This window comes from Klebsiella sp. BIGb0399, from assembly GCF_003752615.1.
In the GTDB taxonomy this organism is placed as follows: domain Bacteria; phylum Pseudomonadota; class Gammaproteobacteria; order Enterobacterales; family Enterobacteriaceae; genus Klebsiella; species Klebsiella lignicola.
On record NZ_RKHT01000007.1, the window covers coordinates 283,279 to 397,218 of the forward strand.

At 55.7% G+C, this 113,940-nt stretch carries 115 protein-coding genes, 1 tRNA gene, 1 other RNA gene and 1 pseudogene (2 of these 118 cut by a window edge); 68 read left to right on the forward strand and 50 right to left on the reverse strand.

The window, feature by feature from the left end; genetic code table 11:
- The 5 genes in view from hemW to EDF82_RS15945 are tightly spaced (at most 17 nt apart) and all read right to left on the reverse strand, a layout consistent with a single transcriptional unit that may run on beyond the window.
- Positions 1-618 carry the 5' portion of a radical SAM family heme chaperone HemW gene (hemW, locus tag EDF82_RS15925; protein WP_123756501.1) on the reverse strand. It extends 522 nt beyond the left edge of the window, so the window shows 618 of its 1,140 coding nt (coding positions 1-618); its start codon is at positions 616-618; its stop codon lies off the left edge, out of view.
- Positions 611-1,204 carry an XTP/dITP diphosphatase gene (locus EDF82_RS15930; protein ID WP_123756502.1) on the reverse strand — a complete coding sequence of 198 codons (594 nt, stop codon included), beginning with the start codon at positions 1,202-1,204 and terminating at the stop codon, positions 611-613. Before EDF82_RS15930 ends, hemW begins: the two co-directional genes overlap by 8 nt.
- Positions 1,205-1,216: 12 nt before the next feature.
- On the reverse strand, positions 1,217-1,507 hold the full coding sequence (yggU, locus tag EDF82_RS15935) for a DUF167 family protein YggU (RefSeq protein ID WP_123756503.1): 291 nt from the start codon (positions 1,505-1,507) through the stop codon (positions 1,217-1,219).
- Positions 1,504-2,070 (reverse strand): YggT family protein, encoded by a 567-nt coding sequence (locus EDF82_RS15940; RefSeq protein ID WP_123756504.1) that lies wholly within the window; start codon positions 2,068-2,070, stop codon positions 1,504-1,506. Before EDF82_RS15940 ends, yggU begins: the two co-directional genes overlap by 4 nt.
- Positions 2,071-2,087: 17 nt before the next feature.
- A complete protein-coding gene (locus EDF82_RS15945; protein ID WP_123756505.1) occupies positions 2,088-2,792 on the reverse strand; it encodes a YggS family pyridoxal phosphate-dependent enzyme in 705 nt (234 codons plus the stop codon).
- A 16-nt stretch (positions 2,793-2,808) separates the two neighbouring features.
- Between EDF82_RS15945 and EDF82_RS15950 the strand changes: the two genes are divergently transcribed.
- The gene (locus EDF82_RS15950) at positions 2,809-3,789 is read left to right on the forward strand and encodes a type IV pilus twitching motility protein PilT (RefSeq protein ID WP_123756506.1); all 981 of its coding nucleotides are present in this window, start codon (positions 2,809-2,811) and stop codon (positions 3,787-3,789) included.
- A gap of 334 nt (positions 3,790-4,123) precedes the next feature.
- Positions 4,124-4,777 (forward strand): LuxR C-terminal-related transcriptional regulator, encoded by a 654-nt coding sequence (locus tag EDF82_RS15955; protein ID WP_123756507.1) that lies wholly within the window; start codon positions 4,124-4,126, stop codon positions 4,775-4,777.
- Between the two features lie 74 nt (positions 4,778-4,851).
- Here EDF82_RS15955 and ruvX read toward each other — a convergent pair whose 3' ends face one another.
- From ruvX to metK, 8 genes are all read right to left on the reverse strand, one after another.
- Complete coding sequence (ruvX, locus tag EDF82_RS15960) at positions 4,852-5,268, reverse strand: Holliday junction resolvase RuvX (protein ID WP_123756508.1); 417 nt, start codon at positions 5,266-5,268, stop codon at positions 4,852-4,854.
- The gene (locus EDF82_RS15965; RefSeq protein ID WP_123756509.1) at positions 5,268-5,831 is read right to left on the reverse strand and encodes a YqgE/AlgH family protein; all 564 of its coding nucleotides are present in this window, start codon (positions 5,829-5,831) and stop codon (positions 5,268-5,270) included. Before EDF82_RS15965 ends, ruvX begins: the two co-directional genes overlap by 1 nt.
- 400 nt (positions 5,832-6,231) lie before the next feature.
- A complete protein-coding gene (gene gshB / locus EDF82_RS15970) occupies positions 6,232-7,179 on the reverse strand; it encodes a glutathione synthase (RefSeq protein WP_123756510.1) in 948 nt (315 codons plus the stop codon).
- Positions 7,180-7,199: 20 nt separating this feature from the next.
- Positions 7,200-7,931 carry a 16S rRNA (uracil(1498)-N(3))-methyltransferase gene (gene rsmE, locus EDF82_RS15975; RefSeq protein ID WP_123756511.1) on the reverse strand — a complete coding sequence of 244 codons (732 nt, stop codon included), beginning with the start codon at positions 7,929-7,931 and terminating at the stop codon, positions 7,200-7,202.
- Positions 7,932-8,018: 87 nt separating this feature from the next.
- Positions 8,019-8,726, reverse strand: coding sequence for a deoxyribonuclease I (endA, locus tag EDF82_RS15980; RefSeq protein ID WP_123756512.1), 708 nt, complete (start codon positions 8,724-8,726; stop codon positions 8,019-8,021).
- 152 nt (positions 8,727-8,878) lie between these two features.
- A complete protein-coding gene (locus tag EDF82_RS15985) occupies positions 8,879-9,394 on the reverse strand; it encodes a SprT family zinc-dependent metalloprotease (RefSeq protein WP_123756513.1) in 516 nt (171 codons plus the stop codon).
- A gap of 79 nt (positions 9,395-9,473) precedes the next feature.
- Positions 9,474-10,868 carry a sugar porter family MFS transporter gene (locus EDF82_RS15990; protein WP_123756514.1) on the reverse strand — a complete coding sequence of 465 codons (1,395 nt, stop codon included), beginning with the start codon at positions 10,866-10,868 and terminating at the stop codon, positions 9,474-9,476.
- 404 nt (positions 10,869-11,272) lie between these two features.
- A complete protein-coding gene (gene metK / locus EDF82_RS15995) occupies positions 11,273-12,427 on the reverse strand; it encodes a methionine adenosyltransferase (protein ID WP_095099323.1) in 1,155 nt (384 codons plus the stop codon).
- Positions 12,428-12,564: 137 nt separating this feature from the next.
- Between metK and EDF82_RS25180 the strand changes: the two genes are divergently transcribed.
- The 4 genes and pseudogenes from EDF82_RS25180 to speB all read left to right on the forward strand — a co-directional run bounded on the left by EDF82_RS25180 (position 12,565) and on the right by speB (position 16,435).
- Positions 12,565-12,894 (forward strand): hypothetical protein, encoded by a 330-nt coding sequence (locus EDF82_RS25180; protein WP_148060398.1) that lies wholly within the window; start codon positions 12,565-12,567, stop codon positions 12,892-12,894.
- A 240-nt stretch (positions 12,895-13,134) separates the two neighbouring features.
- Positions 13,135-13,245 (forward strand): annotated as a pseudogene (gene yqgB / locus EDF82_RS25480) (acid stress response protein YqgB); the annotation flags it as partial.
- 88 nt (positions 13,246-13,333) lie between these two features.
- Positions 13,334-15,310 carry a biosynthetic arginine decarboxylase gene (speA, locus tag EDF82_RS16010; protein ID WP_123756515.1) on the forward strand — a complete coding sequence of 659 codons (1,977 nt, stop codon included), beginning with the start codon at positions 13,334-13,336 and terminating at the stop codon, positions 15,308-15,310.
- Positions 15,311-15,514: 204 nt separating this feature from the next.
- Positions 15,515-16,435, forward strand: a complete 921-nt coding sequence (gene speB, locus EDF82_RS16015; RefSeq protein ID WP_123756516.1) for an agmatinase — start codon at positions 15,515-15,517, stop codon at positions 16,433-16,435.
- 3 nt (positions 16,436-16,438) lie between these two features.
- Here speB and EDF82_RS16020 read toward each other — a convergent pair whose 3' ends face one another.
- A complete protein-coding gene (locus EDF82_RS16020) occupies positions 16,439-17,650 on the reverse strand; it encodes an MFS transporter (protein ID WP_123756517.1) in 1,212 nt (403 codons plus the stop codon).
- 429 nt (positions 17,651-18,079) lie between these two features.
- Here EDF82_RS16020 and EDF82_RS16025 point away from each other — a divergent pair, with 429 nt between their 5' ends.
- The 14 genes from EDF82_RS16025 to EDF82_RS16090 all read left to right on the forward strand — a co-directional run bounded on the left by EDF82_RS16025 (position 18,080) and on the right by EDF82_RS16090 (position 30,801).
- Entirely contained in the window at positions 18,080-18,403 is a 324-nt protein-coding gene (locus EDF82_RS16025) for a non-heme iron oxygenase ferredoxin subunit (protein WP_123756518.1), read from the forward strand.
- Positions 18,400-18,708 (forward strand): recombinase-like helix-turn-helix domain-containing protein, encoded by a 309-nt coding sequence (locus EDF82_RS16030; RefSeq protein ID WP_123756519.1) that lies wholly within the window; start codon positions 18,400-18,402, stop codon positions 18,706-18,708. The genes EDF82_RS16025 and EDF82_RS16030 overlap by 4 nt, the downstream gene beginning before the upstream one ends.
- Before the next feature lie 10 nt (positions 18,709-18,718).
- Complete coding sequence (locus tag EDF82_RS16035; RefSeq protein WP_123756520.1) at positions 18,719-19,741, forward strand: aromatic ring-hydroxylating dioxygenase subunit alpha; 1,023 nt, start codon at positions 18,719-18,721, stop codon at positions 19,739-19,741.
- Positions 19,741-20,490, forward strand: a complete 750-nt coding sequence (locus tag EDF82_RS16040) for an SDR family oxidoreductase (RefSeq protein WP_123756521.1) — start codon at positions 19,741-19,743, stop codon at positions 20,488-20,490. Before EDF82_RS16035 ends, EDF82_RS16040 begins: the two co-directional genes overlap by 1 nt.
- Before the next feature lie 14 nt (positions 20,491-20,504).
- A complete protein-coding gene (locus tag EDF82_RS16045; protein ID WP_123756522.1) occupies positions 20,505-21,293 on the forward strand; it encodes an IclR family transcriptional regulator in 789 nt (262 codons plus the stop codon).
- Between the two features lie 88 nt (positions 21,294-21,381).
- Positions 21,382-22,308: a VOC family protein gene (locus EDF82_RS16050; RefSeq protein WP_123756523.1), complete on the forward strand. Its 927-nt coding sequence runs from the start codon at positions 21,382-21,384 to the stop codon at positions 22,306-22,308.
- On the forward strand, positions 22,305-23,501 hold the full coding sequence (locus EDF82_RS16055) for an NAD(P)/FAD-dependent oxidoreductase (RefSeq protein WP_123756524.1): 1,197 nt from the start codon (positions 22,305-22,307) through the stop codon (positions 23,499-23,501). Before EDF82_RS16050 ends, EDF82_RS16055 begins: the two co-directional genes overlap by 4 nt.
- A 26-nt stretch (positions 23,502-23,527) precedes the next feature.
- Positions 23,528-24,784, forward strand: coding sequence for an MFS transporter (locus tag EDF82_RS16060; RefSeq protein ID WP_123756525.1), 1,257 nt, complete (start codon positions 23,528-23,530; stop codon positions 24,782-24,784).
- A 10-nt stretch (positions 24,785-24,794) separates the two neighbouring features.
- Positions 24,795-25,325 carry a cupin domain-containing protein gene (locus EDF82_RS16065; RefSeq protein WP_123756526.1) on the forward strand — a complete coding sequence of 177 codons (531 nt, stop codon included), beginning with the start codon at positions 24,795-24,797 and terminating at the stop codon, positions 25,323-25,325.
- A 9-nt stretch (positions 25,326-25,334) separates the two neighbouring features.
- Complete coding sequence (locus EDF82_RS16070; RefSeq protein WP_123756527.1) at positions 25,335-26,105, forward strand: alpha/beta fold hydrolase; 771 nt, start codon at positions 25,335-25,337, stop codon at positions 26,103-26,105.
- On the forward strand, positions 26,089-26,883 hold the full coding sequence (locus EDF82_RS16075; RefSeq protein ID WP_123756528.1) for an SDR family oxidoreductase: 795 nt from the start codon (positions 26,089-26,091) through the stop codon (positions 26,881-26,883). The genes EDF82_RS16070 and EDF82_RS16075 overlap by 17 nt, the downstream gene beginning before the upstream one ends.
- 13 nt (positions 26,884-26,896) lie before the next feature.
- Entirely contained in the window at positions 26,897-27,667 is a 771-nt protein-coding gene (locus EDF82_RS16080; RefSeq protein WP_123756529.1) for an aspartate dehydrogenase, read from the forward strand.
- A 9-nt stretch (positions 27,668-27,676) separates the two neighbouring features.
- Positions 27,677-29,146, forward strand: a complete 1,470-nt coding sequence (locus EDF82_RS16085) for an aldehyde dehydrogenase (protein WP_123756530.1) — start codon at positions 27,677-27,679, stop codon at positions 29,144-29,146.
- 14 nt (positions 29,147-29,160) lie between these two features.
- The gene (locus tag EDF82_RS16090) at positions 29,161-30,801 is read left to right on the forward strand and encodes a thiamine pyrophosphate-binding protein (protein ID WP_123756531.1); all 1,641 of its coding nucleotides are present in this window, start codon (positions 29,161-29,163) and stop codon (positions 30,799-30,801) included.
- A gap of 145 nt (positions 30,802-30,946) precedes the next feature.
- On the opposite strand, the gene EDF82_RS16095 is transcribed toward EDF82_RS16090, so the two are convergent.
- On the reverse strand, positions 30,947-31,717 hold the full coding sequence (locus EDF82_RS16095; protein WP_123756532.1) for a M48 family metallopeptidase: 771 nt from the start codon (positions 31,715-31,717) through the stop codon (positions 30,947-30,949).
- A gap of 277 nt (positions 31,718-31,994) precedes the next feature.
- Between EDF82_RS16095 and tkt the strand changes: the two genes are divergently transcribed.
- The 7 genes from tkt to EDF82_RS16130 all read left to right on the forward strand — a co-directional run bounded on the left by tkt (position 31,995) and on the right by EDF82_RS16130 (position 40,604).
- Entirely contained in the window at positions 31,995-33,986 is a 1,992-nt protein-coding gene (gene tkt / locus EDF82_RS16100) for a transketolase (protein WP_123756533.1), read from the forward strand.
- Positions 33,987-34,317: 331 nt separating this feature from the next.
- Positions 34,318-35,337 (forward strand): erythrose-4-phosphate dehydrogenase, encoded by a 1,020-nt coding sequence (gene epd / locus EDF82_RS16105; RefSeq protein ID WP_123756534.1) that lies wholly within the window; start codon positions 34,318-34,320, stop codon positions 35,335-35,337.
- Positions 35,338-35,414: 77 nt separating this feature from the next.
- The gene (gene pgk, locus EDF82_RS16110; protein WP_123756535.1) at positions 35,415-36,578 is read left to right on the forward strand and encodes a phosphoglycerate kinase; all 1,164 of its coding nucleotides are present in this window, start codon (positions 35,415-35,417) and stop codon (positions 36,576-36,578) included.
- A gap of 195 nt (positions 36,579-36,773) precedes the next feature.
- On the forward strand, positions 36,774-37,853 hold the full coding sequence (gene fbaA, locus EDF82_RS16115; protein ID WP_123756536.1) for a class II fructose-bisphosphate aldolase: 1,080 nt from the start codon (positions 36,774-36,776) through the stop codon (positions 37,851-37,853).
- A 186-nt stretch (positions 37,854-38,039) separates the two neighbouring features.
- Positions 38,040-38,897 (forward strand): small-conductance mechanosensitive channel MscS, encoded by an 858-nt coding sequence (mscS, locus tag EDF82_RS16120; RefSeq protein WP_123756537.1) that lies wholly within the window; start codon positions 38,040-38,042, stop codon positions 38,895-38,897.
- A gap of 211 nt (positions 38,898-39,108) precedes the next feature.
- Positions 39,109-39,744, forward strand: coding sequence for an arginine exporter ArgO (argO, locus tag EDF82_RS16125; RefSeq protein WP_123756538.1), 636 nt, complete (start codon positions 39,109-39,111; stop codon positions 39,742-39,744).
- A 92-nt stretch (positions 39,745-39,836) separates the two neighbouring features.
- Positions 39,837-40,604, forward strand: coding sequence for an oxidative stress defense protein (locus EDF82_RS16130; RefSeq protein ID WP_123756539.1), 768 nt, complete (start codon positions 39,837-39,839; stop codon positions 40,602-40,604).
- 52 nt (positions 40,605-40,656) lie between these two features.
- Here the strand turns inward: EDF82_RS16130 and argP are convergent, their stop codons facing one another.
- Positions 40,657-41,550, reverse strand: a complete 894-nt coding sequence (gene argP / locus EDF82_RS16135) for a DNA-binding transcriptional regulator ArgP (RefSeq protein ID WP_123756540.1) — start codon at positions 41,548-41,550, stop codon at positions 40,657-40,659.
- 167 nt (positions 41,551-41,717) lie between these two features.
- On the opposite strand from argP, the gene rpiA reads away from it, so the two are divergent.
- The 3 genes from rpiA (at position 41,718) to EDF82_RS16150 (ending at position 44,532) form a co-directional block, all read left to right on the forward strand.
- Complete coding sequence (gene rpiA, locus EDF82_RS16140) at positions 41,718-42,377, forward strand: ribose-5-phosphate isomerase RpiA (RefSeq protein ID WP_123756541.1); 660 nt, start codon at positions 41,718-41,720, stop codon at positions 42,375-42,377.
- 269 nt (positions 42,378-42,646) lie between these two features.
- Complete coding sequence (gene serA, locus EDF82_RS16145) at positions 42,647-43,879, forward strand: phosphoglycerate dehydrogenase (protein ID WP_123756542.1); 1,233 nt, start codon at positions 42,647-42,649, stop codon at positions 43,877-43,879.
- A gap of 41 nt (positions 43,880-43,920) precedes the next feature.
- Entirely contained in the window at positions 43,921-44,532 is a 612-nt protein-coding gene (locus tag EDF82_RS16150; RefSeq protein WP_123756543.1) for a DUF2238 domain-containing protein, read from the forward strand.
- 1 nt (position 44,533) lies between these two features.
- Here the strand turns inward: EDF82_RS16150 and EDF82_RS16155 are convergent, their stop codons facing one another.
- From EDF82_RS16155 to zapA, 3 genes are all read right to left on the reverse strand, one after another.
- On the reverse strand, positions 44,534-45,133 hold the full coding sequence (locus tag EDF82_RS16155; protein ID WP_123756544.1) for a 5-formyltetrahydrofolate cyclo-ligase: 600 nt from the start codon (positions 45,131-45,133) through the stop codon (positions 44,534-44,536).
- 126 nt (positions 45,134-45,259) lie between these two features.
- Positions 45,260-45,443: non-coding RNA, 6S RNA (gene ssrS, locus EDF82_RS16160), on the reverse strand.
- A 41-nt stretch (positions 45,444-45,484) separates the two neighbouring features.
- The gene (gene zapA, locus EDF82_RS16165) at positions 45,485-45,814 is read right to left on the reverse strand and encodes a cell division protein ZapA (protein ID WP_041147162.1); all 330 of its coding nucleotides are present in this window, start codon (positions 45,812-45,814) and stop codon (positions 45,485-45,487) included.
- Between the two features lie 165 nt (positions 45,815-45,979).
- Between zapA and EDF82_RS16170 the strand changes: the two genes are divergently transcribed.
- From EDF82_RS16170 to EDF82_RS16205, 8 genes are all read left to right on the forward strand, one after another.
- Positions 45,980-46,558 carry a YecA family protein gene (locus EDF82_RS16170; protein ID WP_123756935.1) on the forward strand — a complete coding sequence of 193 codons (579 nt, stop codon included), beginning with the start codon at positions 45,980-45,982 and terminating at the stop codon, positions 46,556-46,558.
- 23 nt (positions 46,559-46,581) lie between these two features.
- A complete protein-coding gene (pepP, locus tag EDF82_RS16175; protein WP_123756545.1) occupies positions 46,582-47,898 on the forward strand; it encodes a Xaa-Pro aminopeptidase in 1,317 nt (438 codons plus the stop codon).
- On the forward strand, positions 47,895-49,073 hold the full coding sequence (gene ubiH / locus EDF82_RS16180; RefSeq protein WP_123756546.1) for a 2-octaprenyl-6-methoxyphenyl hydroxylase: 1,179 nt from the start codon (positions 47,895-47,897) through the stop codon (positions 49,071-49,073). The genes pepP and ubiH overlap by 4 nt, the downstream gene beginning before the upstream one ends.
- 10 nt (positions 49,074-49,083) lie before the next feature.
- Positions 49,084-50,286 (forward strand): FAD-dependent 2-octaprenylphenol hydroxylase, encoded by a 1,203-nt coding sequence (gene ubiI, locus EDF82_RS16185; protein WP_123756547.1) that lies wholly within the window; start codon positions 49,084-49,086, stop codon positions 50,284-50,286.
- Positions 50,287-50,720: 434 nt separating this feature from the next.
- Complete coding sequence (gcvT, locus tag EDF82_RS16190; RefSeq protein WP_123756548.1) at positions 50,721-51,815, forward strand: glycine cleavage system aminomethyltransferase GcvT; 1,095 nt, start codon at positions 50,721-50,723, stop codon at positions 51,813-51,815.
- A 24-nt stretch (positions 51,816-51,839) separates the two neighbouring features.
- Complete coding sequence (gcvH, locus tag EDF82_RS16195) at positions 51,840-52,229, forward strand: glycine cleavage system protein GcvH (RefSeq protein ID WP_123756549.1); 390 nt, start codon at positions 51,840-51,842, stop codon at positions 52,227-52,229.
- A gap of 113 nt (positions 52,230-52,342) precedes the next feature.
- A complete protein-coding gene (gcvP, locus tag EDF82_RS16200) occupies positions 52,343-55,216 on the forward strand; it encodes an aminomethyl-transferring glycine dehydrogenase (RefSeq protein WP_123756550.1) in 2,874 nt (957 codons plus the stop codon).
- 60 nt (positions 55,217-55,276) lie between these two features.
- Entirely contained in the window at positions 55,277-56,020 is a 744-nt protein-coding gene (locus tag EDF82_RS16205) for an SDR family oxidoreductase (RefSeq protein WP_123756551.1), read from the forward strand.
- A 47-nt stretch (positions 56,021-56,067) separates the two neighbouring features.
- Here EDF82_RS16205 and EDF82_RS16210 read toward each other — a convergent pair whose 3' ends face one another.
- The 6 genes from EDF82_RS16210 to EDF82_RS16235 form a co-directional block, all read right to left on the reverse strand.
- Positions 56,068-56,568, reverse strand: coding sequence for a protein disulfide oxidoreductase (locus tag EDF82_RS16210; RefSeq protein WP_123756552.1), 501 nt, complete (start codon positions 56,566-56,568; stop codon positions 56,068-56,070).
- A complete protein-coding gene (locus tag EDF82_RS16215; protein ID WP_123756553.1) occupies positions 56,558-57,169 on the reverse strand; it encodes a DsbA family protein in 612 nt (203 codons plus the stop codon). The genes EDF82_RS16210 and EDF82_RS16215 overlap by 11 nt, the downstream gene beginning before the upstream one ends.
- Before the next feature lie 2 nt (positions 57,170-57,171).
- Positions 57,172-59,181, reverse strand: a complete 2,010-nt coding sequence (locus EDF82_RS16220; protein ID WP_123756554.1) for a protein-disulfide reductase DsbD — start codon at positions 59,179-59,181, stop codon at positions 57,172-57,174.
- Positions 59,182-59,229: 48 nt separating this feature from the next.
- Entirely contained in the window at positions 59,230-59,589 is a 360-nt protein-coding gene (locus tag EDF82_RS16225) for a copper resistance protein (RefSeq protein WP_123756555.1), read from the reverse strand.
- 134 nt (positions 59,590-59,723) lie between these two features.
- Positions 59,724-61,157, reverse strand: coding sequence for a 6-phospho-beta-glucosidase BglA (gene bglA / locus EDF82_RS16230; RefSeq protein ID WP_123756556.1), 1,434 nt, complete (start codon positions 61,155-61,157; stop codon positions 59,724-59,726).
- Positions 61,158-61,276: 119 nt separating this feature from the next.
- On the reverse strand, positions 61,277-62,005 hold the full coding sequence (locus EDF82_RS16235; RefSeq protein WP_123756557.1) for a MurR/RpiR family transcriptional regulator: 729 nt from the start codon (positions 62,003-62,005) through the stop codon (positions 61,277-61,279).
- Between the two features lie 49 nt (positions 62,006-62,054).
- Here EDF82_RS16235 and yqfB point away from each other — a divergent pair, with 49 nt between their 5' ends.
- Positions 62,055-62,366, forward strand: a complete 312-nt coding sequence (gene yqfB / locus EDF82_RS16240) for a N(4)-acetylcytidine aminohydrolase (protein WP_123756558.1) — start codon at positions 62,055-62,057, stop codon at positions 62,364-62,366.
- Positions 62,367-62,528: 162 nt separating this feature from the next.
- Positions 62,529-63,188 (forward strand): hemolysin III family protein, encoded by a 660-nt coding sequence (locus EDF82_RS16245; RefSeq protein ID WP_123756936.1) that lies wholly within the window; start codon positions 62,529-62,531, stop codon positions 63,186-63,188.
- Between the two features lie 68 nt (positions 63,189-63,256).
- Here the strand turns inward: EDF82_RS16245 and ygfZ are convergent, their stop codons facing one another.
- Complete coding sequence (ygfZ, locus tag EDF82_RS16250; RefSeq protein WP_123756559.1) at positions 63,257-64,240, reverse strand: tRNA-modifying protein YgfZ; 984 nt, start codon at positions 64,238-64,240, stop codon at positions 63,257-63,259.
- Positions 64,241-64,534: 294 nt separating this feature from the next.
- On the opposite strand from ygfZ, the gene sdhE reads away from it, so the two are divergent.
- Both sdhE and EDF82_RS16260 read left to right on the forward strand, forming a co-directional pair.
- A complete protein-coding gene (gene sdhE, locus EDF82_RS16255; RefSeq protein WP_123756560.1) occupies positions 64,535-64,801 on the forward strand; it encodes an FAD assembly factor SdhE in 267 nt (88 codons plus the stop codon).
- A complete protein-coding gene (locus EDF82_RS16260; protein WP_123756561.1) occupies positions 64,782-65,192 on the forward strand; it encodes a protein YgfX in 411 nt (136 codons plus the stop codon). The genes sdhE and EDF82_RS16260 overlap by 20 nt, the downstream gene beginning before the upstream one ends.
- 7 nt (positions 65,193-65,199) lie before the next feature.
- On the opposite strand, the gene fldB is transcribed toward EDF82_RS16260, so the two are convergent.
- Positions 65,200-65,721 carry a flavodoxin FldB gene (gene fldB / locus EDF82_RS16265; RefSeq protein ID WP_123756562.1) on the reverse strand — a complete coding sequence of 174 codons (522 nt, stop codon included), beginning with the start codon at positions 65,719-65,721 and terminating at the stop codon, positions 65,200-65,202.
- 176 nt (positions 65,722-65,897) lie between these two features.
- On the opposite strand from fldB, the gene xerD reads away from it, so the two are divergent.
- From xerD to lysS, 5 genes are all read left to right on the forward strand, one after another.
- Positions 65,898-66,794: a site-specific tyrosine recombinase XerD gene (gene xerD, locus EDF82_RS16270; RefSeq protein ID WP_123756563.1), complete on the forward strand. Its 897-nt coding sequence runs from the start codon at positions 65,898-65,900 to the stop codon at positions 66,792-66,794.
- Between the two features lie 23 nt (positions 66,795-66,817).
- On the forward strand, positions 66,818-67,531 hold the full coding sequence (gene dsbC, locus EDF82_RS16275) for a bifunctional protein-disulfide isomerase/oxidoreductase DsbC (RefSeq protein ID WP_123756564.1): 714 nt from the start codon (positions 66,818-66,820) through the stop codon (positions 67,529-67,531).
- A gap of 5 nt (positions 67,532-67,536) precedes the next feature.
- Positions 67,537-69,270, forward strand: a complete 1,734-nt coding sequence (gene recJ, locus EDF82_RS16280; protein WP_123756565.1) for a single-stranded-DNA-specific exonuclease RecJ — start codon at positions 67,537-67,539, stop codon at positions 69,268-69,270.
- Positions 69,271-69,392: 122 nt separating this feature from the next.
- A protein-coding gene (prfB, locus tag EDF82_RS16285; RefSeq protein ID WP_123756566.1) for a peptide chain release factor 2 occupies positions 69,393-70,491 on the forward strand; the annotation gives its coding sequence in 2 pieces (ribosomal slippage) (positions 69,393-69,467 and positions 69,469-70,491; 1,098 coding nt in all).
- A gap of 9 nt (positions 70,492-70,500) precedes the next feature.
- On the forward strand, positions 70,501-72,018 hold the full coding sequence (gene lysS / locus EDF82_RS16290) for a lysine--tRNA ligase (protein ID WP_123756567.1): 1,518 nt from the start codon (positions 70,501-70,503) through the stop codon (positions 72,016-72,018).
- Between the two features lie 91 nt (positions 72,019-72,109).
- Here lysS and idi read toward each other — a convergent pair whose 3' ends face one another.
- The gene (gene idi, locus EDF82_RS16295) at positions 72,110-72,661 is read right to left on the reverse strand and encodes an isopentenyl-diphosphate Delta-isomerase (RefSeq protein WP_123756568.1); all 552 of its coding nucleotides are present in this window, start codon (positions 72,659-72,661) and stop codon (positions 72,110-72,112) included.
- 232 nt (positions 72,662-72,893) lie between these two features.
- On the opposite strand from idi, the gene actS reads away from it, so the two are divergent.
- The 3 genes from actS (at position 72,894) to EDF82_RS16310 (ending at position 74,627) form a co-directional block, all read left to right on the forward strand.
- Positions 72,894-73,616 (forward strand): amidase activator ActS, encoded by a 723-nt coding sequence (gene actS, locus EDF82_RS16300; RefSeq protein ID WP_123756569.1) that lies wholly within the window; start codon positions 72,894-72,896, stop codon positions 73,614-73,616.
- An 80-nt stretch (positions 73,617-73,696) separates the two neighbouring features.
- Positions 73,697-73,770 (forward strand) — tRNA-Gly (locus tag EDF82_RS16305).
- A gap of 446 nt (positions 73,771-74,216) precedes the next feature.
- Positions 74,217-74,627, forward strand: coding sequence for a hypothetical protein (locus EDF82_RS16310; protein WP_123756570.1), 411 nt, complete (start codon positions 74,217-74,219; stop codon positions 74,625-74,627).
- Positions 74,628-74,645: 18 nt separating this feature from the next.
- Here the strand turns inward: EDF82_RS16310 and EDF82_RS16315 are convergent, their stop codons facing one another.
- The 3 genes from EDF82_RS16315 to EDF82_RS16330 form a co-directional block, all read right to left on the reverse strand.
- The gene (locus tag EDF82_RS16315) at positions 74,646-74,831 is read right to left on the reverse strand and encodes a hypothetical protein (RefSeq protein WP_123756571.1); all 186 of its coding nucleotides are present in this window, start codon (positions 74,829-74,831) and stop codon (positions 74,646-74,648) included.
- 2 nt (positions 74,832-74,833) lie between these two features.
- Positions 74,834-75,028 (reverse strand): hypothetical protein, encoded by a 195-nt coding sequence (locus EDF82_RS16320; protein WP_123756572.1) that lies wholly within the window; start codon positions 75,026-75,028, stop codon positions 74,834-74,836.
- A 263-nt stretch (positions 75,029-75,291) separates the two neighbouring features.
- Positions 75,292-75,759 carry an HNH endonuclease gene (locus EDF82_RS16330; RefSeq protein WP_123756937.1) on the reverse strand — a complete coding sequence of 156 codons (468 nt, stop codon included), beginning with the start codon at positions 75,757-75,759 and terminating at the stop codon, positions 75,292-75,294.
- A gap of 697 nt (positions 75,760-76,456) precedes the next feature.
- Between EDF82_RS16330 and EDF82_RS16335 the strand changes: the two genes are divergently transcribed.
- Complete coding sequence (locus EDF82_RS16335; protein ID WP_148060399.1) at positions 76,457-77,017, forward strand: hypothetical protein; 561 nt, start codon at positions 76,457-76,459, stop codon at positions 77,015-77,017.
- Between the two features lie 199 nt (positions 77,018-77,216).
- On the opposite strand, the gene EDF82_RS16340 is transcribed toward EDF82_RS16335, so the two are convergent.
- Together EDF82_RS16340 and EDF82_RS16345 are read right to left on the reverse strand one after the other, a co-directional pair.
- Positions 77,217-77,696, reverse strand: a complete 480-nt coding sequence (locus EDF82_RS16340) for a hypothetical protein (protein ID WP_123756574.1) — start codon at positions 77,694-77,696, stop codon at positions 77,217-77,219.
- Positions 77,693-78,613, reverse strand: a complete 921-nt coding sequence (locus EDF82_RS16345) for a hypothetical protein (protein ID WP_158613271.1) — start codon at positions 78,611-78,613, stop codon at positions 77,693-77,695. The genes EDF82_RS16340 and EDF82_RS16345 overlap by 4 nt, the downstream gene beginning before the upstream one ends.
- A gap of 562 nt (positions 78,614-79,175) precedes the next feature.
- Between EDF82_RS16345 and EDF82_RS16350 the strand changes: the two genes are divergently transcribed.
- The 9 genes from EDF82_RS16350 (at position 79,176) to EDF82_RS16390 (ending at position 87,350) form a co-directional block, all read left to right on the forward strand.
- Positions 79,176-79,688, forward strand: coding sequence for a fimbrial protein (locus EDF82_RS16350; RefSeq protein ID WP_123756576.1), 513 nt, complete (start codon positions 79,176-79,178; stop codon positions 79,686-79,688).
- Positions 79,689-79,782: 94 nt separating this feature from the next.
- The gene (locus tag EDF82_RS16355; protein ID WP_227540135.1) at positions 79,783-80,382 is read left to right on the forward strand and encodes a fimbrial protein; all 600 of its coding nucleotides are present in this window, start codon (positions 79,783-79,785) and stop codon (positions 80,380-80,382) included.
- 160 nt (positions 80,383-80,542) lie between these two features.
- Positions 80,543-83,092, forward strand: a complete 2,550-nt coding sequence (locus EDF82_RS16360) for a fimbria/pilus outer membrane usher protein (RefSeq protein ID WP_227540136.1) — start codon at positions 80,543-80,545, stop codon at positions 83,090-83,092.
- Positions 83,093-83,209: 117 nt separating this feature from the next.
- The gene (locus EDF82_RS16365; RefSeq protein ID WP_123756577.1) at positions 83,210-83,932 is read left to right on the forward strand and encodes a molecular chaperone; all 723 of its coding nucleotides are present in this window, start codon (positions 83,210-83,212) and stop codon (positions 83,930-83,932) included.
- A 35-nt stretch (positions 83,933-83,967) separates the two neighbouring features.
- On the forward strand, positions 83,968-84,510 hold the full coding sequence (locus EDF82_RS16370) for a pilus-assembly fibrillin subunit (RefSeq protein WP_123756578.1): 543 nt from the start codon (positions 83,968-83,970) through the stop codon (positions 84,508-84,510).
- A 12-nt stretch (positions 84,511-84,522) separates the two neighbouring features.
- Positions 84,523-85,065: a fimbrial protein gene (locus EDF82_RS16375; RefSeq protein ID WP_123756579.1), complete on the forward strand. Its 543-nt coding sequence runs from the start codon at positions 84,523-84,525 to the stop codon at positions 85,063-85,065.
- Positions 85,066-85,082: 17 nt separating this feature from the next.
- Entirely contained in the window at positions 85,083-85,640 is a 558-nt protein-coding gene (locus tag EDF82_RS16380; RefSeq protein WP_123756580.1) for a fimbrial protein, read from the forward strand.
- Between the two features lie 133 nt (positions 85,641-85,773).
- Positions 85,774-86,277, forward strand: a complete 504-nt coding sequence (locus EDF82_RS16385) for a fimbrial protein (protein WP_158613272.1) — start codon at positions 85,774-85,776, stop codon at positions 86,275-86,277.
- Between the two features lie 86 nt (positions 86,278-86,363).
- Positions 86,364-87,350, forward strand: a complete 987-nt coding sequence (locus EDF82_RS16390; RefSeq protein WP_123756582.1) for a hypothetical protein — start codon at positions 86,364-86,366, stop codon at positions 87,348-87,350.
- A gap of 232 nt (positions 87,351-87,582) precedes the next feature.
- On the opposite strand, the gene EDF82_RS16395 is transcribed toward EDF82_RS16390, so the two are convergent.
- Positions 87,583-88,056: a hypothetical protein gene (locus tag EDF82_RS16395; protein WP_123756583.1), complete on the reverse strand. Its 474-nt coding sequence runs from the start codon at positions 88,054-88,056 to the stop codon at positions 87,583-87,585.
- Positions 88,053-88,967 (reverse strand): hypothetical protein, encoded by a 915-nt coding sequence (locus EDF82_RS16400; RefSeq protein ID WP_123756584.1) that lies wholly within the window; start codon positions 88,965-88,967, stop codon positions 88,053-88,055. Before EDF82_RS16400 ends, EDF82_RS16395 begins: the two co-directional genes overlap by 4 nt.
- Positions 88,968-89,351: 384 nt before the next feature.
- Between EDF82_RS16400 and EDF82_RS16405 the strand changes: the two genes are divergently transcribed.
- Positions 89,352-89,741 carry a VOC family protein gene (locus EDF82_RS16405; protein WP_123756585.1) on the forward strand — a complete coding sequence of 130 codons (390 nt, stop codon included), beginning with the start codon at positions 89,352-89,354 and terminating at the stop codon, positions 89,739-89,741.
- A gap of 484 nt (positions 89,742-90,225) precedes the next feature.
- Positions 90,226-91,779: a peptide MFS transporter gene (locus tag EDF82_RS16410; protein ID WP_123756586.1), complete on the forward strand. Its 1,554-nt coding sequence runs from the start codon at positions 90,226-90,228 to the stop codon at positions 91,777-91,779.
- Positions 91,780-91,837: 58 nt separating this feature from the next.
- Here the strand turns inward: EDF82_RS16410 and EDF82_RS16415 are convergent, their stop codons facing one another.
- Entirely contained in the window at positions 91,838-92,617 is a 780-nt protein-coding gene (locus EDF82_RS16415) for an acetoin reductase (protein ID WP_123756587.1), read from the reverse strand.
- 195 nt (positions 92,618-92,812) lie between these two features.
- Here EDF82_RS16415 and EDF82_RS16420 point away from each other — a divergent pair, with 195 nt between their 5' ends.
- A complete protein-coding gene (locus EDF82_RS16420; RefSeq protein WP_123756588.1) occupies positions 92,813-95,548 on the forward strand; it encodes a LuxR C-terminal-related transcriptional regulator in 2,736 nt (911 codons plus the stop codon).
- Here the strand turns inward: EDF82_RS16420 and EDF82_RS16425 are convergent.
- The 4 genes from EDF82_RS16425 to EDF82_RS16440 are packed head-to-tail and all read right to left on the reverse strand — an operon-like array spanning position 95,537 to position 100,284.
- Positions 95,537-97,006 carry an MdtP family multidrug efflux transporter outer membrane subunit gene (locus tag EDF82_RS16425; protein ID WP_199733705.1) on the reverse strand — a complete coding sequence of 490 codons (1,470 nt, stop codon included), beginning with the start codon at positions 97,004-97,006 and terminating at the stop codon, positions 95,537-95,539. The two genes, EDF82_RS16420 and EDF82_RS16425, sit on opposite strands and share 12 nt — an antisense overlap.
- Positions 97,007-97,011: 5 nt before the next feature.
- On the reverse strand, positions 97,012-98,955 hold the full coding sequence (locus EDF82_RS16430; RefSeq protein ID WP_123756590.1) for an FUSC family protein: 1,944 nt from the start codon (positions 98,953-98,955) through the stop codon (positions 97,012-97,014).
- A gap of 9 nt (positions 98,956-98,964) precedes the next feature.
- Positions 98,965-99,993: a multidrug transporter subunit MdtN gene (mdtN, locus tag EDF82_RS16435; protein WP_123756591.1), complete on the reverse strand. Its 1,029-nt coding sequence runs from the start codon at positions 99,991-99,993 to the stop codon at positions 98,965-98,967.
- A gap of 18 nt (positions 99,994-100,011) precedes the next feature.
- On the reverse strand, positions 100,012-100,284 hold the full coding sequence (locus EDF82_RS16440; protein WP_123756592.1) for a YtcA family lipoprotein: 273 nt from the start codon (positions 100,282-100,284) through the stop codon (positions 100,012-100,014).
- Positions 100,285-100,567: 283 nt separating this feature from the next.
- Between EDF82_RS16440 and yjdI the strand changes: the two genes are divergently transcribed.
- Both yjdI and EDF82_RS16450 read left to right on the forward strand, forming a co-directional pair.
- Positions 100,568-100,798: a 4Fe-4S mono-cluster protein YjdI gene (gene yjdI / locus EDF82_RS16445; RefSeq protein ID WP_123756593.1), complete on the forward strand. Its 231-nt coding sequence runs from the start codon at positions 100,568-100,570 to the stop codon at positions 100,796-100,798.
- An 11-nt stretch (positions 100,799-100,809) separates the two neighbouring features.
- The gene (locus tag EDF82_RS16450; protein WP_004867312.1) at positions 100,810-101,082 is read left to right on the forward strand and encodes a GNAT family N-acetyltransferase; all 273 of its coding nucleotides are present in this window, start codon (positions 100,810-100,812) and stop codon (positions 101,080-101,082) included.
- 63 nt (positions 101,083-101,145) lie between these two features.
- Here the strand turns inward: EDF82_RS16450 and EDF82_RS16455 are convergent, their stop codons facing one another.
- The gene (locus EDF82_RS16455; RefSeq protein WP_123756594.1) at positions 101,146-102,384 is read right to left on the reverse strand and encodes an MFS transporter; all 1,239 of its coding nucleotides are present in this window, start codon (positions 102,382-102,384) and stop codon (positions 101,146-101,148) included.
- Between the two features lie 265 nt (positions 102,385-102,649).
- Here EDF82_RS16455 and alaE point away from each other — a divergent pair, with 265 nt between their 5' ends.
- From alaE to EDF82_RS16470, 3 genes are all read left to right on the forward strand, one after another.
- The gene (gene alaE / locus EDF82_RS16460) at positions 102,650-103,111 is read left to right on the forward strand and encodes an L-alanine exporter AlaE (protein ID WP_123756595.1); all 462 of its coding nucleotides are present in this window, start codon (positions 102,650-102,652) and stop codon (positions 103,109-103,111) included.
- Between the two features lie 186 nt (positions 103,112-103,297).
- Positions 103,298-104,017: a DUF6088 family protein gene (locus tag EDF82_RS16465; protein WP_123756596.1), complete on the forward strand. Its 720-nt coding sequence runs from the start codon at positions 103,298-103,300 to the stop codon at positions 104,015-104,017.
- Positions 104,014-104,988 carry a nucleotidyl transferase AbiEii/AbiGii toxin family protein gene (locus EDF82_RS16470; protein WP_123756597.1) on the forward strand — a complete coding sequence of 325 codons (975 nt, stop codon included), beginning with the start codon at positions 104,014-104,016 and terminating at the stop codon, positions 104,986-104,988. The genes EDF82_RS16465 and EDF82_RS16470 overlap by 4 nt, the downstream gene beginning before the upstream one ends.
- Before the next feature lie 251 nt (positions 104,989-105,239).
- Here EDF82_RS16470 and EDF82_RS16475 read toward each other — a convergent pair whose 3' ends face one another.
- The 9 genes from EDF82_RS16475 to fimE form a co-directional block, all read right to left on the reverse strand.
- Positions 105,240-106,688 carry an EAL domain-containing protein gene (locus tag EDF82_RS16475; protein WP_370453890.1) on the reverse strand — a complete coding sequence of 483 codons (1,449 nt, stop codon included), beginning with the start codon at positions 106,686-106,688 and terminating at the stop codon, positions 105,240-105,242.
- 28 nt (positions 106,689-106,716) lie between these two features.
- On the reverse strand, positions 106,717-107,622 hold the full coding sequence (locus EDF82_RS16480) for a fimbrial protein (protein WP_123756598.1): 906 nt from the start codon (positions 107,620-107,622) through the stop codon (positions 106,717-106,719).
- A 17-nt stretch (positions 107,623-107,639) separates the two neighbouring features.
- Positions 107,640-108,143, reverse strand: coding sequence for a fimbrial protein (locus EDF82_RS16485; RefSeq protein ID WP_123756599.1), 504 nt, complete (start codon positions 108,141-108,143; stop codon positions 107,640-107,642).
- 12 nt (positions 108,144-108,155) lie between these two features.
- Positions 108,156-108,683, reverse strand: coding sequence for a fimbrial protein (locus EDF82_RS16490; RefSeq protein ID WP_195723695.1), 528 nt, complete (start codon positions 108,681-108,683; stop codon positions 108,156-108,158).
- Positions 108,684-108,695: 12 nt separating this feature from the next.
- The gene (locus tag EDF82_RS16495) at positions 108,696-111,332 is read right to left on the reverse strand and encodes a fimbrial biogenesis usher protein (protein WP_123756601.1); all 2,637 of its coding nucleotides are present in this window, start codon (positions 111,330-111,332) and stop codon (positions 108,696-108,698) included.
- 74 nt (positions 111,333-111,406) lie between these two features.
- Positions 111,407-112,132, reverse strand: a complete 726-nt coding sequence (locus tag EDF82_RS16500) for a fimbria/pilus periplasmic chaperone (RefSeq protein ID WP_123756602.1) — start codon at positions 112,130-112,132, stop codon at positions 111,407-111,409.
- Between the two features lie 34 nt (positions 112,133-112,166).
- The gene (locus EDF82_RS16505; protein WP_123756603.1) at positions 112,167-112,706 is read right to left on the reverse strand and encodes a fimbrial protein; all 540 of its coding nucleotides are present in this window, start codon (positions 112,704-112,706) and stop codon (positions 112,167-112,169) included.
- 72 nt (positions 112,707-112,778) lie between these two features.
- Positions 112,779-113,327 carry a type 1 fimbrial major subunit FimA gene (fimA, locus tag EDF82_RS16510; RefSeq protein ID WP_123756604.1) on the reverse strand — a complete coding sequence of 183 codons (549 nt, stop codon included), beginning with the start codon at positions 113,325-113,327 and terminating at the stop codon, positions 112,779-112,781.
- Between the two features lie 494 nt (positions 113,328-113,821).
- Positions 113,822-113,940, reverse strand: the end of a protein-coding gene (gene fimE / locus EDF82_RS16515; RefSeq protein ID WP_123756605.1) for a type 1 fimbria switch DNA invertase FimE. 478 nt of this gene lie beyond the right edge of the window; the window shows 119 of its 597 coding nt (coding positions 479-597); the start codon falls outside the window, past its right edge; it ends in the stop codon at positions 113,822-113,824.

Sequence of the window (113,940 nt, forward strand, 5' to 3'; positions counted from 1 at the left end):
GGAGCCGAACAGGGTATTTGGCTCAATGGTCAGCTGATACCAGGAGAGATGCGGCGGATCGAGTTCGATGGCCTGGCGCAGATCGTCCAGCGCCTCTTCCAGCGACTGATCCGGCAGGCCGTGCATCAGGTCGAGGTTAAAGCTGCGCAGCCCGAGGCCGCGGGCCAGATGCGCCGCGCGTTTGGCTTCGTCAGGGCCATGAATACGGCCAAGGCGTTGCAGCTTAGGTTCACTAAAACTTTGTACCCCGATGGAGATGCGATTGACCCCCGCGCGCTGATACTCAACGAAGCGATCGGCCTCCACGGTGCCAGGGTTGGCCTCCATGGTGATCTCCGCATCGGCGGCCAGCGGCAGGCAGGCGCGTACACCATCCAGCAGGGTTTGCATCGCCGGGCCAGAAAGCAGGCTCGGCGTACCGCCGCCGATGAAAATAGTGCCGATTTCACGTCCCTGAGCATAGGCGGCATCGGCCCGCAGGTCGCTCAGCAGATGCTGCACGTAATCGTCGTGCGGCACCTCGCCTTTCAGCGCGTGCGAGTTGAAGTCGCAGTACGGGCATTTCTGCACGCACCAGGGAATATGAATATACAGGCTCAGAGGCGGCAAATTAGCCATTACGTAATGCTTCCAGTAACAGTTTCAAGGCGCGTCCACGGTGGGAGATCGCGCTTTTTTCTTCACGGCTGAGTTCCGCTGCGGTTTTACCCTCAGACGGCACAAAGAAGATCGGGTCGTAGCCGAAGCCACCCTGGCCTGCCGCCTGACGGGTAATCACGCCAGGCCAGCTGCCGTGGCAGACGATCGGCGTCGGGTCAGCCGCATGTCGCATATAGACCAGCACGCAGTGGAACTGCGCCTGGCGCTTGTCGTCCGGGACGTCCTGCAGGGCATCCAGCAGCTTCTCCAGGTTCTGCTGGTCGCTGGCGTCTTCGCCGCTGTAACGTGCAGAGTAGATCCCCGGCGCGCCGCCCAGGGCATCGACCGCAATACCGGAGTCGTCAGCAATTGCCGGTAAGCCGGTGATCTCAGCGGCATGGCGGGCTTTCAGAATCGCGTTTTCGATAAAGGTCAGCCCGGTTTCTTCCGCGGAATCCACGCCCAGCTCGGTTTGAGCGACGATATCCAGACCAAAATCTTCCAGCAGCGAGGCCAGCTCGCGGACCTTCCCGGCATTACCGGTGGCGAGAACAACTTTTTGCATCATTAATCCTGTTTATTCTGTCAGCGCCGCGACCGCGGTCGGGATCTGTTGCGGGTTGATGATTTTTATCTGTTTGTGGCGGCCAAGCTCTCCTTTTTCAAGCAGTACCTGGCTTTTCGCGACACGAAACTGTTTGGCGAGGAATTTAACCAGATGGGCGTTAGCCTGGCCATCAACGGGTGGTGCGGTAATGGCGACTTTGAGTTCGTCGCCATGTAACCCAACAATGCTATCACGGCTGGCCTTGGGCTGAATATACAGCCGCAACACCAGCCCGTCAGCGCAGAGTTCGACGGCACTCATAGCGCCATCCATAACCCCGGAAGCAGGACGTTGCCGGTTGCCTGCAGCAGTTCAGCGACGCCCATATTGACCACGTACAGCAGCAGAACCAGTACCATTGGCGAGAAGTCGATTCCGCCCATCGACGGCAACATTTTGCGAATCGGACGCAGCAGCGGGTCAGCCAACTGCATCAACACAAACTCAACCGGGCTGCGGCCCTGGCTTACCCAGCTCATGATAGCCATCAGCAGCAGCACCCAGAAGATCAGCAGGCCGATGGTTTTGAGCAGAATCAGCAGCGCGGAAATCCAGATAATCGGCTGGAAGGTGACCACCATAAACAGCACGATGGCTTTCACCACGCAGAGGATAAATGCGATCAGCAGCGATGAGCTGTCGATGGGGCCCATGGCCGGGATAATGCGGCGCAGCGGCCCGACGACAGGTTGGGTGACCTTAACGATAAACTGCGAAAAGGGATTGTAAAAGTCGCAGCGTGCCCACTGCATCCAGACGCGTAGCAACATGATCATTGTGTAGAGCTCAATGACGGTTGCCAGCAGGAAAGTCAACGTCTTCATGGCGTTCCTCAGATTCCTTAATTATTGCTATAGTCGCGCGCACCGAAAATTGCGGTACCGATGCGCACCATGGTGCTTCCCGCCGCGATTGCGGCTTCCATATCGTCCGACATGCCCAGAGATAATGTATCGACCGTAGGGTATTGCGTTTTCAACCGCGCAAATGCTACCGCCATTTGTTGGGCCACGGCAAACTGCCTTACATATTCTGACTCTGGTGCCGGAATCGCCATCAGCCCGCGTAGCTGCAGGTTTGGCAGGGCGGCAATCTCTGCCGCCAGGGCATCCAGCGCGTCCGGAAGAATGCCAGATTTGCTCTGCTCGTCGCTAATATTTATTTGAATCAATACGTTCAGCGGCGGTAGATGCGAAGGGCGCTGTTCACTTAGTCGCGTGGCGATTTTCAGACGATCGACGGTGTGGCACCAGTCAAAATGTTCCGCCACCAGACGACTTTTGTTGGACTGTAATGGCCCAATAAAGTGCCATTGCAGATGGCTGGCGCCGGCCTGCTGGAAGTGGCGAATTTTCTCCACCCCTTCCTGAACATAGTTTTCACCAAAAGCCACCTGGCCTGCTGCTATCGCCTCTTCAATCGCGCTCGCAGGTTTTGTTTTACTCACTGCAAGCAACATCACTTCTGCTGGATCGCGGCCGCAACGTGCGGCAGCGTCTGAGATTTTGTCCCGGACCTGTGCCAGGTTATGCGCAATATCGTTCATATTCCGAGGATGAGTTATGGAGCTGGAAGAAATCGTGGCCCTTAGTGTAAAGCATAACGTCTCCGATCTACACCTGTGCAATGCGTCACCACCCCGCTGGCGGCGACAGGGAAAACTGGAACCCGCACCATTTCATACGCCGGATATCGTGCAGCTGCTTCATGAGCGGCTTAACGATAAGCAGCTCGCGCACTGGCAGGCTGACGGCCAGGTCGATTTTGCCTTAACGCTGGCCGCCGGCCCACGGCTGCGCGTCAGCGCTTTTTGTCATACGCGTGGGATATCGCTGGCGCTGCGCCTGCTGCCGGAAAGCTGTCCTCAGCTCCCCGCGCTCCGGGTTCCGGACGCGCTGACGGAACTGCTGAATGAAGAGAGCGGTTTGATTCTGGTGACCGGCGCCACCGGCAGCGGAAAGTCCACCACCCTGGCGGCGATGGTTCATCACCTCAATCAGCAGCGTGATGGCCATATTCTGACCCTCGAAGATCCGGTGGAGTTTATACACCGCAGCGAGCGCTGCCTGGTGCAGCAACGTGAAATCGGACGTGACTGTCCCTCCTTTACTTCCGCTCTGCGGGTTGCACTGCGTCAGGACCCCGATGTTATTTTGCTGGGGGAGCTGCGCGACAGCGACACCATCCGTCTGGCACTGACTGCTGCAGAGACCGGCCATCTGGTGATGGCAACGCTGCATACCCGCGGTGCGGCGCAGGCCGTTGAGCGTCTGGTTGACGTTTTCCCGGCGCAGGAGAAAGAGCAGGTCCGCAGCCAGCTGGCGGGAAGCCTATGTGCCGTCCTCGCACAGAAATTGTTACCTACTGTGTCAGGCGACAGAATTGCGCTATACGAGCTTTTGGTGAATACCCAGGCGGTGGCAAATTTGATCCGTGAGGGGAAAACTCACCAACTGCCTGGCGTGATGCAAACCGGGCAGCAGGCCGGAATGCAGACTTTTACGCAAAGTTTTCAACAGCGTGTGGCATCCGGTCTGTTATAGGCGTTGGTTTATTATTCAGTTGTCATGCCAGTGGGGTGTTATCGCAATGTTTTATTAATGTTTGCGGCTATTGCAGTTGAATATTACTCAGCGTAAATAACCAGGCCAAATGAATGACGGTAGTCAAGCCCGTAGTGCATTGTTCTCTCATATTTAAGAAAAAAGTAAGATTATCTTTTGACACTTTTCGTAGGTTCGACTTATGCTGTTTGTGGGAATAGGACTTTTCCCATGAAATATTGTTTTAATTTGTAAATTTTTTAATTTTTTGTAATTTTAAGTTTAATTAACTTAACCGCCAAGATGGTGGGTTGCTTGCTAAGGAGAGTTTTAAGTGATTAATTTATCAGGTGATTATTCTGATTCTCGTCAGGTTTTCTTTATTACCCATCCGTCAATTCAGAGTAAGGCGTTCGCCTCGTATCTGACGGATTCATTGTCGGTCATGGTGACGATTCATAATATCAATAAGCCGCTAACTCAGCGTTTGCCGAAAGATGCTGTAATATTGTTTGATATTGCCGTGTCGAATAAAAAGCTGAATGGCCTGTGGCGGGATATTATTCGCTCTTATGCTGACAGCCCGCGTTTGCTGATTATCAACAGCGCGCAGAAATATGAACTCTATGAAATGGCGCAGTGGCCGGCACTGTACGGCGTCTTCCGCCATGACGATGATGAATCGCGCTTAATTGAGGGCGTTAAGGCCGTATTAAATGGCGAACAGACGGCTGAATTGAGCGTGATGCACCCGGCGATGTATGCCGCGGATCATGCATCGATCCCTGCGGAAAGCTCGCCGCTGACCGAGCGTGAGTGCGAAATTCTGAATGAGCTACGCTGTGGCGCCACCAATATGGACATTGCCCGGGCACTGTTTATCAGCGAAAACACCGTACGTACTCATCTGTACAACGTTTTCCGCAAGCTGAGCGTGAAAAACCGTACCCAGGCCGTCAGCTGGGCAAATGAAAATTTGCGTCACTAAGATGTTCTAACGCTCAGAGGAAGCGATGGCGCCATGCGATGTGCATAAGAAGGCACCATCCGCCTGAGGGTGATTCAGAAACCCTGCTCGAAGTAGCTTTCGAGAATAATCACTGCGGAAGCCGAATCAATACTGCCTTTGTTCAGAGCGCGGAACCCGCCGTGCTCGAAAAGCCCGGCACGGGCTTCCACGGTACTGAGGCGCTCGTCGTGTAAGGTGATTTTGACCCCAAAACGGCCATGAATCTTATTGGCAAAATTGCGCGCCCGCGCGGTTAGCGGCTGCTCGGTGCCGTCCATATTCAGCGGCAGGCCGACGATAACGGCTTCTGGCTGCCACTCTTTTAGCAGCTTTTCGATCAGGTTCCAGTCCGGCTTGCCGTCCTGCGCTTTGAGGGCCGGAAGAGGGCGGGCGGTCCCGGTAATTCGCTGACCGACGGCGACACCGATGCTTTTGGTGCCGAAATCAAAACCCAGTAATGTTCCGCTCATTATGCGTGCCCCGCGACGCCAGACATCGTCACAATATCGATACCAATCAGCTTAGCCGCGTCGCGCCAGCGGTCGGCGATAGGGGTTTTAAACAAAATATTCTGATCTGCCGGGGCCGTCAGCCAGGCATTATCCAGAATCTCCTGCTCCAGCTGTCCTTTCTCCCAGGAGGAATACCCGAGAGCGACCAGCACGTTATCGGGCTGCTTATCCGTACCGAGTGTTTCCAGCACGTCACGGGAAGTGGTAATCACCGTGTTATCAGAAATGCGAATGCTGGAGGAAAAATCAGACGGGGGCGAGTGCAGAATAAAACCGCGGTCTTCCGCCAGAGGGCCACCAAGCATCACCGGCTTATCCAGGCGAATGTCCGGGTTACGTGGCTCAGCGACAATCTTCAACTTCTCCAGAATGCCGTCAATCTGCAGGTTTTCCAGCGGCTTATTGATGATAATCCCCATGGCGCCATCCTCATTATATTCGCAGATATAGACCACGGAGCGGCGGAACATAGGATCCTGAAGAGCAGGCATGGCAATCAGAAAGTGATGCTGTAAATTCATTGTCAGAGGTTCTGTTCCTGGTTCAAAAAGCAGCAGTTAGTATGCGGGTAAACCCTGGACCTGTCGATTCAACTTTATCTTTCAGGCGACAGATGCGTTGATTTCCTCGCTCGAACCGGTCACATAGAAAACTATGCTCCCGGTTTCTCGCTGCGTCATCGCCTTCCTGTCACCCGAAATCTTTCGTTGAATCTGGCGATTATCTTTCAGGCGGCAGATGCGTTGATTTCCTCGCTCGAACCGGTCACATAGTAAACTATGCTCCCGGTCTCTCGCTGCGTCATCGCCTTCCTGTCACCCGAAATCTTTCGTTGAATCTGGCTAAAGATGCGTAGATTGTTTCGCTCGGACCAGGATTCTTATGAGGGGCATTCTGCCCCTCTGTGTGGCCTGAACCCGCTTACTTGCTGAGGCGCTTTTCGATAGCGTCCATCAGCATACCGGTGATGGAGATCGGGAATGCGGCTTCGATTTCACGCACGCAGGTCGGGCTGGTCACGTTAATTTCCGTCAGGCGATCGCCGATGATATCCAGGCCGACGAAAATCAAACCTTTGGCCTTCAGCGTCGGGCCGACGCGGCGGGCAATGGCCCAGTCGCTCTCGCTTAACGGACGCGCTTCACCGCGACCGCCGGCGGCCAGGTTGCCACGGGTTTCACCACCCTGCGGGATACGCGCCAGGCAATAAGGAACCGGCTCGCCATCGACAACCAGCACGCGCTTATCGCCATCCTTGATCGCCGGCAGATAGTTCTGCGCCATGCAATAACGGCTACCCAGCTCCGTCAGCGTTTCCGCAATCACCGGCAGGTTAGGGTCGCCTTCTTTCACGCGGAAAATGGAAGTGCCGCCCATCCCGTCCAGCGGTTTAAGAATAATATCGCCGTGTTTCTCCCAGAAGGCTTTCAACTGGGCTTTATTGCGGGTGACCAGGGTTTCCGGCGTCAGGTCGGCGAACCAGGCGGTAAACAGCTTCTCGTTACAATCGCGCAGGCTCTGCGGCTTGTTGACGATCAGCGTACCTTTATCTTCGGCGCGCTCCAGAATATAGGTGGCATAAATAAACTCGGTATCGAACGGCGGATCCTTACGCATCAGAATGACGTCGAGGTCCGCCAGCGGCAGATCCTGCTCGCCGGTGAAGTCGTACCACTTATCGTAATTTTGCTCCACGCTCAGCGTACGCGTGCGTGCGCGTGCTTCACCGTTGATTAAGTACAGGTCGTTCATCTCCATATAATGGAGTTCATAGCCGCGACGCTGCGCTTCCAGCAACATGGCGAAGCTGGTGTCTTTCTTGATGTTGATGGTTGCGATGGGGTCCATCACGATGCCGAGCTTGATCATTGTTATTCTCCGTTAACGCTTCAACCTAAGTCGCCAAAACGCACCTGCAGGGCGGTGATGGCAGTGAGCGCAGTTGTCTCTGTACGCAGAACGCGCGGTCCCAACAGAATATCAGTAAACTGGTAGCGAGCGGTCATCGCGATCTCTTCCGCCGACAGACCGCCTTCCGGCCCAATCAGCAAACGAACGCGCTCGACCGGCAGCGGCAGCGTGTTAATACTGGCGCTGGCACGTGGGTGCAGGTTGAGCTTCAGGCTATCATCCTGCTCGGCACACCAGGCTTCCAGCTGCATCGCCGGGCGAATCTCCGGCACCACGTTGCGGCCGCTCTGCTCGCAGGCGGCAATGGCAATTTTCTGCCACTGTTGGATCTTTTTCTGCAAACGTTCGGCATCCAGTTTAACGCCGCAGCGCTCGGAAAACAGTGGCGTTATGAGGCTTACACCGAGTTCAATCGACTTTTGAATGGTGAATTCCATCTTTTCGCCGCGCGACATCACCTGGCCGAGGTGGATGTGCAGCGGTGACTCGCGGTCGTCGGTCTCAGCGCTGAGCACCTCAACCAACACGTTTTTTTTGCCCGCTTCGGCAATCACCGCGTTGAACACCTGATTACTGCCGTCGAAAAGCTGAATTTCCTGGCCTTTACCCATACGTAATACGCGGCCAACGTGGTTAGCGGCATCTTCTGAAAGGGCGAGCTGGCTACCTACCGTAATCGGTTCCGGGTGGTGGATGCGAGGGATGCGCATGCTTGATATTCCGTTCTACGCGCAGGTTCACCGTTGCCGGAAGGCCGGGGGATGAACCTGCAAATTAACAATTGTCGCTAGTGTAGGTTAGCTCTTTTGCGCCTGGCAAGCTTGCTGGACATATGGATTGTGGTTGCCCTGGACTTTGGCGATACGTTCGTCGCGCTCGCACTCCCAGGAGCTCACCGGATACATCTTATCCCAGGCGGTAAACAGCTGGGTTTGCTGACGCGAGAGGGTCAGCTGATAGGTATCACGCATATAGAAGTAGGTACGGGCGATCGCACCGCGAGCGCGGGCAGGCGGCTCGGCGACTTTGTCTTTAAAATCGACTTTCATGGCGCACTGGCCGTACTGGCCTTCGCCGCCGTTCCACTGACCGTACATAAAGTTTGCGCGATCGCCGTTCACCTCACCGACCGCCGGCTGCAGGTTGTGCATATCGCTTTCTATTTTGCGATACACCGGGTCTTTGGCGCAGTTTTTACGTCCGCCATCCTGCCAGCACTGGCGCTGATGGCCAAACTGCCACGCGGGTACCACGTGCTCCCACTCAACCCGGCTGGCGCGGTTTTCATTTTTACGCACTTTATAGCCGCAAGATTCCAGATCGATAACGCCTTTTTTCCCCTGCCAGTTAATTTTACAGCCGCAGTAAAAATCACCGGGCGCGTCGGCATTCACTTTCACACCGGCGGATTTGGCCTGGGAAAAACTGTTGATTCCTTCGGCCGCAACCTGGCCACTGAACGCTGCGGTCAATAACGCCGCGGCAATAACATCAATACGGGACATCGTAAACTCCGTGTCAAAACGAGCCCGCAACGTAGCGAATGCGATTGTCAGATGCAATCAGCTAGATCAGAAAATTTCCAGTTATTGCCGTCACATAGCAAAGTCCCGACGAGTGGTTGATGCCACCCTCCCGCCTGACGGGTTTGCCAGTGTTACTCAGAAGGGGTCTGTTTGTCGGCGACCAGCAGATCGCCGCAGCGCACGCAGCGGTAGGTTGCTTCGCCCCGCACCACACGGTTGTGGCGGCGCACGGTGAGCTGATGTTGCTGGCACTGACAGCGATAGGGGAAGGTGTTCTGGCGAACCGAGTCGAGTTCGAATCGGTGGGTGCGTTTGGCTTCGACGCCGAGCACGCTTTCCATCATCCATTTCCACTCTTTCCCGTGCGGCGCCACGCGACCGAAGTGTTTCCACGTCAGTAAATGCGCCAGCTCATGAGGCACCACCTCGTCGATAAAGTCCTGCTGGTTTTCCAGTAGTAGCACCGGGTTGAGACGAATTTCATTTTTTTCCAGCCAGGCGGTGCCGGCGGAGGTACCACGCTGCTGATAGACCAGGGTTGGTTCCGGGTACTGGCGGCCCAGTTTGAGGTTCGCCTGGGCAAGTTTTTCCCGCAGGCTGCGCATGACGGCCTGTTGAATAGCGATGGGGATGCGGGGTGTTTTCATAGCGCCAGAGGATAGTGCGCTGCGACGGGGAGAGCAAGGGAAAGACGCTTCCTCCCGCCAAGGGAGGAAGCGTAGAAGGTTAGTTGCGAGCGCCGATTTCGCGCAGCTTACGGCCACTCATCAGGTTACGCTCGATGTGCTCCAGCGAAACGCTTTTGGTTTCCGGGATAAGCCACAGTGTTACGAAAATAAACAACACGTTCAGACCACCGTAAACCCAGAAGGTGTTCGCGCTGCCCAGCGAGTTAAGCATGGTCAGGAAGGTCGCCCCGACGATCATGTTGGCAATCCAGTTGGTCGCCGTTGAGCAGGTGATACCGAAATCGCGGCCTTTAAGCGGCTGAATTTCAGAGCACAGAACCCAGATCAGCGGACCGGCGCTCATGGCGAAGCCAACGATAAACATCAGCAGCATCAACACGGAGAAGTACTGTGCAGCCGCAGAGTGGATCCCGATGTGCATCATTGAGCCCAGCACGCCCATACCGACGGCCATCACGATAAAGCCGAGGATCAGCGTTGGCTTACGGCCCCAGCGGTCAACCAGTCCGATGGCGATAAAGGTCGCCAGCACGTTGGTCAGACCGACGATCACGGTCCCCCACATCTGCTCGGTGGTGTTCGCATAGCCTGCCAGTTCAAAAATTTTCGGCGCGTAGTACATGATGACGTTCATACCGGTGAACTGTTGCATCACCTGCAGCAGAACACCAAGGAACACCGCGCGACGGAAGTTACTGTTTTCTTTAAATAACGCCCAGCCAGACTGTTTGATCTTCAGGCTTTCACGGATTTCATCCAGCTCGCGTTTGGCTTCGGCGCTGGTATCACGCAGACGCAGCAGTACGCGTTCGGCATCCACGAAGCGGCGTTTGGCGGCAAACCAGCGCGGGCTGTCCGGCAGGAAAATCACGCCGACCAGCAGCAGGATCGCCGGGATGATAATGACGCCCAGCATCCAGCGCCATGCGCCGGTGTAGCTGAAGGCGGTATCCGACAGATAGGCGCCGAGGATCCCGATGGTGATCATCAGCTGATACATCGAAATCATGCTGCCGCGGATTTTTTCCGGGGCGATTTCAGACAGGTACAGCGGTGCGGTATACGAGGCGACACCAACGGCCAGGCCAAGCAGAACGCGGGAGATAAGCAGGACTTCCACGTTCGGCGCAGCTGCTGAGAACAGCGAGCCGGCAACGAACAGGATAGCGCCGATCATCAGGCTCTTTTTACGACCAAGGCGGAAGGAGAGCCAGCCGCTGCCCACGGCACCGACGGCGGCACCGAACATCATGGAACTCACCACCCATTCCTGAGTGTGAGCGCTTATCTGGAACTCGTTGGCAATAAAAGGTAAGGCACCTGCAATGACGCCGATATCAAGGCCGAAAAGCAGACCAGCCAGCGCGGCGAGGAAACAGACAAAGAACGTCATCGTTTTGTTCGAGCGCCCTTGTTTTTTGTTGTCAGGCATAACGCCCTCCAGTTGAGTTATTGATTCTGTCGATGGTTAGAGTAGGGGAGTCGATGACAAAAAAACGTGATAGCAATCACGACTGTGTAAACGGTTACACAATGGTAAAGAAATGTAATCTGTTAAATGTTATTAAATTCAAATAGATAAATGATTATAAAGCTAGCGTAAAAAAGCGGTAATCAGACAATGCTGAAACATTATGCAACATAGTGAAAAGTTGTTTCACTAACCGATGTTAATGGGTAATGAACGGCGGTTATGCTCATGTAATCGCTTTCATTTAGTGGACGAAGGGTAAATAGCGCAGCGGCAGAAAACGGCACAGGGGGCTGAAAGGCAGGGAAAGGGCGCAATAAAAAGGCCAGCGCTAGGCTGGCCTGTTCAGCAGAAAAGCAGCGGGATTATTTTAGACCGGCAGCTTCACGCAGCAGTGCGGCTTTGTCGGTTTTTTCCCATGGGAAATGTTCGCGACCAAAGTGACCGTATGCAGCGGTTTCTTTGTAGATCGGGTGCAGCAGGTCCAGCATCTGGATCAGGCCGTATGGACGCAGGTCGAAGAATTCACGCACCAGCAGCGTCAGCTGCTCAGAGGCGATTTTCTCGGTACCGAAGGTCTCTACCATGATGGACGTTGGTTCAGCCACGCCGATGGCGTAGGAAACCTGAATCTCACAACGGTCAGCCAGGCCAGCAGCAACGATGTTTTTCGCCACATAACGGGCTGCGTACGCCGCAGAACGGTCAACTTTAGATGGATCTTTACCGGAGAACGCGCCGCCGCCGTGACGAGCCATGCCGCCGTAGGTATCCACGATAATTTTACGACCGGTCAGGCCGCAGTCGCCCATTGGGCCGCCGATAACAAAGCGTCCGGTTGGGTTGATGAAGAATTTGGTGGCGCTGTTCAGCCATTCGGTCGGCAGAACCGGCTTGATGATCTCTTCCATCACCGCTTCCTGCAGCGATTTCTGATCGATATCTTCGGCGTGCTGAGTCGACAGAACTACCGCGTCGATACCGACGATTTTGCCGTCATCGTACTGGAAGGTCACCTGGCTTTTCGCATCCGGACGCAGCCACGGCAGGGTGCCGTTTTTACGCACTTCAGCCTGACGCTGCACCAGACGGTGAGCATAGGTGATCGGCGCTGGCATCAGCACGTCGGTTTCGTTAGTCGCATAGCCAAACATCAGGCCCTGGTCACCGGCGCCTTGTTCCAGCGGATCGGCACGGTCAACGCCCTGGTTGATGTCCGGAGACTGTTTGCCGATGGCGCTCAGTACGGCACAGGAATTGGCATCAAAGCCCATATCGGAATGCACATAGCCAATTTCACGAACCGTATTACGGGTGATCTCTTCGATATCAACCCATGCGCTGGTGGTGATTTCACCGCCAACCAGCACCATGCCAGTTTTGACATAAGTTTCACATGCGACGCGCGCTTTCGGATCCTGCTCGAGGATCGCATCTAACACTGCATCGGAGATTTGGTCAGCAATTTTGTCTGGATGCCCTTCTGATACGGACTCGGACGTAAATAGGTGTTTTGCCATGTTTTATTTTACCTGTGGAGTATTCGTGTAGCTCATACTGTTGTGTGGATTAGCTTCGGTGGATGATTCTACCAAAGCTTGCAGGTAGTGACACGAGCAGTCTGAGTGTTAATCAGTATAGACGGATTAACTTCTGGATGGCTATTTTAGGTCAGAACTTAATCCCATTTCCAGCCTTTTTTGATGTGCCTCGCATTTGTGAAAAAAGGCAGGTGGCAATTTTTCCTGCCAATCATCGGCATGCGCATATTTTTATTTTGCTTTTTACCCTGCTTCTCGGTATAAAACGCCGCGCGCGGCTCATTAAAAAAGCGCACGAAAAGCATCTCGTGACGCCACTTCCAGCCGGGTTAAGCAGTCTGTATATACAGAACTCTGCGACGACGTGTTTTGACGTTGTTGTGGTATGTCTAGCTTTGGCTTGTCGCTGGCCCGTATCGGGGCAGTGTGGAGGTGATACCAGATAATGAACCCACGTTTTTCACTTGATTCGTCGCGTCGTTCTGTCGCGCGTCAATTACCCGCAATCAGCATCTCTCTCATGCAAACCAGCCGATGTTCTTCCCGTCTCGGCGCTTCTCAGGATTCCAGGGCCGGCAGGCTATCTGAAAACTGAACAAGGGCTCTCTTGCTATCGCTATCGCAAGGGTTTTCTCGTGGTTTCTCCGGACTGTCATATAAGGTTCGGGTATGTGTTTTACTATGATATGAATAAGAAACCGGTCGCGCAGTCGCAAAGCCAGCACTATCTGCTGGGGTTTAGGACTGTTCATGGGTTGTTATCGCGTCTTTGGACTGCGATAGTAGTTGACTGTTTTATACCCGTTGTCGGTCGTGCTGTCGGGCAGCCTGCCTGCACCACAACGCCGCGAGGGTATACACTTTTTAGAGAATTCGAGGTTCGCGATGTCTGACGACATGTCTTTAGTTTCGCCTTCGTCAGCAGGCGAACACGGTGTACTACGTTCCATGCAGGAGGTTGCGATGAGCTCCCAGGAAGCCAGCAAAATGCTACGTACTTACAATATTGCCTGGTGGGGTAATAACTACTACGACGTTAACGAACTGGGCCATATCAGCGTTTGCCCGGATCCTGACGTCCCGGAAGCCCGCGTCGACCTTGCTGAATTAGTCAAAGCACGCGAAGCGCAGGGGCAGCGCCTGCCGGCACTGTTCTGCTTCCCACAGATTTTGCAGCACCGCCTGCGTTCGATTAACGCCGCCTTTAAGCGCGCGCGTGAATCCTATGGCTATAACGGCGACTACTTCCTGGTTTACCCGATCAAGGTTAACCAGCATCGTCGCGTTATTGAGTCGCTGATCCACTCCGGCGAGCCGCTGGGACTGGAAGCCGGTTCCAAAGCGGAGCTGATGGCGGTTCTGGCCCATGCGGGGATGACCCGTAGCGTGATCGTCTGTAACGGTTATAAAGACCGTGAATACATCCGCCTGGCGCTGGTGGGTGAAAAGATGGGCCACAAGGTCTATCTGGTCATCGAAAAAATGTCGGAAATCGCGATCGTGCTGGAAGAAGCCGCGCGCCTGAACGTCGTTCCGCGCCTGGGTGTGCGTGCACGTCTGGCGTCGCAGGGTTCCGGTAAATGGCAGTCTTCCGGCGGTGAAAAATCGAAGTTCGGCCTGGCAGCCACCCAGGTATTGCAGCTGGTTGAGATTCTGCGTGCCGCGGGGCATCTGGAAAGCCTGCAGCTGCTGCACTTCCACCTCGGCTCGCAGATGGCCAACATTCGCGATATCGCCACCGGCGTGCGCGAGTCGGCCCGCTTCTACGTCGAGCTGCATAAGCTGGGCGTGAATATTCAGTGCTTTGACGTCGGCGGCGGTCTCGGCGTTGACTACGAAGGGACCCGTTCGCAGTCCGACTGCTCGGTGAACTACGGCCTGAACGAATATGCCAACAACATTATCTGGGCGATTGGCGATGCCTGCGAAGAGAACGGTCTGCCGCACCCGACGGTGATTACCGAGTCCGGGCGTGCGGTGACGGCGCACCACACCGTGCTGGTTTCCAACATCATCGGCGTTGAGCGCAACGAATACACCGAAGCGACCCCGCCGGCGCAGGACGCGGCGCGTCCGCTGCAGAGCATGTGGGAAACCTGGCAGGAGATGCACGAGACCGGCAACCGCCGCTCGCTGCGCGAATGGCTGCACGACAGCCAGATGGATCTGCACGATATCCACATCGGCTACTCGTCCGGCACCTTTAACCTGCAGGAACGCGCCTGGGCAGAGCAGCTGTATCTGAACATGTGCCATGAAGTTCAGAAGCAGCTCGACCCGAGCAACCGCGCGCATCGTCCGATTATCGACGAGCTGCAGGAACGTATGGCGGATAAAATTTACGTCAACTTCTCGCTGTTCCAGTCGATGCCGGATGCCTGGGGTATCGATCAGCTGTTCCCGGTGATGCCGCTGGAAGGGCTGAACATGGTGCCTGAGCGCCGTGCGGTGCTGCTGGATATCACCTGCGACTCCGATGGCGCCATTGACCACTATGTGGATGGCGACGGCATTGCCACCACCATGCCGATGCCGGAGTACGACCCTGAGAACCCGCCGATGCTGGGCTTCTTTATGGTCGGTGCGTATCAGGAAATCCTCGGCAACATGCACAACCTGTTCGGTGATACCGAAGCGGTCGACGTGTTTGTGTTCCCTGACGGCAGCGTCGAAGTGGAGCTGTCCGACGAAGGGGATACCGTAGCGGATATGCTGCAATATGTGCAGCTGGATCCCAACACCCTGCTGACCCAGTTCCGCGACCAGGTGAAAAACTCCGGTCTGGACGAGGCGCTACAGGTGCAGTTCCTCGAAGAGTTCGAAGCCGGTCTTTACGGGTACACCTACCTGGAAGACGAATAATGTTTTACGGGCCCTCTCTGCAGTCGGGGGAGGGCACCCGGTCACACAACTGTGATGCCGACTTGAACCCGTACGCATTAACGGCGATAATTCGCACTAACAAGCAGTCCCCTATTCAAACCCTTCCTCGTCGGGCCTAACGACGCGGAGGGGTTTTTTTATATCTGTATAAACATACATCGACGGTAAAAAGAGGTCATTCTCATGAGCACCTTAGGTCATCAATACGATAACTCCCTGGTATCTAACGCGTTTGGTTTTCTGCGTCTGCCGCTGAACTTCCAGCCGTACGACAGCAACGCCGACTGGGTGATCACCGGCGTTCCTTTTGATGCGGCAACCTCCGGTCGTGCGGGCGGACGTCACGGTCCTGCGGCGATCCGTCAGGTGTCTACCAACCTCGCCTGGGAAGGCAGCCGCTTCCCGTGGAACTTCGATATGCGCGAACGTCTGAACGTGGTTGACTGCGGCGATCTGGTTTATGCCTTCGGCGATGCGCGCGACATGAGCGAACGTTTGCAGGCCCACGCTGAAAAACTGCTGGCAGCCGGTAAACGGATGCTCTCTTTCGGCGGCGACCACTTTGTCACCCTGCCGCTGCTGCGCGCTCACGCGAAACACTTCGGCAAGATGGCGCTGGTGCACTTTGATGCGCACACCGACACCTACGCTAACGGCTGCGAATTCGACCATGGCACCATGTTCTTCACCGCGCCGAAAGAAGGCCTGATCGACCCGAACCACTCGGTGCAGATCGGTATTCGTACCGAGTTCGACAAAGATAACGGTTTTACCGTGCTCGACGCTTGCCAGGTCAACGATCGTTCCGTTGACGACATCATCGCCCAGGTGAAACAGATCGTTGGCGACATGCCGGTGTATCTGACGTTTGATATCGATGCGCTGGATCCGGCGTTTGCTCCGGGAACCGGTACGCCGGTGATTGGCGGGCTGACCTCCGACCGCGCGATCAAACTGGTGCGCGGCCTGAAGGATCTGAATATCGTCGGGATGGACGTGGTGGAAGTTGCGCCGTCTTACGATCAGTCCGAGATCACTGCTCTGGCCGCGGCGACGCTGGCGCTGGAGATGCTGTACATTCAGGCGGCGAAAAAAGGCGAATAAGCCTCAGACCCGCACGGCTGCTGCGCGACGCATGCGCAGCAGCAACACGCCTCCGGCAAGCAGCGTTATCACCTGCGAAGCCACCAGCACCGAAAACCCTGAGCTTACCGATCCCACCGACTTCATCACCATCCCCATCAGCAGCGGAATAAACGCCGCGCAGAGATTACCAATCCCATTAATAATACCGTAGGCACTGCCCACCGCCTGTGGCGATGCATGATGCTGAACCACCGCAGGGATCGCCGCGCCCTGCAGCCCCCAGAAGATATTGGCCGACAGCATAAACAGCGCCAGCATGGCCGGCTGCTGGCTGAGCATCAGCGCCAGCACCGAACCGGCGGTGAGAAAGCCGCCAGCCACAAACAGCAGCGGCGCCTGTTCCGGGCGCATTTTATCGAGCAGTACGCCGCCGAGAAATTTCGACCCGAGGCTGAGCAAAAAAGGGATCGCGGCCAGAAACCCGGTGGCCTGCAGGGAAAAGTGGTGCTCATCGCGCAGCCAGGCCGGCAGCCAGGCGCTGCTGCCCCACAGGTAGCTGAGGGTGGCAATTTCAACCAGCAGGATCCAGCCGAGCAGCGGTGTACGCCACGCCAGCAGAAACGTCTGGCGAAAGCCGGGGCTGACGGCGTTCGCCCTGGCGGTCGGGGCAGGTAAAAAGCGCCACACCACGCCGCCACCGAGCAGCAGGTTCAGTAGCGCCAGGCTGTAAAACGATCCCATCCACCCCTGGTGTTCCACCAGAAAGGTAATCAGCGGAAAGCCCAGCGCCAGTCCCAAAGAGACGCCCAGAGCGGTGACGGCATTCGGCTTGCCGATGGCCTCGGCGGCGAAGTTGTCGCTGATAAAGCGCGTTTTGAGTGAAAACAGCGGGCCTTCCGCTATTCCGAGGATCAGCCGGGCGATCAGCATCCCCATCAGCGAACCCAGCAGCGGCGAGATGGCGCAAATCAGCGCCCACAGGGCGATGCTGCCTAATAACCCCTGGCGGTAATTAAGTTTACTTTCTATAACTGGCGTTAATAACAATGCCGAAAATCCGTAACCCAGAAGAAAGCAGGTCATCAGCATTCCCTGTAACATTCTGTTATCATTTAACTGAAAGTGAGCGGCGAAATCGGGGTTAAGAATCATCACCGAGATATTTACCCGGTCCACGTAAGAAATGATTATTAGCACCAGAAGTGCGATTGTTCCCTGCCATCTTGCGGTCATTTTTATTTTTCTCTCTTGATCAACGATAACGCGATCTGGTTATTTTTAAATCTCAGTGATAGTTGCCATGTGAAAATGGTTCATAGGTGAAACTCATTGTTTTAATTGGTTAAATTTACATGTTGTTTCACCGGTGAAACTTTATCATTCGTCCATCTTATTATTTTTAATAGCCAGCTTGAAAAGAAGTCAATCGCCATTTACGAAAATATCATCAACCGATTAAATTATTTCTACCCGCCGCTTTAAATATCACAATTTCATATTGCAGCGATTTTTCGTGATCAATTGCACACTTAGCTCATTAAAGCGCGTTTGATTAACAAATCTTTCACATTTCCGCTTGACGAAATGTTGAACGCTTTTATATTGACCGTATTAAATAAGAAACAGAGTTTCATATATGAAACAAAAGCCTGGAGGATCGTGATGAGCTGGATAGGCGTATGTGACGCAGAGCAAGTACAGGAAGATTTCCCTTTTAGCGGCAACATCGACGGTAAAGAGATCGGTATTTATCTGATTGAGGGTGAGTACTACGCGCTGGAGGACGTCTGTCCCCATGCCTATGCGCTGTTAAGCCAGGGTTTTGTCGAAGATGGCAAGGTTGAATGCCCGCTGCATGAGGCGGTGTTCGACGTCAAAACCGGCCAGTGTCTGCATGGTCCGGGCGGCCGTAACCTCAATCGTTACCCGGTGCGGGTATTCGACAATCAGATCCAGATTACGTTTATCGAGGAGAGTGTGGCATGAGCGAAACCCTGAACTTCAACCCGGCGCTGCCGGAAAGCCGCCAGTTTACGCCGCCCGCAGAAGGCGGGAACGGCAATATTCATAAGCCGGGCGACTATCACAACCTTATCTGGCAAACCCGTAGCCGCGTCCCGGAAAACTGGGAGCTGCAGCTTATCGCCACCCTCGAAACGCTGTTCGAGCAGGGCGCGGAAAGCCTGAGCCAGCTGGTCAATGGGCTGAACGCCCTGAAAATGCACGACCAGCAGGGTGAACCCTGGAGCGAAGCCAGCTTCCAGGCCTTTTTACAGGTCAACGGATACTGAGGAAACAGCGATGACAACAACGGTACAGAACTATCTCGATAAAGGGTTACGCGGCCTGTGGTATCCGGTGCTGGCGAGCTGGGAAGTGCAATCCGCCCCGGTGGGGATTACCCGCCTTGGCGAACAAATTGTGGTGTGGCGTAACAAAGACGGTCAGCTGCAGGCGCTGGAAGACCGCTGCCCGCATCGCGGCGCCCGCCTGTCGATGGGCTGGAACCTCGGCGATCGGATTGCCTGCTGGTATCACGGGGTGGAAGTGGCCGGCAACGGCGAAGTGAAAGATGTGCCGGCAGTCGATAAATGCCCGCTGGTGGGTCAGCAGTGCGTACGCAGCTACAACGTCCAGGAAGCGCACGGGGCGATTTTCCTGTGGTTTGGCGCCACCGCCGACCAGCAGCCCGAAGAACTGACCTTCCCGCAGGAGCTGGCCGATAGCGATAAGTACAGCAACTTCCTCTGCACCGCGGCCTGGAAATGTAATTACCAGTACGCACTGGAAAACGTGATGGACCCGATGCACGGCACCTATCTGCACTCCTCATCGCACTCGATGGCGGAAGGTGAGCGTAAAGCCGAAATGGTCCTCCAGCCGACGCAAACCGGTTTTATCTTTGAGAAGAAAGGCCAAAGCGGCGTCAACTTTGACTGGGTCGAGCTGGGCAACAGCGGCGCCTACTGGATGCGTTTATCGATCCCTTACAAAAAGCGTTTTGGGCCGGGCGGTCACTTCTGGATCGTCGGCATGGTGGTGCCGGAAGACAACGACAACTGCCGGGTCTTTTTCTGGCGTATTCGCGGCGTGCAGGGCTGGCAGCGCGATCTGTGGCGCTTTATGTACCGCAACCGCCTGGAAAAACTGCACTGGGAAGTACTGGAGCAGGATCGCGTGGTGCTGGAGAGCCTGGCGCCGAACGCCCGCGATCACGAATATCTCTATCAACATGACGTCGGCCTTTCCCGCCTGCGCCGGATGATGCAAAAAGCGGCGAAAGAGCAGCTGGCCGCCCGCGAAGCGCCGCAGGGAGCCGCCTGATGAACGGGCTGTTAACCGGCAAGCGCATTGTGATTACCGGTGCGGCGCGCGGGCTGGGTTTCCATTTTGCCCAGGCCTGTGCCGAACAGGGCGCTGAGGTCGTGATGTGCGACATCCTGCAAGGTGAGCTGGCGGAAAGCGCCCATCGTCTGCGCGAGCAGGGCTACCGTATCGAATCGCAGATCATCGATCTGGCGGATGCTCAGGCGATTACGCAGGCATTTCAGGCGATCGGCGAGCGGGGAAAGATCGACGGTCTGGTGAATAACGCGGCGATGGCTACCGGCGTCGGCGGCAAAGATATGATCGACTACGATCCCGATCTGTGGGATCGGGTGATGTCGGTGAACGTCAAAGGCACCTGGCTGGTGACTCGGGCGGCGGTGCCGCTGCTGCGGGAAGGCGCCGGGATTGTCAATGTCGCCTCCGACACCGCGCTCTGGGGCGCGCCGCGGTTGATGGCCTACGTTGCCAGCAAAGGCGCGGTGATTGCCATGACCCGTTCCATGGCCCGTGAGCTGGGCGAAAAGCGCATTCGTATCAACGCGATCGCCCCAGGGCTGACCCGAGTTGAAGCCACGGAATATGTCCCGGCAGAACGCCATCAGCTCTATGAAAACGGGCGCGCCCTGAGCGGCGCCCAGCAGCCGGAAGACGTCACCGGCAGCGTGGTGTGGTTGTTGAGCGACCTGTCGCGGTTTGTCACCGGGCAGCTGATCCCGGTCAACGGCGGATTTGTTTTTAACTAATGAGGCGAAGCGGTATGGCAAACGATCAGGAAGTGAAATACCTGGTGCCGGGACTGGAGCGGGGATTACAGCTGCTGCTGGCATTTGGCGAACAACATCGCGATCTGACCTTTGCCGAGCTGCATCGGCTGGTGGATATGCCGAAAGCGACCGCTTATCGCGTGGTGCAGACGCTGGAGTATATGGGGTTTCTGGAACGCAACCCGCGCACCAATACCTTCTCGCTCGGGATGAACGTTCTGCGCCTTGGCTTTGAATATATCGCTTCATTGGATGTGGCGCAGGTCGGCCAGCCGGTGATTGAACAGCTGCGTGATACCAGTCAATGCAGCAGCCACCTGGCGATCCGCGACGGACGGGACATCATTTATATCGCCCGCGTCAGCGCCGCCGGTTCCCGCATCAACCAGGTGAGCATCGGCACCCGTCTGCCGGTTCACTGCACCTCGCTTGGCCGTATGCTGCTGACCGATATCTCACGCGGTGACTTCGAACAGCTGTTTCCTGACGAGCGGCTGCCGGGCAACGCGCCGGGGCAAATTCACGACCGCGAAGCGCTGTGGCAGATGGTCCAGCAGGACAAAGCGCGCGGCTACGTGATTGGCGAATCCTTCTACCGTCACGGTATCTCCTCCATCGTCTACCCGGTCTACGATCGCAGCGGGCGGGTGGCGGCAGTGGTCAGTATCCTGGTGCCGTCGGATGAGATCCCGCAAAGCGATCGCGAACGGCTGCAAAACGACGTCAGCATGGCGGCGGACAAAATTTCTGGCTTCTTAGGGCACTTGTCACAGGCCAGCTAAATCAACGAGTTAACGGCAGGCGCTTGAGTGCGTCGGGCATGTTTTACGCCCAAATCAGGGCGACTGAACGGTAAAGAGGCAACGAACGATGAGTGTAACCGGAATTGAAAAGCTGGAATTTGGCGTTGATGACCTGACCCACAGCGCCAAATTTATGCGTGATTTTGGCCTGAAGGGCGATGCCAGCGGCCAACGTTTTACCACCCTGAGCGGCGCGCGGGTAGAACTCAACCCGATCGATAGCCCGGACCTGCCTGCGGCTTTTGAAGCAGGCAACACCTTGCGCCGGATGACCTGGGCGGTGGCGGATCGGGCGGCGCTGGATGCGTTGCGACCAAAGCTGGCGCAGCAGCCGGCGTTTCGTGAGGTTGACGGCGCCCTCGAGTGCCAGGATCCGAACGGCATGACGCTGCGCGTGCAGGTCACGCAACAAACCGCGGTGGATCTCAACGTCGAGGCGATCAACCAGTGGGGCGATATCCGCCGCATTGACACTCCCAGCCCGGTCTACGATCGCGCACAGCCGATCAACGTCGGGCATGTGGTGTTCTTTGTTGAAGAGCTGGCGGCGGTCGAAAGCTTCTATCGTGATGTGCTGGGATTCCAGGTATCGGACCGCTACATCAACCGCGCGGTGTTCCTGCGCTGCGGCGTGCGCGGCGGCCATCACAACCTCTTTTTGTTACAGCTTCCCAACCGCAAGCGTGGCCTGAACCACGTGGCCTTTACCGTGCGCGATATTCACGAAGTGATCGGCGGCGGCATTGCGATGAACAAAAACGCGTGGAGCACCTTTATCGGTCCAGGCCGCCACCCGGTTTCTTCCGCCTATTTCTGGTACGTCAACAGCCCGACCGGCGGGGCGTTTGAGTATTACACCAACGATGATTTCCTGACCGAGAAGTGGCAGCCGCGCGAGCTTGAACACTCGCTGGTCTCCTTTACCGAATGGGCGGTTGAAGGGGGAATCGACCACGACACCCGCCGCCAGCAGAAAAAGCCGGAGGCGGTATGACCGCGCGGATCGTGATTATCGGCGGCGGCCAGGCGGGTGGCTGGGCGGCAAAAACCCTGCGCGATGAAGGCTTTGACGGCGAGATTTGCGTGGTGGCCGAAGAGGCGTGGGATTTCTACGAGCGCCCGCCGCTGTCAAAAGCGGCGTTGCTGGAGGCCGACGCGCCGCTGCCGCGCCTGTTCAGTGAAGAGGCGCAGCAGGCGCTGAATCTCAGCTGGTACCGCCCGCTACGCGCCGACGCCATCGACCGCGAAGGCAAGACGGTGCGCCTGAGCAACGGAGAATCGCTGGGCTACGACACGCTGCTGATCGCCACCGGCGGCCGGGCGCGTCTGCCAGGTGACGCCTGGGCGCAGCATCCGCAGGTGTACACCTTGCGCCACTGGCAGGATGCCCAGCGCCTGAAGCAACGGCTGGCCAGCACCTCGCGGCTGGCGATTGTCGGCGGCGGCTGGATAGGGCTGGAGATTGCCGCATCGGCACGGAAAAGCGGCGTGGCGGTGACCCTGTTTGAACAGCAACCGTTGCTGTGTATGCGCTCGGTAAGCGCGGATGTTTCGCAAGAGCTTGAGCGTCTTCATCGCGAGCAGGGCGTTGATATTCGACGCGGCTGCGGGGCGCTGGAGCTGGAAGATGACCATGGTCAGCCGGTGATCCACTGCGACGGACAACGCGAAACCTTTGATGCGGTGGTGGTGGGGATCGGCGTGGATCTTAACCTCGAGCTGGCGCAGGAAGCGGGGTTGACGGTGGATCGCGGGATCGTGGTCAACGCGCAGGGGCAAACGTCCGATCCGGCGATCTTCGCCGCCGGCGACGTCGCCCGGCACCACCAGTACGGCGTGTGCATTCAGTCGTGGGCCTTCGCGCAGAATCAGGCGGTGGCGACCGCCAAAGCAATGCTCGATCCGCAGGCGGCCGGTTACGACGAGGCGCCGTGGCTGTGGTCGGATCAATATGCCTGCAATATCCAGATCCTCGGCATCCCGCAGCCCGGCTGCCGGACGGTGGTACGCCGGGAACCGCGAGGACCGCTGTTCTTCTCGCTCGATGCCCACGGTCGCCTGACTCAGCTGGTGGCGTTTAACGACGCGCGCACCGTCAAGCTGGCGAAACGCTGGATGGCTGCAGGGCGGGATCTGTCCGCCGTACCGCTCGATGACCTGACCTTTTCGCTGATGTCGCTGCGATAAGACACGCGCACCCTTAAGGGGGAGAGATGACCACATTAGAGACAAACGCCGCGCCGGTTGAGGCAAGCGGTGAGAGCGTCTGCACGCCTGAAAAAGCGGTTCGCTGGGCAATTCCGCTGTCGCTGCTGGCCTGCGTGCTGCTGGCGTTCTTCGACAAAATCAGCATCGCCGCGCTGTTTTCCGATAGCCATTTCCAACAGGCGATGGGGATGGAGTTTGACACCACGCGGCTCGGCATTCTGATGAGCGCCTTTTTGTTGAGCTACGGCTTCTCCTCGGTGCTGCTCAGCGGTCTGGGCGACCGTATTGCGCCGCTGCGTCTGCTGACCGGCATGATGGTGGTGTGGTGCATCTTAATGGTGATGATGGGCTTTACCCATAACTATACCGCTATGGTCACGTTGCGCATCCTGCTGGGGATTGCGGAAGGGCCGTTGTTCCCGCTGGCGTTCGCCGTTGTCCGCCACACTTTCCCGCAGCGGCTACAGGCGAGGGCCACCATGCTGTGGCTGCTCGGCACGCCGATCGGGGCGGCAATTGGTTTCCCGCTCTCCATTTGGCTGCTGAACACCTTCGGCTGGCAGAGCACCTTCTTTGTGATGGCGATGCTGACGCTGCCGGTGCTGATCTTTGTGCGTATTGGTCTGCGTGGGATCCAGCTGGAGAGCAAAACGACCACGGAGAAAGTGTCGCAGGAAGCCCGGCGCGCCGCCCGCCGCGAGCTGTTCGTCAGCCCGCACTTCTGGATGATCTGCGTCTTTAACATCGCCTTCCTGGCCTATCTGTGGGGCATTAACGGCTGGCTGCCGGGCTATCTGGTTAAAGGTAAAGGCATTCATCTGGAGCATGCCGGCTGGCTGTCGTCGATGCCGTTTATTGCCATGTTGCTGGGCGAAGTGATCGGCGCCTGGCTCTCCGACCGCCTCGATAAACGCGCTGCCGCCTGCTTTATTTCGCTGGCCGGGGCGGCGGTTGGTCTGGCGGCGGTGATGCATCTCCACACCCCGCTGACGGTAATTGCGGCCATGAGTTTTAGCACCTTTATGTGGGGCACCGGTGCACCCAACATCTTCGCCCTGCTGGCTAAGGCGACCCATCCACGGGTCAGCGCCACCGCCGGGGGCATTTTCAACGGGCTGGGAAACTTTGCTGGTGCCTTGTCGCCGGCGGTGATGGGGGCGCTCATCGCCTTCACGCACAGTATGGATTCCGGAATGATTTTTCTGGCGGTGATGGCGGCGGTGGGCTGCGTCCTGTTACTGCCGCTGCTGAGACGTTACTGAGGATAAAACGATGACTGATTCAACCGTAACTGCAAAACAGGGTATCAAACCTGAACATCTGACGATGGAAGAGTGGGTGGAGTCGCGTATCGCGCGCTTTGAAGGGCGGAAATACGACTGGAACGCGTTGAAATTCCAGGCCGATTTTGACCCGAAATATCGCCGTGCCCAGATGCGCTATATCGGCACCGGCGCCACCGGCGTCGCCAATGATACCAATACCGTCGCGGCAGAAAACTTCACCTTCTCCACCATGGTGCTGCCAGCGAAATGTGAAGGGCCGCTGCACCTGCACGACGACGTGGAGGAAGTGTTCTTCATGCTCAAAGGGCAGATCACGCTGATGATTCAGGATGGCGACAGCTATACCGAAACCGTGCTGCGCGAGCGCGACCTGATTTCCGTCCCGGCGGGGATCTACCGTGGGCTGTTTAACCACGGTGAAGAAGAGGCGCTGATGTGCGTGATGCTGGGGACGAAGAAGCCGAATATCCCGACCTACCCGGAAGATCATCCGCTGTCGAAAGTGAAGCGTAATTAAGGAGGCGTTATGACGGGTTTTCGTGATCAGGGGCAGGGCACGCCATTGATGTTGTTGCACGGCATCAGTTCCGGCGCGGCCTCCTGGCATAAACAGATGGCGCTGTCCGGCTACCGCGTGCTGGCCTGGGATATGCCCGGTTATGGCGAAAGCCCGATGCTGCCGGTTGAGCAGGCCGATGCCGGCGATTATGCCGACGCGCTGGCACAGCTGCTGGACCGCGCCAGCGTTGCGCAGACGGTGCTGGTGGGACACTCCCTCGGCGCGCTGGTGGCCAGCGCCTTTGCGGCGAAGTATCCGCAGCGCGTGCGGTATCTGGTGTTAGCCGATGCCGCGCAAGGCTACGGTCAGGCCGAGGCTCAACAACGGGAAAAGGTCTGGCACAGCCGCCAGCAGCTGATCGCCCAGGGCGCCGAAGTCATGGCATCCACCCGGGCGGCGAAGCTGTTGCACCCCTGCGCGAAGGCGAGCGATATCGCCACCGTGGCCGCCGGCATGCGCGCGTTGCGTCGTGAGGGCTACCTTGCGGCGGCGTGGATGCTGGCGCACGACAATATTCACCGCTGGCTTGGTGACTATCGCGGCCGGTTTGAAGTGTGGTGCGGCGAGCAGGACGCGATCACTCAGCCCGAACTGGTTCAGGGGCTGGCGCTGCGCTACGGCATGCCGTACACCGCTATTCCGCAGGCGGGACATGCCAGCTATCTCGATAATGAAACCTTTTTTAATCAACAGCTTTTACGAGTAGGGGAAGAGGTGCGCGATGAATGCACAAATTGAAGGACGTGTTGCGGTCGTCACCGGAGGCTCGTCAGGGATCGGCTTTGAAACGCTGCGTCTGCTGCTGGGAGAAGGGGCGAACGTCGCCTTCTGCGGCCGCAATCCTGACCGCCTCGCCAGCGCCCATGCGGCGCTGCAAAACGAATATCCCGGCGCAGAGGTGTTCTCTTACTGCTGCGACGTGCTTAAAGAAGAAGAGGTTCAGGCCTTTGCCGCCGAGGTGGCTAAGCGCTTTGGCGGAACGGATATGTTGATCAACAACGCCGGGCAGGGCTACGTGGCGCATTTCGCCGACACCCCGCGCGCGGCGTGGCTGCACGAAGCTGAACTGAAACTGTTTGGCGTCATTAACCCAGTGAACGCCTTCCTGCCGCAGCTGGAGCAGTCGGATATCGCCTCGATTACCTGCGTCAATTCACTGCTGGCGTTGCAGCCGGAGGAGCACATGATCGCCACCTCCGCCGCCCGCGCGGCGCTGCTCAATATGACCCTGACGCTCTCAAAAGATCTGGTGGGAAAAGGGATCCGTGTGAACTCGATTTTACTGGGCATGGTGGAGTCCGGACAGTGGCAGCGGCGTTTTGAAAACCGCGCCGATAAGCACCAGAGCTGGCCTGAGTGGACGGCGGATATCGCCCGTCAGCGGGGGATCCCGATGGCACGTCTCGGCAAGCCGCAGGAGCCCGCGCAGGCGCTGCTGTTCCTGGCTTCGCCGCTGGCGTCGTTTACCACCGGTGCCGCGCTGGATGTCTCCGGCGGTTTTTGCCGTCACCTGTAGATAAGGAGCCATCATGAAAAAAATCATGCTCATCGGTTACGGCGCCATGGCGCAGGCGGTGATTGCCCGCCTGCCGGCAGAGGTGACGTTAGGCTGGATTGTCGCCCGTGAACCGCACCATGCGGCGATCCGCGCCCGCTTCGGCGTGGCGGTGACGGTACTCGACGACCCGCAGGACTGTAGCGAAAACCCGGACCTGGTGCTGGAGTGCGCCAGCCAGCAGGCGGTTGCGCAATTTGGCGAAGCGATTCTGGCGCGCGGCTGGCACCTGGCGGTGATCTCCACCGGCGCCCTCGCCGATAGCGCCCTTGAACAGCGTTTGCAGCAGGCGGGCGGCCGTCTGAGCCTGTTATCCGGCGCGGTGGCGGGTATCGACGGGCTGGCGGCGGCGAAAGAGGGGGGCCTGGAGCGGGTGACCTATCAGTCGCGTAAAAGCCCGGCCAGCTGGCGCGGCAGCTACGCAGAAATGCTGATTGATCTTAATGCGGTCAACGAAGCGACCATTTTTTTCGAGGGCAGCGCCCGTGAAGCGGCTCGCCTGTTTCCGGCGAATGCCAACGTCGCGGCCACCGTGGCGCTGGGCGGCATCGGGATGGATGCCACCCGCGTACAGCTGATGGTCGACCCGGTGACGCAACGCAATACCCATACGTTACATGTTGAAGGGTTGTTCGGCGAATTTCGCCTCGAGCTGAGCGGCTTACCGCTTGCCGATAACCCCAAAACGTCCACCCTGGCGGCACTGAGCGCGGTCCGCGCCTGCCGTGAACTGGCGCAACGCTGAGAGGCTGCGATGGATGACTTAATGATTTTTATCGGCGGCCACTGGCGCCACGGCACCGGCAACCTGATGCACAGCTACTTTCCGGCCGACGGTTCGGTGAATGCCAGCCTGCATGCGGCCAGCCTGGAGGATCTCGACGAGGCGATCGCCTGTGCCGATCGCGCCTGGCAGGATCCGGCCTGGCGCAACATGCTGGCGCACCAGCGGGCAAAGATCCTGCATAAGGTGGCGGACCTGATCGAATCACGCGTGGATGCGCTGGCGCAGATGCAAAGCCGCGACAACGGCAAACCGCTGGCGGAAACGCGGGGGCTGGTGATGAGCGCGGCGGGCTGCGCCCGATATTTCGCCGCCGCCTGCGAACTGCTGGAAGGGGAACTGCCGACGCCGCGCCACAACGATCTGCTGACCCTGAGCCGCTACGAGCCGCTGGGCGTGGTGGCGGCGATCACGCCGTGGAACTCGCCGATCGCCAGCGAGATGCAAAAAGTAGCCCCGGCCATCGCCGCCGGTAACGCGGTGATCCTTAAACCGGCGGAAGCCACGCCGCTGATGGCGCTGGAGCTGGCGCGGATCTTCGAACAGGCCGGCCTGCCCGCCGGGCTGCTGAGCGTCCTGCCGGGGAAAGGCTCGGTGATTGGCGACGCGCTGGCCCGCCATCCGCGGGTCCGCAAAATTTCGTTTACCGGCGGTACCCGTACCGGGCGTCATCTGGCGCACGTGGCGGCAGACAAACTGATCCCGGCGTCGCTGGAGCTGGGCGGGAAATCGCCGACCATCGTGCTGGAAGATGCCGATATTGACCAGGCGGCACGCGGCATCTGTTACGGCATTTTCAGCTCTGGCGGCCAGGCCTGTATCGCCGGTTCACGGCTGTTTGTTGATGAAAAAGTCTACCCGCAGCTGATGGCGCGACTGCTGGAACTGACCCTCGGGCTGCGGATCGGCCATCCGTTTAATGCAGATACCCACGTTGGGCCGCTGATTAATCAACAGCATCGCGACAGCGTGCTGGCCTATGTCGAACTGGCGAAACGCGAAGGCGGCCAGGTGCTGTGCGGCGGCGAGATCCCGGCGGATCCGGCGCTGGCGGCGGGCAGCTACTTCCAGCCGACGATCGTCGAAGGCCTGAGCAATAGCGCGCGCGTGTGCCAGGAAGAGATCTTCGGCCCGGTGCTGATCGCGATGTCGTTTAGTGATGAAGAGCAGCTGATCCGCGAGGCTAACGATTCGGTCTATGGCCTCGCGGCAGGCATCTGGACCCGCGACAGTGGACGCGCTCTGCGCTTAAGCGATCGCCTGGATGCCGGGACGGTGTGGATCAACACCTACAAAGTTTTCTCCATTTCGACCCCGTTTGGGGGCTTTAAAGAGAGCGGTCTGGGCCGCGAAAAAGGCATTCAGGGGCTGAAAGCCTGGATGCAACAAAAGAGCATTTATCTGGCGACGGGTAATAGCGTGAATCACTGGTGCGATTGAGAGAAGGGTGAGCAATGAGCGAAATGATAACCGTCGGCGAAGCCATCGCCAGAACGCTGGAGCAGTATAACGTTGAGGCTATTTACGGCGTCATCTCCATTCATAACCTGCCGGTGGCCGATGCGATTGGTCAGCGCGGCAAGATCCGTTTTGTCCCGGCGCGCGGCGAAGCCGGCTCGGTCACCATGGCGGATGCCCACGGTCGCTTCTCCGGCCTTGGGGTGGCGCTGACCAGTACCGGCGCCGGAGCGGGCAACGCGGTTGGCGCGCTGGTCGAGGCGATGAACGCCGGTACGCCGCTGCTGCATCTGACCGGTCAGGTAGAGAAAACCTGGCTGGATGCGGATACCGGTTTTATTCACGAAACCCGCGATCAGCTGAGCTTCCTGAAAGCCAGCTCTAAACGCGCCTGGCGCATCAGCAATGCCAACCAGGCCATCGCGATTCTGCACAAGGCTATCCAGGAGGCGCAGACGCCGCCGTGCGGGCCGGTTTCGGTGGAGATCCCAATTGATATTCAGGGGGCGAAAATACCGCTGTCGCTGGTGACCGCCCCGCTGAGCACCGCGCCGGTGGCGTCCGCTGACCCGGCCACCGTGGATGCCCTGTGGGCGCAGCTGAAGCAGGCTAAACAGCCGCTGCTGTGGCTCGGCGGCGGCGCCATCGCCAGCGGAGAAGCGGTGAAGGCACTGGCGGATGCGGGGATCACCGTGATTTCCAGCACCCACGGACGCGGCATTCTGCCGGACAGCCATCGCGCCAGCCTGCGCGCGTTCCATAACTCGCCTTCCGTTGAGGCGCTGATGGCGCAATGTGATTTTACGCTGGTGGCGGGCTCGCGCCTGCGCAGCAACGAAACCCGCTCCTGGACGCTGGAGCTGCCGTCTCCGCGGGTGCAGATTGATATCGACCCGGCGGCGGCCAGCCGTAACTATCTGATGGATAACACCGTGACGGCCGACTGCAGCGTGATGCTGAGCGCACTGGCGGCTAAGGCGCGGGGGCGTGAGTGGGGCAGTGCCCAGTGGGACGGGCAAATAAAAGCGGCGCTGGAGCTGGCAGAGCAGGGGCTACGCGAGCAGTGCGGCGCCTATGCTCAGCTGAACGACGCTATTGCGCAGGCGCTGCCTGACGACGGTATTCTGGTTCGCGACATTACCGTTTCCGGCAGCCTGTGGGGCAGCCGCCTGTTCCGCGCCCATGGTCCGATGATGAACGTGCATTCGCTGGCTGGCGCCATTGGCATGGGGCTGCCGATGGCTATCGGGACCGCCATCGCCAACCCGCAGCGCAAGATTGTCGGCCTGGTGGGCGACGGCGGCCTGAGCCTGAACCTGGGCGAGCTGGCGACGCTGGCGCAGGAAAAAGCCAACGTGACCTTGATTATCATGAACGATGGCGGCTATGGGGTGATGCGTGGCATTCAGGATAAATATTTTGGCGGTCGTCAGTATTACAACGAGCTGCATACGCCGGACTTCACGCTGCTGGCGCAGGCTATCGGCCTGCAGGCGTGGAGCGTTGAGCGGGCTGACGATTTCCGCGCGGTGATGACCGAGGCGCTGGCGATGCCGGGGCCGTCGGTGGTTGAAGTCAGAATGGGCAGCATCGGCGCGTTGCGCTTTGCCGGGCCGCCGCAGAAGACTCTCTACTAACCGGATACCCCCTCCCATGCGGGAGGGGGGAGGCTATTTTATTTGCCATTTTGGCCCCGGGCTGTGCTCACCATCCTCACGTACTGCGTGTACGCTCCGGTGGTTCCGCGCTGTTCGTGGCCAAACTGGCTGCAACAATCTACGCCTACCGGGATTGGCTCGTAATGCCGTCCGCTTTCATGCGATCGCGGATGTGTTGGGCACGTTCTTCAGACGCCGGGTGATCGTCAAACATCGAGCTTTGACGACCGGCTTCCAGTTTGGCCAGCTTCTCGAAGCTGGTGGCCAGCCCTGTCGGGTTAATTCCACGTTTGCGCAGCAGGTCGTAGGAGTAGTCGTCGGCTTCTGATTCCTGGCGCTGGGAGAACTGTGAGTTCACCAGTTTTTCGCCGAGATCGCCGAGCTGAGATTGCGACAGGCTACCGACGATACCGCCGGCGGAGGCGGCAGCGGCGCGAACGGCATTGGTGCCGAGGGCGACCTGCATCCCTTTCTTCACGTGGCCGAGGGCGACGTGGCCCATTTCATGGCCGATCACGGCTTCGACTTCGTTATCGTTCATGATATCCATCAGGCCGCTGTATATGCGGATACAGCCGTTAGCCATCGCAAAGGCGTTCACATCTTTGGTTTCATAGACTTTGTAATTCACCGGCTGGCCGTTGATGTTGTCGCCCAGCGCGGCGGCGATTTTACTCAGGCGCTGGCTGTACTGGCTGCTGGCAGGAGAAATCGTGGCTTTCGCATCCATCTCTTTGCAGGCCTGATCGCTTAAGGCTTTGACCTGGGCATCGCTCAGCGAGTAAGCCTGAAAAGCTTCTGCGCCGGAGCTGAGAAGGGCGTTGGAGTCCATGTTCTGACATCCGCTAAGGGTTGCGGCAATCCCAAGGGCAAGAATAGTTGAGCGAATTTTCATTTTTATCTTCCACAATCGTTCGATGATCTGTCTGAAAATGACGACGATAAGCCAGTCGCATCCTGCACAAATTATAAAGACTATTGCGCAACAGTGGTGAGAGGATTCCGGGGCAGCACAACGTGTTCCGGAGATTTCTTAAACCACAAAAGGATGCTCCATGTACATGCTTTGTCGCTTGGGTTACATTGTTGTCACTTTTTTCTGGCATAGCCCAAAATGCGCTCTCGTCAAGCCGTTAAGGGTATGACCTTCAACAGTCCGAACTGGAGTCAAAATGTCCTCACGTAAAGAGCTTGCTAACGCTATTCGTGCGCTGAGCATGGATGCTGTACAGAAAGCCAAATCCGGCCACCCGGGTGCCCCGATGGGTATGGCTGACATTGCCGAAGTCCTGTGGCGTGATTTCCTGAACCATAACCCACAGAATCCGTCCTGGGCCGATCGTGACCGCTTCGTGCTGTCCAATGGCCATGGCTCCATGCTGATCTACAGCCTGTTGCACCTCACCGGTTACGACCTGCCGATCGAAGAGCTGAAAAACTTCCGTCAGCTGCACTCTAAAACCCCGGGTCACCCGGAAGTGGGCTACACCGCTGGTGTGGAAACTACCACCGGTCCGCTGGGTCAGGGTATTGCTAACGCCGTAGGTATGGCTATCGCAGAAAAAACGCTGGCGGCGCAGTTCAACCGTCCGGGCCACGACATCGTTGACCACTTCACCTATGCCTTTATGGGTGACGGCTGCATGATGGAAGGGATCTCTCACGAGGTTTGCTCCCTGGCCGGTACCCTGAAACTGGGTAAACTGGTGGCGTTCTATGACGACAACGGTATCTCCATCGACGGTCACGTTGAAGGCTGGTTCACCGACGATACGGCAAAACGTTTTGAAGCTTACGGCTGGCACGTTGTGCGTGGCGTAGATGGTCACGACGCCGATGCCATCAAACGTGCAGTAGAAGAAGCGCGTGCGGTCACCGACAAACCGTCCCTGCTGATGTGCAAAACCATCATCGGTTTCGGTTCCCCGAACAAAGCCGGTACCCACGACTCCCACGGCGCACCGCTGGGCGACGCAGAAATTGCGCTGACCCGTGACGCGCTGGGCTGGCATCACCCGGCCTTCGAAATCCCGTCTGACATCTATGCGCAGTGGGATGCGAAAGAAGCCGGTCAGGCGAAAGAAGCCTCCTGGAACGAGAAGTTCGCAGCTTATGCGAAAGCCTTCCCGCAGGAAGCGGCTGAATTCACCCGTCGTATGAAAGGTGACATGCCGTCTGATTTCGATGCGAAAGCCAATGAATTCATCGCTAAACTGCAGGCTAATCCGTCCAAGATTGCCAGCCGTAAAGCGTCTCAGAATGCGATCGAAGCGTTCGGCCCGCTGTTGCCAGAATTCCTCGGCGGCTCCGCTGACCTGGCGCCATCTAACCTGACTATCTGGTCTGGTTCGAAAGCGATTAACGAAGATACCGCCGGTAACTACATCCATTACGGCGTGCGCGAGTTCGGTATGACCGCTATCGCTAACGGTATCTCCCTGCACGGCGGCTTCCTGCCGTACACCTCGACCTTCCTGATGTTCGTCGAATATGCCCGTAACGCGGTGCGTATGGCGGCACTGATGAAGCAGCGTCAGGTGATGGTTTACACCCACGACTCTATCGGTCTGGGCGAAGATGGCCCGACTCACCAGCCGGTTGAGCAGGTCGCTTCCCTGCGCGTTACACCGAACATGTCCACCTGGCGTCCGTGTGACCAGGTTGAATCTGCGGTGGCGTGGAAATATGGCGTTGAGCGTCATGACGGCCCGACTGCGCTGATTCTGTCTCGTCAGAACCTGGCACAGCAGGATCGTACCGAGCAGCAGCTGAAAGACATCGCTCGCGGTGGCTACGTGCTGAAAGATTGCGCAGGTCAGCCTGAGCTTATCTTCATCGCGACCGGTTCTGAAGTTGAGCTGGCCGTTGCTGCCTGGGACAAACTGACTGCCGAAGGCGTGAAGGCGCGTGTGGTCTCCATGCCGTCCACCGACGCGTTCGACAAGCAGGACGCGGCTTACCGCGAATCCGTGCTGCCGAAAGCCGTTTCTGCGCGCGTGGCCATTGAAGCCGGTATCGCTGATTACTGGTTCAAATACGTCGGCCTGAACGGCGCTATCGTCGGTATGACCACCTTCGGTGAGTCTGCGCCGGCAGAGCTGCTGTTCGAAGAGTTTGGCTTCACCGTGGAAAACGTGGTCGCCAAAGCGAAAGCGCTGCTGTAGTCGTCTGCCTCCCGGTTATCCGGGGGCTAACGTCAGAAAAAACCGGGAATTTTCCCGGTTTTTTTTTTATCTTCGTTATTCCCAAAAGCCGTCTGTCGATGGCATATTATTCCAACAAAAATGTGACGAATGTCAGATAACTCACTTCTTCCACTGGACAGCCATTCCTTTTATTCCTTGTTTCGCTTATTCTAGCTGAAGCGTTTCAGTCGTATAAATGTTCGACAATTAATCAATCAGTCGCAGTTTGCGACGGGTAAGGTTTCCCTTAAGGCGCGGCTGGATTACTCTGTCAGCCATCTCAAATCAGGGACAACCTTGCAGGAGACCTATGACCATACGCATCGCGATTAATGGCTTCGGTCGCATAGGACGCAACGTGGTTCGCGCGTTATACGAATCCGGGCGTCGTGCGGAAATTACCGTGGTGGCTATCAACGAACTGGCGGACGCCGCAGGCATCGCGCATTTGTTGAAATATGACACCAGCCATGGGCGCTTTGCCTGGGATGTTCGCCAGGAGCGAGAGCAGCTGTTTGTCGGCGATGATGCCATCCGCCTGCTGCACGAACCTTCAATTGCGGCGCTGCCCTGGCAGGAACTGGCGGTTGATATCGTTCTGGATTGCACCGGCGTGTATGGCAGTCGTGAGCATGGCGAAGCCCATCTTCAGGCTGGGGCAAAGAAAGTGCTCTTTTCCCATCCCGGTGCCAGCGATCTCGACGCGACCGTGGTATTTGGCGTGAACCACGAAGAGCTACGTGCCGAGCACCGTATTGTCTCTAACGCCTCCTGCACCACCAACTGCATTATCCCGGTCATAAAGCTGTTAGATGATGCCTACGGCATAGAGTCAGGAACGGTAACGACAATTCACTCCGCGATGCACGATCAGCAGGTGATCGATGCTTATCATCCGGACCTGCGGCGTACGCGTGCGGCGAGCCAGTCGATCATTCCGGTTGATACCAAATTGTCCGCGGGGATTACGCGAATTTTCCCGCAGTTTAATGACCGTTTTGAGGCGATTGCGGTCCGCGTTCCGACGATTAATGTGACGGCGATCGACCTGAGCGTCACGGTGAGAAATCCCGTAAAAGCCAGTGAAGTCAACCAGTTGTTGCAAAAAGCAGCACAAGGTGCATTTCATGGTATAGTTGACTATACGGAATTGCCGTTGGTCTCGATAGATTTTAACCACGACCCGCACAGCGCCATCGTTGATGGCACGCAAACCCGGGTGAGTGGTGCCCATCTGATCAAAACTCTGGTCTGGTGCGATAATGAATGGGGCTTTGCTAACCGGATGCTCGACACGACGTTAGCGATGGCCGTTATTGGTTTCAGGTGAGACATCCCTGCGCAAAATCGTTCGCGATAGCGCGTATGGCGTCTGCAAAACTTTAAGAATCATTGAGAGGATTCACCATGTCTGTAATTAAGATGACCGATCTGGATCTGGCTGGTAAACGCGTTTTCATCCGTGCCGATCTGAACGTACCAGTTAAAGACGGGAAAGTAACCAGCGACGCGCGTATCCGTGCTTCTCTGCCGACCATTGAGCTGGCTCTGAAACAGGGTGCTAAAGTGATGGTCACTTCTCACCTGGGTCGTCCGACCGAAGGCGAGTACAACGAAGAATTCTCTCTGCTGCCGGTTGTTAATTACCTGAAAGACAAACTGTCTAACCCGGTACGTCTGGTTAAAGATTACCTGGATGGCGTTGAAGTTGCCGCGGGTGAACTGGTGGTTCTGGAAAACGTTCGCTTCAACAAAGGCGAAAAGAAAGACGACGAAGCGCTGTCCAAAAAATACGCGGCACTGTGTGACGTGTTCGTGATGGATGCATTCGGTACTGCACACCGTGCACAGGCATCTACCCACGGTATCGGTAAATTCGCCGACGTCGCTTGCGCAGGCCCGCTGCTGGCTGCTGAGCTTGATGCGCTGGGTAAAGCACTGAAAGAACCTGCTCGTCCGATGGTTGCTATCGTTGGTGGTTCTAAAGTTTCTACCAAACTGACCGTGCTGGACTCTCTGTCCAAAATCGCTGACCAGCTGATCGTTGGCGGCGGTATCGCCAACACCTTCGTTGCAGCCCAGGGCCACAACGTTGGTAAATCCCTGTATGAAGCAGACCTGGTTGATGAAGCTAAGCGCCTGCTGACCACCTGTGATATCCCGGTCCCGACAGACGTTCGCGTAGCCACTGAGTTCTCCGAAACCGCTACCGCAACTCTGAAATCTGTTAGCGACATCAAAGATGAAGAGCAGATCCTGGACCTGGGCGACGTTTCTGCACAGAAACTGGCTGATATCCTGAAAAACGCTAAAACTATTCTGTGGAATGGTCCGGTTGGCGTATTCGAATTCCCGAACTTCCGTAAAGGTACCGAAATCGTGGCTAACGCGATTGCTGACAGCGAAGGTTTCTCCATCGCAGGCGGCGGCGACACTCTGGCTGCGATCGACCTGTTCGGTATTTCGGACAAAATCTCCTACATCTCCACCGGCGGCGGCGCATTCCTCGAATTCGTGGAAGGCAAAGTACTGCCAGCTGTAGCGATGCTTGAAGAGCGCGCTAAGAAGTAAGTTTGATCAGGCGGGACATTCCCGCCTGTTTTACAAATAAAATTCAATTTGTTGCTTTAAATCGTTGGTGTTGCAGGAAGCGGGCAACAGCGCGAACGTCGGGGACTGACGTCACCGGGGAACGCGAGGTCAGCCAGAGGACTGCCATACCCATGATGGCGAGCATAAACGGCCGAAGATACAGGACTACGTAACATGTCTAAAATTTTTGATTTCGTAAAACCTGGCGTGATCACTGGTGATGACGTTCAGAAAGTGTTCCAGGTAGCTAAAGAAAACAACTTTGCTCTGCCAGCGGTTAACTGTGTGGGTACTGACTCCATCAACGCCGTTCTGGAAGCAGCTGCAAAAGCTAAATCTCCGGTTATCGTTCAGTTCTCTAACGGCGGCGCTGCGTTCATCGCAGGTAAAGGCGTGAAAACTGACGTTCCGCAGGGTGCTGCAATCCTGGGTGCTATCTCTGGCGCACATCACGTTCACCAGATGGCTGAACATTACGGCGTGCCGGTTATTCTGCACACTGACCACTGCGCGAAGAAACTGCTGCCGTGGATCGACGGCCTGCTGGACGCGGGTGAAAAACACTACGCTGCTACCGGCAAACCGCTGTTCTCTTCTCACATGATCGACCTGTCTGAAGAGACGCTGCACGAAAACATCGAAATCTGCTCTAAATATCTGGCGCGCATGGCCAAAATGGACATGACTCTGGAAATCGAACTGGGTTGCACCGGTGGCGAAGAAGACGGCGTGGACAACAGCCACATGGACGCTTCTGCACTGTACACTCAGCCGGAAGACGTTGATTACGCGTACACTGAACTGAGCAAAATCAGCCCGCGTTTCACCATCGCTGCTTCCTTCGGTAACGTACACGGCGTGTACAAGCCGGGTAACGTTGTTCTGACCCCGACTATCCTGCGCGATTCTCAGGAATATGTTTCTAAGAAACACAACCTGCCGCACAACAGCCTGAACTTCGTCTTCCACGGCGGTTCCGGTTCTTCCGCTCAGGAAATCAAAGATTCCGTCAGCTACGGCGTTATCAAAATGAACATCGATACCGATACCCAATGGGCAACCTGGGACGGTATCCTGCAGTACTACAAAACTAACGAAGCTTACCTGCAGGGCCAGCTGGGCAACCCGAAAGGCGAAGACCAGCCGAACAAGAAATACTACGATCCGCGCGTATGGCTGCGCGCTGCACAGGCGTCCATGGTGACTCGTCTGGAGCAGGCATTTAAAGAACTGAACGCGATCGACGTTCTGTAAGAACATTCTGTTTCTTGCCCAAAAGCCCGCGCTATTGCGGGCTTTTTTACATCTGAAGCCAGTGATTGGTCGCGGAAAATTGTGATCAACTTGGCAAAATATGCCCTTATTGTTTACCCTTAGTTAACCTGATGACTGCAGGTTTGGTTATTTATTTCCCCTATGGGTATTCATAAGGAATGTTAAATGGAAGATTTGAACGTTGGCGACAGCCTACATAACGCCAGCTCGTGGCTGGTGCGCAATCAGGAACTGCTGCTGAGCTATGCCGTCAATATCGTCGCTGCCATTGCGATTATCATTGTCGGGATGATCGTGGCGCGGGTGGTATCGAATACGGTTAACCGCCTGATGCTGGCGCGTAAGATTGATGCGACCGTTGCCGATTTTCTGTCTGCGCTTGTACGCTATGCCGTTATCGCCTTTACCTTGATTGCCGCACTGGGCCGCGTTGGCGTGCAGACGGCATCGGTGATCGCCGTCCTCGGTGCCGCAGGTCTGGCCGTAGGTCTGGCGCTGCAAGGCTCCTTGTCTAACCTCGCTGCAGGCGTGCTGCTGGTGATGTTCCGTCCGTTCCGCGCGGGTGAGTATGTCGATCTCGGTGGCATTGCCGGTACCGTGCTGAACGTGCAGATCTTTTCGACTACGATGCGCACGGTTGACGGTAAAATTGTGGTGATCCCCAACGGCAAAATTATTGCCGGCAATATCATTAACTTTTCCCGCGAGCCGGTGCGCCGTAACGAGTTCATTATCGGCGTATCCTACGATGCCGACATTGATAAGGTGAAGCAGTTGCTCACCAATATCATCGAATCGGAAGATCGTATCCTTAAGGATCGCGAAATGACCGTGCGTCTGCATGAGCTGGGGGCATCCTCCGTGAACTATGTGGTGCGTGCCTGGAGCCAGAGCAGCGACCTGCAAAGCGTTTACTGGGACGTGCTGGAGCGTATTAAGCGTGACTTTGACGCGAACGGCATCAGCTTCCCGTACCCGCAGATGGATGTCCATGTGGTTCGCCCGCAGGAGAAAGCGGAGTAATTCGCCGTCGATATGCCAGGCCTGACCGTCGGATATCGGTTAGCTTGATTGATTAAAGGCTGGCATAAAAAGGGTTCATGTTATGCATGGACCCTTTTTTAATAACATCGTCATTAGCTGTATTAATTAATGATTAAAATTATCAATTTCCTCTAATGATTTTTACGCGTTATATTCCCCTGCATTAACGACCTTATCGGAAAAACACGTCATGTTATCGTATTACTTTCAGGGGCTTGTCCTGGGCGCGGCTATGATTTTACCCCTTGGCCCGCAAAACGCCTTTGTGATGAATCAGGGTATTCGTCGGCAGTATCATGTGATGATCGCGCTGCTGTGCGCGGTCAGCGATCTGCTGCTGATTTGTGCCGGGATTTTTGGCGGCAGCGCATTACTGATGCAGTCGCCGTGGCTGCTGGCGCTGGTGACCTGGGGTGGCGTGGCGTTCCTGTTGTGGTACGGTTTCGGCGCATTGAAAACGGCGATGAGCAGCAATCTGGAACTGGCCAGCGCGGAAGTGATGAAGCAGGGGCGCTGGAAAATTATTGCCACCATGCTGGCGGTGACGTGGCTGAATCCGCACGTCTATCTCGACACCTTTGTGGTGCTGGGGAGCCTGGGCGGGCAGCTTGCCGTGGAGCCGAAACGCTGGTTTGCATTAGGGACGATCAGCGCCTCCTTTATTTGGTTCTTAAGCCTGGCGCTGTTGGCGGCGTGGCTGGCGCCACGCCTACGTACTGCGCGTGCGCAACGGATCATCAATGTGCTGGTGGGTGTCGTGATGTGGTTTATCGCCTTTCAGCTGGCAAAAGAGGGGCTTGTGCATCTCCAGGCGTTAGTGAACTAAGTGTTGTCCGATGGACTTTCGTCGCGTACGCGTTAAGCTTGCAGACATGCGCCCGTAGATGGGCGACTCATGTGTAAGATGGAGAAACGACAGTGAAGTTAAAACTCATGGCCCTGGCGGCAGCAATCGGATTCAGCGCAATGGCAGTGCAGGCAAATGAATTGCCAAATGGACCGCACATTGTCACTTCAGGTACCGCCAGCGTGGCGGCGGTTCCGGATATCGCCACCCTGGCGATTGAAGTTAACGTTGCAGCGAAAGACGCGGCATCGGCGAAGAAACAGGCCGACGATCGGGTGGCGCAGTATCTCTCTTTCCTGGAAAAGAACGGCATCGCTAAAAAAGATATTAACTCTGCGAATTTACGCACCCAGCCGGATTACGACTACCAGAACGGCAAGAGCATTCTGAAAGGCTACCGCGCGGTGCGCAGCGTTGAAGTGACGTTGCGTCAGCTGGACAAGCTGAATGGGCTGCTGGATGGCGCACTGAAAGCGGGGCTGAATGAAGTTCGCTCCGTCTCTTTAGGCGTTGCGCAACCGGATGCTTACAAAGATAAAGCCCGTAAAGCAGCGATTGATGACGCTGTGCATCAGGCGCAGGAGCTGGCGTCAGGCTTCCACAGCAAGCTGGGGCTGATCTACAGCGTTCGCTATCATGTCTCGAACTATCAGCCGAGCCCGATGGTGCGCATGATGAAGGCTGCCGATGCGGCGCCGGTCTCCGCTCAGGAAACCTACGAGCAGGCGACCATTCAGTTTGACGATCAGGTCGATGTGGTATTTGAACTGCAACCGTCTCAGGCCGCTACACCAGCAGCGCCGGCAGCACCGGCGAAGGCCCCTGAAACCGCACAGTAAGCCATACATTAAAAAGCCACTTCTCTGAAGTGGCTTTTTTTATGCGCGGCGTTTAGTCCTGACGCAATACCTTGTGGCCGTAGTCGATCAGCGCATCGGTTACCCGACGCATCATCCGGCTCTCCGGCGCGAAGCGGTGCCAGTAGAGCATTCGACGCTGAAACAGCCCCGGCGTTAAATCGATCAGCTCGCCGCTGTTGAGCTCTTTTTCAATCTGCAGATGCGGGATCATACAGCAGGTCGTGCCCTGGCGGGCGAGTTGTACAAAGGCTTCTGACGAGTTAACGATATGGCAGGGGACGCTGCCCGGCGGCAAATCGAAGTTTTGCTGCAGGAACGCCTGGTGCATATCATCCAGATGATCGAAGGCGACAACCGGCGCTTTCAGCAGCGCTGAGCGGGTGACGCCATTCGGGAAATAGCGTTGCGCAAACTGTTTTGACGCGACGAACAGGTAGTCCAGCGCGCCCAGTTGATCCACCAGGCAGCTTGGCAGCGCCTGCGGCTGAATACTCACCGCGCCGACAACTTCGCCGCGACGTAGCCGCTCCTGGGTGCGGGTTTCATCTTCGACCTGCAGATTGAGGCGGATAGGGGAATCGGAAAGGACATTCGACAGCGCCGGCAGTAGCCAGGTCGCCAGACTGTCGGCGTTAACGGCCAGCGACAGCAGCAGCGGCGTTGAACCGGTCTGCTCATCGCCCAGCCACTCTTCTTCCAGCAGCTCAACCTGACGCAGCAGGGCCAGCAGTTTTTGTCCCTGCTCGGTAGGACGCGGCGGTACCGTACGGACCAGCAGCGGCTGTCCGAACATATTTTCCAGCTGTTTTATACGCTGAGAGACGGCGGACTGTGTAATGCATAGCTTCTGCGCGGCGCGCTCAAACCCACGTTCTCTAATCACCGCATCCAGCGCTTGTAGTGTTCTGTAGTCCGGTCGTTTCATTGCTCAGGCGTACCCCCATAACTTTTCGTTAACTTGCACTATGACATAAATTTGTTTTTGATGAAGACGAAAAATGGTCTGCTCAGTTGTGTGAGCCTGTCACAGGGACAATGGCCCCTATGGTGTTCTATAATGCGCCACAGGTATTCACATCTCGGACCATAATCATGACGCAAGATGAACTGAAAAAAGCAGTAGGCTGGGCGGCATTGCAATATGTACAACCGGGCACCATCGTGGGTGTCGGTACGGGCTCCACGGCGGCGCATTTTATTGATGCGCTGGGCACCATGAAAGGGCAGATTGAAGGCGCGGTATCCAGCTCTGATGCCTCTACCGAAAAACTGAAAAGCCTTGGTATTCCGGTTTTCGATCTCAACAGCGTGGACCGTCTGGGAATTTACGTCGACGGCGCCGATGAGATTAACGGCCATATGCAGATGATTAAGGGCGGCGGTGCGGCGTTGACCCGCGAGAAGATTATCGCCTCGGTGGCAGACAAATTTATCTGCATCGCAGACGCCTCCAAGCAGGTTGATATTCTGGGGACCTTCCCGCTGCCGGTCGAAGTGATTCCGATGGCGCGCAGCGCCGTTGCGCGTGAGCTGGTGAAGCTGGGCGGTCGCCCGGAGTACCGTCAGGGCGTGATCACTGATAACGGCAACGTTATTCTCGACGTGTTCGGCCTGGAGATCCTTGACGCTATCGCCCTGGAAAATGCCATTAACGGTATTCCAGGCGTCGTCACTGTTGGGCTGTTCGCCAACCGCGGGGCTGATGTGGCACTGATCGGTACCGCCGATGGCGTGAAAACCATCGTAAAATAATATTATTGAGGGAGCGAATCCGCTCCCTCGCAAATATTTTTTCTCCTGGCCGAATTTGGTGACTTCTGTCACATTTATGCAACCGGCCTCAGTAACAATCTACCTTTTCTTCTCTTTCTGGTGTTTTGTCCTGTCATTTCCCTCTGTGTGATATTTCTTCAGGTCGCCTACGCAAACGTTCATATTGCCGCGATAGTTTTTTTTGATATGTTGCTGGGAAGAACTTTCGTTCCGCACGACATCAGATAAGACAAATACAGGACGGGGAAATGGCTAAGGTATCACTGGAAAAAGACAAGATTAAGTTTCTGCTGGTTGAAGGCGTCCACCAAAAAGCGGTGGAAAACCTTCGTGCAGCAGGCTACACCAATATCGAATTTCACAAAGGCGCGCTGGACAGCGAAGAGCTGAAAGCGTCGATCCGTGATGCCCATTTCATCGGCCTGCGTTCCCGTACTCATCTGACTGAAGAGATCTTCGCCGCGGCGGAAAAACTGGTGGCGGTCGGCTGCTTCTGTATCGGCACCAACCAGGTTGACCTGGACGCGGCGGCAAAACGCGGGATCCCGGTCTTCAACGCGCCGTTCTCAAACACCCGTTCCGTTGCGGAGCTGGTGATTGGCGAGCTGCTGCTGATGCTGCGCGGCGTACCGGAAGCCAACGCCAAAGCCCACCGTGGCGTGTGGAACAAGCTGGCCGTTGGCAGCTTCGAAGCGCGTGGTAAAAAGCTGGGGATTATTGGTTACGGCCATATCGGTACCCAGTTGGGCATTCTGGCTGAGTCGCTGGGGATGCACGTCTATTTCTATGATATCGAAAGCAAACTGCCGCTGGGTAACGCCACTCAGGTACAGCATCTCTCCGACCTGCTGAACATGAGCGATGTGGTGAGCCTGCATGTGCCGGAAAATGCCTCCACCAAAAATATGATGGGCGCGGAAGAGCTGGCGCTGATGAAGCCGGGCGCGCTGCTGATTAACGCCTCGCGCGGTACCGTGGTCGATATCCCGGCGCTGTGCGATGCGCTGTCACGTAAGCATCTGGCTGGCGCGGCGATCGACGTATTCCCGACCGAACCGGCAACCAACAGCGATCCGTTCACCTCCCCGCTGTGCGAGTTTGATAACGTGATCCTGACGCCGCACATTGGCGGCTCGACGCAGGAAGCGCAGGAGAACATCGGCCTGGAAGTGGCGGGCAAGCTGGCGAAGTATTCTGACAACGGTTCGACACTCTCTGCGGTTAACTTCCCGGAGGTTTCTCTGCCGTTGCACGGCGGTCGTCGTTTGCTGCACATCCACGAAAACCGTCCGGGCGTGCTGACCGCAATCAACCAGATCTTTGCAGCTCAGAGCATCAACATCGCGGCACAGTATCTGCAAACCACACCGCAGATGGGCTATGTGGTTATCGATATTGAAGCGGAAGAAGATGTGGCGCAACATGCGCTGCAGGCGATGAAGGCCATTCCGGGCACGATCCGCGCGCGTCTGCTGTTCTGATTAACCTTTGAAAAGGATCCCTGCGGGGATCCCTTTAATTTATGCATACTTCTCAGTTGAATGTGGGTGCCTTTCTTCTGCTGCTGATCCTGGCATGGACGGGGTTGGGTACGCACGACAGCCTGACCTGGCTGATGGAAGTGACGCCGGTGATTATTATCGTGCCGTTACTGCTGGCGACGCGATCGCGTTATCCCCTTACACCTCTCCTGTATACGCTTATCTTCTTTCACGCCATTATTTTGATGGTGGGCGGGATGTATACCTACGCAAAAGTGCCGATTGGTTTTGACGTGCAGGCGTGGCTGAATTTGAGCCGCAACCCGTACGATAAGCTTGGCCACTTTTTCCAGGGTCTGGTGCCGGCGCTGGCGGCGCGGGAGATTCTGATCCGCGGCGGCTATGTTCGTGGGCGCAAGATGTTGTCATTTCTGGTGGGGTGTATCGCGTTGGCGATCAGCGCCACCTATGAGCTGATTGAATGGTGGGCGGCACTGGCGATGGGGCTGGGGGCGGATGATTTTCTCGGCACTCAGGGTGACCCGTGGGACACCCAGTCAGATATGTTCTGTGCGCTGCTAGGGGCGCTGACGACCCTCTTCCTGCTGCGCGGCTGGCATGACCGGCAGCTGAAAACGCTCGGTCAGCGCTAATTTACGACCACTGCCAGCATGTCGACGGCGTGATGACGGCAGGCAGTGGCACATCCCAGTGGGCCGTTGGCAGGGCGTCTACCTGCTGGCAATCATGAGCGTAGCCAACGGGCTGCAGACGATACGCCTGCCAGTTTTGTAAGGTCCTGTCGTAGAACCCTCCTCCCATACCCAGACGCTGCCCGGCGGCATCAAAAGCCACCAGCGGGACAATCAACACGTCGAGCTGGCTTAGCGGCAGGACATCGCGCACATCAAGTTTAGGCTCGTCGATTTTCAGCCGGTTTCTGACCAGCTCGCTGTGCGGGTGATAGTGCAAAAACAGCAGATTTCCCGGGCTAAAAGGGTGGAGCACCGGAAGGTAGACTCGCTTCCCGGCGCGCCACAACTGGTCGATCAGCGGACGGGTATCAAGCTCGCCATCAAAGGATAAGAACAGCGCCACGTTTTGCGCCAGAACCACCGGCGGGTAGGCCATCATGCGATCGGCGCCCTGCAGGGCAAACTCGGTCTGTTGCTCGGGCGTCAGCGCGCGGCGACGCTGGCGAATCTGTTGACGGATCTGCTGTCGGGTTGCTTGGGTGTCGGAAAGTTGGGTCATGTTAAGCCACCTGCGTTGGCACGCGCGCACTATGCGCGAATGGCCAGGGATGCGTGTTGGCGTAGTGTAATACACAAGGTGATAAAAACCGAAAATGACGCAAAGAGGGGGTCGAACAGAAAGAAGGGAATCTCCGAGATGCCGCCGCAGGCTGTAACCCTTGAACCCTTGGTTCAAGGTGAATGCGTCGTCACAGTTTTAAGGCTTCTCGGACGGACCGAGCATGCTCACCAACCGTGGAGCGCCACATTCTTGTGGTATGAAATATCGGCTCAGGGGACTGGCCCGCTTGCAAACATCTCAGAGAAATTTTGTTCTGGTACTTACTCTAACACAGTTAATTGCAAAGTGTTATTCAAACTTCGGCCCGGTTCTTTCGCTTATGCGACCTTGCTCAAGCAACGCTTGTTCGATGGTCTGCTGAAGCATCCGAATACGCTGTTCCATACTGGAAGCGTAATCGCGGGTTTTCGCTTTTTCCTGAGTCAACTCATAGCTGATGTTCAACGCGGCGATGAAGACCAGCTGCTCAGTATTTGTGACTCTAGTGCGTTCTTTTAAATCTTGCAACCGCTGATTCAGGTCATCAGCTGCCTGACTCAAAGCATCCCTTTGTTCAGGCGGGCAATTCACACGAAGTGAACGGCCAAAAATTTGGAGATCGACGGGTTGTGCAGACATGCCACCTTCCTGCTGATTGACTGCGCGGCCTTCACGCCCGTACCGGGCCTGCGAAGGGGCGACACTATAGCTACCCTGGTGCGAAGGTACAAGCCCCATTCTGGTTCACCAGGGTCCAAAGTGGTAGCATACCATGAATATTCCTCCCAATGATGACGAATGCGCATGTCTATACAGAACGAAATGCCTGGCTACCGCGCGGTAGACCAGTTACTGAACCAACAGGGTGTGGGCTTAACCCCTGCCGAAATGCACGGTTTGATCAGTGGGATCCTGTGCGGCGGCAATAAAGACAGCAGCTGGCAGCCGCTGGTGCATGACCTGACCAACGAAGGCCTCGCCTTTGGTCACGAACTGGCCGAGTCCCTGCGTAGCATGCACTCCCAGACCAGCGACTCTCTGGAAGATGACGGTTTCTTATTCCAGCTCTATCTGCCGGACGGCGATGACGTGAGCGTGTTTGAACGCGCGGATGCGCTGGCAGGCTGGGTTAACCACTTCCTGCTGGGCCTTGGCGTGACTCAGCCAAAACTGGATAAAGTCAAAGACGAAGCCGGGGAAGCCATCGACGATCTGCGCAATATTGCGCAACTCGGTTACGACGAAGACGAAGATCAGGAAGAGCTGGAAATGTCGTTGGAAGAGATTATCGAGTACGTGCGCGTCGCCGCGCTGCTGTGCCACGAAACCTTCTTGCGCCAGCAGCCAACCGCACCGGAAGTTCGCAAGCCAACATTACACTAACAATAATTTGTTGAGGGGGCGTCATGACACAGCAGGAATTTCTTTCTCGTCGCCAGGCACTGTTGGCGCAGATGCAGCCAGGCAGCGCGGCGCTGATTTTTGCCGCACCGGAAGCGGTACGTAGCGCAGATTCAGAATATCCCTACCGGCAGAACAGCGATTTTTGGTACTTCACGGGATTTAATGAGCCGGAAGCCCTGCTGGTGTTGATTAAAAGCGACGACACCCACAACCATAGCGTGCTGTTTAACCGCGTCCGCGATTTAACCGCCGAGATCTGGTTCGGTCGCCGTCTTGGGCAGGATGCGGCACCGGCGAAGCTGGGTGTCGATCGCGCCCTCGCATTTAGCGAAATTAATCAGCAGTTGTTCCAGCTGCTCAACGGCCTTGACGCTATCTACTTTGCGCAGGGCGAGTATGACTACGCGGACAAAATCGTCTTCAACGCGCTCGATAAACTGCGCAAAGGCTCGCGCCAGAATCTGCAGGCGCCAGGCTCGGTGGTTGACTGGCGGCCGATGGTGCATGAAATGCGCCTGTTTAAATCAGCACAAGAGCTGGAAGTCATGCGTCGTGCCGGCGAGATTTCCGCGCTGGCCCACACCCGCGCGATGCAGCACTGCCGCCCGGGGATGTTTGAATACCAGCTGGAAGGGGAAATTCTGCATGAATTTACCCGCCACGGCGCACGTTTCCCGTCCTATAACACCATCGTTGGCGGTGGAGAAAACGGCTGTATTCTTCACTACACCGAAAACGAATCCGAACTGCGCGATGGCGATCTGGTCCTGATTGACGCCGGCTGCGAGTATCGCGGCTATGCCGGAGACATCACCCGTACGTTCCCGGTGAACGGCAAATTCAGCCCGGCACAGCGCGAGATTTACGATATCGTCCTCGAATCGCTCGACACGGCGCTGACGCTTTTCCGTCCCGGCACCTCGATTCAACAGGTGAACCAGCAGGTGGTGCGCATCATGATTAGCGGTCTGGTGCGCCTCGGTATCCTGAAAGGCGAAGTGGACGAGCTGATTGCGAACAATGCTCATCGACCTTACTTCATGCATGGCCTGAGCCACTGGCTGGGGCTGGATGTCCATGATGTGGGCTTCTACGATGTTGAACGCTCGCGTCTTCTGGAGCCGGGAATGGTGCTGACCGTTGAACCGGGTCTCTACATTGCCGTCGATGCCGATGTTCCGCCGCAGTATCGCGGGATTGGCGTGCGCATTGAAGACGATATCGTGATCACCGCAGACGGTAACGAAAACCTGACCGCAGGCGTGGTGAAAAACGCCGACGATATCGAGGCGCTGATGGCGGCGGCCCGGCAGTCATGAGCGTACTGATCGTTGGCGGTGGGATGACCGGCGCGACGCTGGCGCTGGCAATTTCTCGCCTGACCAGAGGGGCGCTAGCGGTTCATCTGGTGGAGGCCGCACAGCCGGATTCGTCACAACACCCTGGCTTTGACGCCCGCGCTATTGCGCTGGCGGCTGGCACCTGTCAGCAGCTGGCACGAGTGGGTATCTGGCAGGGAATAGCCGATTGCGCGACGCCGATTCAGCGAGTCCACGTCAGCGATCGTGGGCATGCGGGCTTTGTCACTCTTGATGCGCAGGATTACAACCTGGCCGCGCTGGGGCAGGTCGTCGAGCTCCACGATATCGGCCAGCGCCTGTTTGCGCAACTGCGTGACGCGCCGGGTATCACTCTGCACTGTCCGGCGAAAGTCGAAGACGTCAGCCGATGGGAGGATGGCGTCAGTATCACGCTGGACAGCGGTCAGACGATTAGCGGTCAACTGCTGGTGGCCGCCGACGGCTCGCGCTCCACGCTGGGCGCCCGCTGCGGCATGAGCTGGCAGCAACAGCCCTATGAACAACTGGCGGTGATCGCCAACGTCAGTACCGCCTTGCCCCATGAAGGGCGGGCTTTTGAACGCTTTACCGAGCATGGCCCGCTGGCGATGCTCCCCATGTCGCAGGGCCGCTGTTCACTGGTATGGTGTCACCCGCAATCGCAGCGTGAAGCGGTGCTGAGCTGGTCCGACGCGGAGTTTTGCGAACGGCTGCAGCAGGCATTCGGCTGGCGGTTGGGACGCATCACCCATGCCGGAACGCGTAGCGTTTATCCGCTGGCGCTGACCACCGCGACGCGCCCGGTTGCGCATCGTCTGGCGCTGGTCGGCAACGCGGCGCAGACCCTGCATCCCATCGCCGGTCAGGGTTTTAACCTGGGCCTGCGGGATGTTATGAGTCTGGCGGAACTGCTGGCGCAGGCCAGTGCGAACGGCCAGGATCCCGGTGACTATTCGCTATTGTGCGATTATCAGGCGCGGCGGGCGGATGACAAAGCCGCCACTATCGGCGTGACCGATGGGCTGGTGCATCTGTTTGCTAATCGTTGGGCGCCGCTGGTGGCGGGGCGCAACGCGGGTCTGATGGCCATGGAATTATTTACTCCGGCGCGTGATGCGCTGGCGCAGCGTACCCTCGGTTGGGTTCCCCGTTAAGGAGTTAAACGTGCAAAGTGTTGATGTTGCCATTGTTGGCGGAGGCATGGTGGGGTTAGCGGTCGCCTGTGGTTTACAGGGGAGCGGGCTGCGGGTTGCGGTGCTGGAACAATCTGAGCCACAGCCGTTGAGCGCCGATGCGCCGCCGGCGCTGCGGGTTTCGGCCATTAACGCCGCCAGCGAAAAATTGCTCAGCAAGCTGGATGTCTGGCCGGCAATCCTTGCCCAGCGCGCCAGCTGTTACCACGGCATGGAAGTGTGGGATAAAGACAGCTTTGGCCGTATTTGCTTCGACGATCGCAGCATGGGCTTTAGCCATCTGGGTCATATTATTGAAAACGCCATTGTCCATCACGCCTTGTGGCAGAAAGCCCAGCGCTGCGCTGATGTGACGCTGCTGGCACCGGCGCAGTTGCAACAGGTGGCGTGGGGCGAAAACGAGGCCTTCCTGAGTCTGCAGGACGGGACGATGCTGACAGCCCGACTGGTAGTGGGGGCCGATGGTGCAAACTCGTGGTTGCGCAACAAGGCGGACATCCCGCTGACCTTCTGGGACTATCGCCATCATGCGCTGGTGGCCACGATCCGCACCGAAGATCCCCATCAGGCAATTGCCCGTCAGGCGTTCCACGGTGACGGCATTCTGGCCTTTCTGCCGTTAAGCGACCCGCACCTGTGCTCCATCGTCTGGTCGCTGTCGCCGCAGGAAGCGCAACGAATGCAGCAGGCGGATGAGGCGGCCTTTAATCAGGCGCTGAATATCGCTTTCGATAATCGGCTGGGACTGTGCCACGTGGAAAGCGAGCGTCAGGTATTCCCGCTGACCGGTCGCTACGCTCGGCAGTTTGCTGCCCATCGTCTCGCGCTGGTTGGCGACGCCGCCCATACCATCCATCCGCTGGCCGGGCAGGGGGTTAACCTGGGCTTTATGGATGCCGCAGAGCTTATCGATGAACTCAGACGCCTGCATGCGCAGGGCAAAGATATTGGTCAGCATCTGTATCTGCGCCGCTATGAGCGCAGCCGCAAACACAGCGCCGCGATGATGCTGGCGGGGATGCAGGGCTTTCGTGAAATGTTCTCCGGCAGCAACCCGGCGAAGAAACTGCTGCGCGATATCGGCCTCAAGCTGGCGGATACCTTGCCGGGCGTCAAACCGCAACTTATTCGTCAGGCGATGGGCCTGAACGATCTCCCCAGCTGGTTACGTTAAGCCCGTCACACTTCTCTTTCCCGGCCCTCGCGCCGGGTTTTCCCTTCTCATTTGAAATAAACTAATCTCACCCATTTTTTCGCATTAGTTTTATTAATGTCTGTCGTTTTTTGTCACGGAAAATAGGCCTGGTTTTTCGCATAAAATACCATCATGCTCGGCGTTATTGCTCAGTGATGTTAATTTTATGTGGCATAAATCGCTTTTTTCCAGTCGATAACTCTGTAGTCTTTCTGGCGGATTTTGGTCATAAGCTAATGTGATGTCCTGATTTAGCTTATGGTTTAGCGCCGGGTTCGGTGGTAAGTTCAGGCAAAAGAGAACGTTTGCGTCGGCGTCTGATAACGGCACCGGCGGTCGATTTTATCGTGTGAAATCGCCCGGACAATCTCGCTCAACTCGTAGCTGCTTGCGTTTTACTCGATGAGGAAAAGATGGCTCAACAGACTCCGTTGTATGAACAACACACGCTGTGCGGCGCTCGCATGGTGGACTTCCATGGCTGGATGATGCCGCTGCATTACGGTTCCCAGATTGATGAGCACCACGCGGTGCGCAGCGATGCCGGAATGTTCGATGTATCTCACATGACCATCGTCGACTTCCACGGCAGCCGCATTCGGGAGTTCTTGCGCTATTTGCTGGCGAACGATGTGGCGAAGCTCACGGTCCCCGGCAAAGCGCTCTATAGCGGCATGCTTACCGCCTCCGCCGGCGTCATCGATGACCTGATTGTCTATTTCCTCTCTGAAGATTATTTCCGCCTCGTTGTTAACTCCGCCACCCGTGAAACAGACCTCGCCTGGATCACCCAGCAGGCTGAGCCGTATGGCCTTGAAATGACCGTCCGCGACGATCTTTCACTGATTGCGGTACAGGGACCGCAGGCGAAAGAGAAAGCAGCGACCCTGCTCACCGAGGCGCAGCGCCAGGCCGTTGCCGGGATGAAACCCTTCTTTGGCGTGCAGGCCGGCGATCTGTTTATTGCAACCACCGGTTACACCGGTGAAGCCGGGTACGAAATTGCGCTGCCAAATGAACAGGCGGCCGATTTCTGGCGTGGCCTGCTCGACGCTGGCGTGAAGCCTTGCGGCCTGGGCGCGCGCGATACCTTACGTCTGGAAGCCGGGATGAACCTGTATGGTCAGGAGATGGACGAAAGCATCTCTCCGCTGGCCGCCAACATGGGCTGGACCATTGCCTGGGAACCGGCTGACCGCGCGTTCATCGGTCGTGAAGCGCTGGAACTGCAGCGTGAAAAAGGTACCGAGCAGCTGGTGGGCCTGGTGATGACCGAGAAAGGCGTACTGCGCGGTGGACTGCCGGTGCGCTTTAGCGATGCCGAGGGCAATCAGAAAGAAGGTATTATTACCAGTGGCACCTTCTCCCCGACGCTGGGCTACAGTATCGCGCTGGCGCGCGTACCGGCCGGTATCGGCGAAACGGCCATCGTGCAGATTCGCAACCGCGAAATGCCGGTCAAGGTCACTAAACCTGTTTTTGTACGCAACGGCAAAGCCGTAGTGTGATTCCCCCTTTTTGGAGATCAATTGATGAGCAACGTACCAGCAGAACTGAAATACAGTAAAGAACACGAATGGCTGCGCAAAGAAGCTGACGGCACCTACACCGTTGGGATCACCGAACATGCTCAGGAACTGCTTGGCGATATGGTCTTCGTTGACCTGCCGGACGTCGGCGCGACCGTTGAAGCGGGCGACGACTGTGCGGTTGCCGAGTCGGTAAAAGCGGCATCTGATATTTACGCCCCGGTGAGCGGCGAGATTGTGGCAGTTAACGAAGAGCTGAATGACTCTCCGGAGCTGGTGAACAGCGACCCGTACGCTGACGGCTGGATCTTTAAAATCAAGGCCAGTGATGAAGCGCAGGTTGCGGCGTTGCTGGATGCGGCGGCTTACGCTGCGCTGCTGGAAAACGAATAACCGCGTTGCCCCTTTCACGCCGCGGCGCCAGGCGCCGACGGCGTGAATGATTTTGCCTGTTCAGATAAGTAAAGACACATACGATTCACTGCACGTTTCAGGAACCATCGCTCATGACTCAGACTTTAGGTCAGCTTGAAAACCGCGGCGCCTTTATTGAACGTCACATCGGCCCGGATGCTCAGCAACAGCAAGAGATGCTGAAAACCGTCGGCGCCGACTCGCTTAACGCCCTGATTGGCCAGATTGTGCCGCAGGATATTCAGCTGGCGACACCACCTCAGGTGGGTGACGCAACCACCGAATTTGCCGCGCTGGCGGAACTGAAGGCGGTAGCCGGTCGTAACAAGCGCTTCAAGTCTTACATCGGCATGGGTTACACCGCCGTGCAGCTGCCGCCGGTTATTCAGCGCAATATGCTGGAAAACCCGGGTTGGTACACCGCCTATACGCCGTATCAGCCGGAAGTCTCCCAGGGTCGTCTGGAGTCACTGCTGAATTTCCAGCAGGTGACCCTCGATCTGACCGGTCTGGATATTGCCTCTGCATCCCTGCTCGATGAAGCTACCGCCGGGGCAGAAGCGATGGCGATGGCCAAACGCGTCAGCAAACTGAAAAATGCTAACCGCTTCTTCGTGGCCGCGGATATTCACCCGCAGACCCTCGACGTGGTCCGCACCCGTGCTGAAACCTTCGGTTTTGACGTCATCGTTGATGATGCTGAAAAAGCCCTCGACCATCAGGACGTGTTTGGCGTACTGCTGCAGCAGGTTGGCACCACCGGTGAAATTCACGACTACAGCAAACTTATCGCCGAGCTGAAAGCACGCAAAGTCGTGGTCAGCGTCGCGGCAGACTTTATGACGCTGGTTCTGCTGACCGCTCCGGGCAAGCAGGGTGCCGACATCGTCTTCGGTTCCGCTCAGCGTTTCGGCGTACCGATGGGCTACGGCGGCCCGCACGCGGCCTTCTTCGCCGCGAAAGATGAATTCAAACGCTCTATGCCTGGCCGTATCATCGGCGTATCGAAAGATGCCGCGGGCAATACCGCGCTGCGTATGGCGATGCAGACTCGCGAGCAGCATATCCGCCGCGAGAAAGCGAACTCCAATATCTGTACTTCCCAGGTCCTGCTGGCCAACATCGCCAGCCTGTACGCGGTGTTCCACGGGCCAGCGGGTCTGAAGCGTATCGCCAGCCGCATCCATCGCCTGACGGATATCCTCGCCGACGGGCTGCAGAAAAAAGGGCTGAAGCTGCGTCATGCGCACTACTTCGACACCCTGTGCGTAGAAGTGGCCGACAAAGCCGCAGTGCTGGCACGTGCTGAAGCGCTGGAAATTAACCTGCGCAGCGATATTCACAACGCGGTCGGCATCACTCTCGACGAAGCGACCACCCGCGAAGATGTTGTGAACCTGTTCCGCGCTATTATCGGCGACAATCACGGTCTGGATATCGACACGCTGGATAAAGACGTGGCGCTCGACAGCCGTTCTATCCAGGAAAGCATGCTGCGTGATGATGCGATCCTGACGCATCCGGTGTTCAATCGCTACCATAGCGAAACCGAGATGATGCGCTACATGCACTCGCTGGAGCGTAAAGATCTGGCGCTGAATCAGGCGATGATCCCGCTGGGTTCCTGCACCATGAAGCTTAACGCTGCGGCAGAAATGATCCCCATCACCTGGCCGGAGTTCGCCGAGCTGCACCCGTTCTGCCCGGCAGAACAGGCGGAAGGTTATCATCAGATGATCGCCCAGCTCTCCGACTGGCTGGTTAAACTGACCGGTTACGACGCCGTCTGCATGCAGCCGAACTCCGGCGCACAGGGCGAGTACGCGGGCCTGCTGGCGATTCGCCACTACCACGAGAGCCGCAATGAAGGCCATCGTGATATCTGCCTGATCCCAAGCTCTGCGCACGGCACCAACCCGGCATCGGCACAGATGGCCGGCATGCAGGTGGTGGTGGTGGCCTGTGATAAAAATGGCAACATTGACCTGGCGGATCTGCGCCTGAAGGCGGAGCAGGCGGGTGAGAATCTCTCCTGCATCATGGTCACCTACCCGTCCACTCACGGCGTGTACGAAGAGACTATCCGCGAAGTGTGCGAAATCGTGCATCAGTTCGGCGGCCAGGTTTATCTCGACGGCGCCAACATGAATGCTCAGGTGGGCATCACCTCGCCGGGCTTTATCGGCGCGGACGTGTCGCACCTTAACCTGCATAAAACCTTCTGCATTCCGCACGGCGGCGGCGGCCCGGGTATGGGACCGATTGGCGTCAAAGCGCACCTGGCACCGTTTGTTCCGGGCCACAGCGTGGTGCAAATCGAAGGCATGCTGACCCGTCAGGGCGCGGTATCTGCCGCACCGTTCGGCAGCGCATCTATTCTGCCAATCAGCTGGATGTACATCCGCATGATGGGCGCAGAAGGGCTGAAGCAGGCGAGCCAGGTGGCTATCCTCAACGCCAACTACATCGCGACCCGTCTGAAAGAGGCGTTCCCGGTGCTCTATACCGGTCGCGACGGCCGTGTGGCGCACGAATGTATTCTTGATATTCGTCCGCTGAAAGAAGAGACCGGCATCAGCGAGCTGGATATCGCCAAGCGTCTGATCGACTTTGGCTTCCATGCGCCGACCATGTCCTTCCCGGTCGCCGGAACCCTGATGGTTGAGCCGACCGAATCGGAAAGCAAAGTCGAGCTGGACCGCTTCATCGACGCGATGCTGGCGATTCGTGGTGAAATCGACCGCGTGAAAGCGGGCGAATGGCCGCTGGAAGATAACCCGCTGGTGAACGCGCCGCATACTCAGGGCGAGCTGGTGGCTGAATGGCCGCACCCGTATACCCGTGAGCTGGCGGTATTCCCGGCTGGTCTGGATAACAAATACTGGCCGACGGTGAAACGTCTGGACGATGTCTACGGTGACCGCAACCTGTTCTGCTCCTGCGTCCCGATGAGCGAATACCAGTAATTAGCTGACTGGACTATCTTTTAAAGGCGCTTCGGCGCCTTTATTTTTTGGGAGAGTCATATGGCTTTAGCACTGATTACCGGCGCCAGCCGGGGCATTGGCAGGGCAACCGCGCTGCTGCTGGCGCAGGAAGGTTATACCGTGGTGGTCAATTACCACCGCAATATCAATGCCGCGATGGCGGTAGTGAATGAGATTGTTATTCTGGGCGGCAAGGCCGTGGCGCTACCCGCAGATATCAGCGATGAAGCCCAGGTCATGGCGATGTTCGACAGTATCGATAAGCTGGATGAACCGTTGACCGCCCTGGTCAACAACGCGGGGATCCTGTTTACCCAGAGCACCATTGAAAACCTGACCGCCGAGCGGATTAACCAGGTGCTGAGCACCAATGTCACCGGCTATTTCCTCTGTTGTCGCGAGGCGGTGAAGCGGATGTCATTCAGGCATGACGGTAAAGGCGGAGCGATCGTCAACGTCTCGTCGGCGGCATCACGGTTGGGGGCGGCGGGTGAATATGTGGATTATGCCGCGTCGAAAGGCGCCGTGGATACGTTGACCACCGGGCTGGCGCTGGAAGTGGCAGCGCAGGGCATTCGCGTAAACGGCGTACGCCCTGGTTTTATCTATACCGAGATGCACGCCAGCGGCGGTGAGCCGGGGCGGGTGGATCGGGTAAAAGCCGCGCTACCGATGCAACGCGGCGGTCAGCCCGAGGAAGTCGCGCAGGCTATCGCCTGGCTGCTGAGCGACAAGGCCTCCTACGTGACCGGTAGTTTCCTCGAACTGGCCGGCGGCAAATAACCGGCACACCACTTATCACCCCGGCTAAGCGTAGCGCAAGCCGGGGGCTATGACGCCAGCCACAACCGCAGGCGCATTCCCCAACTGCTGGTCCAGCCGGTGGTGACCGACTTCACTTCGCCACCGGAGATAACGATCAGCGTCGGCGTGACCTGAACATCCCACTGCCGGGAAAGCTGGCCCTGGGGATCGTTCACCGTTGGCAGCATTAGCTTTTTCTGCGCCAGCCAGCGCGCCAGAGCGGCATCGTCCCCGGAGCGCAGCGCCACCGACATCACGTTTTCCCCGCGGCTCGCCAGGGCTGAGACCGACGGCGTGGTATAGCGACAGACCCCGCACCAGGTCGCCCAGACGTAGAGCAGCAACGGGCGCTGTTGGCTCATGGCGGCCAGATCGACCGTTTTGCCATCCAGCGTCTGTAATGGCGTGCTGGTAAAGTTCTGCGGCAGCGCGGGCTGGCGCAGATAATCCATCCCGGCGATGAGCGCTGCGGCGAGCAACAGCAGAATCACCAGCTCGCGTAGCCAGCGGCGTAATTTACTGACCATCGGCTTTTGCCAGCTGCGTTTTCACTAGCTCCTCCAGATCGTTATAGGGAATGGCGCCGGCCACCATCTGATCGCCGATGATTGTCGCCGGGGTGCCCTGAATATTCAGCACCTGCGACAAAATCAGGTTCATCTTGAGGGGATCCATGGTCTGGTCATCAATCTTTACGCCGTCGGTTGCCGTTTTCTGGCGGGCGGCAAGAATGCTGGCATCATCGTGATAACCTTTTTTCGCCATCAGACGCTGGTGCAGCGGCCAGAATTTATCCGGCTGCTGGCGCCACGTAGAGAGCGCGGCTTTGGCGGCGTTGACCGAGCTCTGGCCTTTAAACGGCAGCAGCTTCACGATCAACAGAACGTCAGGATTTTCGCGAACGATCTTCTCCAGTTGCGGATCGAACTGCTTGCAGTAGGGGCAGTTGTAATCGGTAAACGAAACGATCGTCAGGCGCGGATTTTTGGCGCCAAGTCGTGGGCTGTCGGGGTCGTTGAACAGCAGCTTTGCCAGCTGATCGTCGGCGGTTGAGTCGGGTTGTTCAGCCGGAGCGGCCAGGCTGAAGGTGGACAGACACAGCAGAAACAGAGCGGTGATGGTTCTCATGATTATTGACCTTTCGCATCAGACAGAGTGGCGAGGAGTTCGTCGCGGTTTAACAGCGGGGGCAGCACGTGGCCCTGCGGTAATCCCGGTCCGTAGATTTGATTAAAGGGAACGGCGGCGCTGCCGCGGGTGGTCAGGAAACGGCTGATGGTTTCCGATGGCCGACTCCAGTCGCCGCGCAGGGCGACCACGTCCGGTTCCGACAGGGCGCGCTGGACATCGTCACGCAGCAGCACGTTGTATTTATTGGCTTTACAGGTCACGCACCAGTCGGCGGTGACATCGATAAACACCCGCTGATGGTTCGCCAGCGCATCGATAATCGCCTGCTCGGTGAGGGGCTGCCAGTTAACGCGGTCGCGCCGCGACGCCTGACCATCAGGCTGCATAAACAACGTGAAGGCTCCGGCAACCGCAAGCGCCAGAACGCCGGCCCACAGCGCGGTGCGCCAGCGGTAGCGCCAGAGGATTGCCAGCAGCAACGCCAGCGCCAGCAGCACGACCAGCGCAATAACCGGCATCTGGCCGAGATGCACCGTCAGCAGGCTAATCAGCCACAGCGATGAACCCAGCATCATCAACCCGAGCACCACGCGCAGGACGTTCATCCAGCGTCCTGGTCGCGGCAGGTGTCGGGCGAGTCCCGGCCAGGCGGCGACCAGCAGCCACGGCAGGCTCATGCCTACCCCCATGGCGAAGAAAATCCCCCACAGCAGCGGCAGCGGCGCCACCAGTGCGACCGAGACGGCGGTGCCGAGAAACGGCGCGGTGCAGGGGGTTGCCAGCAGTGTCGCAAATGCTCCCTGCCAGAAATGGCCCATCAGCCCGTGGCCGCCGCGGGTGGCCAGAAAGGTGCTGGTGCCGGAGGAAAGGTGGATCTCAAACAGGCCCAGCAGGCTGGCGCTGAACAGCACCATTACCAGCGCCATCGCGCCAATAAACCACGGATTCTGAAACTGAATTCCCCAGCCCAGCGCCTGGTTGCCCAGGCGCAGCAGGGTCATCATCAGCGCGAGTGCCAGAAATGAGACCACGATCCCGCAGACCGAGGCCATGAACTGCCGGCGTACCACGCCGCGCTCCTGTCCGCCGCTCTGCACCAGCGACCCGAGCTTCATGGCCAGTACCGGCAGCACGCAGGGCATCACGTTGAGGATCAGGCCGCCCGCCAGCGCCATCAGCAGCACCCACCATAGCGACGGCGCTGCTACCGGGGAGCCCGGGTCAATAGTCAGCGCGCTTTCCTGCGCCAGCCCGTTGTCGGCAAGGACCAGCGACAGGCGCTTGCCGCTCAGGTCGGGCGCCGTCTCACCCCAGCTGTCGGTGACCGGGATCTGCGCGATAAGCGTATCGTCTTTCAGCGAGAACGTCGGTTTGCCAAAGTCGACATCATCCATGCTGTCGATAAACAGCGCGGGCTGCTGCCAGCCGGCGTCGCGCACCGCCGTTACCGTCAGTTTTCCATCGCGATAGGCTGAGGTCAGCCGCGACGTCAGGCCATCCGGTCGCGGCAGCGTACCCAGCGCCCGGGTGAAATCGTAGCCAAAGGAGTCTCCCGGTGAGGCGCTCATCTCCAGTGAGAAGGGGTAGTCGGTGAGAATGCAGACGTTGCTGCAGGTGGATAGCGTCAGCACGCCGCTCAGGGTCTGCGGCAACGGGCCGCGGATCTCCAGCGGAAAGCTGACGCGGTCGTGGTAGCCCTGGGTGGATATGCCCGCGACGTCAAAGCGCTGCGGGGTTGGCCAGTGCCAGGTAACATCCAGCGGCGTATTCCAGACGATGGCGGGCGCAATGCCGCCTTCACCGGGCGATCGCCAGTAGGTTTTCCAGCCTTTTTCCAGTTTCACATCCAGCAGCAGGCGGGCGGTATCGCTGCTTTCGCTCTGGGCGCGCAGCCGGACGCTGGCGTGTTGATTATCGGCGGCGCGTAACCAGCCGCTGTCGGCAGCCTGGCTGACGGGCAGCCATAGCCAAAGCAGGCAGACCAGCAGTCGCCTGAATACCATAAACATAAATTTTCTCCATAAATGATTAATTAACCTGAGTGTTCAGGAAATTGCTCATTCACGGAAAACGCACAATCGCAGATGCACCCGTAGCCGGGGAGGGGAGATAACGCGGGGAGGCCAGAGACGCTCGATGCGGGGCGGGATCGCCGCCAGCAGCGTCAGTAACAGCGCGACTGCCAGCAAGGCGCCTTCGAACAGCACCGGCGGCGACGCCAGCAGAGATTTCGCGCTCAGCTCGCAGGGCGTCACCGGCGCTTCCGCCGTATCTGGTCCCTGTTGGGCCGATTGCGTCACGGCCGCGGCGTTCATGACAAGCGCATGCAGCCCGGCCATACGCTGCGCGGTGCATACCAGCACCACCAGACAGGCAAGGGCTACAAGAAGAATGGCTTTTCGCTGTCGCTTAATCATTATCGCCTCAATAATTCACGAGGCTTATCTTATCGGGCGGGCAGGTTTTAGCAATGTTAAAGCTGTAAAGAAGTGTCTGTAAGACAGGGGATTTTCCTCTCCCCGGATGGGGAGAGGAGGCGTGCGAGGGACAATCAGAGCTTTTCGCCGTTGCTGGCGATGACGTCTTTGTACCAGTTGAAGCTTTTCTTGCGCGAGCGGGACATGTCGCCGGTACCGTCGTCATGCTTGTTGACGTAGATAAAGCCGTAGCGCTTGCTGTACTGCCCGGTGGTGAAGGAGACGCAGTCGATGCAGCCCCACGGGGTGTAGCCCATCAGATCGACGCCATCATAGGTGACCGCTTTGATCATCTCTTCCACGTGGGCGCGGAGATAGTCGATACGGTAGTCGTCGTTGATGCTGCCGTCTGCTTCGACTTTGTCGTAAGCGCCAAAGCCGTTTTCCACGATAAACAGCGGCTTCTGGTAGCGTTCATACAGTTCGCACAGCGCGTAGCGCAGGCCTACCGGGTCAATCTGCCAGCCCCAGTCGGACGCTTTCACGTGCGGGTTCGGCACGCTGCCTTCAAAGCCAGAGATCGCATCGCCGCTACCGCCTTCCGCTTTTACCGCGTTGGTCATGTAGTAGCTGAAGCCGAGGTAATCGCAGGTGCCTTCGCGGAGGATCTGTTCATCGCCGGCTTCCATCTTGATGTTGAAGCCGCGGCGTTCCCATTCGTTCAGGACGTAGCTCGGGTAGTAACCGCGCAGCTGTACGTCGGTAAAGACGTAGCGTTCACGCATGGATTCCTGAGCGAACATCACGTCTTCAGGTTTACAGGAGAACGGATAGAGCGCCACCATCGCCAGCATGCAGCCAACCTGCATCTGCGGGTTGATGCGCCGCGCCGCCTTCACCGCCAGGGCGCTGGCAACGAACTGGTGATGCAGCACCTGGTACATAGTCTCTTCCGGGTTTTCATGCTCGGTATAGACCACGCCGGAGCAGCAATAGCCGAACAGCGGCGCGCGCCAGTTACGCTGGTTGTTAATCTCGTTAAAGGTCATCCAGTATTTCACTTTGTGCTTATAGCGCTCGAACACCACTTCAGCGAAACGCACAAAGAAATCGACCACTTTACGGTTGGTCCAGCCACCGTACTGCTGCACCAGATGCAGCGGCATTTCAAAGTGGGAGAGGGTGATAACCGGCTCGATGTTGTATTTCAGCAGCTCATCAAACATGTCGTCATAGAACTTCAGCCCTTCTTCGTTGGGCTGGGTTTCATCGCCCAGCGGGAAGATACGGGTCCAGGCGATGGAGGTGCGGAAACATTTGAAGCCCATCTCGGCAAACAGTTTGATGTCTTCTTTATAGCGGCCATGGAAGTCGATGGCTTCGTGGTTCGGGTAGTATTTCCCGGCTTCCACTTCATGGGTGATTTCGCGCGGAACGCCGTGAGCGCCGCCGGTCAGTACGTCACAAATGCTTGGGCCTTTGCCGTCTTTATTCCAGCCGCCTTCCACCTGGTGCGCCGCTACTGCGCCGCCCCACAAAAAGTCTTTCGGTAAAGTGATTTTTTTCATCTTTGCTGATCTCATCAAATAGCATCTGATTTTTAGTCTAACAAAGGGAATATAAATGTCACGATATAACAATTCCCGTGACGTGGAATATGTTACATCGAAAAAACAGGGTGTTATTTTCAGACCAGTTTGCGGGCTAATTTACGTCCGAGGGATTCCAGAATATATATGACCGGAATTTGGGTGGTAATATCGTACACGCCGCCAATGCGGGTTTGCGGCACGTGCCAGGAGAGGTTGAAGTCCGCAAGCTTTGCCAGCCGCGAGTGTTCATGGCTGGTGACCGACATCACCTTGCAGTTGTGCAGGCTGAACTGGCTGGCGAAGCGCAGGATCTCTTCGGTTTCCCCGGAGACGGACAGGACGATCGCCAGCGCGTTACGGGCCATATCATTGGTTACCGGGAAATAAGGGTCGTCGATATGGTTGCTGAATTTTCCGACGTTAGAGAAAAAACGTGCGCCATATTTCGCGAGGGCGCCGGAGGTGCCTGCACCAACAAATATAATACGCTCTGAAGCCAGAATAATATCGACGGCGCGGTCGAGTAAATCATCAAATTCATCATTATTGACGCTTTTAAAAAAGCTCATGATTTCGCTGGCGCCGATATTTGCCTGTTGAGGCTCGTTCTGCTCGAGATATAATTTAAAGCGTACGCGAAACTCCGAGTATCCTTCACACTGCAGTTTGCGGCAAAAGCGCAGGACGGTCGTCGTGGAGACGCCGGAGGCTTCTGCCAGTTCGCGAATGGTCATGTACATCACCTTGTCACGATTTTTGATGACGTAGTGGTAGACCATCATCTCAAGATTATTGAGACTGGCGATCGCAGCGTGGGAGAACATGCTCACAGTAACAACTCACAATTCATAATGACCAGGAGGGAATTATATCATGCAGCCGAATGACATAACTTTTTTTCAACGCTTTCAGGACGACATCCTTGCCGGGCGGAAAACGATCACCATCCGCGATGCTGCCGAATCGCATTTTAAAACCGGGGATGTGCTGCGGGTTGGTCGCTATGAAGATGACGGCTATTTTTGTACGATTCAGGTGGTGGCAACCTCGACGGTTACGCTCGATACGCTGACAGAACGCCACGCGCAGCAGGAGAATATGACGCTGCCGCAGCTGCGCCAGGTGATCGGCGAGATCTACCCTGATGATGACCAGTTTTATGTTATTGAATTTCAAAAACTTTAACAAAACAGCGAACGAGTGTTAGGCGAAAAATTTAATTTAACTTGATGATTTTATTGAGTTCACAAAAATTCATCTTTTTATTTTAGCTAACAGGTGTTCACTGGAATCATTCTCAGTTACCCTAGATGTGCATTGAAAGCGTTCTTGTTTTCGGAGTCAAATATGGTTCGCAAGCCATTAATCACACAGGGTTATTCTTTGGCAGAGGAAATTGCCAACAGTATCAGCCATGGAATCGGGCTGGTGTTCGGTATCGTCGGTCTGGTGCTCCTGCTGGTTCAGGCGATAGACAGCAACGCCAGCGCCACGGCAATTACCAGCTACAGCCTGTATGGCGGCAGCATGATCATGCTGTTCCTCGCGTCCACGCTCTATCACGCGATCCCTCATCAGCGGGCTAAGCAGTGGCTGAAAAAATTCGACCACTGCGCCATCTATCTGCTGATTGCCGGGACCTATACCCCTTTTTTGCTGGTGGGGCTCAATTCGCCGCTCTCACGGGGCCTGATGATCGTCATCTGGAGCCTGGCGCTGCTGGGGATTTTGTTTAAGCTCACCATCGCGCATCGCTTCAAGATCCTCTCGCTGGTGACCTATCTGACGATGGGCTGGCTGTCATTAATCGTGGTGTATCAGCTGGCAATTAAGCTGGCGGCAGGTGGCGTCACGCTACTGGCGGTGGGCGGGGTCGTCTATTCGCTGGGGGTTATCTTCTACGTCTGCAAGCGCATCCCTTATAACCATGCTATCTGGCACGGCTTCGTGCTGGGCGGCAGCGTCTGTCATTTCCTGGCGATCTATTTGTACGTCGGCCAGGTGTAACGAAAACGCCGCGCCATCGGGAGAGCCCCGGCGGCGCGGCGGTTATCGGAACGGCAGGCCTGCGAGCCTTAACTCTCTTCTAACGAGTACGGCAGCGGAACGATGCTTAAGGTGCCGGCATCATCGCGGACGCGGAACACGCTGTCCGGCTCCATATCGTTATTCATCACTACCTGCACCAGCAGATGGCCATCATCCAGCTGAACTGCGGCCAGCACGGTGCCGGTCCGGCGCCAGTTGTCGCCCATCTTCAGCTCAAGATCTTCCCCGGCCTGCGGCACGCGGCTGGCTTTACCCGCCAGATACCACAGCGCACGCTTGTTGGCGCCGCGGAATTTAGCCCGCGCGACCATCTCCTGCCCGGTGTAGCAGCCTTTTTTAAAGCTGATGCCGCCCAGCGCCTGCAGGTTAGTGGCTTGCGGAATGAACTGCGCGCTGTTGGCGCTGTCAATGACCGGCAGGCCCGCTTCGATATTCAACGCCAGCCACTGCTGGCTGTTGTTCAGTTGGGCATCGCTGCGCAGCGCATCGGTGATGCGGGTGGCGGTTGCGACATCGGTCACCAGCAGGAAACGCTCTGCCGGATGCTCAAACCACAGCAGGCTGGTGGCGCCGTCGGTTACCAGCGGTTTGTCGCTGCCGGGCAGTTCGCTAAACAGCGGCGCGAGCGCGGCGCGGGCCTGGAAGCCGGCAACGCCCAGCAGGACGTGTTCATCGTCGGCGGCAATGGCGACTTTGGAGAATACCGCGTATTTTTTCAGTTCGGTCAGCTGCGCGTCGCGCAGGCTGCGGCGTTCGATCCAGGCATAGCCACCCTGGCGATGGAAGACTCGCAGGTTGCTCCACATCTTGCCCTTGGCATCACAGTGCGCGGCAAGCAGGTGCCGATCGTCGGTCAGCGCGCTGACATCGGCGGTAATCTGTCCCTGAAGATACTTCTCGGCATCCTGACCAGTTATCGTCGACAGCGCCCAGTCATCCAGCGTCATCAGCGTTAACGGCAGACGGGCGGAAGCGGAAGGCTGGCGCGGGGGAAAAGGTGTAAAAGCCATAGTCATGTCCTGAATAGCTTAACGCAGAGTGAGTCACTAATGGTAAAAGAGCTATGGTGCAATGCAAGCGCTTTTGGCAGGCGATTTGTGCCTTGATGAGCTAAACGAACTGACAACGAAGGTAGATAAAACCATGGTTAATTTATGGTTTTTTGCGAGTGGCGTTCTCTGTTTGCGATATTGCTGTAAAGTAAGTGCAAAAAACGGGTTAAACTAACCTACTAATAACATTCATCAGGCCGCATCCCGCTAACTTGAAGAATGCACTGTGTATCTTTATGCTGGAAGGACAACATGGACATTACTAATAAAGCCCGTATCCACTGGGCATGCCGCCGGGGTATGCGCGAACTCGATATCTCTATCATGCCGTTTTTTGAGTATGAGTACGATACGCTCAGTGATGACGACAAGCTGCTGTTCATTCGTCTGTTAGAAAACGACGATCCGGATCTGTTCAACTGGCTGATGAACCATGGCGAACCGGCGGATGCGCAACTGCAACGGATGGTAAAATTAATCCAGACTCGGAATCGGGAACGTGGTCCTGTGGCAATCTGATTTACGCATCTCCTGGCGTTCGCAGTGGTTTTCACTGCTGCTTCACGGCATTGTGGCGGCGATAGTGCTGCTCATGCCCTGGCCGCTGAGCTACACACCGCTATGGCTGTTACTGCTGTCGCTGGTGGTGTTTGACTGCGTTCGCAGTCAGCGGCGGATCCACGCCTGTCGGGGAGAAATAAAACTGCTGACTGATTCGCGTCTGCGCTGGCAAAAAGCGGAATGGGAGATCGTCGGTACGCCCTGGGTGATTAACAGCGGAATGCTGCTGCGCCTGCGGGAGAGCGAAACGCGCCGCAGCCAGCATTTGTGGGTTGCGGCGGACAGTATGGACGAAAAAGAGTGGCGCGATTTGCGCCGGTTGGTATTACAAAACCCGGCGCAAGATTAAGAGCCAGTCAGGCGAACTGCTCAGCCATCTCGCCGAGGATTTGTTCGCACCAGTTCTGCAGGCGATCGTCGCTCATCTCATACTGGTTTGTTTCATCAAGCGCCAGGCCAACGAACAGCTGGCCATCGGCAATAATCGGTTTCTGGCTGGTGAATTCGTAGCCTTCCGTCGGCCAGTAACCGATAAACTTCACCCCTTTGGTGATCAGCTTATCGTGCAGCATGCCCAGCGCGTCGAGGAACCATTCGCCGTAACCCAGTTGGTCGCCCATGCCGTACATCGCCACAATTTTATCCTGCAGATCCAGGGTGTCTAACTGCTGCCAGATAGCGTCCCAGTCTTCCTGAATCTCGCCGAAATCCCATGTCGGAATGCCGAGGATCAGCACGTCATATTCTGTCATCAGGGCAGGGGAATCATCTTTCAGATTGTGCAGCGTCACCAGTTCCGGACCGATGATATCGCGAATCTTCTCCGCTGCCATTTCGGTGTAGCAGGTGCTGGAGCCGTAAAAAAGACCTATGTTCATGGGGTAAACATCTCAATTCATGCTGTGACTTTGCGCTTAGTTTATCAGAAAGGCACCGCCGGCCGCATACTTAAGGTTGTATGTTCAGCGTCTGAGAGCACCGCGCTGCCGTTTTTGCCCAGCAGGGCAACTAATTTGGGTATACTGGAGCCGTTTTAACGAGCAAAGAGGCCGATGTGGAACAGGATCTTGCACGAATCGAACAGTTTCTCGATGCGTTGTGGCTGGAGCGTAACCTTGCTGAAAATACGCTCAGCGCCTACCGACGGGATCTGACCATGGTGGTGGAATGGCTGCACCATCGCGCGTTGACCCTGATAAGCGTTAGCGGCGAAGACCTGCAGGCGCTGCTGGCTGAAAGACAAACCGGGGGCTATAAAGCCACCAGCACCGCGCGCTTGTTAAGCGCCGTGCGCCGCTTCTTTCAGCATCTGTATCGGGAAAAAGTCCGCCCGGACGATCCCAGCGCGTTGCTGGCGTCGCCGAAGCTGCCGCAGCGGTTACCGAAAGATCTGAGCGAAGCCCAGGTCGATCGTCTGCTGCAGGCGCCGTTGGTCGAACAGCCCTTAGAGTTACGCGATAAAGCGATGCTGGAGGTGCTGTACGCCACCGGTCTGCGCGTATCGGAGCTGGTTGGCCTGACGATGAGCGATATCAGCCTGCGTCAGGGGGTGCTGCGGGTGGTCGGTAAAGGGAATAAAGAACGGCTGGTTCCGCTTGGCGAAGAGGCGGTGCTGTGGGTGGAGAACTACCTGGAGTACGGGCGTCCCTGGCTGCTCAACGGCGTGGCTTCCGATGTGCTTTTCCCCAGCCAGCGCGCGCAGCAGATGACGCGCCAGACTTTCTGGCATCGGATTAAGCACTATGCCGTACTGGCGGGCATCGATAGCGCGAAGCTTTCGCCGCACGTGTTACGCCATGCGTTTGCCACGCACTTACTTAACCACGGCGCGGATTTGCGCGTGGTACAGATGCTATTAGGACATAGCGATCTCTCTACGACGCAGATCTACACCCACGTGGCGACCGAGCGTCTGAGACAACTTCATCAACAGCATCACCCACGGGCGTGAGTGCTGACTAAAAAGGACGATGTATGAAAAACGGTTTATTGATGTTCACTCTGCTGGCGGCAACGCTGTCCGGGGCCGCGCATGCTGACACGGCGGCCATCAAACAGTCATTGGCCAAGCTGGGTGTGCAGAGCACGGATATTCAGCCTTCCCCGGTTACCGGGATGAGCACCGTGCTGACCGACAGCGGCGTACTGTACGTGACCGATGACGGCAAACATGTCATCCAGGGGCCGATGTACGACGTCAGCGGCGCGCAGCCGCTTAACGTCACCAATGCGTTGCTGGTCGGCAAGCTGAACGCGCTGGAAAAAGAGATGATCATCTATAAAGCGCCACAGGAAAAACACGTGATCACCGTGTTCACCGATATCACCTGCGGCTACTGCCACAAGCTGCACGAAGAGATGAGCGACTATAACGCGCTGGGGATCACCGTGCGTTATCTGGCCTTCCCGCGTCAGGGGCTGCAAAGCCAGGCGGAGCAGGATATGAAAGCGATCTGGTGCGCGAAAGATCGCAACAAAGCGCTGGATGACGCCATGGCCGGCAAAGGCGTACAGGCCGCGAGCTGCAACGTTGATATCAGCAAGCACTACACGCTTGGCGTGCAGTTTGGCGTGAACGGGACACCGGCGATGGTGTTGAGCAACGGCTACGTGCTGCCGGGTTATCAGGGGCCGAAAGAGCTGAAAGCCTTCCTTGATGAGCATCAAAAACAGACAAGCGGTAAATAATTCGCGTGAAACCACAGATACAACTACGCCGCCGCGAGGCGGTTGACGGGGCTGATTTACCTGGCGACCTGCCACCGCTGTTGCAGCGTCTGTATAGCAGCCGCGGTGTGCTGCGCGCCCAGGAGCTGGAGCGCGGTGTCAAAGGCATGCTGCCATGGACGCAGCTGAACGGCATCGAGCGTGCGGTGGAGATGCTGTACAGCGCTTTCCAGCAAGAGTTGCATATCGTCGTGGTCGGCGATTTTGACGCCGATGGCGCCACCAGTACCGCGCTGAGCGTGCTGGCGCTGCGTGCGCTGGGCTACAGCAAGGTCTCCTACCTGGTACCGAACCGGTTTGAAGATGGCTACGGGTTAAGTCCTGAGGTTGTCGATCAGGCCCATGCGCGCGGCGCGCAGATGATTATGACCGTCGATAACGGGATTTCATCGCATGCCGGCGTCGATCACGCACACGCGCTGGGGATCCCGGTGGTGGTGACCGATCATCACCTACCGGGCGATACATTACCGGCGGCGGAAGCCATCGTGAACCCCAATTTGCGCGACTGCGAGTTCCCGTCGAAATCGCTGGCCGGCGTGGGCGTAGCGTTCTACCTGATGCTGGCATTGCGCACTTTCCTGCGTGATAAAAACTGGTTTGAAACTCGCGGGATTGCCGCCCCTAATCTGGCAGAACTGCTGGATCTGGTGGCCCTGGGAACGGTAGCGGACGTGGTGCCGCTGGATGCCAATAACCGGATCCTGACCTGGCAGGGGCTGAGCCGTATTCGGGCCGGCAAGTGCCGTCCGGGGATCAAGGCGCTGCTGGAGATCGCCAACCGCGATCCGCAAAAGCTGGCGGCCAGCGACCTGGGCTTTGCCCTGGGGCCGCGGCTGAACGCGGCAGGCAGGCTGGATGATATGTCGGTCGGCGTGGCGCTGCTGCTGTGCGATAACGTCGGCGACGCGCGGATGCTGGCCAACGAGCTGGATGCGCTAAACCAGACCCGCAAAGAGATTGAGCAGGGCATGCAGGCCGAGGCGCTGACGCTGTGCGAGCAGCTTGAGCGTAGCGGCGAAACCCTGCCCGGCGGGCTGGCGATGTATCACCCGCAGTGGCATCAGGGGGTGGTCGGTATTCTGGCGTCGCGCATTAAAGAGCGTTTTCATCGTCCGGTGATTGCCTTCGCACCAACCGGCGACGGGCTGTTAAAAGGGTCCGGTCGTTCCATTCAGGGGCTGCACATGCGCGATGCGCTTGAGCGTCTTGATACCCTCAATCCTGGGCTGATCCTGAAATTTGGCGGCCACGCCATGGCGGCGGGGCTGTCACTGGAAGAGGCGCGTTTTGCCGAGTTTCAGAAGTGCTTCGGCGATCTGGTTACCGAGTGGCTGGATCCGGCGCTGTTACAGGGTGAAGTGGTGTCCGACGGCCCGCTGGAGGCGGCGGAGATGAGCATGGAAGTGGCCCATATGCTGCGTGAAGCCGGCCCCTGGGGCCAGATGTTCCCGGAACCGCTGTTTGACGGCCGTTTCCGCCTGCTTCAACAACGGCTGGTGGGCGAGCGTCATCTGAAGGTGATGGTCGAACCGGTCGGCGGCGGCCCGCTGCTGGACGGTATTGCCTTCAACGTTGATACTTCGATGTGGCCGGATAACGGCGTGCGCGAAGTGACGCTGGCCTATAAGCTCGATATTAATGAGTTCCGTGGTAATCGTAGCCTGCAGCTTATCATCGACCATCTCTGGCCGGTCTGACGAAAAAGCCACCAATAAAGAGGCGCACTGAAGGGCGAAGTGTCTATAAAAGAGAGCGGGGATCCGGTACAATTCCGCTCTTATCACCGCATTTTGACGAATCCATTAAAAGAAAATCGACCATGTTTGAAATAAATCCGGTAAAAAACCGCATTCAGGACCTCACGGAGCGCTCTGACGTTCTCAGGGGGTATCTTTGACTACGATGCCAAGAAAGAGCGTCTGGAAGAAGTAAACGCCGAGCTGGAACAGCCGGACGTGTGGAACGAACCCGAGCGTGCACAGGCGCTGGGGAAAGAGCGTTCTTCACTGGAAGCCATCGTCGAGACGCTGGACCAGATGTCCCAGGGGCTGGAGGATGTCTCCGGGCTGCTGGAGCTGGCCGTTGAAGCCGACGACGAAGAGACCTTCAACGAAGCCGTTGCCGAACTGGACGTGCTGGAAGAGAAACTGGCGCAGCTTGAGTTCCGCCGTATGTTCTCCGGCGAATACGACAGCGCCGACTGCTACCTCGATATTCAGGCCGGTTCCGGCGGGACTGAAGCCCAGGACTGGGCCAGCATGCTGACGCGTATGTATCTGCGTTGGGCTGAAGCGCGCGGTTTTAAAACCGAGATTATCGAAGAGTCTGAAGGTGAAGTCGCGGGCATCAAATCCGTGACCATCAAGATTATTGGCGATTACGCCTACGGCTGGCTGAGAACGGAAACCGGCGTTCACCGCCTGGTGCGTAAGAGCCCGTTCGATTCCGGCGGCCGTCGCCACACCTCGTTCAGTTCCGCGTTTGTCTATCCGGAAGTGGATGACGACATTGATATCGAGATCAACCCGGCAGACCTGCGTATTGACGTTTACCGCGCTTCAGGTGCGGGTGGTCAGCACGTTAACCGTACGGAATCCGCGGTGCGTATTACCCACATTCCAAGCGGCTTAGTGACGCAGTGCCAGAACGACCGTTCACAGCACAAGAACAAAGACCAGGCCATGAAGCAGATGAAAGCCAAGCTTTATGAACTGGAAATGCAGAAGAAAAATGCCGAGAAGCAGGCGATGGAAGATACCAAATCCGACATCGGCTGGGGCAGCCAGATCCGCTCTTATGTGCTGGATGACTCCCGCATTAAAGATCTGCGCACCGGGGTGGAAACCCGCAATACTCAGGCCGTGCTCGACGGCAGCCTGGATCAATTTATCGAAGCAAGTTTGAAAGCAGGGTTATGAGGAACCAACATGTCTGAACAACAAGCACAGGGCGCTGACGCGGCAATTGACCTTAATAATGAACTGAAAAGCCGTCGTGAAAAGCTGGCTGCGCTGCGTGAGCAGGGTATCCCGTTCCCGAACGATTTCCGTCGTGACCATACCTCTGACCAACTGCACGCTGACTTCGATGCGAAAGAAAACGAAGAGCTGGAAGCGCTGAACGTTGAAGTCTCCGTTGCTGGCCGCATGATGACCCGTCGTATTATGGGTAAAGCCTCCTTCGTGACCCTGCAGGACGTTGGCGGCCGCATTCAGTTGTACGTGGCGCGTGACGATCTGGCAGAAGGCGTCTACAACGAGCAGTTCAAAAAATGGGACCTCGGTGACATCATCGCCGCCCGCGGTAAGCTGTTCAAAACCAAAACCGGTGAGCTTTCTATTCACTGCACCGAACTGCGTCTGCTGACCAAAGCCCTGCGCCCGCTGCCGGACAAATTCCACGGCCTGCAGGATCAGGAAGCCCGCTACCGTCAGCGTTATCTGGACCTGATCTCCAACGACGAATCGCGCAAAACCTTCAAAATTCGCTCCCAGATTCTGGCTGGTATCCGCCAGTTCATGGTTGGTCGCGACTTTATGGAAGTCGAAACCCCGATGATGCAGGTGATCCCTGGCGGCGCGTCTGCCCGTCCGTTCATCACCCATCACAACGCCCTGGATATGGACATGTACCTGCGTATCGCGCCGGAACTGTACCTGAAACGTCTGGTGGTTGGCGGCTTTGAGCGCGTGTTCGAAATCAACCGTAACTTCCGTAACGAAGGGATCTCCGTTCGCCACAATCCAGAGTTCACCATGATGGAACTCTATATGGCGTATGCGGATTATAAAGATCTGATCGAGCTGACCGAATCCCTGTTCCGTACTCTGGCGCAGGATATTCTGGGCAACACCGCGGTGCCTTATGGCGATCAGACCTTCGATTTCGGTAAGCCGTTTGAAAAACTGACCATGCGTGAAGCTATCAAGAAATACCGTCCGGAAACCGAGATGGCGGATCTGGATAACTTCGATTCTGCGAAAGCTATCGCACAGGCCATTGGTCTGCACGTCGAGAAGAGCTGGGGTCTGGGCCGTATCGTGACTGAGATCTTTGAAGAAGTGGCGGAAGCGCACCTGATTCAGCCGACCTTCATCACCGAATACCCGGCAGAAGTTTCTCCGCTGGCGCGTCGTAATGACGAGAACCCGGAAATCACCGACCGCTTTGAATTCTTCATCGGCGGGCGTGAGATCGGTAACGGCTTTAGCGAGCTGAACGATGCAGAAGACCAGGCGCAGCGCTTCCAGGACCAGGTGAATGCGAAAGCGGCCGGTGACGACGAAGCGATGTTCTACGACGAAGACTACGTGACCGCGCTGGAACACGGTCTGCCGCCGACGGCTGGCCTGGGTATTGGTATCGACCGTATGGTAATGCTGTTCACCAACAGCCACACCATCCGCGACGTGATCTTGTTCCCGGCTATGCGCCCGGTGAAATAAGACCGACCGCGAATAACCTAACCCCGGCTATCGATGCCGGGGTTTTTTTTTGGTCTTTATTTCCGGTGGGAATGTGTTTCCCGCTAGCGGGTCATCGCAAATGCGCGGCGTAGCTGCACAGCGCCTGGCGGGCATCCTGGTCATCCGCTTCAAGAACCATCCACGGGCTGTAGGCCCACGGCGTTAAGGCGAGCCCCTGCAGCAGATCGTCAAGGCTGCACCACTGATAATCCATCACCTCATCGGCATGGGGAGCGAGCGGGCTGGTGGTCGTGGCGGCATAAACCGGGCAGACTTCGTTTTCGACAATCCCGTTTGGGGCGACCGCGCGATAGCGGAACGCCGGGTGCACCGGCGTAATGTCGGTGATGGTCACGCCCAGCTCAAAAAGGCTGCGTCGCTGGACGGCCTGTTCAAACGTTTCGCCCTCCTGCGGGTGGCCGCAGACCGAGTTGGTCCAGACGCCTGGCCAGGCTTTCTTGCTCAGCGAACGACGCGTCACCAGTAGCTGCCCTTGCTGATTAAACAGCCAGCAGGAAAAGGCGAGGTGCAAAGGGGTATTGAGGGTATGGGCAGCATACTTTTCCTGCATGCCAACCGGATTATCCTGCTCATCGAGCAAAATGACATGTTCCCCGGTCATGACAACTCCTGATAGTAAAAATCAACTGGCATAAACGTGCCGGGATATGCAATCACGCACAGGGTAGCCGATAACGTCACGAAAGGCATTATCTAAACAAGCGGTAGGCAGGTGGTCAGCGCAGCGAGGAAACCGGGCATCACAAGCGTAGCGATTGGGGTTCTGCCTGTGGGCTGGTATGATAGTCATCCATAATGATGAGATGAGAGCTGTGTTGAGTGCAGGACGCCTGATGAGAAAACGCTTTTTTATCAATATGATGTTGGTTTGTAGCCTGGTGATTGCCGGGTGTTCCAGTTCATCTGATTCCGGTTCCGTCTATACCGTAAAACGCGGTGACACGCTGTACCGTATTTCCCGGACGACTGGCACCAGCATCAAAGATCTGGCCCGACTGAACAATATCTCTCCGCCGTATACCATTGAAGTTGGGCAGCGTCTGAAGCTGAACCCGGCTGCCGGAACCAGCTCCTCGAAGAGCCGTTCGTCCGCGAAGAGCAGCACGCGCACCGCCGCGAGCAAGCCGCCTGCGGCTTTACCACCAGTATCCTGGCCGCCGGTGGGGCAACGTTGCTGGCGCTGGCCGACCAGCGGGAAAGTTATTCTGCCTTATTCCTCAAGCGATGGCGGGAATAAAGGGATTGATATCGCCGGGACGCGTGGGCAGCCGGTGTACGCCTCCGGCGCTGGCAAAGTGGTGTATGTCGGCAACCAGCTGCGCGGTTACGGGAATCTGATCATGATTAAGCACAATGAAGATTACATTAGCGCCTACGCCCATAACGATAAGCTGATGGTCAATAACGGTCAGAGCGTGAAGATAGGGCAGCAGATTGCCACCATGGGCAGCACCGATGCTGACTCCGTGCGCCTGCATTTCCAGATTCGCTATCGGGCGACGGCTATCGATCCGCTACGCTATTTGCCGCCGCAGGGCAGCAAGCCTAAGTGCTAACCGGTTATTTTATCAGCAGTTAGTGTGGTTAAGTCTTGTAAGACGGTGCGTAAGGTCTATAATGGCCTACGCACCTCAAAGCGGGCGTAGTTCAATGGTAGAACGAGAGCTTCCCAAGCTCTATACGAGGGTTCGATTCCCTTCGCCCGCTCCAGATTTCTCTTCTCATGTCGAAACCTTAAAAACCTTCTCTATCAGTAAATTAAATAGTTACCTGTTTTAGCTGCCTATGGGTTCTACCGTTGTGATCCGCCCCTGGTAACTGTCACGCTAAGTTACATGGTGAGATGACAGTATAAGTCAGCGTTGGCGGCAGTTGCATCCTCACACCGCGACAGTAAAACGTGAAGAAAAAGCCCACCCTGGCATCGTTATGTCATCGACAGACTGATCACACGCATTTAAGCCCGATGTGCGGCCTTGTGGCTGCGTAAACAGGTGAATAGTGGTCATGCCCGGGTAGCTACAGATCCGGCTCTGCCAGCGTTCCGCTTGTCTTCTTACCACTAACAGGGCTTTATGACTTCTATCTTATTGAACGATAAATAACCATGACTATCCTTTCTTCGGGGCAAGTAGTTCTCAAATAAAAGGTGGCTTATGTTCGATAATCTAAGAGAAAGTTGGTTTGTTAGCAAAGTTGAAACACTCATTCAGGTTGAGATTAACAATCTTCCGTTATTGCTCAAAGTTCACACAGAAGGGCTGGCTCATGCCATGGTTATACATCAGTACAGGACAAGCGCATTTCCTTTTGAGGAGCATAACGGGCAGCGGTTTAATCCATACCTAGCGGCTTTCCAATCCGTTTTGAACTTTATCAATTCTTATAATCGTGAAGGGCTGATTATCATCAATGGCGAGGATTGTTTAGGTATGCTGAAAATAATCACGTTAAAATTTATGAAGAGGGTTGAGGAAATTTCCTTAAGTCCCGGAGAAGCAGCGTTTATAGATATGTTTTCGGGGCCATTGTTTCGCAAGATATTTCCTGAACTTTGTACTGAATAAAAAAAGGCGTTTTTATAATCACGCTGTCTTGATTAGTGTGGTAAGCCAAGACTTTTCTTGTTCTGACAAATCAAGTTTGTTGATGCGGGTTAAAAACGTATTGATAACCTGTATGTCAGAGTCAGTGATCCGCTTTAAGAGTTCTGGCGGGATACCCTTGCTAACAATCGCTTTACGATGGCTTTCGTAGTTTTTGTTACTCATCACTAATCCTCAAATGTCATTGTGTGACGGCATTGAGCGCTGGCAGTTACTTTTACTTGCTCGCTTTTAACTGCATTCTCATATAGGCAAATCTTACCATCAGATGTCTCGATTTTGTCACTAAGAATCAGAGTTATCTGTCCGGCAGTCGCCAGGGTTGGTAGTAGTGCCAGCGTCAGCGCAAGCAAGCGTTTCATGCGCGTGTCCCTTTCTTGATCCCCGTTGAGTACTTCGTTCTCAATGCGTCCACCTTAGCTTGTGTGAGCCCCAGGTAGGCGCGTATGTATTCGGTGAATCGGGCTTTACGCATGGCGATCTCCTCAGAGGACATAATCAGTATGTCGGAAGATCTCCAAAAGTGAATGGTTCGTTTTGCCGGGAGACTTACAAAACTTGTTGCTGTGCTTTACGCGGCAGCTAACGTATGAAGCAGCCGGAAGTTTCCTGTACTAGCGGGGGCCTATCTCCATTTAACCTCATCTTTGTTACTCTTACTCAGGTTGCATTCATTACACATGATTTGCAGATTGGAGAGCTCCAGGGCTAAATGCGGGTAAAGGGAACGAGGTTTAATATGGTCAACATGCATCACCATCCCATCACTTGCACCACGGCCACACACGCAGCATTTGTTTCCGTACTTTCTGAACGCCTGATAACGTAAACGCCGCCATTCCTTTGAGTTGTAGAACGTTCCTGCATTATTTTCTGCTTGCTGTCTTTGCTGCTGTTCACGCTGTATTTGTTCATATAATCCTACATATTCTTCTTCTTCCTCAAGGGAATGCCCCCAGACATCCTTCATTTGACTACTGTCGCAACGCTTCATTACCGGTATCATGTTATCTGGGTATAACCTGGCGGCCAGTTTCTTAAACAGTTTGAACAGTATCCATACTATAACTACCAGTACGACTAAACCTTCCACTTTGCATCTTCCCAGCATGTTAAATCAAATAAGTGTGGTGTAACGCTTCTGTCAGCACCAAATAGATGTGCATTATATACCTGACCGTAGGTCTCCGCGTAATTAAAAAGGGGCGTTGTACGCCCTGGAGTCTTAACTATTATCCTCTCCAGGCCCGTAGCCACATCACCAACAGATGTAACTGGCTTCCTGTCATAGCCGGTATTTGGACGGTTCTGCCGCTGTCTTTATGTTCTACATATTTGGGAATAGCTGGGAACACTCCATGCCGCAACCGGAGAACTGTCTCATATAAAGACAATGGAAAATATCTCATGATCGAGTTGGCCTGTAGATGCAATGTCATGCTTTAAAAAATCCCATCCAGAAAGTTATATAAACCCCCAGGCTGTGTTTGTAAGTTGTTGATTTAATGTAAATGAGACGCTTATAAAAATGAGGGGCTGACTGATTATAGAGCTAATAAAAACTAAGAACTGCTAATACTTTTGTTATAACTTGTTGATTTTCATCATTTTATTGTTAGTTAATATGATTTGATATTATTTAAGTTTTACTCATTTGAAGTGTTTTTATTTTTGAATTACTTTGGTCACCGAGTAACGCTAACGCCTGAAATAATATAATGTTCGAGCCAGTACTTTACTCATGCAAATTATTAATTATTGTGATTTTAACGCTTTGGCTGGAGTGCATTTTGAAAAAATCTCTGTATCTATATAGTGATGATTACTATTTTTCACTCGGCATACGGACGTTATGCGAAGAGCAAGGGGTGTTTTTTTATTCTTTGAATGATGATAGCGTTGACGCAAAATTAGTAATTAATGACCGCGATAACAATATTTTATTTATAGATGCTGAGGGTATATCACTCAAGCTGTTTGACTACCTTGTTAAAATTAGTAAATTCTTTGAGTGTAAATACATAGCCTTCGATCGCCTTGGTGGGTTAAATGACTGGGTAAAACAGTCTGCGGGTCGTTATATATCAAAAAAGTTTGATGATAACTATTTTGAACTGGTACTGCAAAATAAAGCCCAATCAAAGAAAGTGGATTTAACTCCGCAGGAAGTTATTTTATTGAATGCTCTGGCTAAAGGTAAGAAACCTGGGTTTTTTTCCAGTGTCAGAGGTTTGGATCAAAAAAGCCTGTATCAACGAAGAAAAAGAATTCTTGATAAATGTGGTTTTGAAAAACATACGCCAAGGAATGTGTTAAGTAGCTACTATTTATATCATATACAGTCGGCGTGATATCGATGACTACGGATATTAACATTTACCACAAAAATAACTGGGGAAAGGCTCAGGAGACAAGACGGCCCGGTTGCCTCCGGTGAGCATTACCACTGTACTCCGCTAGTGACGGGCAGCACTCATTGATGCTTTCCCGGCAGAATGAAGAATGTTGCATCTGACCGGGCATCAGGAAACGGAGCAATATTCTCGGGTTCTACATTTTTTTACAGTAAAATAATGGCATGTTGTGCAGGTAAATGACCGAGTTGTCATACTTGTCCGGTACAATTTTGAGAATTAATTCCTTTCCTGATTCATAATAGAAGGCAGGGTAATGAACATTGGTTTGGCTAGATTTTTGGCTGTCTGCACTGCTGAGATATTCAATGTTAGTATTCTTTAATATGTAAACGTCATCATTATTAATGAATGTGAATTTAATTGCTCTGCTTATGGTAATTTGTTCATTTTTTTCCATTGCAAGTCCGTGTATTGTCACTTCACCTTTGTTTTCACTGAATGTGAAGCCGTAGTTTGCGTCTGCTTTGAAATCATCGTGGATTAATATTTGTCTACTCTGACACTGTATTGTCCTGGTGTTTCGTGATGATGTTTGTAGCTTTAACGAAAGGGCTATCAAAAGGCACAGTGCCCCTGCAATGGCAACATTTTTATAAGTCAGTATAGGCTTCATGGCTTAACCTTAATGTCTTTCATTATTGTCAACGAACGGCAGTTCTGAGTATGCTCATCATAAGTGGTACAGCTGATGAAATTGATTCTGGTACCCATCGGGGATGCGGTAAAAAAAGTCTTTGACTGGCTGGTACAGGGGAGTCCTGATTTATCCATCAGGCCCTGTATTTCACTTAGTGAATGTTTGTTGTCTGCGGCATAAATGGCGCATTTTTTTGAGTTTAACTTTATATAATCTGAAAAAACCCCATCATTTTGCGCTGGCCAAAAGTACACAAAGATGGGTAAAAGAGTAACGGCCAGGGCCATGAACGGAGCCTGTTTGCGCCATTTCTTACTGGCTGTGTTGATGAACTCAGTGCGAGTGACCCCCTTGCTCTGATGGATATCGCGTACAAAGGGGAGTGGGCTTTCACGGCGGGTTGCTACGGTCGTCGCAACAGTAACGTCAACGGCGGCGTTGTTCTGCTCTGGTTCTGGCTGCGATTTTACTCTCAGGTCTGCTATCACGGCGCTGGCTGGTCGATGATATAAATCATCGCTTCCCTCTGCGCTAGCGCTCTCACTTAAATAAACACAGGACACCTTTATTTTTTTATTTATCCTAAGGCCGTTACGTGGAATGGTATCAATAATGTCAAACAAGCCAACGTTTTCCAGGTTCTTTCTGAGATGCAAAATAGACTGGTAATAGGCATTAGTGCTGACGCCAGATTTCCGTTTTTCTCCCCAGCCAAAATCTATCAACTCGTTCTGAGAGATAACTTCCCCCTGTTTTTTTAATAATTTTTCAAAACACATGCTCGCCGGGACCTGAAGTTTTATTTCCTTTCTATTCACACCGTCAATAATTAACCTTTTGGTGGGGATGAATATGATGTTTTCACCAATAACAAAGTAATCAATGTCGTCCATGTAATTATCCATTTAAAACAGCATGTTGTAGCTTAACAAAGGAGGTGTGACGCCGTTGAAACTGCTTTTATCGGGTCGGTCTGTCATTTATGAAAGAATAACAAATAAAAACTCACTACATTCTAATGGAAATTTTCTCTAATGTAACCCCTGATTTTTTCAGGAAACAATATGTTTTAGGGGTTTCACTATTCCGCTAGTTTGCATTTTTTGAGGGTTAAAATATCGCAGCGCTTGTTTCGCAGAACAGGTTGAGTGGGGAACAGCCATAGTTCATGGTGGAATAAATCGTCTAAAGAGTTAAAGAATATAATATCCAGTTATTGAGTGTGTTGGGTTTATACCATGGTGGATGTGAATGATGAATGATGAGTGTATGAATGAGGTGAAAGTTTTGGGCGTTATTTTATCACATTTGGCGTCAGGGTATTCAGTACGGTGATATTGCTGAAATGACTATAAGACGTAATTCACTGATGTGACCTTCCGATGCTTCCGGTGGGTCACACCAGTCAATTTAGGCTGGTTGATAACTTTCCATTATAGATATAAGGATTACAGGATGAAAACTACCGTTCTGGCTGCATCTGTTGCCGTTCTTTTTGCGTCTTTTGGTGCTCTGGCCGCTCAGGGAGCCGGTGTAGTTAATTTTAAAGGGACCGTTATTGATGCTCCTTGTGGTATTGACTCCCATGCAGCCGATCAATCTATCGATTTTGGTCAGATTTCCAAAAGCCACCTCGCTGCAGGCGGTACTTCTGACATAAAAGATCTGGATATCAAATTAGTTAACTGTGATATCAGCTCGGTTAAAAAAGGTGTGCAGGTGACCTTTAGTGGTGGCGTGGCCGGTGGCACGGCGGGTGAACTGGCAACTGCCGGTTCCACCAATACTGCCGTTGTGATTAACGGTTATGGCAGCAATATCGTTTACGGAACTCCAACTGGCGACATCCAACTGATTACTGGCGGCAATACTCTGCATTTCACTACCTGGGCTAAGCAGGCTACCGGTAAAACCGTAGCCGAAGGCGAATTTACCGCAGTGGCAAACTTTAGCCTTGCCTACGAGTAATCACCAATTATTACCGATATAACAAGCTAACAGGCCTGGCGGCTCCAGCTTGTGGCCGCCAGGTTGTTATCAACATTAAAAAAGGAGTCAGCTTGTGCACAAGGATTATTTTCATCTGAATCAGGTGGCTTGCTGCGTGCTTGTGATGCTGGCTCTGCATTTCAATATTTCGTTAGCCTCGTCGTCTTTAACGACCCCGGCAACTGCGCAAAATGAACAGGACGCAAGATACTGGCATGGACGAGCTACTTTTTCTGGTCAGGTCATTACCCCTGCTTGCACGTTAATGATGGAAGATGCCTGGCAGTCGGTTGAAATGGGGGGGACCCCGGTCCGGGATTTACAAATGGCATCCGTAGGGCCACGTAAACATTTCAAATTACGACTCCGCAACTGTGAGCTGGTGAGCACTGATGCTCAGAGCGCTATCGGCAGCGGTGCCAGAGTTATTTTTGAAGGAAATCGTGGAGAGACCGCGGAGCATTTTATGGTTTCTGGTCAGGCAACCGGTGTCGATCTGCAGATTTTTGATAGCGCGGGAGATATTGCCAGAGTAGGGGAAGCGTTACCGTTGCAGCAGCTATATGGCAAGAGCAATGAACTGGATTACACCCTGCGAATCATTCGCAATGGCAAGCCATTAAGCGCCGGAAATTATTATGCGGCACTACGTTTTCGTGTGGATTATGAATAACGGTGCGGCTGGAAAGTCTTATAGATAAATGCACTCAATATATATCGGTTTTTTTATCACAATTGAATATTGATTTTTTGGATCATGAGGCTCCGTGCTGAGCTACCGGTTGTTGTCCCCGGTGGTATGACAGACATGGCCCTGTTATGGATGATAGTTAATGAAAATAATGAATACATATCCTTTTACAGTGTGCAAGGTTGCTGTTGTGGTGTCTCTGGTATTATCCATTGGGAAAAGCTTTGCATTAGATTTTAATACTGATGTATTGGATTCTATTGACCGGGAGAATATCGATTTTTCCCGCTTTTCACAGGCGGGATATATTATGCCCGGTCAATATCAAATGCTGGTTCTGGTTAATAATCAATCGATCTCTCCATCCCCCTATGCGATTGATTTCATGGAGCATACTTTATCTTCTGATTTACATAAACCGGACCAGGTTGCGACGCCGGCCAAACCGTTACCTCAGCCTTGCCTGATACCAGAAATGGTTGAACGCATGGGATTGCTGCCGTCAGCTAAGCTTAAGGTGACGTGGTGGCATGATGATCAATGTGCTGATTTAAGCCAGCTACCGGGCGTCGTACTCCACCCGGACCCTGCCGCCGGCGTGTTGAAAATTAATATGCCGCAGGCCTGGCTGGAGTATTCGGATGCGACATGGTTACCGCCATCGCGTTGGGATAAGGGCATTCCGGGTTTATTACTCGATTACAACCTCAACGCCAATGTCAATAAACCCTATCAGGGTCAGCAATCTCAGTCCGTAAATTATAATGGCACCGTCGGGCTCAATGTTGATGCCTGGCGGATGCGTGCTGATTATCAGGGCTATCTGGATCATACCTCGGGATCCGGGCAGGGAACGCATTCTCAGTCTGACTGGACCCGCTATTATTTATACCGCGCGATACCAAACTGGCAGGCCATGCTGACCGTCGGTGAGAGCTATATTAATTCCGATATTTTCAGCACCTGGCGTTATACCGGCGTGAGCCTGGAGAGTGACAATCGGATGCTTCCTCCCAGACTGCGAGGTTATGCGCCTCAGGTCTCTGGAGTAGCAAATACAAATGCCAGGGTCGTCATTTCCCAACAGGGGAGAATTTTATATGACTCAACGGTACCGGCGGGACTGTTTACGATCCAGGATCTGGATAGTTCGGTGCGGGGTACCCTTGATGTAAAGGTAGTTGAGCAAAATGGGCAGACGAACACCTTCCAGGTGACCACCGCTTATGTCCCTTATCTTACCCGACCGGGCCAGATTCGATACAAGCTAGTTAGTGGGCGCTCGCGTAACCTGCAAGGCCATGATACCGAAGGCCCTTTTTTTGCCGGTGGCGAAGCTTCATGGGGGATAAACAACCGCTGGTCGCTGTACGGCGGAGGAACCCTGGCGGGTGACTACAATACGGCGGCAGTGGGGCTTGGTCATGATATGAACCGGCTCGGCACTCTTTCCGCAGACGTGACCCAGTCTGTTGCGAAGTTTAATAATGGCCCCGGAACCCTGCAAGGTAAATCGTGGCGTATCAGTTATTCCAAGCGTTTTGATGATATCAATGCGGATATTACCTTTGCGGGTTATCGCTTTTCGGAGCGCAACTATATGACCATGCAACAATATCTGGACGCACGCTATCGACATGATTTCACCGGGCGAGAAAAAGAACTTTATACCGTAACCCTTAATAAGAATTTTGATGATGCGCAGACCTCTGTCAGTTTGCAATACAGCTACCAGACTTACTGGGACAAAATAAACGAAAACTATTATACGTTTTCGTTAAACCGTTATTTTGATGCATTTGGTTTCAGGAATATTGCTGCCGGGATTACAGCATCACGCTCGCAATATAACGGACACGATAACGACATTGTATTTTTACGTTTATCCGTTCCGTGGGGAACGGGGTCGATGAGTTATAGCGGTAGCCTGAATAACAAGCGTCTTACCCAAACCGTTGGCTACAGCGATGTCGTTAATAACGGCCTTGATAGCTACAGCCTGAACACCGGGGTAAGTAGCGGCGGGAAGGGACAACGCGATAGTGGTCAGGCGAGCGCCTGGTACAGCCACAGTAGCCCTCTGGCAAATGTGTCAATGAATGCCGCTGCGGTGCAGGACAGCTATACCTCATTCGGCATGAGTTTATCGGGAGGCGCGACCGTCACCACTAAAGGTGCGGCCCTGCACGCCGGCGGATTGAATGGCGGAACGCGGTTACTGGTGGATACCGACGGAATTGCCGGTGTACCGGTTAATGGCGGGAGAGTGTTGACGAACCGCTGGGGCATTGGCGTGTTGACCGATGTGAACAGTTATTACCGCAATACGACCTCTGTCGACCTGAATCGACTGCCGGATGATATGGAAGCCACCCGTTCCGTTGTCGAGTCGGCATTAACGGAAGGTGCCATTGGTTATCGCCAGTTTGAAGTATTAAAAGGCCAGCGCTTGTTCGCCGTACTGAGCATGAGTGACGGGAGCCATCCGCCATTTGGTGCCAGCGTCAGTAACGCAAAAGGGCGCGAGCTGGGGATGGTAGGAGACGCCGGCTTAGCCTGGCTGACCGGCGTTAACCCCGGTGAATCTTTGGCGGTGAAGTGGGACGCGCAATCCCAGTGTGTCGTGACTATTCCGCCACAGCTGTTGCCGCAAAGTCAGCTGCTGCTGCCATGCCAAAAGGGAGATCAGTGACGTGGGGCTGAAAACACACGCAGGTTTTATTTGAGGGATCGCCATGGCTCAGGGCCATGGGGCGAACTGAGCAATTGCACAAAGCATTAACGCTGACCGGGAGAGGAGAAAAGGGAAATGTTAACGAAACAAGCCGTACTCATGTTGCTCATAGGAGCATGCTCAGGCTTTGTACCTGAAGGAGGGGCGGCAATATCGCTGGATCGTACCCGGGCTATTTTTGATGGCAACCTTAAGTCGATATCGCTGAATATTGCCAATGATAATAATCAGTTGCCATATCTTGCCCAGGCCTGGATTGAGAATGAACGTGAAGAGAAGTTGACGACCGGTCCTCTGGTGGCAACCCCTCCGGTTCAGCGCCTGGAAGCCGGGACCAGGAGTATGGTCCGCGTGTCATCAACCCCAGATATCACTACGTTACCCCAGGATCGGGAGTCCGTTTTTTATTTCAATTTACGCGAGATCCCACCGCGTAGCGAAAAGTCGAACGTGTTGCAGATTGCCCTGCAGACCAAAATCAAAGTGTTCTACCGGCCTGCCGCCATTAAAGCCGCTCCCAATGCTATCTGGCAGGATCAGGTCGTGTTGAACAAAGTTGCCGGAGGCTATCGGATAGAAAACCCGACCCCGTATTACGTCACCCTTATCGGGCTTGGCGGCAGCGAAAAATCGGCAAAAGAAGGGAAGTTTGATGCCGTGATGCTGGCGCCAAAATCGCAGCAGGTTGTGAAATCGGACAATTACGCCAGCCCATGGCTGAGCTGGATTGATGACTACGGCGGGCGTCCGGTACGGCAGTTTCAGTGTGCTGCTCAGCGTTGCACGGTCGTAAATTAATCATCCGGAATACGCGAAATGCCGAGGGAAGGCCGATGAAAATAACGACGACAACCCTGATGCTGACAGCCTTACTGTCCAGTGCTGCGATGAATAGCCTGACGCTTCACGCTGATGCGCTTTCGACCTGGCAACAGGTATTTATTCCGGACCTGGAGCCTTCGCGCGGGGAACAAGAATGGGCGCGTCATGAAGGACGGCTGGATATACATGGTGAACTGCTTTCCTCCCCATGTCAGTTGAAGACCAATGAAATCCATCTGCCGCTACCGGTAGTGACTCTGCGAGGTGAGCGTCGGACCTTGCTCAATCTGGAGCTGACAGGCTGCGGCTATGGCGATCCGCTTATTTCAGTGGCAACGCCGGCGGAACAGTCATCGGTGATGATGGTTCACAGCACGTTGTTGACCGGGCAGTCCGGTGGCTTTTTACCTCCGGGGCAAAAGACATCGGCCCTCTCCCGGCTCGTTCTTCATGGCGGTTCAACCCGTTTAACCTGGTCTCTCAATGATGCTCAGCGGCAGATGCTGACGCCTGCAGCAAAATCGGCGTTACGCCTGCAACTGAATTACGAGTAAGAGGAACGGAATATGCGGCGATTATTTTTCTCCCTGGTACTTCAGGTCATGGGCATGTTGTTGGTGGTTGGAGACGGGCGTGCTGATGTGGTCTTCAACGGCAATCTTCTGGATCGTCCCTGCCATGTCGACACGGCCTCGCTAACTCAGGATGTGACGTTTCGGGAAGCGGCGGCGCCATTATTCTGGATCTGGCCCGCGAAGGGTTACGAAGAACCGCTGCGAATTGGCCTGGTTAACTGCTACGCCTCCTCGCTTGGCAAGGTTGTTCGCCTGACATTTCGTGGGCCGGGAGAGACGGATTTACCCGGGTATCTGGCGGTCAGCGGTGTGAACGCGGGGCGCCTCGGCATCGGTATTCTCGATACCGATGGGCGTTCGCTGCTGAAATTGGGCGATGCCCATCATCAGGGCGCGGGTGATGTCGTGACCGGTAAAACGCTGATGCTGAATTTCAGGGTCTTTACACAGGCGACGCCGGCGGCGATAGCGCAGAAGAGCGTCGTTCCGGGAGATTACAGCGCAATGGTCACTTTTGAACTGAATTATCAGTAAGGAACAAGGAACCGTCCATGGTGTTTGTAACGTCTTGTTTATCATTCCTGCGACCCGCCGGGCTATTGCTACTCAGCCACGTGTTTACCGTCACGGCGCTAGCGGAAACCTCGGTGTATTTGCATGGCAACCTGGTTATTCCGGAGTGCGTCATCAACGGGAATAATTCAGTAGAGGTGAAGTTTGGTGATGTGGATATTCAGTCTTTGCCGGTCTCCCACACGCTCTATGCGCTGACGCCGTTCTCGGTCCCCATGGACTGCCCTTATACCCTGGGCGTACCAAAGTTAACCGTCGAGGCTCCGGTGGCGTCCGGGGGAATGGCCCGGGATGGCGCCATTAAAACATCGCGCGACGGTGAGGGTCTGGTGGTCTATCTGCGTGCTCAGGATGGTATTACGCCCGTGGTGCTTAACGCCGCCACTGGGATGGATATCTCCCATTCGGTAGTCGGCAGTAGCGGCACGACCCGCACTCTGCGGCTGAATGCCGGTGTCGGGCAGTTGAAAGGGGTGGATAAATTAACGGCCGGCGCCTTTACGGCGACCGCCAGTCTGCAGGTTCGTTATGAGTAGCGCGGGCCAGGAACCTACGCTTCGCGTCGATGACGTAACGCGGGCGCCAAAGGCGGTGCGACCTGATGGACAGACAGTTAGCCAGAAACCCGAAAGGAGTAACACAGCAATGAGCAGGGGACTGGGGTTAATCATGGCGGTGGTGTGTGCGCTGGCAACGCGTAGCGCTGCGGCTGAGGACATCGTGGTGAATATTACCGGGGAAATAATAACCCCGCCGTGCGTTATTAATAATGGTGCCGCGATTGAAGTCAATTTCGACAATGTATCGGTAACGGATGTGGCGAACGCACGTAATCTCCGAACGTTAACCGTGCCGGTAACCTGTATTTATTATAAGGCGACGCCTTACGTGAAAGTGACGGGCACGCAGTTAAGCGGGGCGGGGAGTCATGTGCTGCGAACCAATATCACTAATTTTGGTATCGCGTTGTATCAGGGCAATGGCACCGGAGTGCCAATGAAACTGAATGATAATGGACTTTATCCCGGCTTTCCGCTCCTGGCGGGGCTGTCAGCGGTTAATCAGGCCAGCGGACAATTTACCTTTAGCGCGTTGCCCTATCAGCTCGGAAGCCAGTTTCCCGCATCGGGCGCATTTTCAGCGACGGCAAACATGAGCATTACTTATCAGTAATGGTGCCTGCGGCAATAAGGCCGCGGTTAGCTTATATCGATGACGGTTCCGGTGTGCGGGAGCCGCGACGGACTACAGGAGTTTATATGAAGGGCTTGATAAACAAAAAAGCGCTGAGCTTCGCTGGGGCGTGTTGTCTTTTTTTTACGGCTGCCAGTGGGCATGGTGCCGTTTATATTCAGGCCACGTTATCTCCAAATATCGGCATCACCTCAACTAATGTCAGCAATGGTATCGGGCAAACGACGCTGGATTTTCGCAGCCCGGCCGGCTCGCGAGGCTATGTTCCCTGGGTGAGTACCTCAGGTGTTCAAACCTATAAATATATTCGTGCGTTTTCGGTATTTGAAAGCAAGGTCGTGATGAAAAACAAGTCAACCGGGCAGAGCTTTAGCGTCCCGGTAACCTGCCCGGCCTGCCATGCAGCATCCTCTGCGGGATTTTTGTCTGCGGGCGGTCTCGTTAGCTTTCCTATGACCCACGGTTCATATCTGGGGCAGACTCATATTTTCGCGGCTTCTGCCTCAGTCACCTCCCGGATACTGGTGTCACTACTTGATAGTCGCATCCCGGCCGGAAGCTATGAAGGAACCATTATGGGGAGCGTGGGGCAGCTGGCGGAGTCCTATTCCGGCGAATATCTTAACTATGCGTCATCAATAATAAGTGTTGGTGTAAGAACCGGGATCGCCACGGTGGTGGCAATGAAGTTTGATATTGTTATTCCCGAATATACCATCTGCACCACCAACAGCCCGCTGACGATTAACCACGGTCCGTTGACGCCAGACCAGGTTGCGGGAAGTGTGAAGACGCAAACGCTGTCAATTGCCTGCACCGGGAAGGCGACGATCAAGCTGTCGATGAGTACCCCCCGGCCGCGGGTCGGTAACGGAGTCAACAGCCATATCCGGATGTCCGCTGATAACATCAACTGGGCTGAAACCTCAAATACGACGCTGGGTAGCCGGGGTACGCAGATGATCTATCTTTCTTCGACGCTGGAAACGTCCGGGACGATGGTGCCTCAAAGCCTGCAGGGGAGCACTGTTATAACCATGAATTATCAATAGGTCGTTAAGGTATTGCGGTATTTATATTTAACCTGAAGATATTGTCTGCGCAATAAATTAAACGTTTTCATCTTACAGAAATCTTGATATGATTTTATACGATGTGTCTTTTTCTTCAGGGATGAAGTGTATACCACTTTAAAATCAATAATAAAATCCACCCCATGTATCTTCAGGCCGTAATTTACGGCCTTTTTTTCGTGGTTTTTTTGTCGTATTACCGGTTGTTGTGTTATTTGTCGCGGCAATAGAATATTGGTATATTATATAAAGATATTATTTTATTATGATACCTGTCTTCCTGAATTTTAATGGTCAGGTTTTTCTCTGGCTCATAGAAAAAAGCCGGGAGATGATGGTTAACGTTGCTGCCCTGGCTTTCATCGGGACTGAAATTTTCGATGTTATGGCTTTGAAGGACGTAAATACTATCTGATTTGTTGTATGAAAAATAAATCGCCCGGCTGATCTGGTACTGCTTTTCACCTTCCGTCGCCAGGCCACTGATGCTTATCTCGCCTTTGTTTTTACTTAACGTGAAAACATAGCTGGCATTCAGTCGGAAATCGTCATGGATCACGGTGTTTTGACTTTGACATGAGATCGTTTCATCACCAGAAATACCAGTATTGTACTGTAAGAGTAAATAAACGCCGCCAGCCAGTATCGCAATGAAACAGACAAGGTAGATGATTTTATTTTTCATTGGGGCTCCTTCATCTTTTTCATGATGCTAACAGAACGGCAGTCCTGCTCTTTGCTGGTATAACGGGAGCAGTAAATGATGTTTAGCTGCGAGTTCATCGGCGAAGTGGCAAGAAAAAGAGTTGAATCACTCTGACATGACAGGACAGCTTCTTGCAGTAACTCTTGAGCCTCAGCGTCGGTGTATTTTACCTTCTTGCTGTAAATATGACACGGAGTGGTATCCAGGCTGATATAGTTTGCAAAGGCCAGCGCTGGTTTATGCGTGATGTGATAAAACAAGGCAATGGCAATGACAGGAATAAGAACCAATGCGATATATTTCAGCGGCAGTTTAGGTCGTTTTCCCTGAGCCTGGTTGGGAGCGTCGAGGATGTAAGAGGGCGTGATTTTGGCTGGGGGGATTTTATTTTCAAGCTGCGCCCTGGTGCCTGGGCTTTCTACATTATCGACCCCGGATCCATCAGCAGGTTGGGCACTAACGTTGGCCGTTGTCTGGCTATTTTCAGCGTCTGTTGTTACCAGTTGCAGGCCGCTCTGCGACGATTCATCATTGCTGTATGTTACCTCAATGTGAATACTACCATTAAGTTTGAGACCATACCGTGGAACGGTATCAATAATATCCTCTAAGCCCAATTTGGCCAGGCTTCTTCGGAGGTGCAAAATGCTCTGGTAGTAAGTATTAGCATTAATACTCGCGTGACGTTTTGGTCCCCAGCCACAAAGGATCAGTTCTTGCTGGGAGACAATCCGGCCATTAGCATCTAATAATTTTTTAAAACAGAGACTTGCCGGTACCTGTAATCTGATTTTTTTGCCACTATGAATATCGACCAGTTCCCTTTGTGAAGGGATGAACTCGACTTGAGTACCGATGATAAATCTTTTGTTTTTATCGATATTGTTCATCTTAGGAAAATAGTCACAGGTAGAGTGGTTGCGGCAAACATGTTATTAGTGAGTCTAATTACATATAGTGATACAAATTGCCATACTAGTGTAGAGCAAAATTCAGCCACTGACAAATGAGATTTTTCTGACGCGATATTTAAACACAGGTGATCAACTGTGTTGCTTTATTATGTCCGCGATCTGTCTTCAATGTTATTTGGTAGTATATTCAGTGTGAATATTTTTAAACGATGGAAATAAAATCGCGTTTATTCAAAGGATGATGCGGACACATCATAAATACGATAAGGCTCTGACGGACAAATGCCGCCCGGAATCGCGGGTACAGTAACCATGCCGCTGCCCATGGTGGGCAGCACTTGTTAACCCACGGGAGCTTCTATGATCTTCAGCCACATGCGTATTGCCCGACCGGTCAGCGACCTTGAGCACGCCTGTGCGATGTACAGCCAGGGACTGGGACTGGAGCGCATTGCCGATTTCGCCGATCATGACGGCTTCAGTGGAATTATGCTGGGCCATTCGACGCTGCCCTGGCACCTTGAATTCACCATCTGTCACCGGCACCCGGTGCAGCCTGGCCCGACGAATGAGGATTTACTGGTTCTCTATTACCCCGACAAGCCCGACTGGGAGCACGCTTGCGCCCGAATGGTGACGGCTGGCTTTCGCGTGGTATCAGCGTTTAACCCGTACTGGGACGTGAACGGGCAAACATTCGTCGATGCCGACGGTTACCGGGTGGTGCTGCAGAACCGGCGCTGGGCATAGCGTTCACGCGCGAAAATTTACACACTCCCTCTCAGGCATTGCAAAAATTCGGTGCTGTTGGTCCGGCTTCGACCCGCCTCCCTCAGTGCCGTCATCCTACCGGCCAGCTAAGATCACAACTTATCGATACTTCCTAACATCGCGGCGACCAACCTGGTATTTCCCCTACTTTTTATCGCGTTATCCTGCCTTTCTGCACATGACATCAATACGATAATCTATTCATTTAACTCATTGTTTATAATCGAATAATCCTTTCATTTATTTTCATTTGAGAAGTCAATCACATTTTGACTTTGGCCAACTTAAAATCTATAAAAGTAGACGTTTGTCGAGTTTTCATCTAAAAGATTGGGGTGAGGGGCTAGACAAAACCAGAATCTGGTTATCAAATGGTTAAAAAATATTATACCTCATGTTAATTACTGGCCGGATGTATACATAGTCAATATGTTTTCTGCGGCGCACCTTATCTGGAGAAGTTATGCATTCCTCTGTGAATAAAAATGAAAGCCGGACCTTCTTTGGTCATCCTTATCCTCTGGGTTCGTTATTTTTTACTGAAATGTGGGAGCGTTTCTCGTTTTACGGGATTCGCCCATTATTAATCCTGTTTATGGCCGCCACCGTGTATGACGGCGGAATGGGGCTGGCGCGTGAGAACGCCTCGGCGATCGTCGGTATCTTTGCCGGCAGTATGTACCTGGCGGCGTTGCCGGGCGGCTGGCTGGCGGATAACTGGCTGGGCCAGCAGAAGGCAGTCTGGTATGGATCGATTCTGATCGCGCTGGGTCACCTGTCGATCGCCCTGTCTGCCTTTATGGGCGACAATCTGTTTTTCATCGGGTTGATGTTCATCGTGCTGGGGTCGGGCCTGTTTAAGACCTGTATCTCGGTGATGGTGGGCACGCTGTACAAGAAAGGTGACGCCCGTCGTGACGGTGGGTTTTCGCTGTTCTATATGGGCATCAACATGGGGTCGTTTATCGCTCCGTTGATCTCCGGCTGGCTGATCAAATCGCACGGCTGGCACTGGGGCTTTGGCATCGGTGGTCTCGGGATGCTGGTCGCGTTGGTTATCTTCCGCGTCTTCGCGGTACCGGCGATGAAGCGTTATGACAGCGAAGTGGGTCTCGATTCGACCTGGAACAGCCCGGTGGCGAAGAAAAACGGCGTCGGCGCATGGCTGCTGGCGCTGGCGGTTGGCGCGGCGGTGATCATCACGCTGATTGCTCAGGGCGTGATTGTGGTAAACCCTGTCGCGGTCGCCAGCATGCTGGTGTACGTGATTGCCGCTTCGGTGGTGCTGTACTTTATCTACCTTTTCATGTTTGCCGGACTGAGCCGTAAAGAGCGCGCGCGCTTGCTGGTGTGCTTTATTCTGCTGGTCTCTGCCGCCTTCTTCTGGTCGGCATTTGAACAGAAGCCAACTTCATTTAACCTGTTTGCCAATGACTACACCAACCGCATGATCGGCGACTTTGAGATCCCGGCGGTCTGGTTCCAGTCGGTCAATGCGCTGTTTATCATTCTGCTGGCGCCGGTCTTCAGCTGGGCGTGGCCGGCTATGGCGCGTAAAGGCGTCCGCCCGAGCAGCATCACCAAGTTCGTTATCGGTATTCTCTGTGCGGCTGCGGGCTTTGGCCTGATGATGCTGGCGGCCCAGCATGTGCTGAGCAATGACGGGGCTGGCGTATCACCGTTCTGGCTGGTGGGCAGTATTCTGATGCTGACCCTCGGCGAACTGTGCCTGAGCCCGATTGGTCTGGCGACCATGACGCTGCTGGCGCCGGAAAGAATGCGCGGCCAGATGATGGGTCTGTGGTTCTGCGCCAGCGCGCTGGGTAACCTTGCGGCAGGCCTGATTGGCGGTCACGTTAAAGCGGACCAGTTGGATATGCTGCCGGATCTCTTCGCCCGCTGCTCGATTGCGCTGCTTATCTGCGCCGCCGTGCTCTGCGTGCTGATCGTCCCGGTGCGTCGTATGCTGGAAAACACCCGCAACGACAGCGCTCAGAAGTCAGTCTCTAACGCCTGACGGCAGCGGAGAAACGAGGTACAGCGGGCCGCCTGATTAAGATGGCCCGCTTCGGACATTAACGGTAAACAATCCCGCCATCGATCAGGATCGACTGACCGGTAATATAATCGGAATCCGGGCCAGCCAGGTACGAGACCAGGCTTGCCACATCGTCCGGCGTTTCTGCGCGACCGAGTGCGATACCTTCAACATATTTTTTATAGGTCTCACCGACCGGCGCACCGGTAATGTCGGAGAAACGTTTATCGATTTCGGTCCACATGCCGGTACCGACAATCCCCGGGCAGTAGGCGTTCACGGTGATCCCACGGCTGGCGTACTCTTTCGCCGCCGCCTGAGTCAGGGCGCGAACAGCAAATTTGGTGGCGGAATAGATCCCCAGCATAGCGAAACCGTCATGTCCGGCAATCGAGCAGGCGTTGATAATTTTGCCGTTCTGCTTGCGGTCGATAAATTTTTTCGCCGCGGCCTGGATGCCCCATAAGGTTCCCTGAACGTTGATGCGCATGATCTGATCGACCTCGTCAGGTATCACGTCGGCGATCGCCTGCACCTGTGCAATGCCCGCGTTGTTGACGATAATATCAAAGCCGCCCAGCTCCTTTTCCGCCTGGTCAACGGCGGCATATACCTGGTCGCGATCGGCAATATTGGCGACGAACGTCGCGGCCTTACGACCCAGGGCCTCAATCTCTGCGGCTACTGCCGCAATCCCTTCCGGCTTCACGTCGACAAGCATCAACGACGCACCTTCTTTGGCCAGACGTAAAGCAATACCGCGGCCAATGCCCTGACCTGCGCCGGTCACTAAAGCAACTTTATTTTCGATAGCCATTTCTGTACTCACCTTGTACTGATTAAGAGATGATGGATGCCGGATGGGAAAGGCTGGCCGCACGAACAAGCTGGCCTGACGTACCGCCCATCGGTGGCAGAAGATAAAACTACTTTATAGGTATGGATAAACATGGCCTACCCCCCGGTTGGGGGGGATAATGGCCGGCGTACGGGATGAAGAGGTCATGGCGCTATGGAATTGTTACCCTCGACGGAAGACGCATTGAGCGGGTTTGTTCATCAGGAACCGTTCCGTCTTGCGCGCACCTTACCGCTGATTGCGACGCGCTTTACGCCGCCGCGATCGCCGGGGACGCTGCAGCCACGCGAGCGTCTGCTCCAGCGTCTCGATGCCGCCCTCACCAGTACCCTCACGCTGGTATGCGCTCCCGCCGGGTTCGGTAAAACCACGCTGCTGGCCCAGTGGTACCAGCATCGGCAGCTGCAGGGCGATGCGCTCGCCTGGCTGAGCATCGACGACGATGACAGCACGCCTTTGCTATTGATGCGTTACCTGCAAGAGGCGCTGCGGCCGCTGTGGCAGACAGAGAATGTCATGGCGGAGAATGTCCCAGCTGACGATTTCCACCTGTTTCTCGCCGGGCTCGTCAACCAGCTCCACCGCCGTCAGGCACCGCTGTTTCTGATTCTTGATGACTACCAGAATATTAGCGACCCGGACATTCATGAGGGGTTGAACTGGCTGCTGAACCATGCGCCGCCGTCACTGCATCTGATTATTGCCAGCCGCAGCCAACCCCCGCTGGCGTTGAGCCGCCTGCAGATGGAAGATCGGCTGGTGGAGATTGACGATCATGCGCTGCGGTTTAACGCCGCCGAGGCCAGGATCTATTTTTCAACGTCGATCTCGCCGGCCCCCGAGCGGCAGGATATTCCGCGGCTGATTGCCCGCACCGAGGGCTGGGTTGCCGGAATGAAAATGGCCGCCTTAGCGAACGGCAGCGCCCATTCCTGCCTCACCGACGGTAAACTGAACAGCGCCTCCCGCGCGCTCTCTCGCTATCTGGACGAAGTTATTTTTGCGCCACTGCCCATGGAGGTGTTGGCCTTTCTTCTGCGAACCTCCATGCTCAACCGTCTGCACCCGTCGCTGTGCGATGCCGTGACCGGAAAACGCAACGGTGAAGCGATGCTGACGTGGATAGCGCAGCACAATCTGTTTCTCTCTGCCCTGGATGCGGACGGCTTCTGGTTCCGTTATCACCCGCTGATGCGCGAAGCGTTGCTGTACCGCCTGCGCCATAGCGCGGAGGTGGATATCCGCGCGCTGCATGAACATGCCAGTAACTGGTTTGCCGGCCAGCAGTTGTGGGCGGAGGCGATTCGCCACGCGCTGGCCGCCGGAAAGGCGGGGGCCGGGCATGCGGAAGCGGGCGCGCAGTCGCTGGCGGAAGAGGGCGATATCGAGACCATGGTGCGCTGGATCCGCTATCTGCCGGCCAATCTGGATCCTTCGCGCATTGAACTGCAAACGAACTTAGCGTGGGCGTTAGCGCACCGCTTTCGCTTTCACGATGCCCGCCAGCTGCTGGACGCCATTGAGTCACTGGCCGCCGCCAACCGCCGCGAGATAGCCCACAGTTCATGGATCAAAATCCGCGTCGTGCGGGCTATCTGCGAAGCGTTTGCCGACAATATTGCGCAGAGCATTGCGATCGTCGAACCGCTGCTGCATGACGTACCCTGCGGTGATATCTGGGTGGATGGCCTGGTGTGCAATATTCTCAGCTACTGCCACCTGGCGAATGCCCGGCCGCAGCAGGCGCTGGATGTGCAGCAACGGGTAGCGGGAGTGCGGGTGGCGAACCGCAACCTGTTCGTCGAGGTGTACCGGGCGTTTGTTATGGCCCAGGGATACCTGCGTCAGGGCAACCTGGCGGAAGCTCAGCGCCAGGCGGCGCGGGCGCTGCACTATGCTGAACAGCAGACCGGTCCCCACTCCAGCAGCGGCGCAACCCTGGCGCCAATTCTCGCCGAAATTGCCTGGGAACAGGGGGAAGTGCAGTCCATCGCGACGCTGCTGATGCTCCGCCTGGAGATGATCGATGACTTTTGCCCACCAGATGGCTTTAGCCGCTGCTACATCGTGTTGGCGAGGCTGGCGCGAATAAACGGCCAGACGGACGAGATGACCTCGCTGCTTTTGCATGCCGAAGGCCTGGCGGTGCAGCGCGGATGGCTGCGGGCGCAGGCGCCGCTGCTGGCCGAGCGTATTTGCAATGCGCTTCAGGCGGGCGATCGCGCGGCGGCCGGCAGCCTGCTGCTGCGTCTGCAGCAACTGGCCCACGGGGCTGCCGCGGGGAACGCTGATTTTGTCATCGCCTGTTTGACCCTCAGTCAGAGCCGGGTGCTGATGGCCGATGGAAACCCCCTGGCGGCAGCCCGGCAGCTCGAGACGCTCGCCGATGAGCAGGAGCGTGTCGGCGAGTGGCTGTTTGCCGTACGTCTGCGGCTGATTCAGGCCGTCGCGCTGTGGCGTACCGGGGAACAGGAGCGGGCGATCGCCGTCGGGATCCCCGCGTTGCGCCGGGCGTTTCAGCAGAAACTGTGGCGCAGCCTGCTGGACGGCGGGGAGGATATGGCCGCAATGCTGATGGCTATCCAGCAACGCGGAGGCCAGGGCGAGGCTTTCAGCGGTGAGCTGGCGCAGCGCCTTGCCAAATTTAGCGAGGCTGGGATCCTGACGGCTGTAGCCCGTCAGGCGCCGGCGAACCTTCGTCTGACCGAACGGGAATTGCAAACGCTGGGGCTGATCGCCGAGGGCTACTCCAATAAAGAGATCGCCCGGGCCTTAGGGATTACGGCGGAAACCGTGAAATGGCATCTCAAGCAGCTGTACGACAAGCTGCAGGTGAATGGCCGGATTCAGGCGGTCAATCAGGCGCGAGAATGGCAGCTATTTGCCTGACGCCTGTGGGTCTAACGCCGGTCCGCGATAATCCCCACCCAGCGCCTTGATCAGCGTAATGTCGCTGCTCAACTGCTGCGCCTGGAAATCCAGCAATAACAATTGCTCGGCGATGACGGGACGACGCGCCTCCTGGGCCGCATAGCGGCTGACCAGCCCTCGCTGATAGTGCGCACTGGCGCTCTGCGCCGTCGCCAGGCTGGCGGTGACCTTCAGCTTCTGCAGCGCCACCTGTTGATTGAGGTCGTTCAGCTCGCTGGAGCCGATCGCCACATCGCGTACGGCATCCAGTACCGCCTGGTTGTACTGCTTAATCAGGATGTTACTGGCGGTACGCACCGATTGCAGATTGGCATTCAGGCGACCGCCGTCGAAGAGCGGTAGATACAGTCCCGGCAGCAGGTTGATCTGCTGGAATGAGGATTTAAACAGATCGCCCACGCTCAGGGCATTATATCCCCAGAAGGCCTTGATATCAAAGTGTGGGTAAAATGCTGCCTTCGCCGCGTCGACCTGGCTTAACGATGCGGTGACGTAGCCGCGCAGCGCCTGCAAATCCGGACGGCGGGCCAGCAATTCAAAGGAGAGCGAATCCGGGAGCGTCTCCTGGAGCGGCGGCAGCGCCACCGGATGGATCTCCGGCATGGAATGGGCATCGGCGCCGATCAGCGCCCGCAGGGTTTCCCGGTAACGGGTCAGCATCCCCTTGGCGCTCACCACCTGCTGCTGCGCCGCCAGCAGTTCGGCCTGGGCATTGGCGATGTCCACGCTATCCTCAACGCCGCGCTGGGTGCGGTGTTCATGGGCCTGCACCGAAAGGCGGGCAATCTCCTCCAGTTGGTTAAGCAGCGCTATTTTCTGGAAGGTCGCCTGCATCGCAAAGTACAGTTGCGCCACGCTGCTGGCGAGATCCAGCTCGATTCCGGCGGTTTCGGCCTGACGGGCATTTTTCTCGCCGATGGCGGCGGCAACGTGGGCGCGGTCAGCACCCCATAAATCGATATTCAGCGTCGCGCCGACGCCGACGGTATTCAGGGTGTACCACGGGCCGTTTTTATCGACCGGCAGCGAGTAAGAGTAGGGCCAGGTAAACTGTTTATCGGTCACCCGTAACCGGTTCTGCGCCGCGACGGCGGTGGCCTGCAGGCCCATCGCCGACTGCGCCAGTTCCACGGTGGATTGCGACTGGGCGATGCGCAGGCGTGCGGCCTGCATCGTCGGGGAGTTTTGCAGCGCGCGGTTGACCAGCATGTTGAGCTGGGCATCGTGATAGCCCTCCCACCATCTGGCTGCGGGCCAGCCGCTGTTGGCCAGATGAATCACCTGGGCGAGCTCCACCTGCTGCGGGTTGATGATTTTCATCTCGCCGGGATCGTCCTGGATTAACGCGCAGCCGGGGAGCAGCGCCAGGGCCAGGGCGAGGGGGCAATAACGCAGCACGCGGGCTACGGGGTCCATTTTTCTCATGACTTGTCTGCCTGTCGTGCAAGCGCTAAAGGAGGGGACGACCAGTCCGGTAAGGTCGTCAGCAAGGTGACCAGCGGCAGGCCAAAGGGATTGCGGCTATCCGGCCGGCACTGCGCGGGGAACCTCGGCGCGGGGCCTTGCTGTTCGATATCGCCGGCATAGGCGTCGAGCTGGCTGGCGCAGCGGCGCAGGAAATCATCCCCAGGCGCCGCGTACAGCCGGTAACCTTCACTGAGCCGTACGATCTCCTGAGCCTGAAGATAAGCCGCCTTGACCGGCCACATCTTCGCCTGTGGATACGGATGGGCCCAGGCATTGAGCGGCTCCGTCGCCACCCGATGGGTCAGGGTCTCTACCGCGCTCAGGGAGTGAAACAGCGGCACCAGTTTGACTTCGTCATCACGAGCGCGCAGGTACTCCGCCATCTGCCGGTAGAGCCGGGCCAGCCGGGATTTTAGCAGCGGGGCTTCGCTATCCGGCCACAGATAGAGATGAACAATCGATGAGACCAGCACCCCGAGCACGATGCCAATGACGCGGTCGCGCAGTTCGGTCAAATTGGTCAATGGTCCAAACCAGCTGAGAAACGCCAGCGAAAACGTAAAGCCTATCTGGATCCCGGCGTAGGCGATGCGCTCCGAACCCGCAGCGATCCACGCCGACAGCGCCATCACCGGCAGGGTCATCGCCAGCAGGCCAACAAGGGATTCGGTATGCGGCTGAACGAAGACAATCATCAGCAGCGCCAGCAGGGTTGCCAGCAGGGCACCGACGATCCGCAGCCACGTTTTCTGCAGGGTGGCACCGAGTCCCGGCTGGGCGACAATCACGCAGCTGAGCATAATGGTGTGGATGCCCTGCCAGTCGGCGGCGGTATAAAAAACGTAGCACAGCAGCGTGGCCAGCAGCGTTTTGAGCGCGAAGTGCAGATAGGCCGGGTTCGACCAGGCATCGGGCAGCAGCAGGGGGGCTTTTTCGGTTTCCCCGGCCGGCAGCGGGATCGTCTCTCCGCGCGCCAGCCTGGTTAGCGTGGCGGCCATTTCCTGCAAAATCACACGGTTTGCCGTCTCCGGCGCCGCGAGCTCCGGCGGGGCGTCGGGCAGGGTGCTGACGTCCAGGTGCTGTGCCAGCGTCAGCAACTGAGCGGAAAGCTGCTGGCGGGCGGCGGCATGGTCCTCTCCCGGTTGCAGCAATGCGGTCAGGTGATAGCAGTGAATGGTGGCGGCCATCAGGGATTGCCAGGCCTGCGGGTCGGCGGCAATCTCGGGGCTGGAGCGGCTCGCCTGGTGATACAGCGATTGCAGCCGGGCGAACTGTTCGGCGATGGCGGTAAAGGTCGGCGCGTCCTGGGGGCCGCCGTTTTGTACCACCTGCGCGGCTACCTGGCGCAGCAGAACCACGATCTGCGCTTTGAACTGATAGCCGGGCAAAGCCTGCTGGAAACAGGCATTAACCAGCAAGGTGACCACGATGGCGAGGTTAATGACCACCCACAGCCACAGCAGCAGCCGCACCAGAATCTCGCTCTGGCTGGTCATCGACGGGAAGGTCTGGGCGTAGATCACCACCAGCGCCACCACGAAGAAGGCCAGCCCCAGTTTGCCCAGCACCCGCATCAGGTAGATCGCGCAGAAAAACAGGCCCACCGAGATAACGAGGCGGATCAGCGGGTAATCGTAGGTCCATTTGATGATCAGCAGCACGCAGCCCAGCGCGATGCTGACGGTCAGGAAAAAGACCACGCTCACCAGTTTGATCATCAGCACGTTGGGCTGACTGACGTAAAACACCACGATCAGCGCTACGGCTAAAAAGGGAATCTGCAGGGTCATAAACAGGGCAATCAGTACCGCGCAACTGAGCGTCAGGCGCAGGGTGTAGTTCGCCCGCCCGGGTTGATCGCTCAGTTCCCGTTTCAGAAATGTCCAGACAGGCTGCATCTTGCGTCCCTATCGCGGCTGAAGCACGGCGCTGGCGGAAGCGCCCATGCGGAAGAGTTCAGGGTCCGGATCCTTAACGGCGATTTTGACCGGGAAACGCTGTGAGACGTGGACCCAGTTGATGCTCTTCTGAATAATCGGCAGCCCTTCAATGACGCTGCCGCCTTCCGGCAGCACGCCGGAGCCGACGGAATCGACCACGCCGGCGAACGATTTATCATGATTGGTCATGATGGTGACCCTGGCCGGTACGCCTGGGCGGACGTTTTTAAGGTCGGTTTCGCGGAAGTTGGCGATGACATACCAGCGATCGTCATCCATCAGGGTAAACACCGGTTTTAACGCCGAGGCGTACTGACCCACGGTGGTTTTCAGCGCCACCACCACGCCGTTGAAGGGGGCGCGGACTTCGGTAAATTCAAGATGCAGTTCCGCCAGCGCGATCTGCGCCAGGATCCCCGCCCGCTGGGCGACCATCGCATCAACGCCGGTCACCGCGGCGGCGGCCTGTTTCGCCTGCAACAGCGTGGCTTCCAGTTCTGCGCGGGCGGCTTTTTCAGCGGTTCGCGCCTGGTCGAGATCTTCCTGTGAGGCAAAGCCCTGAGGCACCAGTGGTTCAAGCCGGGTGCGCGACGAGGTGGTCTGCTTCACCAGCGCTTTCGCGCGCTCGACGGCGGCGGCCACCGACTGGGCGTTGTATTCCTGAGCCTTAATCGTGCGTCGGGTGAGCATGATTTGCGCGTCCAGCGTCGTCAGGCGGGCCCGGGCATCTTCCAGCATGGCCTGATACGGGCGCGGATCGAGGCGAAACAGCAGATCGCCTTTCTTCACCCGCTGGTTGTCGCGAATTGGCATCTCGACAATGCGCCCGCTGACCTCCGGTACCACATCGATGGTGTCGGTATAGACATAGGCATCGTTGGTCGCCGGCGAGGTCTGGAGCTGCCAGATAACCACCATGAGCGCGACGATCGCCGCGAGAACGAGGGTCAGCAACGGCCATTTTTTGCGTAATACGCTGGGGCTGGAGTTTGTCATAGGGGCTTAGTACACAACTTAGTACACAAAGAACAGGAACCACAGGATCGTGGCGAACAGGAACATCAGGGCCAGGTAGCTGAATATCAGCGGCGAGAACCTCGCCTGCCAGCCTTGACGAACGATCAGGATATGGCAGGGAATGAGTAAAAACAGGCCGCCTAATAAACAGAAAAACCAGCCGGGGAAGGCCGCACCGAATACCGGAATCGCTGGTGATAATGAACAACCAGAGAGAAAAACAGGCTGGAATAATAGTGCCAGACGCACCGGTTTTACTTGATGATTCAAAGGAGAAGTCCCGAATACTCACGCCATAGTGAAATGAGTTTAATCGCCCTTTTGCGGAAATAATAGTGCCTCAGCACTTCCCTCTGCTTATTGAGGGGGAATGTCGGGGCGATGCATGAAATAGAGCGACCAGGATAAGATGATAATTAAATCATTTATTTTGCATCAATACGCTAAGTCTTAACGATATATACATTAGGGATTCGCCATTTCCCCATAGCGGCGGCGGTTTGGCAGGGCTATGCTTAGCACCTGAACAATAAAAAAATAATGAGGCAATGTCATGGATAAGGAACTACTGGAAGCTGGCTATCGGGCCTATACCGGAGAGAAGATAGATGTCTACTTCAACACGGACATCTGTCAGCACTCGGGAAACTGCGTGCGCGGTAGTGCAAAGCTCTTTAACCTCAAGCGTAAGCCGTGGATCATCCCGGACGAAGTGGATGTCGCCACCGTCGTACGGGTGATCGATACCTGCCCGAGCGGCGCCCTGAAATATTGCCAAAAATAAGTGAGGAAATAGTGGAGATACTGGAAGGTCATAACAAGTTTTACGTCAATGATGCGGCGGGGAATCAGGTTGCCGAAATTGTTTTTGTCCCCACCGGCGAGCATCTCAGCATTATTGAACATACCGACGTTGACGAGAGCCTGAAAGGTCAGGGGGTAGGCAAACAGCTGGTGGCGAAGGTGGTGGAAAAAATGCGCGGCGAGCAGCGAAAAATTATCCCGCTGTGCCCGTTTGCCAAACATGAGTTTGATAACACCCGCGAGTATGACGATATCCGCGCCTGAAATAAAAGCACCGGCTTAAACCGGTGCTCTATTTTGTCTGATGTAAATCGTATCTACCGCAAATCAGGTGGATCCCTCATTTTCCAGCTTCTGCCTTTTACGCAGATGCGGGAAAATAGTCATCCAGATGGCCACTACCACCAGGGTTCCAATTCCGCCAAGCGCTGCTGCCGGTACGGCGCCCATCCATGCGGCTAACAGGCCAGATTCAAACTCGCCAAGCTGGTTTGAGGTATTGATGAAGATAGCGTTCACCGCATTCACGCGACCGCGCATATCATCCGGCGTATCCAACTGCACCAGCGCACCGCGAATGACCATGCTCACCATATCGAACCCGCCGAGCGCGGCCAGCGCCAGCAGGGAAAGCCACAGCCGCTCAGAAAGCGCAAATACCAGCGTTGCCAGGCCAAAGCCGGCCACTGAGGCGAACATGATCAGGCCAACGTTTTTCTCCAGCTTGTGGCGGCTGAGCCAGATGCCTACCAACAACGCACCAACCGATGGGGCTCCGCGCAGCATCCCCAGGCCCCAGGGGCCAGTATGCAAAATATCCTGCGCGAAGATCGGTAACAGCGCGGTTGCCCCGCCGAGGAGGACGGCAAACAGATCGAGCGAGATCACGCCCAGGACATCTTTTCGTTCGCGGATAAAATGCACGCCGGCAAACAGGTTGGTGAGGTTCATGGGCAGGCGGGTTTGCGGCGGTCGCTCGTAGCGCAGTCGGCTAACCAGCACAATCGAGAACAAATAGAACAGCGCCGATACGCCATACACCACCTCCGGGCCCGCCACGTACAGCAGGCCGCCAAGCGTTGGGCCGATAATCACCGCCGCCTGTCCGCCGACGGAACTGGCCGCCATCGCCCGCGCAAGGATCGGCGGCGGCACCAGCGCCGGTAGCATTGAGGTGATGGCCGGCCACTCCAGCGCTTTTGCCACCGAGATTAAAAAGACCAGCCCCCAAATTTCAATCTTGTCCGCCCAATGCAGCAGCGTCAGCGCAACCAGCCCGAGTAATGCAACCCACTCAATGAATTGACCAAGTAGCACAATCCGCCGACGATCGAACTGATCCGCAAGGTGCCCGGCAGGGAGTGCCAGCAGGACGGAAGGTAAGAATTGCATCAGACCGATCATCCCGAGCGCCAGCGCGCTGTGGGTGATGGCATAAATTTGCCAGCTAATGGCAACCGAAAACATCTGAAAACCAAACGATGAACAGGTGCGCGCCAGCCAAAAGGTGACGAACGGCCTGTGCCGCAGCAGTGAATCTTCTGCCGCGGATACCTGTGAACCCATAGTCTTATCCCATTAAAAGCCCATATTCCGGCCGGCATCGTGGTACCGGCCTGGTAAAAAGTCCGTCAGGAACTTTCTTTTTTTATCGTCTGACAAGGTGCGATATCTTGTTCATTCGGGCAATGGCAAGGTGTGCGTTTCGCATTAATAAATCGCCGCCTCACCGGTCGCAGCCACGCAGTTGAGGAATACCCGTGTGCTATAGTTTTAGGCTTATCTGCGGATGCGTTGGTGTTTTGCCACCACGCCACGACAGGAAAACCATTTGCTTCAACGCCAGCAACAGAAGATGCGTCGGACTGCATTTTTGGCAGATACCGTTGCGCTGATCCTCTTTTTCACGACAACCGGCATCATTAATGAACGCCTGATCGCCGGCATGACGTGGGAGCAGGTCTTCCATGCCCGCCTGCTGGGGGCGGCGCTGATGGTTCCGGTGGCCAGACCTTACGGCGTATGGCGTGACTGGGTAATGAGGCGTGCCGGTGAGAGTCGAATGTCTACGCTGTTTTGGGATAGCGTGGCGCTTGTCAGTTTTCAGGTTCCCATCTATGCATTGATCATTGCTTTCAGCGGAGCCTCGGGAAGCGGATTGCTTCGAGGCACGCTCGGCGCCGCCTTGATGATGCTTTTGCTGGGGCGCCCTTATGGCGCATTTCTTAACTGGGTTCGCAAGTTGTTCGGCTTACCTCCAGGAGGAAGTAAGCCGATGTCGTTGGACAGCTGAGTCAGTGGGGGCGTCAGGGCGGAGATGGTAAAACTTAACGCAAGTTTGTCTGCCGAGTAGAGGCAATCCAACATCACTGTAATTGCAAGTGTTTGGTTTTTTTATTCATTAAATGTCATGTTTTTCTTCGTAAAAACTTTACCATTAATTTGATAGATGTAGAATGATTAACAGGAGGTAAATGATATGAAGATTAAACCATTGGTTGAGAAAGAAATAACTAGATTTGAACCAGGTAAAGTTTTTACGTATAGAGATTTAACTCCATATCTTTCAAATCCTGAAACGACAGTGAAAGCGGTCAGTCGGCTGGTGAAGAATGGCGACATTAAGCGATTCGCTAAAGGTCAGTTTTACCGGCCGAGGAAAGGGATGTTTGGCGAAATGCAGCTAAGTGATACTGAAAAGCTGAAAACCTTCATGTTTCAAGACGGAGAGCGAAGAGGGTATGTCACGGGAACGGGTCTCTATAACCGACTAGGGCTGACTACTCAGGTCCCCAAAACAATCACTATCGCCAGTGACAAATCTCCACAGCGCAAGAATCTGGGCACCGTTGAAGTAAAACTAGTGAAAGCGAAAGCGCCTGTTTCAGAATCCAACAGGGAATACCTTGAGATTCTCGATGTACTTTCCAATATTAAGAAAATACCGGACAGCACCCCGTCAGAAGTCTTGAAAGTGATAGCGAATAAGCTAAATAATATCGAAAAAAATGGCCTTTATAAAATTGTTAATTTGGCAGGTTTTTATTCGCCGGTAACACGGGCTTTGTTGGGACTATTGATAGCGGAGACTAATAAAATTTTGGCCGAGAATCTCAAAGTTCAGCTTAATCCGACTACCCGCTATCGGGTTGGGTTGGACAGTTACTGGGATAAGGCAGATGAATGGAATATTGAATGAATCTTCATCACGACCGGGAAGCATTCCTCGAGTTGATTAACCGGACAGCAGAGTATTTTGAGATACCAGAGGTTTATGTCGAGAAAGATTACTGGGTTACGCGGATCCTTCTCCAGCTAAGCCAATCGGAGTTCAGGGATGATTTTATTTTTAAAGGTGGAACGGCACTGTCGAAGGTCTTTGGTCTGATTCAAAGGTTTTCAGAAGATGTTGATCTGGCTATGTTTAACCCTCGGGGGCTGAGTGGTCACCAGGTAAAAAAACGCATGAAAGCTGCTGAGCGGACGATCTCTGCCGGGTTGACCTATGTTGAAAGACCTGATGAATCCAAAGGAAGTCAGTTTCGGAAAGTCTATTATGAGTTTCCACGAATTGTTGATGGTGAGTTTGGTCACGCCTCCGATGTTATTCTACTGGAAACAAACAGTTTTACCTCACCGGAACCTTTTTCACTTATGCCTGCTGAATCGCTGATTGCTGAATTCGTCATGAAAGGACAGCTTGCCGACGGTGATGAGATTATCATCCGCTACGGTCTGGAAAAATTTGAGGTCAACGTTCTCGATATCAAACGAACGGTCGTGGAAAAAATAGTAGGGCTGGTCAGAGCCTCGAGTGTTGAAGAGCCAGAACAGGCATTAGCTAATAAAATTCGTCATATCTATGATCTGTGCCTGATTAAACGTGATGCAAGATACAGTCAGTTTTATTCTTCTGATGACCTTCAGGATATGATTGATATTGTTATTCAGGCCGACAGAGAGCAGTTCAGCAATGCAGGAAACTGGCTTGACCAACCCCTGCATGAAAGTGTGCTTTTCGCCCGCCCCAGTGAAACATGGGACAGTATCAGGGGTGTTTTTTACGGTGTATTCTCTGAACTGGTTTACGATGGCGATCTTCCCTCTGATGAGGAAGTTATCGGGTTACTTTCTTCAGTAGCCGGCCTGCTTCATAGAAGGCGTGACTGAAACGGTGGTTATATAGTTTTTACTGTATTAGTTCAAAGATGAACAGATACGGCTATAAAGGCACATCATTTGACTACGGTTCTATCCACTAATATGTGACTTTACGCTTCCTCCTTTGGCTCCAGGAAAACAGGCTAGGGGATCCGGAGTCACGTTGACCTGTACTCCAGAATTAATGGCACCCATTACTACGTAGCGTATTCACGCCACGTAGCCGTCTCACCATTAAGGCATTCGGCCTCTATGGCGAACTATCCGGCAATGCTGGTGGGAAACCGTCCTGTAGAAAAACGCTGGATAAGATCGGTCAGATTATCACCCGTTACCGGCGGCGAGAGCAGGTAGCCCTGAAAACGATCGATGCCCTGGGCCTTCAGGATATTGAATTTCTCCAGGCTATCGACTCCTTCGGCAATGCAGCGGCTACCGGAGAGCTGGCAGTAATAGATCAGGCTTTTGATCAACGCCAGGGCGTGCGGGTCACGCGCCAGATCGTTGATAATGCTGATATCCAGTTTGTACTCATCAAAGCGCACGGTTCGAACCGGAAACATTACGCTGCTTTGTGAAAAGCAGTCGTCGAGCATGATACAAAAGCCCAGCTGCTGTAAGCGGCTAATATTCTCACCGGTTTTGCCGTGGCGGCTGAGATCGATGGTTTCGGCAAATTCCAGTACCAGCCGTTTGCCCCACTGCGGTTCATGTAACTGCTGACGCGCCGCCTCCATCATGCGGACAATATTGCTATTGTTGGCGATGACCGGCGGGACGTTTACCGCAAAGTAAAACTCCCCTGAGTGCTGATTGATGTTCTGCACTGCCTCCTGCAAGACAAAAGCGGTGAGCAACAGCCAGGCATATTCTGAGCGGATCTGCGGCAGAAACTTGCCCGGCAGCAGCACTTCACCGTGGCGCCGCCAGCGTGACAGAACCTCGATGCCCTGCAGCATTAAACGCTCGTCGGTGATGGGCTGGAATACCGGAAAAATGTGCCGGCAGTGAATCGCATGAACAAACTCACGCTCGAACGCAGAAAGCGCGGCGACACTGCCGGCCTTTTGTCCTTTGGTCTGGCTGCCGGGAAAGCGGCTCGCCAGATGTGGATGATGTTCCACCATCTTCTTCAGTCCTGAACTTCGCTGGGTATAGAGGGTTTTATGGCTGAGCCCCCGCCGTTGCGCCTGACTATTGATGCTATCTCCCTGCAGCCAGTCCAGCGCGGTAGTCAGCTCTGGCTTACTGATGCCGCAGGTCGGCGCGCCGCCGGTCGCCATCTCCCGCGCCGCCAGCTGTTCCAGCAGAGGGTAGCCCGCAGATGGGGAATGGTTGAGGAGCTCCGCCAGTTGCTGGCAGGGTAAATCGGCGGCGGCGGCCTGTACCGCGGCCAGGTAACGCGCCTTGCCGACCTGATGCAATAGCGTGTGCCACAGCCAGTTTGCCGGACTGCGGCTGAGGATCAGCATCGGTAGCGCCACGGCGCGATGTTTCAGGAGCTGCGCCGCCTGGCGCAGAGTAAGCAGTAACCAGAACGGATCGTCGGGCAAAAATACCACCACGCGCCGGACGCTGACCCGCTCGGGAATGAGCCGCGCCTCATGGCGCTGGGGAAACAGCCGACGGGGCTGGCGCAGGCTGCCGTCGTCCATCAACGCGGACAGCCCCTCGGCGGCGATCGTGCAAGGCGAGAGAATATAGTCCACCGGCGGGGAAACCTGTGCCACGCTGCCGCTATTGATAGACAAATGTCACCCCAATAATGGACTGCACGTTGCCTGCCGTGACCTGGCCGGTGGTGCGCGCGTAGGTCGCGGTTAACCCCAGATTGACCGCTGACGTCCCGACGGTTCCCAGAGACACCGTGCTGTTGGCCGGAACAACGCTGCCGTTACGGGTCATCTGCACGCCAATGCCCTGGGCGGGCGAGGCTGACGCGGTATTGCTGAAGATGGAGTTCGCCGCATCGGCGGTGGTGCCGGAGAGGTAATAGCCGAGATTCTGGTTCTGCGCGCAGTACACCGTGACCGGCACCGCCATCGAGCCGGGGTATTCCGGGAGCGTCACCGTCACGTCGCGGGCGGAGACATCGCAGCCGCCGGTGGGGACCACCACATCGTTGTTGGCGTAGATATTCCACACGAACTGATATGAGTCGCCGTTGTAGTTGTTGGTCTGGTGCAGAATCAACACCGCAATCAGCGAACCGGAGGTGATCGCCACGCCGCCGGCGGTGCTGATTGGCGTCAGATAGAGCACGGTTGGCCACGGTTTATCGGTGGTGGAATCATAGATAACCCGGGCGGTTTCCGTGGTGGTCGGGAACGGATAGGTGGTGCCGTTATATCTTACCGTACCGGTAAAGCTCGACAGTACGCCGCCGTAAGCGGAGCCGCGCTGCAGGGTCACGTAGTCGGTAATGGTCTGCGGATAGTCGTTGTGGCAGAAAATTTGTGATGACAGATCAACCACCAGGTTTTGCCCGACGTCGACCGCCGGCGTCAGGTTGACGTAGACGTTGGCGCTACCGCCGCCGATGGGGATCGTCGCCCCGGCCGCGGTTTTGCAGGCGAAGGACCAGGCATTGACTGACCAGCCCAACAGCAGCAGCGTGGTGAACAGGGTTAAGACTTTTTTCATCAACTTACTCTCCTGACTCAGGCGTAGGTGTAGGTGACACTGATCACCGCCTGAATGGTTCCCTGGGTGGCGCCGCCGTTGACCGTCAAGGCTCTGACCTGCAGCGGGAAACGGGCGGACTGGGTGGTGTCATCAACCTGCACCGATTTGGTGGCGCCGTTGTTGAGGGTAGTGCCGCCGTCATCCTGCAATTCCAGCTGGATATTGCCCGCGGTCCCCTGGTTCTTGTAATACCCGGTGGCGTCCGCGGTGCCGCTAAAGCTGGCGGTGACTCTGGAAGTGCCCACCGGGCAGTTGCTCAGGTCGAGCGCCACGCTGTGCCAGGCCGAAGCGGCACCGGCAGACACCAGGCTGAAGGTATACAGATCGCCAAGCTCCACGGTGGCCTGGGTCGTCGATACCGTACAGGGCCTGGCGACCACTTTGCCGTTCACGGTGATCGTGATGTCGGCCGCCTGCAATGGGGAGACGGCCAGTGCCAGCACGCAGGCCAGCAGCCATCCTCGGGGAGTCCCGTTCATCTCAACCTCCGGTTACTGAAATTCCAGCGTAAATGTCGCTGTGGCGTTGACGTGCCCGGCGGTGACCGGGACCTGGGTGGCCATCAGACGCGCGTAAAAGTTCAGGGTATTGGTCTGCCCTGGCGTCAGGGTGGTCCAGGCGATCGCCGTCGAGGCGGCGTTGAGCGGCAGCATCGTCTGGTTGGTGTCGAGGATCTGGATCCCCATTCCCGCCGCCGCGGACGTGCCGCTGTCCAGCTTTAACAAACTGGTGTTGCTGGTATCCGCCACGCCGGTGAACCCCACCTTGACGGCGGTCACCGAGCTGCCGCACGGCGACAGCACGATGCGAAACGGCACCACCGGCGTGGTCGCGCCGATGGCGTTGAACTGCTTCGCGGCGTTATCCATCAGGTCGACGGTAAAATCTTTCGATTCTCCCGCCACCGCGCAGGCGTTATCCCGGACGTAGCCGTTGATGGTAATGGTGCTGTCGGCGGCGAACGCGTGGGGGAGGGTAAACGACAGCATCGCCCCCAGCAGATACAGTGATTTAGTCATCATCATTCTTCCTTAGCGGCAGACCGCGGAGAGCTGGCTCAGCGCCTGCAGCTGGCTCTCTGGCGGCAGGCGGTACTCGGCCACGCAGCTGGCGTCGGCGCCTTCACCCCATTTCACCTGTACTTTTCCGGCCAGCGGCATACCGCTCATATAGACCTGACCGTTATCGGCGACGATGCTGCCGCTCTGGTTATCCACCGAGGTCACCATGGCGCCGAAAGGTACCGGCTTGCCGTTGCGGGTCAGGGTCATCAGCAGCTTCATCCCGACGTGGGCTTTAAATTCGGCACGCACGATGGCGCCATGGGTCGGCACCACGCTGACCACCGCGTCATCGAGGTCGACGTTGTCGGCCAGGGTGTTGGTGTCCAGCGCCACCCGGTTCTCACGGTATTCGGTGGCGTAAGGCAGCACCGCATAGCCGCGCCAGTCGGTGCGCACCCCGGTCTGGTTTTCGACTTTCACGTTGTCCGCTCCCGGCGCCTTAATCAGCACCACCGTGTCGTTCAGCGGCTGGCTTAAGGTGACGCCGTTGCGATGGGCAAGCACGCCGCCGCTCAGGCCGTAATACAGTTGCTTCAGGCCATCGCTGTGGCTGTACCCGACGTTGGCGTTGCCGTAGCCGCCGCGGTAGTTCAGCGCGGCATAACCGGTGGCGCCGCTGTCGCCGTTGCCGCCGCCGGCATACCCGGTCTGCATGCTGTAGCTGAGGTTGTTGTCCTCCAGCAGCGTGCCGTACAGGCCGGCCAGGTTGGTCATCCGGCCATCGAGGTCGTGCGACATGCTGTAGCTGGCGCTGGCATGGCGCCACACGGAGGTGCTGTCGGAGCGCATCCAGTGGCTGAACGGAATGTTGACGTTGACCGCCAGCATCTGATCGCGGCCATCCTGCCAGGCGTTTTTGGTGACGCTGTAGCTCAGGGTCCAGTTGATATCGTTGACCGCCGCATTAAGCCCGGCCTGCAGCTGCTCGTCGGCTTTACCGGTGCCCCAGTAGCTCTGGTGGCTGCCGCTCAGATAAAGCGTGGCGGTGCGTCCGAGCTGCTGCGTCAGGCTGACCTGCACTTTGCCGCGCTTGCTGTAGGCAAGGTTGTAGTAATCGGTGTACTTAGGCTTCACCTGGATAACGCCATCCTGCGTCTCCACGTCATAGCCGCTCATCCGGTTATAGGTGGTATCGGCAAAGCTAAAATAGCCGCGCGTGGAGTAGCGGTAGCCGACCAGCTGAATGTTGGTGCCCACCTCGGTGAGCGATTTGTTATAGAGGAAGCGCAGCGATTGTCCCTGGTGTTCGCTGTCGTCGGGCAGTTTGGCATTGGCCTGGGTGACGTCCAGCGACACGGCGCCGAGTTCACCCATATTTTTCCCCACCCCAAGGTTAAACGCCCGGTAGCGGTCCGCCAGCTGGGTCCCGCCGTACAGCGTCCATCCTGCCGGCAAGCCGTGGAGCAGCGTGCCCTGGAAGAATTTCGGTTTATCCTGCTGGTCGTTGCCGCTACGGTACTCCCCGGCGGTCAGGGCGAAGCGCGTATGGCCCTCACGTTGCAGCACCGGCACCGTTGACCAGGGAACGGAGAACACCTGAAGGCTGCCGTCGGCCTCTTTCACCGTGACCTGCAGATCGCCCCCGTTGCCGGCGGCATAGAGATCGTTAATGGTGAATGGCCCAGGCGGCACGGTGCTCTGGTAAATCTCATAGCCGTTCTGGCGAATGGAGACCTGGGCGGTGCCGCGGGCAATACCGTGGATCACCGGGGCAAAGCCCTTTTGGCTGTCCGGCAGCATATTGTCGTCCGAGGCCAGCTGCGCCCCGCGAAAGTTAATCCCGTCAAAAACGTCGCCATTGGTGTAGCTGTCGCCCATCGTCAGGCGCGAGCGCAGAGGCACAATGTCCCGCTCCAGCCAGCTGTTGACGTGCTGCCATTTATTCTCATTGCTCGCGGAGCTGCCGCCGGTGCTGTAGCTCCAGGTGGTGTTGTCCCGCAGACGCCAGGCTCCGAGGTTGAGGCCGCTTTGCAGGTTCAGATAGGCGTACTGGCTGCTGCCGCCGATGGAGTTGCGCACGTTGTTACCGGTGAAGTTGTAATTCAGCAGCCCGGCATTGATCCCGTCATCCCACAGTTCCGGTGGGATATAGCCGCGCGCGCGGTTGCCCATAAACGCCTGCGGAACGGTCAGGTACAGGCGCTGGGAGCCGACGTCAAAACGGCTGGTGGCATCCTTGATTAACTCCGCCATCGGCACGCAGGCATCGGCGGCCAGGGTGTTCATCCCGGTAACGGCGGCGGTGTTGACCCCCATGCTGGCAAGCTGTCCGCGGGTCAGGCAGGGGGCGAGGCCGTGCTGGTTCTCCGCACGATTAAAGGTGACATCGCGGGTGGTCATAAACCCATTATTCAGATAGATATCGACGCGATAGGTGCCCGGCGGCACCTCCTGTCCCTGTTCGAATCCCGACAGGTCCGCCACGGCGGCAGGATCGTCGGCGAGAAAACGCGGGTTAAAGTAGAGTTCCGCCTGCGCGGAAAAAGCTGGCAGGGCCAGCAAAAGGGCAATAGGGAACCGGGCAAATAGGCGAACCGACCCTGGGGCACCCTGCCGCGTACGCTGGATGCCCAAACGGTCCAGTCCATATTTCAGATGTGACATAGTCCCTCCGGTCCGTAGTCGCCCGGCTGTCAGTTCTTATTATCATTCAGGGGAGAACGCTGGTTTCCCCGGAGTTATTGCAGTGCGCCCTTCATCCGTGGGGTCAGTGCGCCATAGTCGTTGATGGTCCGGTAGGTGATATCGCGACCCGCATCGGCCGGGATTTTTACCGAGGTTTCACCCATCGGCGGGACCAGCGCGTTTTCCAGCACCCGCGTACCGGCATTGAGTTCGGTGACCGTCAGGTAGTAAGGCGTCGGGTTAATTAGCGTGAGGGCCGTGGCGCTGCGGCGAAACGTCAGTTTCTCCGGGGCCTGATCCGGCGACAGCGTCAGTTTTGCCGGGCGATAGTAGAGCTTGATGCGGCTAATAATCGCCAGCTGCAGCGTGTTATCGCTGAGCTTTGATTTATCCATCGAAGGGATGGCTTTGACGTTCATCCAGAACAGGCTTTCCCGATCTTTCGGCAGCTTGTCGTTGGTGGCATCAATAATGCGTAAGGTGTTCTCTTTTTTACCCTGCATGGCGAACAGCGGCGGGGTTATTACAAACTGCCCGTCTTTTTGCCCCTCGGCATTTTCGACCCATGACTGAATCAGATAGGTGCTGCTGTCATCATTATTCGTCACCGCCAGCTGGACCTGTTTCTGTCCGGCCGGATAGATCACCCGGGTTGCCCCCAGCGCTACGCCAGCTTCGGCTTGTGCAGTGAAACCTGCCGTGGCGACCATCAATAAGCTCGCCAGCAGATAGCGCGTCATCCCCAGTGTTTTTCTCACGTTTTCCCCTTTTATACTCACCGTTGTGTCCTGCATCCGGTATGCCCGCCGTTATTTACTGATAGGTCAGAGAGAACCAGGCCTGAGCATTGGCGGCTCCGCCGGTCACCTGATGGCCGGTCGCACGATATTTCGCGACAAAATGCAGCGTTGTTGGCCCGACATACAGTCGTGACCAGGCGCTGGCCGGTGCGTTAAGCGGAATCAGGCGATCTTCTCTATCAAACAGCGCAATACCGATTCCGGTGGCGATGCCGGGGCCTTCACCCACCGAAAGCACGTCTGGATTTTTACCGTCCGCCACGCCGTGAAAAGCGACGCCGACGCGTTGGCTGACGGCGGTGCTGCAGTCCTGAAGATGGATATCGAAAGGCACGGGGTCGGTATCTTCCCCGGCAGAATGAAGGCGATTGCTGCTGATCTGCCCCATATTGACCGTCAACTGCTGGTCTCCTGCTTCAACCCGGCAGGATTCCGCAATAATGACTCCCTGAAAACGCATGTTTCCGCCAGGGAGCGTGACGTTCCAGTGGTTTCCTGCCACGGCGAGTGGCGGCAGCAGCAGTAGCAACAGTGCTGATTTCATTCCTGGCATCGCTATCACTCCAGTCCTGTCGTAGATAACGGGCCATCCTGGCCCGAACCGCATCCTTGCCTGATGAGTGAATTACTCGTATTGCACTTTGAAGGTGGCGTCTGCGTTAGCAGTACCGGCAGTTGCTGCACCGGTTGCGTAGTAGCGTGCCTGGAAAGGAATGATGTTGGTACCGTCGTTCAGGGTGGTCGCTGCACCGAAGGTAGCGCCATCCAGAGCCAGCGGAGTACCAGTGCTGTCGAGGATCTGTACACCTACGTTAGTAGCGCCGCCAGCTGCGGAGTTCTGCAGTGCCAGTACGGTGGTGTTGGTGCTGTCTACAGCCGTCCCGGAGAAGGCAACGGAAGCTTTGGTTGCTACGGTGGTGTCGCAATCATCCAGCTGGATGTTGAAACCTACCGCTGAGCTGGTGCTCCCTGCTGTAGCGAGTCTGGCTGAACGGACCTGGCCCAGTTGAACGGTCTGATCGATAGAGCCGGCATCTACGGCACAGGCAGCGTTAACCACTTCCCCTTTGAAATGCACTGTACCGCCGTTAACCGTAGTGGTATCAGCCAGAGCCGCTGCAGAGCTCAGGGACAGGGCTGACAGAACAACGATTGCCAGTGTTTTGATTTTCATGGTGTTTTCCTTTAAACAAAGTCGATATTACGAACCGAAATTGGCAGTCGTAGTGCCTTCCAGGCATTCCATATATCAGCCGAATGGTTCGACTGCCGGCTCTGCACAGTTTTTCCCCAACTGATGAGTCAATTGGGGCCATTTTGACTCATTGAAATAAAATTCTTATTGAGGTCTTTGATTACTGTGTGATTAGTTATTCATGTTGGTTTTTGTGTTTTTGTGGTGTTATCGGCTGAATTTTTGCGTGGGGGAGAGCAAGATAATCGGCGGGGTCAGAAAGGATGATATGGCAGAACGGCGGAATGGATGAGTGAATAAGTAAAATCTATCAGAGGTAAAATATGATGATAATCAGTTAGATAATATTAATTTCTTAGAATTAACGTACTTGTTAGTTGCAAAAGTTTGCAAAACATTTTTATGATATAAACAGTTTGGCCCCAATTGACTTGTTCATTTCTAAAAATATCCTTATTTATCAGTTGTATAAACTACTTCTTTTGATCATAAGATTTTTCTTCCAGCAGGTTATTTCTTTCCCATAATCCGGCAAATCTCGCCGCATTACTGGCGGTGTAGCGCACCGTGTGTCGAATATTGCGATGACCCA

Bases quoted from the DNA above. Each gene is read 5' to 3' on its own strand.
- EDF82_RS15930 (WP_123756502.1), bottom strand. From the start codon at position 1,204: ATGCAAAAAGTTGTTCTCGCCACCGGTAATGCCGGGAAGGTCCGCGAG.
- yggU (WP_123756503.1), bottom strand. From the start codon at position 1,507: ATGAGTGCCGTCGAACTCTGCGCTGACGGGCTGGTGTTGCGGCTGTAT.
- EDF82_RS15940 (WP_123756504.1), bottom strand. From the start codon at position 2,070: ATGAAGACGTTGACTTTCCTGCTGGCAACCGTCATTGAGCTCTACACA.
- EDF82_RS15945 (WP_123756505.1), bottom strand. From the start codon at position 2,792: ATGAACGATATTGCGCATAACCTGGCACAGGTCCGGGACAAAATCTCA.
- EDF82_RS15950 (WP_123756506.1), top strand. From the start codon at position 2,809: ATGGAGCTGGAAGAAATCGTGGCCCTTAGTGTAAAGCATAACGTCTCC.
- ruvX (WP_123756508.1), bottom strand. From the start codon at position 5,268: ATGAGCGGAACATTACTGGGTTTTGATTTCGGCACCAAAAGCATCGGT.
- EDF82_RS15965 (WP_123756509.1), bottom strand. From the start codon at position 5,831: ATGAATTTACAGCATCACTTTCTGATTGCCATGCCTGCTCTTCAGGAT.
- gshB (WP_123756510.1), bottom strand. From the start codon at position 7,179: ATGATCAAGCTCGGCATCGTGATGGACCCCATCGCAACCATCAACATC.
- rsmE (WP_123756511.1), bottom strand. From the start codon at position 7,931: ATGCGCATCCCTCGCATCCACCACCCGGAACCGATTACGGTAGGTAGC.
- endA (WP_123756512.1), bottom strand. From the start codon at position 8,726: ATGTCCCGTATTGATGTTATTGCCGCGGCGTTATTGACCGCAGCGTTC.
- EDF82_RS15985 (WP_123756513.1), bottom strand. From the start codon at position 9,394: ATGAAAACACCCCGCATCCCCATCGCTATTCAACAGGCCGTCATGCGC.
- EDF82_RS15990 (WP_123756514.1), bottom strand. From the start codon at position 10,868: ATGCCTGACAACAAAAAACAAGGGCGCTCGAACAAAACGATGACGTTC.
- metK (WP_095099323.1), bottom strand. From the start codon at position 12,427: ATGGCAAAACACCTATTTACGTCCGAGTCCGTATCAGAAGGGCATCCA.
- EDF82_RS25180 (WP_148060398.1), top strand. From the start codon at position 12,565: ATGGCTATTTTAGGTCAGAACTTAATCCCATTTCCAGCCTTTTTTGAT.
- speA (WP_123756515.1), top strand. From the start codon at position 13,334: ATGTCTGACGACATGTCTTTAGTTTCGCCTTCGTCAGCAGGCGAACAC.
- speB (WP_123756516.1), top strand. From the start codon at position 15,515: ATGAGCACCTTAGGTCATCAATACGATAACTCCCTGGTATCTAACGCG.
- EDF82_RS16020 (WP_123756517.1), bottom strand. From the start codon at position 17,650: ATGACCGCAAGATGGCAGGGAACAATCGCACTTCTGGTGCTAATAATC.
- EDF82_RS16025 (WP_123756518.1), top strand. From the start codon at position 18,080: ATGAGCTGGATAGGCGTATGTGACGCAGAGCAAGTACAGGAAGATTTC.
- EDF82_RS16030 (WP_123756519.1), top strand. From the start codon at position 18,400: ATGAGCGAAACCCTGAACTTCAACCCGGCGCTGCCGGAAAGCCGCCAG.
- EDF82_RS16035 (WP_123756520.1), top strand. From the start codon at position 18,719: ATGACAACAACGGTACAGAACTATCTCGATAAAGGGTTACGCGGCCTG.
- EDF82_RS16040 (WP_123756521.1), top strand. From the start codon at position 19,741: ATGAACGGGCTGTTAACCGGCAAGCGCATTGTGATTACCGGTGCGGCG.
- EDF82_RS16045 (WP_123756522.1), top strand. From the start codon at position 20,505: ATGGCAAACGATCAGGAAGTGAAATACCTGGTGCCGGGACTGGAGCGG.
- EDF82_RS16050 (WP_123756523.1), top strand. From the start codon at position 21,382: ATGAGTGTAACCGGAATTGAAAAGCTGGAATTTGGCGTTGATGACCTG.
- EDF82_RS16055 (WP_123756524.1), top strand. From the start codon at position 22,305: ATGACCGCGCGGATCGTGATTATCGGCGGCGGCCAGGCGGGTGGCTGG.
- EDF82_RS16060 (WP_123756525.1), top strand. From the start codon at position 23,528: ATGACCACATTAGAGACAAACGCCGCGCCGGTTGAGGCAAGCGGTGAG.
- EDF82_RS16065 (WP_123756526.1), top strand. From the start codon at position 24,795: ATGACTGATTCAACCGTAACTGCAAAACAGGGTATCAAACCTGAACAT.
- EDF82_RS16070 (WP_123756527.1), top strand. From the start codon at position 25,335: ATGACGGGTTTTCGTGATCAGGGGCAGGGCACGCCATTGATGTTGTTG.
- EDF82_RS16075 (WP_123756528.1), top strand. From the start codon at position 26,089: ATGAATGCACAAATTGAAGGACGTGTTGCGGTCGTCACCGGAGGCTCG.
- EDF82_RS16080 (WP_123756529.1), top strand. From the start codon at position 26,897: ATGAAAAAAATCATGCTCATCGGTTACGGCGCCATGGCGCAGGCGGTG.
- EDF82_RS16085 (WP_123756530.1), top strand. From the start codon at position 27,677: ATGGATGACTTAATGATTTTTATCGGCGGCCACTGGCGCCACGGCACC.
- EDF82_RS16090 (WP_123756531.1), top strand. From the start codon at position 29,161: ATGAGCGAAATGATAACCGTCGGCGAAGCCATCGCCAGAACGCTGGAG.
- EDF82_RS16095 (WP_123756532.1), bottom strand. From the start codon at position 31,717: ATGAAAATTCGCTCAACTATTCTTGCCCTTGGGATTGCCGCAACCCTT.
- tkt (WP_123756533.1), top strand. From the start codon at position 31,995: ATGTCCTCACGTAAAGAGCTTGCTAACGCTATTCGTGCGCTGAGCATG.
- epd (WP_123756534.1), top strand. From the start codon at position 34,318: ATGACCATACGCATCGCGATTAATGGCTTCGGTCGCATAGGACGCAAC.
- pgk (WP_123756535.1), top strand. From the start codon at position 35,415: ATGTCTGTAATTAAGATGACCGATCTGGATCTGGCTGGTAAACGCGTT.
- fbaA (WP_123756536.1), top strand. From the start codon at position 36,774: ATGTCTAAAATTTTTGATTTCGTAAAACCTGGCGTGATCACTGGTGAT.
- mscS (WP_123756537.1), top strand. From the start codon at position 38,040: ATGGAAGATTTGAACGTTGGCGACAGCCTACATAACGCCAGCTCGTGG.
- argO (WP_123756538.1), top strand. From the start codon at position 39,109: ATGTTATCGTATTACTTTCAGGGGCTTGTCCTGGGCGCGGCTATGATT.
- argP (WP_123756540.1), bottom strand. From the start codon at position 41,550: ATGAAACGACCGGACTACAGAACACTACAAGCGCTGGATGCGGTGATT.
- rpiA (WP_123756541.1), top strand. From the start codon at position 41,718: ATGACGCAAGATGAACTGAAAAAAGCAGTAGGCTGGGCGGCATTGCAA.
- serA (WP_123756542.1), top strand. From the start codon at position 42,647: ATGGCTAAGGTATCACTGGAAAAAGACAAGATTAAGTTTCTGCTGGTT.
- EDF82_RS16150 (WP_123756543.1), top strand. From the start codon at position 43,921: ATGCATACTTCTCAGTTGAATGTGGGTGCCTTTCTTCTGCTGCTGATC.
- EDF82_RS16155 (WP_123756544.1), bottom strand. From the start codon at position 45,133: ATGACCCAACTTTCCGACACCCAAGCAACCCGACAGCAGATCCGTCAA.
- zapA (WP_041147162.1), bottom strand. From the start codon at position 45,814: ATGTCTGCACAACCCGTCGATCTCCAAATTTTTGGCCGTTCACTTCGT.
- EDF82_RS16170 (WP_123756935.1), top strand. From the start codon at position 45,980: ATGTCTATACAGAACGAAATGCCTGGCTACCGCGCGGTAGACCAGTTA.
- pepP (WP_123756545.1), top strand. From the start codon at position 46,582: ATGACACAGCAGGAATTTCTTTCTCGTCGCCAGGCACTGTTGGCGCAG.
- ubiH (WP_123756546.1), top strand. From the start codon at position 47,895: ATGAGCGTACTGATCGTTGGCGGTGGGATGACCGGCGCGACGCTGGCG.
- gcvT (WP_123756548.1), top strand. From the start codon at position 50,721: ATGGCTCAACAGACTCCGTTGTATGAACAACACACGCTGTGCGGCGCT.
- gcvH (WP_123756549.1), top strand. From the start codon at position 51,840: ATGAGCAACGTACCAGCAGAACTGAAATACAGTAAAGAACACGAATGG.
- gcvP (WP_123756550.1), top strand. From the start codon at position 52,343: ATGACTCAGACTTTAGGTCAGCTTGAAAACCGCGGCGCCTTTATTGAA.
- EDF82_RS16205 (WP_123756551.1), top strand. From the start codon at position 55,277: ATGGCTTTAGCACTGATTACCGGCGCCAGCCGGGGCATTGGCAGGGCA.
- EDF82_RS16210 (WP_123756552.1), bottom strand. From the start codon at position 56,568: ATGGTCAGTAAATTACGCCGCTGGCTACGCGAGCTGGTGATTCTGCTG.
- EDF82_RS16215 (WP_123756553.1), bottom strand. From the start codon at position 57,169: ATGAGAACCATCACCGCTCTGTTTCTGCTGTGTCTGTCCACCTTCAGC.
- EDF82_RS16220 (WP_123756554.1), bottom strand. From the start codon at position 59,181: ATGTTTATGGTATTCAGGCGACTGCTGGTCTGCCTGCTTTGGCTATGG.
- EDF82_RS16225 (WP_123756555.1), bottom strand. From the start codon at position 59,589: ATGATTAAGCGACAGCGAAAAGCCATTCTTCTTGTAGCCCTTGCCTGT.
- bglA (WP_123756556.1), bottom strand. From the start codon at position 61,157: ATGAAAAAAATCACTTTACCGAAAGACTTTTTGTGGGGCGGCGCAGTA.
- EDF82_RS16235 (WP_123756557.1), bottom strand. From the start codon at position 62,005: ATGTTCTCCCACGCTGCGATCGCCAGTCTCAATAATCTTGAGATGATG.
- yqfB (WP_123756558.1), top strand. From the start codon at position 62,055: ATGCAGCCGAATGACATAACTTTTTTTCAACGCTTTCAGGACGACATC.
- EDF82_RS16245 (WP_123756936.1), top strand. From the start codon at position 62,529: ATGGTTCGCAAGCCATTAATCACACAGGGTTATTCTTTGGCAGAGGAA.
- ygfZ (WP_123756559.1), bottom strand. From the start codon at position 64,240: ATGGCTTTTACACCTTTTCCCCCGCGCCAGCCTTCCGCTTCCGCCCGT.
- sdhE (WP_123756560.1), top strand. From the start codon at position 64,535: ATGGACATTACTAATAAAGCCCGTATCCACTGGGCATGCCGCCGGGGT.
- fldB (WP_123756562.1), bottom strand. From the start codon at position 65,721: ATGAACATAGGTCTTTTTTACGGCTCCAGCACCTGCTACACCGAAATG.
- dsbC (WP_123756564.1), top strand. From the start codon at position 66,818: ATGAAAAACGGTTTATTGATGTTCACTCTGCTGGCGGCAACGCTGTCC.
- lysS (WP_123756567.1), top strand. From the start codon at position 70,501: ATGTCTGAACAACAAGCACAGGGCGCTGACGCGGCAATTGACCTTAAT.
- idi (WP_123756568.1), bottom strand. From the start codon at position 72,661: ATGACCGGGGAACATGTCATTTTGCTCGATGAGCAGGATAATCCGGTT.
- actS (WP_123756569.1), top strand. From the start codon at position 72,894: ATGAGAAAACGCTTTTTTATCAATATGATGTTGGTTTGTAGCCTGGTG.
- EDF82_RS16310 (WP_123756570.1), top strand. From the start codon at position 74,217: ATGTTCGATAATCTAAGAGAAAGTTGGTTTGTTAGCAAAGTTGAAACA.
- EDF82_RS16315 (WP_123756571.1), bottom strand. From the start codon at position 74,831: ATGAGTAACAAAAACTACGAAAGCCATCGTAAAGCGATTGTTAGCAAG.
- EDF82_RS16320 (WP_123756572.1), bottom strand. From the start codon at position 75,028: ATGAAACGCTTGCTTGCGCTGACGCTGGCACTACTACCAACCCTGGCG.
- EDF82_RS16340 (WP_123756574.1), bottom strand. From the start codon at position 77,696: ATGAAGCCTATACTGACTTATAAAAATGTTGCCATTGCAGGGGCACTG.
- EDF82_RS16345 (WP_158613271.1), bottom strand. From the start codon at position 78,613: ATGGACGACATTGATTACTTTGTTATTGGTGAAAACATCATATTCATC.
- EDF82_RS16350 (WP_123756576.1), top strand. From the start codon at position 79,176: ATGAAAACTACCGTTCTGGCTGCATCTGTTGCCGTTCTTTTTGCGTCT.
- EDF82_RS16360 (WP_227540136.1), top strand. From the start codon at position 80,543: ATGAAAATAATGAATACATATCCTTTTACAGTGTGCAAGGTTGCTGTT.
- EDF82_RS16365 (WP_123756577.1), top strand. From the start codon at position 83,210: ATGTTAACGAAACAAGCCGTACTCATGTTGCTCATAGGAGCATGCTCA.
- EDF82_RS16370 (WP_123756578.1), top strand. From the start codon at position 83,968: ATGAAAATAACGACGACAACCCTGATGCTGACAGCCTTACTGTCCAGT.
- EDF82_RS16375 (WP_123756579.1), top strand. From the start codon at position 84,523: ATGCGGCGATTATTTTTCTCCCTGGTACTTCAGGTCATGGGCATGTTG.
- EDF82_RS16380 (WP_123756580.1), top strand. From the start codon at position 85,083: ATGGTGTTTGTAACGTCTTGTTTATCATTCCTGCGACCCGCCGGGCTA.
- EDF82_RS16385 (WP_158613272.1), top strand. From the start codon at position 85,774: ATGGCGGTGGTGTGTGCGCTGGCAACGCGTAGCGCTGCGGCTGAGGAC.
- EDF82_RS16390 (WP_123756582.1), top strand. From the start codon at position 86,364: ATGAAGGGCTTGATAAACAAAAAAGCGCTGAGCTTCGCTGGGGCGTGT.
- EDF82_RS16395 (WP_123756583.1), bottom strand. From the start codon at position 88,056: ATGAAAAATAAAATCATCTACCTTGTCTGTTTCATTGCGATACTGGCT.
- EDF82_RS16400 (WP_123756584.1), bottom strand. From the start codon at position 88,967: ATGAACAATATCGATAAAAACAAAAGATTTATCATCGGTACTCAAGTC.
- EDF82_RS16405 (WP_123756585.1), top strand. From the start codon at position 89,352: ATGATCTTCAGCCACATGCGTATTGCCCGACCGGTCAGCGACCTTGAG.
- EDF82_RS16410 (WP_123756586.1), top strand. From the start codon at position 90,226: ATGCATTCCTCTGTGAATAAAAATGAAAGCCGGACCTTCTTTGGTCAT.
- EDF82_RS16415 (WP_123756587.1), bottom strand. From the start codon at position 92,617: ATGGCTATCGAAAATAAAGTTGCTTTAGTGACCGGCGCAGGTCAGGGC.
- EDF82_RS16420 (WP_123756588.1), top strand. From the start codon at position 92,813: ATGGAATTGTTACCCTCGACGGAAGACGCATTGAGCGGGTTTGTTCAT.
- EDF82_RS16425 (WP_199733705.1), bottom strand. From the start codon at position 97,006: ATGGACCCCGTAGCCCGCGTGCTGCGTTATTGCCCCCTCGCCCTGGCC.
- EDF82_RS16430 (WP_123756590.1), bottom strand. From the start codon at position 98,955: ATGCAGCCTGTCTGGACATTTCTGAAACGGGAACTGAGCGATCAACCC.
- mdtN (WP_123756591.1), bottom strand. From the start codon at position 99,993: ATGACAAACTCCAGCCCCAGCGTATTACGCAAAAAATGGCCGTTGCTG.
- yjdI (WP_123756593.1), top strand. From the start codon at position 100,568: ATGGATAAGGAACTACTGGAAGCTGGCTATCGGGCCTATACCGGAGAG.
- EDF82_RS16455 (WP_123756594.1), bottom strand. From the start codon at position 102,384: ATGGGTTCACAGGTATCCGCGGCAGAAGATTCACTGCTGCGGCACAGG.
- EDF82_RS16465 (WP_123756596.1), top strand. From the start codon at position 103,298: ATGAAGATTAAACCATTGGTTGAGAAAGAAATAACTAGATTTGAACCA.
- EDF82_RS16470 (WP_123756597.1), top strand. From the start codon at position 104,014: ATGAATCTTCATCACGACCGGGAAGCATTCCTCGAGTTGATTAACCGG.
- EDF82_RS16480 (WP_123756598.1), bottom strand. From the start codon at position 107,622: ATGAAAAAAGTCTTAACCCTGTTCACCACGCTGCTGCTGTTGGGCTGG.
- EDF82_RS16485 (WP_123756599.1), bottom strand. From the start codon at position 108,143: ATGAACGGGACTCCCCGAGGATGGCTGCTGGCCTGCGTGCTGGCACTG.
- EDF82_RS16490 (WP_195723695.1), bottom strand. From the start codon at position 108,683: ATGACTAAATCACTGTATCTGCTGGGGGCGATGCTGTCGTTTACCCTC.
- EDF82_RS16495 (WP_123756601.1), bottom strand. From the start codon at position 111,332: ATGTCACATCTGAAATATGGACTGGACCGTTTGGGCATCCAGCGTACG.
- EDF82_RS16505 (WP_123756603.1), bottom strand. From the start codon at position 112,706: ATGCCAGGAATGAAATCAGCACTGTTGCTACTGCTGCTGCCGCCACTC.
- fimA (WP_123756604.1), bottom strand. From the start codon at position 113,327: ATGAAAATCAAAACACTGGCAATCGTTGTTCTGTCAGCCCTGTCCCTG.